Below are 111,957 nucleotides of genomic sequence, written 5' to 3' on the forward strand. Positions count from 1 at the left end.
CTCGACGCTCAATCCGAACCTGTCGATCCACGGCATCGTGCTGACCATGTTCGACTCGCGCAACAATCTCTCGAACCAGGTTGTCGCCGATGTCCGGCAGTTCATGGGCGAGAAGGTCTACAAGACCATGATCCCGCGCAACGTGCGCATCTCCGAGGCGCCGTCCTACGGCAAGCCGGTGCTGGTCTACGATCTCAAATGCGTCGGCAGCGATGCATATTTGCGGCTCGCCACTGAGGTGATCCAGCGCGAGCGCGAGCTGCGCACGACGCATTGAATCCAACGACGTCATTCCGGACAATTCGCGGTACGCGAATTGATCCGGAATCTCGAGATTCGAAGTGAAACAATGTCGAGATTCCGGGTTCGCGCTTCGCGCGCCCCGGAATGACGAAGATAGGTAACAGGAGCGTTCGAGTGAATCCAAGGGAGCTGGCGATGGCCGACGAAGCGCGTTCGCGACTGGGCCGGGGTCTTGCGAGTCTGATCGGCGATGTCGGCGGCGAGGCCGCGCATGTCGAACGGCCGCGCGCGCAGCGCAAGGTGCCGATCGAGTTCATCAAGCCCAATCCGCGCAATCCGCGCCGGACCTTTTCGGAAGTCGAGCTCAAGGAGCTCTCTGATTCCATCAAGCAGCACGGCGTGATCCAGCCGATCGTGGTGCGTCCGGTGAAGGGCGCGCAGGACCGCTTCGAGATCATCGCCGGTGAGCGACGCTGGCGCGCCTCACAGATCGCGGGCCTGCACGAAGTGCCGATCGTGCCCGTCGACATCAGCGACAGCGATGCGTTGGAATTCGCGATCATCGAGAACGTGCAACGCGAAGACCTCAACCCGATGGAAGAGGCGCAGGGCTATCACGCGCTCGCCAACGAGTTCAAACGCAGCCAGGAAGACATCGCTAAGGTCGTCGGCAAGAGCCGCAGCCACGTCGCCAACATGATGCGGCTGACGAAACTGCCGGCCGAGGTGCAGGCGTTCATTGCGACCGGTCAGCTGACGGCGGGCCACGCCCGCGCGCTGATCGGCGTGCCCGATCCGCTGGCCGCGGCCAAGCGCATCGTCGAGGAAGGCCTCAACGTGCGCCAGGCTGAAGCGCTCGCGCATGAAGAGGGCGTGCCGGAGCGCAAGCCGCAGAAGGCACGCGCGGGCGGTAAGGAGAAGGACCCTGATACGCTCGACCTTGAGAAGCGCGTCAGCGACGCGCTCGGGCTCAAGGTCGTCGTCAACCACCGCGATCCCGGCGGCAGTGTCCAGATCAGCTATCGCAACCTCGATCAGCTCGACGAGGTGATGCGGCGGCTGGCGAAGGGCGTGCTCTAAAGCATGATCCGGCAAAGTGCACAGCGGTTTTCCGAAAAGACCATGCTCAAACAAAGAGCGATGACGATTCAATCTAAAGCCATGGCGCTTTAGACGCACCGACTCTCGATCACCGTCACCCTGAGGCGGCCGCTTCTTCAGCGGCCTCGAAGGGCGACGGCCCGGCTGCATCGGGGCCGTTCATCCTTCGAGGCTCTCCGCGCGCCGCGGTGCGGCGCGCAGCTCGCACCTCAGGATGACGGATGTGGCTATCCGGATTGCTTCGTCGCTTACGCACCTCGCAATGACGTGGGGAGAGGGTGGGGGCCTAGCCCCGCCGCTTCGCATTCGCGGCGATGGCCATCAGCGTGCGCTGGGCGATCGCGGCGGCGAGCGCCGGCTGTTTGCGCGTATCGAGGGCCGCAGTTGCAAGCTGCTCGATGATGCCGGAGAGGCGTGGCGCGCTGAAATTGCGCAGCGCCGTTTCGACCACGCCCTTGCGTGAAAAATGCAGCCGCGGAAAGCCGCCGTCGAGCACCGCCGTAACAGGCGTGCCCTCGGCAACCGCGAGCGCCGATTTGTGCAGCCACGCCGCCTGGCGCTGGGCCGCCGAGATGATCACGCCGGGATAGGTGCCGGCGATCATCGCTTTCGCGAATTCGCTCTCGACGATGTCGGGTCTGCCTGCAAAGGCGCCGTCGACGATCGGATCGAGCTTCAATTCGGAGGCATCGGCAACGACGGCCATGACGTCGTCGAGCGTGATCTCGCCTCTACCATGGGCGTAGAGCGTCAGCTTGCGCAGCTCGTTGCGCGAGGCCTGGCGGTCGCCGCCAAGGAACGACATCAGCGCCGCGCGCGCATCCTGGGCGATGCGCAAATTCGCGATCCTGAGCTCGTCGTCCATCAGCTTTGCGAGATCGCGTTCGGTGTCGGGATAGCAGCCGATGGCGACCGCCGTCTTGGCGCGCTCGCAGGCCTTGCGCAGCGGCGATTCCGGGCGCAGCTCACCGGCCTCGATCACGATGCGGCAATCCCTGACACTCATCTCGGCCAGCGTATCGACGCCGCTGGCAAAGCTGCGCGCGCCGGCGCGAATGCGGATCGCGCGGCGGCCGCCGAACAGCGGCACCGTCATGGCCTCATCGACCAGGCGCGACGGCTCGGCCGAGAGCTCATCGCCATCGAGCTTCACGAGCGAGAAGGGGTCATTGGGATCGTCGACGGCGGACGCGATCAGCGCGTCGGCGCGCTCGCGCACCAGGCCTGCATCGGGGCCGTAGAGCAGGATGATCGGGCGGCCGGCATCGGGCCGGGCGAGGAAGGAATCGATCTCTTTTCCGCGAAGCGCGACCATCTGGCCCAACTGTCATTCCGGGGCACGCGAAGCGTGAACCCGGAATCTCGATCCACAATCTCTGGATTCCGGGTTCGCGCGTTGCGCCCCGGAATGACGGGGGTGTTCTTAAGTGCCGGCGGTGAAGAACGAGGCCAGCCGGGTCGTGATGTTCTCGGCGATCTCGTTCGCGGCGCGATCCTCGGCGTCGCGATAGGCGCGCGTGCGGGCGAAGCGCTGGTAGGAGCCCGGCATGTCGTAGGACACGCGGGAGAAGGTCGTGCCCGTCATCACCGACTTGTTGGTCGCGATCTCGATCAGATTGTACTGGGCGTCGATGCCGTAGTTCTCGCTGCTCGGCAGGCCGGTATTGGGATCGACGATCAGCGATTGGCGGTTGGTCGAGAAGCGCAGCACCAGGCGGTGGGTCGGCGGCATGCCGGTCGCCGTGCCATAGAGCTTGAACGCTAGGGCGTTGCGGACCTCGACCCCGACGCGGGCCTCGCGCGAGGCGTTCGGCTTGTCGACCGGGGGAATGTCGACCCCCATCAGCTTTTCGCGCAGGCCGGGGGTGCCGTCGGTCCGTTCGGCATACATCGGCTGGAAGCAGCCAGCCGTCAGGGCCGCCAGGGCGGCGACCGCCACAAGACGGGCTGCGATGCGGATCCTAGCCGACAACATTCACGATCCTCTTGGGGACGATGATCACCTTGCGGACGGGCTTGCCGTCCAGGGCCAGTTTTACCGCATCGAGGGCCAAAACGGCAGCCTCGATTTCCGGATTCTGGGCCGCTGTTGCAACCGTGACCTCACCCCGCTTCTTGCCGTTGACCTGGACCACCAGGGTCACGGTGTCTTCAACCAGCAAATCGCGTTCGATTTGGGGCCATGCAGCCTCCGAAATGAGCCCCTGCTGGCCCAGCACCACCCAGCACTCCTCGGCCAGATGGGGCATCATGGGCGCAAACAGTTGGACAAGGATGATTGCGGCTTCCTTGACGGCCCAGGCGACGTCCGGCGCCGGCGTGCCACCCTTGCCGAGCACCTCGGCCAGTGCATTGGTGAATTCGCGGATATGGGCCAGGCAGACGTTGAAGTGCAGCCGCTCGATCCCGGACGAGACCTTGTCCAGCGCTCCATGGGCCGCCTTGCGCAGGGCCAATGCATCCGCGCCGAACGCGGCCGGCCGCGCTGCCGGCGCGCCCTTTGCCAGCTCGGCCGATTCGTTCACCAGGCGCCACAACCGTTGCACGAAGCGCGAGGCGCCCTGGACGCGCTCGTCGCTCCAGATCACGTCCCGATCGGGCGGTGAGTCCGACAGCATGAACCAGCGGGCAACGTCGGCACCGTAGGTCTCGATGATGTCATCGGGGTCGACCGTGTTCTTCTTCGACTTCGACATCTTCTCGATCGGGCCGATCGTGACGTCCTCGCCGGTCGCCATCAGCACAGCGCGCCGGCCATTCCCGCCGACTTCGATCTTGACCTCGGCCGGCTGCACCCAGCTGCCGTCGGCCTTCTGATAGGTCTCGTGCACCACCATGCCCTGGGTGAACATGCCGGCGAACGGCTCGCTCATGTCGACATGGCCGGTCGCCTTCATCGCGCGGGTGAAGAAGCGGCTGTAGAGCAGATGCAGAATCGCGTGCTCGACGCCGCCGATATACTGGTCGATCGGCAGCATCCGATTGGCGACTGCGGGTGTCGTCGGCGCCTTCTCGTTCCAGGGATCGGTGAAGCGCGCAAAATACCAGGACGAATCCACGAAGGTGTCCATGGTGTCGGTTTCGCGTTGCGCCTTGCCGCCGCATTTGGGGCAATTAACGTGCTTCCAGGTGGGATGATGGTCGAGCGCGTTGCCCGGCTTGTCGAAGCTCGCATCCTCCGGCAGCGTCACCGGCAGCTGATCGGCCGGCACCGGAACGACATCGCATTTCGGGCAGTGAATGATCGGGATCGGGCAGCCCCAATAGCGCTGGCGCGAAATGCCCCAGTCGCGCAGGCGGAAATTGACCTGCCGCTCGCCGACCGGCGCGTTGCCGCGCAGCTCGCTTTCCAGGCGTTTTGCGGTTTCTTCCTTCGCCTGCTCGATGGTCATGCCGTCGAGGAAGCGCGAATTGATCATGCGGCCGTCACCGTCATAGGCGGTGTCGGTGATGACGAACGATTTGGGATCCTGACCCTCGGGGCAGACGACGGGCGTATTGCCGAGATTGTATTTGTTGACAAAGTCGAGGTCGCGCTGGTCGTGCGCGGGGCAGCCGAAGATCGCACCGGTGCCGTATTCCATCAGCACGAAGTTGGCGACATAGACCGGCAGCTTCCAGCTCGGGTCGAACGGATGGATCGCCTTGATGCCGGTATCAAAGCCCTGCTTTTCGGCGGTGTCGATGATCTCCTGCGCGGTGCCGATCTTCTTGATCTCGGCGATGAACTCCGCAAGCTTCGGGTTCTTCGCGGCAGCCGCCTGCGCCAGCGGATGATCGGCCGAGATCGCCATGAACTTCGCGCCGAACAGCGTGTCCGGACGCGTCGTGAAAATCTTCAGCTCGCTCTCGCCAGCCGGGGTCGTTGCCGCGTCCAGGGCGAAGCGGATCAACAGGCCTTCCGAACGGCCGATCCAGTTGCGCTGCATCAGCCGCACCTTGTCGGGCCAGCGATCCAGACCGTCGAGCGCGTCCAGCAGCTCCTGCGAGTATTTCGTGATCTTGAAGACCCACTGGCTCATTTCCCGTTGTTCAACAACGGCGCCTGAACGCCAGCCGCGGCCGTCGATCACCTGCTCGTTGGCGAGCACGGTCATGTCGACCGGATCCCAGTTGAGCTTGCGCTTCTCGCGCTCGGCGAGGCCGGCGCGCAGCATGTCCAGAAACATCTTCTGCTGATGCTTGTAGTAGCTGGGGTCGCAGGTCGCGAATTCGCGTGACCAGTCGAGCGACAGTCCGATCGACTGCAGCTGCTTCTTCATCGCGGCAATGTTGTCGTAGGTCCACGCCTTCGGCGCCACCTTGCGCTCGATCGCAGCGTTCTCTGCCGGCAGGCCGAACGCATCCCAGCCCATCGGGTGCAGCACGTTGAACCCCTTGGCGCGCATGAAGCGGGCCAGCACGTCGCCGAGCGTGTAGTTCCGGACATGGCCGATATGGATGCGCCCGGACGGGTAGGGGAACATCTCGAGCACGTAGTATTTCGGCCGCGGATCGTCGTTCTTGGAGGCGAAGATCGCCTTCTGGTCCCACTGGCGTTGCCAGCGCGGTTCGGAATCGCGGGCGTTATAGCGTTCGGAGGTCATGGAATCGTTGGGGTTTTGTGTGCTTCGGCGGTCCTAAAGACGGCGGACTAGGCCATAAAAGCAGCTATGGGGTCAACGCCCGGGACCCCGAAAAAGACCGCAGGAGAGGCGGGGCAGGGGGGCGGTATCAGCCCGCCATTTCAGCCAGCATGGCCATTTCGGCATCGCCCTCGGTCAACGGCACGATGCCGTGCTCGGCGACGGTGTTCCGGCCGCGGTGCTTGGCGGCGTAAAGGGCGGCGTCGGCGGCCTCGATCAGGTCGCCGGGGCGTGAGGATTCGTTCGGCCGGGTGGCGGCGACGCCGATCGAGACGGTCACCAGCATGTGGCTCGAGGTGATGTGGGGCAGGGAGAGCTGCAGCACCGCCGCGCGCACCTTCTCGCCGATCTCGACGGCGCGCGTCAGGTCCGCATTCGGCAGCAACAGGCAGAACTCCTCGCCGCCATAGCGGGCCGCAAAGCCCATGGTGTCGGCGGCAATGCCGGACAGCGTCTCGCCGAGCCGGGTCAGGCAGGCATCACCCTCGAGATGTCCGTAGCTGTCGTTGTAGAGCTTGAAATGGTCGACGTCGATCATCAGCAGCGAAAGGTCGCTGCCGTACTGCTGTGCCCGCATCCATTCGAAGTCGAGGCGGCTCTGGAAGCCGCGCCGGTTGGCAAGACCCGACAGCATGTCGATCGACGCCATCACGGTGAGGCGATCGTTGCTGGCGACCAGCTCGCGCTCGCGCTGGCCGAGCTGTGCGGCCATGGCGTTGAAGGCGCGGGCCAGCGGTACGAACTCGGCCGGCAGGCGACTGCGCGCCGCGCGCGCCGAGAGGTCGCCCTCGCCAAAACGCTTGGCCATGTCGGCGAGCATTTCGATCGGCCTGATGACGAGCTTTTCGGCTGCGATCAGTGCACCCAGCAGAACGAACACGACGACGAAGCCGAGCTGGAGATAGGCGGTGCGGATGTCGCGGTTGACAGCCGCGGACACCTTGTCCTCATCGATGCTGGTGATGAGACGCGCATTGGTGCCGGCGATGCGGATGAAGCTGACGGCGCGCCTGGAGCCGTCGACCGCCATGAAGGAGAGCGAGCCTTCGTCCTGGTCGGACCGCAGCGCCATGTCTGCTATCGCCGACATCAGCGGCATGTTGTCGAGCGGCCGTCCGATCTCGCTGCGCTGATCGGCGGGTGCGGCAAGCACGGTGCCGGCACTGTCGACCAGAATCGCAGAAATGCCGGGGCGGCCGCCCAGATTGCCCATGACCTTCGACATCCAGTCGAGATTCACGGTCGCGAGCACGACGGCGCCGGATTCGCTGCCCATCGCGGAGACCGGATAGGCGGCCATGACAGTCGGGGTCTGCGCGGGGCGCGACAGCAGGAAATCGGACAGCACGAAGCGGCCGGTCTCCTGTGCCTGTTGGAAATAAGGCCGGTCGCCCAGGTCGAGGCCGACATACATGTTGTTGGTCGAGCACTGGATGCGTCCGTCCTGGCCGGCGATCAGCAGCGTGCGGATCCAGGGCAGGCTCGTCGGCAAGCTGGCGCGCAGCACGTCGCAACTGCGGCTGATGCCGCCGGCAGAGGCGCGGATGAAGGCTTCGGCTTTCAAGATGGTTTCGACCGACGAGATCACCTCGCGCTGCGCATCGGCGCTGTGGCGTGCAACGATCGTGAATTCGGCGGTGGCCTGCGCGATCTGCTTGACGCGCGCCTCTTCGAGCGAACGGACGCGCTCGAACATCAGCGGCGCGACCAGAATCACCGCCAGCAATGCCAGGCGTGCCCGGATCCCGAGAACCTGCTTGAGTTTCGCGCGTTTACGTTTGAGACTGACGTTTGCCATCTTCGCTACCCACCCCGCGCGCAAGGTAGCTCGAAGGGTTCAAAAAGCCTTTCTTGAACTCGGTAAAATTGGACCTACTTCCGTAAGATCACGGTCAATCGACGTCATGACACACGCAAACGCCTCGCCGCTAACCGCGGATTCACCAAACGCGCTCGCCGCTGTGGAGGCCGAGATTGCGCGCGCCTGCAAGGATGCGCGGCGCGATCGGGCCTCGGTGACGCTGATCGCCGTGTCCAAGACGTTTGCCGCCGACGCGATCACGCCCGTTATTGAAGCCGGGCAGCGCGTATTCGGCGAAAATCGCGTGCAGGAAGCCAGGAGCAAGTGGCCAGCGTTAACATCCGTTTACCCCGGCATCGCGCTGCACCTGATCGGGCCGCTGCAGTCCAACAAGGCCAAGGAGGCCGTGGCGCTGTTCGACGCCATCCATTCGGTCGACCGCCCCAGCATTTGCCAGGCGTTAGCCAAAGAAATCGAATCCCAGAAGAAGCACCCGCAGCTCTTCGTGCAGATCAACACCGGCGAAGAGCCGCAGAAGGCCGGCATTGCGCCCGGTGATGCGGATGCGTTCCTGGCGAGCTGCCGAGACACCTATGGGCTTCAGATTTCCGGGCTGATGTGCATCCCGCCGGTTGACGAGCCTCCGGCCGCGCATTTCGCGCTGACCGCGAAGATCGCCGCGCGCAACGGGCTGCAGAATTTGTCGATGGGCATGAGCGCGGATTTTGCGACAGCGATCGCGCTCGGCGCCACGCATGTGCGCGTGGGGTCCGCGATCTTCGGGCATCGCTAGTTGTGGTCGTCCTGGCTTTCGCCAGGACGACGGCGGAGAGCCTACGCGAATCTCACCGACACGTGTCCCAGCACGCCAAAATCCGCCGCAAAATGATCACCCGCCTGAATCGGCAATGGCGGATGGCATGTGCCTGTCGTTACCACCTCCCCGGCCCGCAACGTAATGCCAAGGCTGCGCAGCTCGTTGGCGAGCCACGCGAGTGCTGCGCGGGGATCGCCGAGCACGTTCTTGCCGTGACCGACGTAAGTCTGGCCGCGCAGGGTGATGTTCGGACGCTCTTCGACGAGATCCATCGCGCGCCAGTTCGCGGGCGTCGCTGCGCCAAGCACGAACAGATGCGCACAGGCATTGTCGGCGATCAACTGGGCCTCGCCGGCGCGGGCGAAATCGGCGAAACGCGAATCCGGAATCTCGATCGCGGGATGTAGTGTGCCGACGGCGGCGAGCACCTCGTCGACGCTGTACGGCGCGGGCCGCGGCGACAGGTCGTGCGCCATGCGGAAGGCGAATTCCGGCTCGCCGACCGCCATCGCGTTGCCGTTCATCGAAGCCATGCCGCCGTCGGCGATCACGGTATCGCCTAGAATGCGCCCGGCCATCGGGCCCGCGACGTTGATGTGCTTTTGCCCGGCCTCGCTGGTGGCTGCGATCTTCCAGCCGAACAGTTTTCCCGACGCATGCGATTCAAGCGCGGCCTGCACTGCATATCCTTCCGCGCGGCTGCGCGGACGCAGCGTGGCCTCGAGCTCGCCGAGCTTGGTGCCAGCGCGCCAGTGATCGAACAGGATTTTCGACGCCGCAGCGATGTCCTTGTCGCGCATGGTCCCTCACCCGATGATGATTTTTGTTCGCGGTCCCATCCGTCGCAAAAGTTGCAGCATCGCTCGTTTCGTCATCGAGACGCAGCCGGCCGTCGGGCCAAAATTGTCGCGCGCGAGATGCAGGAACACGGCGCTGCCGCGACCGGGAATGCGCGGCCGCGTGTTGTGGTCGATCTCGACGATGAAGTCATAGAGATGGTCGGCGCGCGTCAGCCGGTCGCCGCCCTGCTCCCGTTCCAGCCGGATCGGCTGGTTGTAGCGCCGGTCGGTGGGGTCCTCGCACCAGGCGTCCGCAGGGGTGATCGTGCGCACCGGCAGGAAGGTTTTGGGCCGGCTGTGACGGTCGCCGCGCCACCATAGCTGTCGCGGGCGAAAACTGCCCTTCGGGGTGCCCCCGTCACCCTCGCGCTTGTTGGCGCGGATGCCGCCGCGCCCCAGCGCGACCGGAATGACCAGCGGTCCGGCGGTCAGCCAGCCCCGCCGCGGGTTACCGGCGGCCGCCTTCACAGTGATCGCCGAGCGCGGTCCGGCGGTCGATTTTTTTGTGTAACCCACTGGCGCAGAATGTTTTTTCATATGAATATGGGATGTCGGGTTCATTACAGGACATTCATCAAAATGCCCTGCTAATCTGAGTTAGAGTGGTTCTGGCTTGTGAATCGGTAACAGCCCACTACTTCAACACGAACAACAATAAAATCAGCCGACCCTCAACTTACCATCGCGACTGGGCGCGGCATGCATGTGCGGCGCGCCCGACCCCAAAAGGATGACCCCATGGCCAATGCCCGCAAGATCCTGATCGTGGATGACGATTCCGATCTGCGCGATACGTTGGTGGAGCAATTGTCGCTGCACGAAGAGTTCGAAGCCTCCGCCGTCGACACCGGCGCCAAGGGCGCGAGCGCAGCCAAGGCCAATTCCCCCGATCTCGTCCTGATGGATGTCGGCCTGCCCGACACCGACGGCCGCGAGGTCGTGCGCTCCCTGCGCAAGGGTGGCTTCAAGGCCCCGATCATCATGCTGACCGGGCACGACACCGACTCCGACACCATTTTGGGCCTGGAATCCGGGGCCAACGACTATGTGGCCAAGCCCTTCCGCTTCGCCGTGCTGCTGGCCCGTATCCGCGCCCAGCTCCGCCAGCACGAGGCCAGCGAGGACGCGGTGTTCTCGGTCGGCCCCTACAGCTTCCGGCCCGGCTCAAAAATGCTGACGGCGGCCAATGCCCGCAAGGTGCGGCTGACGGAGAAGGAAACCGCCATCCTGCGGTTCCTCTACCGGGCCGGCCAGATGCCGGTCTCGCGCGAGACCCTGCTCCAGGAGGTCTGGGGCTACAATTCCGGCGTCACCACCCACACGCTGGAAACCCATATCTACCGCCTTCGCCAGAAGATCGAGAAGGACGCGGCCAACCCCGAGATCCTGGTAACCGAAGCCGGTGGCTACAAGCTGGTGCCGTGATACGCTTGAAGGACCTGCGATTCGTCCGTTTTCGCGGGCCTTTTGAGCCTCGGTCCTGAATGTCGATCGAAGACGATGTAGCGCTGCTCGAGCGTGTCCCGACACTGCGCTTGTTGGGAGACGCCTCGTTGCGCATGCTCGCGATCGGCTCCGAGCAGCGCGGCTTTGCGCGCGGCGACACTCTCTTCAACATGGGCGATGAGGCCGACGCCGGTTTCGTGGTTCAGCGCGGCGCCTTCCGCGTCGAGGACGGCGCCGGCGCCGAGATGATCGCGGGCCCCGCCACGCTGATCGGCGAGCTCGCGCTGGTGGTGCCGATGAAGCGGCCGTCGACGGCGATCGCGATCGAGCATTCCGCGGTGATCCGGATCGCGCGCAGCCTGTTTCAGCGCGTGCTGGAGAGCGACCCTGCCGCGGCGCGCCGCCTGCGTGACGAGTTCGCGGTCCGCGCCAGCCAGATCGCCAGCGACATCTTGATGGCCGGCGCGAAGCTGAGCATCTGATCAGACGTCCAGCGTCACCGTCACAGGCACATGGTCCGACGGCCGCTCCCAGCCGCGGGCATCGCGCAAGATCCTGAAATCGCTGACCGCGTCCTTCAGCGCGCGTGACACCCAGATGTGGTCGAGCCTGCGGCCGCGATCGCCGACGGTCCAGTCGGCGGCGCGGTAGCTCCACCAGGTATAGACTTTCTCCGACATCGGGATGCGCTCGCGTGCGACGTCGATCCATTCGCCGGCCGACAGCGCGGCCAAAAGTTTTTCGGTTTCGACGGGCGTGTGCGAGACCACCTTCAAAAGCTGCTTGTGCGACCAGACGTCGTTCTCATGCGGCGCGACGTTGAGATCGCCGACCAGGATGTGGCGATCCTCGCCCCGCGGATGCAGCGGCTCGCACGCCTTCATCTCGTCGAGGAAGCGGAGCTTGTGGTCGAACTTTTCGTTCAGCGCGGGATCGGGAATGTCGCCGCCGGCGGGCACGTAGAAATTATGCAGCACCACCGGCTTTGCGATGTTGGCCTTCTCGCCAAACGACACCGAGATGTGGCGGGAATCCACCTTGTCGCAGAAGGTTCGGATGTCCTTGTTCTCGAACGGCAGCTTCGAGACGATGGCGACGCCGTGATAGCCCTTCTGCCCGTTCAGCGCGACATGCTCATAGCCGAGCCGCTTGAAGCGCTTGAGCGGAAAGGCATCGTCGATGCACTTGGTCTCCTGCAGGCACAGCACGTCCGGCCGTGCGCTCTTCAGGAACTTGGCGACGAGATCGATGCGCAGCCGCACCGAGTTGATGTTCCAGGTTGTCAGGGAAAGACGCATGGGAGTTGCGTCTTAGCAAGCCGTTGTCGGGTGGGCAAAGGCGCAAAGTGCCGTGCCCACCGTTTCCCAAAGCGTTTTCGAGCGAAGTGGATACCGGTTTGCGTGAAGAAAACGCGTCAAACAAGAGTCTAGAGTCCCGTTCCGATTCCATCGGAACGGAAAAGGCTCTAGCCCGGCGGCACGCTGTAATTGGTGAAGTCGATCTTGAACATGCCGGGATCGAGCTTCTTGGTTGAATCCAGATTGTAGACCGCAAAAGTCGTGTCGTAGCCCTGCGGATCGGTCACGGTCCATTGCTTCAGCTGGCCGTCCTTGGCGCCGAACATCAGCAACAGCCGGCTGGTGCCGACCAGCGCCTGCTTCTCCTCGATGGTGACGCTGACGAACATGTCGTCCGCGGTGACGCCGATGACGTTGGTGTCCTTCATCAGGTCGATGCGGTCGGACAGCAGGAAGCGCAGTGGGGTCTGCGACAGCGGATAGACGTCCTGGGTCGCAAGCTTGCGGTCGCGTACCACCAGTGACGAGCCGTCGGCGATGATATCGATCGGGTTCGGCGGATCGTATTCGACGCGCATCTTGCCGGGCTTCTGGATGTAGAAATCGCCCTGGGTCTTGTTGCCGTCGGGACCGACCTGCACGAAATTTCCGACCAGCGTCTGCATCGACGACAGATAGGCGCTCGCCTTGGCGGCCTGCGCCTTCTGGGTCGCATCGAAGGTCTGGAAGATGCTGCTGGGCACGTTGCGGCGCGGATCGGGGATGATCGGATTGGGCGGCGCTTGCGTAGCACCGGTAGTTGCCGGACCCCTCAGCGTATCGGCAGACCCGCCGTCGCGGCCCTTCGGCGCCGGCTTCGGAACGGGTACGGACTGCGCATATGACGTCGCCGTGAGCAGGGACGCGGTGATGAGAAGCGCGCCTCCAACGCGCGCGCCTCGCGCAGCAAAGGAAGCGGCAAACGGAATTTTCGGAGTTCTGATCAACGCGTCGTCCTGTGTGGCTAGGCGCCCTTTTAGCGTGATTTCGGTCAAAAGCGGATATCGTTTTTGCGTGAAAATCTCATTCCGAGGCAGGCCCAAGACTTAAGATTTAAGGGCCCCCCTGCCTCACATATGGCTGTCTTCTTCCTCGACCAGAATCTCGCGTTTGCCGGCGTGGTTGGCGGGGCCGACGATGCCTTCCAGTTCCATGCGCTCCATCAGCGAGGCGGCACGGTTGTAGCCGATCTGGAGCCGGCGCTGGATGTAGCTGGTGGAGGCCTTGCGATCGCGTTTGACGATCGCAACCGCCTGCGCGAACAGGTCGCCGCCGCCGTCCGCGCCCATGCCGGTCGCATCGAACACCGCGCCGTCTTCGCCCTCCGCAGGCTCTTCCGCGGTGACCGCTTCGAGATATTCCGGCTGCCCCTGCGTCTTCAGATGGCGCACCACCTTCTCGACTTCCTCGTCCGACGCAAACGGGCCGTGCACGCGGCTGATGCGGCCGCCGCCGGCCATGTAGAGCATGTCGCCCTGGCCGAGCAGTTGCTCGGCGCCCATCTCGCCCAGGATCGTGCGGCTGTCGATCTTCGAGGTGACCTGGAAGGCGATGCGGGTCGGGAAGTTCGCCTTGATCGTGCCGGTGATGACGTCGACCGACGGACGCTGCGTCGCGAGGATCACGTGCAGGCCGGCGGCGCGCGCCATCTGCGCGAGGCGTTGCACCGCGCCCTCGATGTCCTTGCCCGCGACCATCATGAGGTCGGCCATTTCGTCGACGATGATGACGATGTAGGGCAGCGGATCGAGTGAGAGCTTCTCTTCCTCGTAGATCGCCTTGCCGGTCTCCTTGTCGAAGCCGGTGTGCACCGTGCGCGTCGGTTCTTCGCCCTTGGCCTTCAATTCGACCAGGCGCGTATTGTAGCCGTCGATGTTGCGCACACCGAGCTTGGCCATGTTCTTGTAGCGCTCTTCCATCTCGCGCACGGCCCATTTCAGCGCGACCACCGCCTTCTTCGGATCGGTCACGACGGGCGTGAGGAGATGCGGAATGCCGTCATAGACGGAGAGTTCGAGCATCTTCGGGTCGACCATGATCAGGCGGCACTGATCGGGACGCAGCCGGTAGACCAGGCTGAGGATCATGGTGTTGATGGCGACCGATTTGCCGGAGCCGGTGGTGCCCGCGATCAGCATGTGCGGCGTGCGCGCAAGGTCGATGATGACGGGGTCGCCGCCAATGGTCTTGCCGAGGCACAGCGGCAGTTTCGCCACCGTGTCGGTGGCTTCCTTGGCGACCAGCAGCTCGCGCAGATAGACTTTTTCGCGATGTGCGTTCGGCAATTCGATGCCAATGGCGTTGCGGCCGGGCACGACAGCGACGCGTGCCGACAGCGCGCTCATCGAGCGGGCGATGTCGTCGGCAAGGCCGATCACGCGCGAGGATTTGATGCCGGGCGCAGGCTCCAGCTCGTACAGCGTGACGACCGGGCCCGGATTGGCCTTCACGACCTCGCCACGTACGCCGAAATCCCCGAGCACGCCTTCGAGCGAGCGCGAGTTGGCTTCCAGCTCGGCCTTGCTGAGCGGCTGGCGATCGCCGGCCTTGGGCGCGGCCAGCACGGAGACGGACGGAAGCTCGAACTTGTCGGAGTTTTTCTTGGAAGCCGCCTTCGGTGCAGCCTTCTTGCGCGGCGCGCGTGCGGCGGGTGCCTCCTCTTCCTCCTCCTCGTCGACTTCCTCCTCTTCCTCCTCGTAGTCCTCGCCTTCACCGTGCGGCGAAATCGGAGGAGCTTTTCGGCCGCCCAGAGAGGGCTCCTGGCGGTCGAAGGAAACTGCGCGAGGTTTTGCTCCGCTCGACACCAGCGAGCGATAGGCGGCACCACACAGCCAGACCAGCCGCGCCTTGGTGCTCATCAGGGCGTGGAACAGCCAGCCGAGCGACACTGAACCGCGATCCTCGCCCTCTTCCTCGAACGGCGTATCGTCGTCCTCGATCGGCGTCAGCTCCTCGTCATGCTCGCGTGCGCCGAAGCCGCAGGCGATCAGGAAGGTCGCAGCCATCGCAACGAAGAGCAACGCGCCGAGGATCAGGCGATAGATCGTGCCGGCGGGCCCGAAGATCACGGCCGGCGCGCGCACCAGCGCATCGCCGACGACGCCACCGAGCCCGGTCGGCAGCGGCCATGCGCCGCCATGCGGCCAGCAACTGGCAAAGCCGGCGGCGATTACCGTGCAGAGAATCCAGGAGCCGAGCCGCAGCGCCTCGCGATCGAACGGACGGTGGGTCAGCATGCGCCAGCCCCACACCGCGACGGTGAGGATCAACATGATCGCGCCGAGGCCAAGGATCTGCATCGACAAATCGGCGCCGATCGCGCCGGGATAGCCGAGGATGTTGCGGATCGGGCGCGAGGTCGCGTGGCTGAGACTGGGATCCTGCACCGACCAGGTCATCAACGCGGCAGACGCAATGCCCGTCAGTCCGATCAGGCCGAGACCGGCGAGCTCGCGCACGCGCCGCGTCAGCGCCTCGCGGATGGAGGGCGGCAGGTGGCCGACCAGGGGGATGACGCGTTCGATTGCCGACATGCTCATGGGCCCGCCTAACCCAGAGTTTCGACCAGCCGGTGCAGCGCCTGCGCCGTGGTCTCACTATCCTGCACCAGCGCCAGGCGAATATAGCCGGCACCGGGATTGAAACCGTCGGGCTGAACCCGCGCCAGATAGGAGCCGGGCACCACGCGTACGCCGGCCTCCCTAAAGAGCTTGAGGGTCACGGACACGTCGTCGCCGATCTCGGACGTGTTGAGCCAGACGCAGAAGCCGGCGTCGGGCCGGCGATAGCCGTAACGATTGCCGATGATCTGGTCGGCGAGATCGAATTTGATCCGGTAGAGCCTGCGGTTCTCCTCGACATGCGCCTCGTCGCCGTAGGCAACGGTTGCGACATGCTGGAGCGGTACCGGCACCTGGGGCGCTGCGATATTGCGCAGCTCGAGGAACATGCCGATGAACCTCTTGTCGCCGGCGGCGAAGCCGACGCGCAGGCCCGGCAGGTTGGAACGCTTCGACAGCGATTGGAACGCAGCCACGCGGGTGAAGTCGGGACCGGCGCATTCAAGCGCACTGCCCGGCGCTTCGCGCGTGTAGATCTCGGAATAGCACTCGTCGCTGAGGGTCATGAAATTGTAGCGATCGGCGAGTTGCTTCAACCGCTTGAAATAGTCAGGCTTGGCGACCGAGCCCTGCGGATTGGCGGGAGAGGCCAGGTAGAACGCGACCGTGCGCGCCAGCGTCGCTTCGTCGATGGCGTCGAGATCGGGCAGGAAGCCGTTTTCGACTGTTGTCGGCAGATAGATCGGCTCGCAGGCCGCAGCGCCGGCACCGGCGCCATACACCGGGTAGAACGGGTTCGGCATCAGGATGGCGGGCTTGCCGGGACGCGGGCCGACATAGCGGGCTGCCGCGATCGCGGCGAGGAACAGTCCCTCGCGACTGCCATTGAGGACGAGAATCTCGCTCTTGGGGTCGAGTGGCCGCGGCAGCTTGAAGCGCGACGATAACCAGGCGCTCGCTGCGTTGCGGAACGGCTCGGTGCCCTGGTTCATCGGGTAACGGCCGAAATCGGCGATGTGCTTGGCGAGCTCCGGGCCGACGAAATCCGGTACCGGATGCTGAGGTTCGCCGACTGCGAGCGAAATCAATGGCTTACCGGGCTGATGCGGCGCCAGCAGCTCGTTCAGCCGAACGAAGGGCGAGCGTGCGTTGTCGGAGCTTCCACCAGCCAGCGGCGCACGGGATGAAGCGGTCATAGCCATTCTGGGCGCCAGCACTCTTGGAACAGCCGGTCGCGCGGGAGCGCCGGCGGGAAATGGTTCAGTTCACCATAGATAGGGCGAGGTTAAGACGCGATTAACCATCGGCCGGCCCGTCCGTCCAGCACCGAATAATTCGGCCGATAACAACGGGATGCGCGGGGCGCCCGGTTCAGTCCAGGGCATTTTAGGCAAGCCCCTCGCGTATCGTTAACTGCCCCGGCCAAGTTCATTTTCGCCTCAGCGATTCGCGCATCCCGCCGGTGCTATGGCTGCGCGCCAGTAACGGGGCGGGTTCGTGACCATTCATATTTCCACGCATGGCGATGTTTTGCGCCACGCCGGCAAGCGCGCGGCGATTGCCGCGGGCATGACCATCCTGATGACGGCGACGACGTTGCTGCTGCATCTCGGCACCGATTTCAGTGCGACCGTGACGGTCGGCTACATCATCGGCTTCGGCCTCTGCATTGCGACCCTGATCTCCGCCATGGTGTCCGGCGCGCTCAGCTATCGCTCGGCGCTGTTGATGCAGGAGCTCACCCTCACCCGCAGCGAGCTGTCGCGCATTTCCCAGACCGACCAGTTGACCGGCCTGTTCAATCGGCGCGGCTTTGACGATGCGGCCGTGCTCGCGCTGACCTCGGCGCGCAAGCGCAGCGTGCCCGTCACCGTGTTCCTGTGCGACATCGACCATTTCAAATCGATCAACGACCGGTTCGGTCACGAGTCCGGCGACAAGGTTTTGGTCGAAGTGGCCGACGTGCTGCGGCAGCTCGCAAGGCGTGAGGGCGTCCTTGTCGCCCGTTATGGCGGGGAGGAATTCGCTGGTCTCCTGGTCGGAGTTACGCGTGACCAGGCCGAGCAATATGCCGAGCAGGTGCGCACGACCTGCGCCGCGCGCGAAATTCCGATCGGTGAGAATCTCGAGCGCGTCACCATCAGCCTGGGCTTCACGGTGTCCTGCGCCGATGCGGAGCTGTCCGAACTGATGCGGATCGCCGACCGCGCGCTCTACGCCGCCAAGCACCGCGGCCGCGATCGCGTGGTCCAGGCGGACGACCACTCGCTCGCGGCGTGATTTTTCTTAGGGCCTTAGCTATTTCCCCAGCGTCATGCCCGGGCATAGCCGTCCGAAGGACGGCGTCGCTTCCGCTCGCCTATGTCCCGGGCATCCACGTTCTTGGTACGGCTGTGAAGGTCGTGGATGGCCGGGACAAGCCCGGCCATGACGAGCTGCGTGCTCCGCCCGCGTTACCGCCCCGGTAGCTTCTCGAAAGTCGCTATCTCCGCGGGGATCTGGTGAAACGCCTGCTTGTCGCAGGTGTAGATCGCCATCTGCGGCTGGAACTGCGACGGCTCATCCAGCGTGCCGACCTTCACCACCACCGCGGGCAGGCCCGGAACTTTTGTCACCAGATGCGTGCCGCATTGGGCGCAGAACTCGCGCGTCACGGCGCGCTCAAGGTCCTTGCGCGTAAATTGCTTGGGTTGCCCGGTGATGTAGGTGAAGCCGCCTGCCGGCATCGCGATGAACGTGTTGGGCGCGCCGCCCGTGATGTACTGGCATTCGCGGCAATGGCATTGCGCCTGCATCATCGGATCGCCCTCGGCGATATAGCGCACCTCGCCGCAGTAGCATCCACCTTCCAAACGCATGACGACCTCCCGTTGTTGTCTTCTTGGCGCAGCTTTTTCTTCTGAGCATGATCCCTTCGGAAAACCGCTGCACACTTTTCCGGATCATGCTCCATTTCTGCGCCGGCGGCCGCGCTTGGCAAGCCGTTTCTTTGCCCTTTGTTTTACAGGGCGCGTCAAAAAAGGATCAAAAAGAAAGGGGCTCCAACTTGCGCTGGAGCCCCTCAACGGTCGGGGCATTGCCGGGTATGTGCCCAAACCGTAGGTCTGGATGCGATCTCCCTGAAGAGATCGCATCCGGGAGGAGAGAGTTACATGTTGTAGGCGCGCTCGGTGTGCTCGGTGATGTCGAGACCTTCACGCTCGGTCTCAGCGTTGGCACGCAGGCCAACGATCACGTCGACGACCTTGTAGAGGATCGCCGAACCGACGCCCGACCACACCAGCGTGGTGCCGACGCCCCAGATCTGGGAGGTCATCTGCGCCACGAGGTCGTAATCGGCGACCTTCGGCGGGATCGCGGTGTAGTCGATGATGCCAGCTCCACCCAGCGCCGGGTTGACGAGGATGCCGGTGCCGAGAGCACCGACGATGCCGCCGACGCAGTGCACGCCGAACACGTCGAGCGAGTCATCGTAGCCGAGCGCGTTCTTCACCACGGTGCAGAAGAACAGGCAGACGATGCCGACGACGAGGCCGAGAACGATCGCACCCATCGGACCGGCGTAGCCGGCCGCAGGCGTCACCGCCACGAGGCCCGCGACCGCGCCCGAGAGCGCGCCGAGCACCGAGGGATGACCCTTCACGATCCACTCCGCGAACATCCACGACAGCGCGGCGGCCGCGGTGGCGACGAAGGAGTTGGTCATGGCGAGCGCTGCGCCGCCATTGGCTTCGAGGTTGGAGCCGGCGTTGAAGCCGAACCAACCGACCCAGAGCAGCGAGGCGCCGATCATGGTCATGGTCAGCGAGTGCGGGGCCATCAGCTCCTTGCCGTAGCCGATGCGCTTGCCGATCAGCAGGGCGCCGACCAGGCCGGCGATACCGGCGTTGATGTGCACCACGGTGCCGCCTGCGAAGTCGATCGCGCCCTTCTTGAAGATCCAGCCGGCGTCGGCGTTGATCTCGTCGAGCTTGGCCTGGGCCGCGGTCTTCGCCGCCGCGTCACCCGCAGCAGCCAGCGCCTTGGCAGCGTCCTGGATCGCGTCCGGACCCGGCCAGTACCAGACCATGTGCGCGATCGGGAAGTAGATCAGCGTGACCCAGAGCGGGATGAACAGCGCAACCGCCGAGAACTTCATGCGCTCGGCAAAAGCGCCGACGATCAGCGCGGGCGTGATCGCCGCGAAGGTCATCTGGAAGCAGACATAGACCAGCTCCGAGATGTTGGCGTCGACCGAGAAGGTCGCGACCTTCGAGTCCGTCGTGATTCCCATCATGAAGGCCTTGGAGAAGCCGCCGATGAAGTCGGAACCGCCGGTGAAGGCGAGGCTGTAGCCGTAGAGAGCCCAGAGCACGGTGACGACGCAGACCGTGTAGAACACCTGGGCGAGAACCGAGAGCATGTTCTTGGAGCGGACGAGGCCGCCGTAGAACAGCGCGAGGCCGGGGATGGTCATCAACAGCACGAGCACTGTCGATGTCAGCATCCAGGCGTTGTCTCCCTTGTTGACCGTTGGCTCGGCGTAGGCTGCGGTCGCAGCGAACATGCCGACTGCGAGGGCTGCCAGTCCCGCGCCGTAGGGACGCTTAAACGTCATTGCATTTCTCCTGATTGAATTGGGTTGAGCGCGAAATCAAAGCGCCGCGGCATCGGCCTCGCCGGTGCGGATGCGAACCGCATGGTCGAGGTTGATGACGAAGATCTTGCCGTCGCCGATCTGGCCGGTCTTGGCTGCGGACGTGATCGCGTCGATGGTCTTGTCGACCTGGTCGGAGGCGACCGCGACTTCGATCTTGATCTTGGGCAGGAAGCTCACGGCGTATTCGGCACCGCGATAAATTTCCGTATGGCCCTTCTGCCGGCCATATCCCTTGACTTCCGTCACCGTGAGTCCGTGAACGCCAATGGCGGTCAGGGCGTCACGGACTTCTTCCAGCTTGAATGGCTTGATAATCGCCATAACAATTTTCATGGGTCCTATCCCCGCTTGGGCCCGGTCCGGACGTGGCCGGGCGTTTCTCGACTGGTTCGCCACGAGGGAGAAAGTTTCACTACGCGGGCACAGCCGGGCCCATAGAATCAAATGCCGTGCCAGATCGAAGGGCTTGCCTAACGGATTATGAAAACGGGACTTTTTGGGCTTAGCGGGTACCGCAATGGCGTGCGCTATTACGTCGCGCTCAAAACCTAGCCATGCCTGCCCAAAACGCAGGCATGACAATGTCCCGACACATTGTTGCTCACGCGTCGGGCAAAGAAGCGGTGTCTAATTACTGATCGCTGCCTACTGCAGCGCCTCGCCGTGCTGGGAGATGTCGAGCCCCTCGAGCTCGTGCTCCTTCGAGACGCGCAACGGCACGAACAGGCCGACCAGCTTGAGCAGGACGAAGGTCGCCCCGCCCGACCAGACGAAGGTCACCGCGATCCCGTAAAGCTGGATCAGGACCTGCTGCGGATGGTTTTCGAACAGCCCGGCCGTCCCGCCGATGGCTGATGTCGCGAAGATGCCGGCGAACAGGGTCCCGGTCAGTCCGCCGATACCGTGGACGCCGAACACGTCGAGCGAATCGTCATAGTTGAAGCGCTGCTTCAGCCAGGTGCAGGCCCAGTAGCAGACCACGCCTGCGACGATGCCGATGACGATGCCGTGCCAGGGCGCGACGAAGCCCGAGGCCGGGGTGATCGTGCCGAGACCCGCGACCGCGCCGGAGATCATGCCGAGCACCGAGGGTTTGCGCCGCGTCGACCATTCGATCGCGCCCCAGGTCAGGGCGCCGGCACAGGCCGCGAGATGGGTGGCGATGATTGCCATCACCGCGCGCGAATTCGCAGCGTACGCCGAACCACCGTTGAAGCCGAACCAGCCGACCCACAGCAGGCCGGTGCCCATCACGGCGAGAGACAGATCGAACGGCGAGAGATTCTCGCTGCCATAGCCGTGACGGCGTCCCATCACTTTTGCGGCGACGAGACCGCCAGTGCCGGCGGAGAGATGCACGACGAGACCGCCGGCGAAATCGAGCACGCCCATGCTGCCGAGGAAGCCACCGCCCCACACCCAATGCGCCAAGGGGATGTAGACGAAGATGAACCAGCCGATCGAGAACAGGAGATACGCGGAGAAGCGCATGCGGTCGGCGACCGAGCCCGCCACCAGCGCCACCGTGATGATCGCAAACGTCATCTGGTAGAGCATGAACAGCGCTTCCGGAATCGTCTTGGCGCCGGGATGGACGCTGTCCATCGTCATGCCTGCGAGAAACCAGCGATCGAGCGTACCAAGCCACGGACCGTCGCCGACGAAGGCGAGCGAATAGCCGAACGCGACCCAGAGAATGGAAATCATCGTCACCGCGGCGAGGCTCTGCGCCATCGTCGCGAGCACGTTCTTCTTGCGCACCATGCCCGAATAGAACAGCGCGAGTCCCGGAATCGTCATCATCAGCACCAGGGCGGTGGCGACGATCATCCAGGCGGTGTCGGCGGTGTTGATGTCGGTGGCTGCAGCGTGCGCCTGCGTCTCGAATGAGGTCGCAAATAATGCGATCGGCGCAGCCATAATGGCTGCGCGGCGCAATAATCCCGGCATGTCGTTTCCCCCAGCTTGTTATTGGGGCCGCACAGGTTGCTCGGTGCGGCCCAAGAAAAAGTCGAAGCAAAAAGTCAGAGCGCGTCGCTGTCGGTTTCGCCGGTGCGGATGCGCAGCGCGTGGTCGATCGGCGTGACGAAGATTTTCCCGTCGCCGATCTGCCCCGTGCGCGCGGTCGAGGTGATCACGCTGACGGCTTTCTCGGCGACGTCGGAGGCGACCGCGATCTCGATCCGCAGCTTGGGCAGGAAGTTCACGACATATTCGGCGCCGCGATAGATCTCGGTATGGCCCTTCTGGCGGCCGTACCCCTTCACCTCGGTCACGGTCATGCCGTGGACGCCGATCGACGTCAGCGCCTGGCGGACCTCATCGAGCTTGAAGGGTTTGATGATCGCGACGACGAGTTTCATGGTCTGGCCTATTCCCCGGGCTTCGCCACGCAGCGGATCGGTGGCGCTGCGTCAATTTGGCATCTTTCTAGGCAAATGGCATAAAAAAGTTGCAGAATGAAGGGGGAAAACTCGGGGGCGACACACCCGCGCCTCTGTACAGTGCATGGGGTTGTTTTCCAAAATTTTCGATTGTGGTCAGAGCGGGTGAACCTCCCTGTCCCAATCGGTACAAAAGTAAGTCAGGAAGGGGGGCGTCTATGGCGAGTTGGTTCTACGCATCCGAGGGCAAGCAGCAGGGGCCCTATCAGGAAGCGCAATTCCGCGAATTGATCGCACAGGGCGTGGTGCGGGCCGATACGCTGGTCTGGTCCGAGGGCATGGCCGGCTGGCAAAAGGCGGCCGAAATCCCCGGCCTGATGGCAAGCGCCGGTGGGCCGCCGGTGGTTCCGCAGATGGGCGGCGTTACCACCCGCGGCAGTGGCGGCGGTGGCGGAAGCGGCCCGCTTTCAACTGACGTCAGCGTGTTCGGCCTGCTTGGCCGCAGCATCGTGTTCGTCATCGGCATGCTGCTCGTCATTCCCGCGCCGTGGGTCGCCTGCTGGTTCTACCAATGGATGTCGTCGCACATCCAGGTGCCGGGCCGGCCGAACTTGGGCTTCGCGGGCCAGCCCATGGACATCTGGTACGTGCTGATGGGAACGGCGCTGTTGAGCTACGCCGGCGCCAGCGGCAGCTCGCTCGTGCAACTGGTCGCGACCGTCCTCCAGGCCTTCTTGAACTGGATGGTCATCCGGTGGATCGCCGCCAACCTCACGTCGAACGGCGAGCGTCTGCCGATCTCGTTCAAGGGCAGCGCGATCGGCTATATCGGCTGGTATGTCCTGATGCTGATCTCCGCCATCACCATCATCGGCTGGGCCTGGGTGATCGCGTTCTGGATGCGCTGGATGTGCAGCAACATCGACGGCACGCGGCGTGAAGTCACGTTCAACGGCTCGGGCCTGCAGATCCTGTGGCGCACGCTGGTGTTCGTGATTGCCTGCAGCTTCATCATCCCGATCCCGTGGGTGCTGCGCTGGTACACGAACTGGTACGTGTCGCAATTCGCGGTCGTCGAACGCGGTGCGATGGCTCAGGCCTAGTTTTACTTGCGCTGGCGCACGGAACCTTCCTGCGCCACCGACGCCACCAGCGTGCCGTCGGGCTTGAAGATCAGGCCGCGGGTCAACCCGCGGCCGCCTTGCGCGCTCGGCGAATCCTGCGCGTAGAGCAGCCATTCGTCGGCGCGGAACGACCGGTGAAACCACATCGCATGGTCGAGGCTCGCTGGCATCATGCGCTTGTCGAACAGCGTGCGTCCGTAGCGCGCCATCACCGCATCGAGCAGCGAAAAATCCGACGCATAGGCGAGCGCGCACATGTGCAGCGCCGGATCGTCCGGCAGGGTCGCTGCGGTCTTGATCCAGACATTGATGCGGCCGTCCTCGATCTTCTGGCCAAAATAGCGGCCGAGTTCGACCGGGCGCAGCTCGATCGGACGATCGGATTCGTAATAGCGGCGGATGAATTCCGGCATTTCGCGGAACATCGGCTGCTTGGCCACCTCTTCGGCCGTAAGCTTATCCGGTGGCGGCACATCGGGCATCTTGTCCTGATGATCGAACGCGGTCTCCTCCTCGGCATGGAACGACACCATGATCGAGAAGATCGCGTTGCCGTGCTGGATCGCGGTGACGCGGCGCGTCGAATAGCTCTTGCCGTCGCGCAGCCGCTCGACCTGGTAGATGATCGGAACCTGCGGATCGCCCGGCAGGATGAAATAGCAATGCAACGAATGCGGCAGCCGTCCCTCGACGGTGCGGCAGGCCGCGACCATTGCCTGTCCGATCACCTGGCCGCCAAAAACCCGCTGCCAGCTCGTCTTCGGGCTGTTGCCGCGGAAAAGATTTACCTCGAGCTGCTCGATGTCGAGGATGGCGATGAGGTCGATCAGGCTTTTGGACATTCGCTGGCGCTTTCGCGTTGTCGTCATTCCGGGGCGCGCGTCAGCGCGAACCCGGAATCCAGAAGTTGTTGCGCGAGATTCCGGGTTCGCCTCTTCGAGGCGCCCCGGAATGACGGTTGCGGGCCGATCGGCCCTTGTTTCACCTCACTGTTTCGCCCAGCTATAACCTGCTAGCAAGACCAAGAATTGACCGGGATTTCGGGTATGTCAGTACAGGGTAGCATTGTCATTGGCGGCGGCGCGTTTGCCGGGCTGGCGCTGGCGCTGGCGCTGCGCCAGGGCTTGGGGCCTGAAATTCCCGTTGTTGTCGCCGATCCGGCGCTCGCCATGCGGCCGAGCCGCGATCCGCGTGCCACCGCCATCGTCGCCGCCTGCCGCCGCCTGTTCGAGGCGATCGGCGCCTGGGACGACGTCAAGGGCGAGGCGCAGCCGATCCTCGACATGGTCGTCACGGATTCCAAGCTGGAAGACGCGACGCGCCCCACCTTCCTGACCTTCGCCGGCGATGTCGCGCCGGGCGAGCCTTTTGCGCATATGGTCGAGAACCGGCGGCTGATCGACGCGCTTGTTGCGCGCACGGAAGCCGCCGGCGTCGATCTCAGGGCGACGGCCGTGACGTCTTATGACGCGCGCCCCGACGGCATCGACGTGACGCTCGGCGACGGCAGCACCATTGCTGCGAGCCTCCTGATTGCAGCCGATGGCGCGAAATCAAAGCTGCGCGAGCGCGCCGGCATCGCTACCCATGGCTGGGACTACGATCAGTCCGGCATCGTCGTCACCGTCGGCCATGAGCGCGATCATGAGGGCCGCGCCGAAGAGCATTTTCTTCCCGCCGGTCCGTTCGCGATCCTGCCGCTCACGGGAAAGCGCTCGTCGCTGGTGTGGACCGAACGATGCGCGGAAGCCGAGCGCATCATCGCACTGAGCGAGGAGGAATTTCACAGCGAGCTCGAGCAGCGTTTTGGCCTGCATCTCGGCGAGGTGAAGGCGCTGGACAAGCCGCGCGCGTTTCCGCTGTCCTATTTCGTCGCGCGCTCCTTCATCGCGGAGCGTCTCGCGCTGGTCGGCGACGCCGCGCATGTCATTCATCCGATCGCGGGTCAGGGCCTCAACATGGGGCTGAAGGACGTCGCTGCGCTGGCCGAGGTCGTGGTCGATGCCGCGCGGCTCGGCATCGACATCGGTCAGGCCGACGTGCTCGAGCGCTATCAGCGCTGGCGCCGTTTCGACACCATGTCGATGGGGCTTGCAACCAACACGCTGAACTTCCTGTTCTCCAACAAGTCGACCCTTCTGCGCACCGTGCGCGACATCGGCCTCGGCCTCGTCGATCGCGCCCCGCCGCTGAAGAACCTCTTCATCCGCGAGGCCGCAGGTCTCACCGGCGACGTGCCAAAACTGTTGAAGGGCGAGGCGCTGTAAGGCTCGCGGCACTCGCACCTCGTCGTCACGGCCTGCGCCGGGACGACAGCGAGCAATTGGCGCCGCTAGACCCTCAATCGATCTTCCGCGCCTCTTCCGGCAGCATGATGGGGATGCCGTCGCGGATCGGATAGGCGAGCTTGGCCGAACGCGAGATCAGCTCTTGCCTCGCGGAATCGAACTCCAGCGGTCCCTTGGTCAGCGGGCACACCAGGATCTCCAGAAGCTTGGGATCGACGGTGTTTTCGGGGCGTTCGGTGGGCGTGTTCATCACATCAAATCTCGGGTTCGCGGCTTGCTCTAGCACATCCGTTCGCGCGGCGTAACATGGCTAGCGCGCGACGATCCGCAAGAGTTCGTCGAGCACGTCTTGCTGCCGCTCCGGCGAAAGTTGCTGGTCCGACAGCGCGAAGCCGAAGAAGGCCCAGAACAGGATTTGCGCGCGGGCGCGGGCGATCTCCTCGGCAAGGCCGGCCTGCTTCAGGAGCTCCTCGATATAGTCGAGCCGGCGCCGGTCCATCGCCACGACCGCGGCACGTGCCCGCGGATCGTTCGCGGCCCAGCTTCGCACCGCCTTCTCCAGCAACAGCTTGCGGCCGAAGGTCAGCCGCAGCAACACAGCAAGCGGGTCTTCGCCGCTGTCCTGGTTTTTGGCAGTCTCGACCCCGGCGATGATCTGCTCGGTGGCGACCTCGCGCCAGCGGTCGAGGATCGCGGCGTGAAAGGCGCCGATATCGGCAAAGTGCCAGTAGAAACTGCCGCGCGACACGCCCATCGCCTTGGCCAAAGGCTCGGCCTTCAACGCCGTGAAGCCGCTTCTCGCCAGTATCTTCAGGCCGAGATCGACCCAGTCCTTCGCCGAGAGCTGATCGGCCATGGTTCCCCGCCTCGTGAAATCCAACCATACACTAGTGTATTGACAGGCGCCAGTGCACGAGCCTATAACCATACAGTGCTGTATGGTCAGCGCCGTATGGTTTTCGGAGGTTCGAATGCGCGATCTTCTGTTGCAGGCTGCGGGTGTCATCGCCATTCTCATCAGCCTTGCCCACGCCGTGCTCGGCGAGACCAAAGTATTTGCCCGCGCCACGATCGAGCCTCCGCGGCTGCGCACCCTCATCCGTCTGGTCTGGCAGGCCGGCACCGTGGCGTGGATTGCCGGCGGCGTGCTGTTGATCGCGGTGCCCTGGATGGGATCGGATGCGGCGCGGCATTGGATCGTCGGAACGCTGGCGGTGGTGTTCGGCTTCGCCGCCCTTGCGAATGCGCTGGCGACGCGCACGGTGCATCTCGGCTGGATCGGGATGAGTGCCGTCGTGGCGCTTTCGGTCGCCGCCTATTAGCGGTGCCGCTGCGATGGAGGTGCACGCCCCTTCCGAGGCCGGCTTCGACCGGCGCTATCTCGCAGCCATCAATGCCTGGGCCAATTTCAACGTCTGGGCCGGGTTCGAGGTGACGATGGCTGCGGACGGCGACGCCGAAATCCGCATGAACTGGAACGACAGTTTTGCCCAATATTCCGGATATCTCCATGCCGGCATGATCGCGGCCCTGCTCGATACCGCCTGCGGATTCGCCGCGGCCACCATGGTCGGTTCGGTGACCGCCTCGCACTTTTCGATGAACTGCCTGCGGCCGGCGGTTGGCGATCGCTTCGTTGCCCGGGGAACCACGGTGCGCGCCGGGCGTAAGCAGATATTCGCCAGGGCCGAGCTCTTCGCCGCAAACCGGCAGGGCGAATTGTCGCTCGTCGCAACCGGCGAAACCGTGCTCGTTCCCGTAAGCGCGGACGAGCAAAATCGTTGAGGGCCAAAACATGCCGCTGATACTCGTCACGGGGGGCACAGGCCATCTTGGTCAAGACATCGTCAAACGGCTCGTGCGCGAAGGACATCGCGTGCGCGTCTTTGCCCGCGCGCCGCGAGCCGATACCGAGGTCGAATGGGCGATCGGCGATCTCGCCACCGGCGCAGGTCTCCGCGAAGCGCTGCACGGCGTCGACACCATCATCAACGCCGCCACCTATTCGCCGATCGCGCGCCGTGGCGGTGTCCGGCCCTCGGACTTTTTCGCCTCGCCCTCCGCGGTCGATGTGGAAGGAACCGGGCGGCTGTTGTCCCTGTGCCGCGAGGCTTCGGTGCAGCACTTCCTCCATGTGTCGATCGTCGGGCTCGACGAGGCCACGCTGCCATATGCGCGGGTCAAGCTCGCGGGCGAGCAACTGGTCCGCAGCTCGGCGCTGCCCTGGTCCGTCGTCCGCGCGATGCCGTTCTACTATCTGCTCGACAAACTGCTCGCAGGACTGAGCTGGCTTCCGGTGTGGCCGGTGCCGACGACGCTGTTCAATCCGGTCGACACGTCAGATGTCGCCGACCACGTCGTGCAATGCGCCTTCGACGGCGGCCGCGGCGACCGCGCCGAGATCGGCGGGCCGGATGATCTCGGCTGCACCGAGTTCGCGCGCCAGTATCTCGAGGCTCGCGGCATGCACCGGAAGATCCTGCCGATGTCCCTGTCAGAGCAAAGGGCGCGCGGCATGGGTTTTGTCGTCAGCCGCGGTGTGCGCGGACAATTGTCATGGGCGGATTGGCTGCGCGGTCAGTATCCGGCCTCGCGCGCTGCGGCTTAGCCAGAACGTTTTCCAGCGAAGTGGACACTGGTTCGGGTCCAGAAAACGCGTCAGAACAAGGAGACGACCGCTATTGCAGCGGCGGATCGCCGCTGGTGCGCTTCTTGGCGAGATCCATCTCCGTGACGGCGATCAGGATTTCCGCGCGCGTCTTGAGGTCGGGCGCTTCCAGCATGGCCTGCTTTTCCGCCGGGCCATAGGGCGACATCATCGCGAGCGCATTGACGAGGGCTTCATTGGGTGCGCTCTCGACGCCTTCCCAATCGACCTTGAGGTTGTTGGCCTTCAGGAACTCCGCGAGCGCGACGAGAAGCGCGTCGCGGTTGACCTCGTCCTCGCCCTTGCGCGCGGTAAAATCGTCGGTGAAGGCGAAGAAATCCACCTTGCACTGCCGGTAGGCCGTGAGCACTTCGAGCTCCTGAATCACCTTGAAGCGCGCGACGCCGGTCAGTTCGAGGATGTAGCGACCGTCGCCGGATTCGGCGAGCTGGGTGATGCGCCCGACGCAGCCGACCTGGAACAGCGACGGCTTGTCCGTGTTTTTCGGCGAATGCGCGATGTCCGGCTGAATCATGCCGATCAGCCGATGGCCGTCGCGGAAGGAATCGTCGACCATGGCGAGGTAGCGCGGCTCAAAGATGTTGAGCGGCATTTGGCCGCGCGGCAGCAGCAGCGCACCCGGCAACGGAAACACCGGAATGATCTCCGGAAGATCGGCGGGCCCGCGATATTCGATGTTGATCGGCATCTGGAGCCCCGTCCCGGTGATCTTGTTCAGCATACCGCCTGTCTAGAGCATGATCCGGAAAAGTGCGCAGCTCCCGAAGAGGTCATGCTCAAACAAAAACCTTAGGCGCGAAGACCGCGCCTAGGAAAACAGGATGGTCGACAGCTTCTTGCGTCCTTCGACGGTTGCATCATCCGTGCCGCCCCAGGCTTCGAAGAACTGGATGAGCTGCTTGCGCGCGCCGTCATCGTTCCATTTGCGGTCGCGCTTGACGATCGCCAGCAACTGCTCGGTTGCCGCCGCCCGGTTACCCTGCGCGTTGAGCGCGGTCGCGAGGTCGAACCGTGCCTGATGATCGAGCGGATTTGCGGCGACTTTCTGTTCCAGCTCGGCGACCGGCCCGAGCGACTGCGCCTGCTCGGCGAGATCGATCGAGGCCTGCACGGCCTTCACGGCGGCGTCGTTGCGCTTGGATTCCGGCACCATGGCCAGCGTCTGCTTGGCCTGCTCCATCGCGCCCGAGACGACGTAGCATTTTGCCAGTCCCGCAAGCGCGGCGATGTTGGTCGAATCGACCTGGAGCGCCTCGGCATAGATCTGCGCTGCCGCCGCGGCATCGCCTTCGGCGAGCACGGCCTCGGCCTCCTGGATGATCTCGGCGACATTGACCTCGCCGGGCGCGGTGACGCCCTTGGTCAGCCGCTCGATGAAGGCATTCACCTGGCTCTCCGGCACCGCGCCCATGAAACCGTCGGCGGGCTGGCCGTTGACGAAGGCGATCACGGCGGGAATCGACTGAATGCCCATCTGGCCGGGGATCGCCGGATGCTGGTCGATGTTCATCTTGACCAGCTTGACCTTGCCCTTGGCGGCCTTGACCGCCTTTTCCAGCACGGGGGTGAGTTGCTTGCAGGGACCGCACCACTCCGCCCAGAAGTCGATCAGCACCGGCTGGCGCTTCGATTCCTCGATGACGTCCTTCACGAAGGTCTGGGTGGTCGTGTCCTTGATCAGATCGGCCGCAGCCTGGCCCGCGGCCCCGTTACCCTGGTCAATGATCGTCACGGGTCCCTCGTCTTATCCAAATGAACTGGGCGGTCTTTAGCACGCCGCCAAGGCGGATGCTGCCGTACCGGCACCTAAATTGGGCCGGGATGGCCGATTTTCAATGTGCCGGAACCGATTCGGGTGCTTCCAGGCCAATTTGGCCCCGTTTTCTTTGGTTTGAGGCCATATGGGGTCATCGAATGCGATTCTATGCCGCCGGTAGCTGTTGCATTCACCGGCGGCTTTTGGCATACGACAGCCGTTGCCGGCGCGTCATGCGACCGACACAGGACGCGGGTGTAGCTCAGTGGTAGAGCACGACCTTGCCAAGGTCGGGGTCGAGGGTTCGAGCCCCTTCGCCCGCTCCAATTTTCCCCCAAGCGCCTGGCCTGACTGAGACGGATCTTCCGTCGGTCTTGCCGTCGCCTGAGGAACGTATGCTGGAAGTGCAATGACAATCCTGGTCACCGGCAGCGCGGGCCATCTCGGGGAAGCGATCCTCCGGACGCTGCGGGCCCGCGGCACGCCCGCGCGCGGGATTGATCTGAAGCCTTCGCCGTTCACCAATGCGGTCGGTTCGATCGTCGATGCGGATTTCCTCCGTACGCTGATGAAGGACGTTTCCGCCGTCCTGCACACCGCGACGCTGCACAAGCCGCATGTCGCAACGCATTCCATGCAGGACTTCATCGACACCAACGTCACCGGCACGCTCAACCTGCTCGAGGCGGCCGCGGCCGCCGGTGTGAAAAGCTTTGTGTTCACGAGCACGACGAGTGCGTTCGGCTCGCAGCTGAGGCCGGATGCGGCCGAGGCAGCGGTCTGGGTCACCGAGGATTTGCCGTCGGTGCCGAAGAACATCTACGGCACCTCAAAGCTGATGGCGGAGAGTCTGTGCGAGCTGTTCTTTCGCGAGCGGCGTCTGCCCGTCGTCGTGCTCCGGACGTCGCGCTTCTTCCCGGAGGACGATGACGATCCGGTCGCGCGCGCGACCTATGCGCTGGAGAATGCACAGGCGAACGAGCTCCTGTATCGCCGCCTGGACATCGCGGACGCCGTGAGCGCGCATCTGGTGGCAACTGATAGGGCGCCAGAGATCGGCTTCGCACGCTACGTCGTGTCGGCGACGAGCCCCTTCACGCAACGACATGTCGCTGCCCTGCGCCGCGATGCGGCCGGCGTGGTGCGGGAGCTCTATCCGGACTGCGAACAACTCTACGCGACGCGCGGCTGGTGTCTCTTGCCGGAGATCGACCGCGTCTACGTCAATGATCGCGCGCGTCGCGAGCTGGGCTGGCAACCCCGGTTCGACTTTGCCCATGTTCTGGACAGCCTTCGCACGGAGCGGGATTTCCGCAGCGCGCTGGCGCGCGAAGTCGGCGCGAAGGGATATCACGATACGATCTTTGAGGATGGGCCTTACCCTGTCGGCCCGTAAGCGACGGCGCAATTTCGCGGCTGCTGCGCCATGCGGGGAAAATCTGGCAATCTCAGTCCTTTCGGGAGGAACGAGAAGCGCCACCTGAAGTTTTCGCTAGTGGCGGGGACGAAAGGGATCCTTACCGCATGGCGCTCCCTGGGAAGCGCATCTGCATCGGGCTTGTGATTGCCCTGATCGGGAGTTCGGCGTCAGGCGCCGAGATGAAGCCGGACGCCATCAACTCCGCTCAACCATCTTCAAAAGCTCTGTCGAACGAGAAAGCGAGCCCATTGGGCATTCGTCTTCAGGTGCTCCTGGATCGCGCAAACTTCTCGCCGGGCGAGATCGACGGCAAATTCGGTGAGAACGCCAAGAAGGCGCTGCGGGCCTATGCTGAGGCGCAACAATTGCCGAGCGGCGATACCGTGACCGATGAGGTCTGGAAGAGGCTGGTCGCGGACGATCGGTCCGTACTCGCCGACTATGCGATCACCGACAAAGATGTTTCGGGACCCTTCCTGAAAAAGCTGCCCTCCAGGATGGAGGACATGAAGGACATTCCCAAGCTGGGCTTCACCAGCGCGCGGGAAGCGCTCGCTGAAAAATTCCACATGAGCGAACAACTTCTCTCAGTCCTCAACCCTGCCCAGCATTTTGATCGCGCAGGAGACAAGATCATCGTGGTCGATACGAATGGCGGACAAGCTGCTTCTTCCGCCAAGGCCGAAAGGATCGAGGTCGACAAGGGCCGGCAAACCGTGAGGCTCTTCGACAAGACGGATGCCCTGCTCGGCTTTTATCCCGCGACGGTCGGAAGTGAGGAAAAGCCTTCGCCCTCCGGCACGCTGAAGGTGACCGAAGTCAATCGTAACCCGACCTATCGCTACAATCCCGACTATCATTTCAAGGGTGTCCACGCGCGCAGGCCCTTCAAGATCAGGCCCGGCCCGAACAACCCGGTCGGCACAATATGGATCAACCTCTCGGCCGACGGGTACGGCATCCATGGCACGCCGTCTCCGGGTAAGGTGTCGAAGGGGGAGTCGCACGGTTGTGTCCGATTGACGAACTGGGATGCCGAACGAGTCGCAGAACGCGTGGCCAAGGGTACGCAGGTCGCTTTCGTCGAAAGGAGCGATCGTCCTGCCAACAAGTCATTCACCGAGCGGCAGCCAAGCGTCCGCGGGGCCGATACTGCCCAAGATACGAGCAAGGATGCGAGACGGAGTCGCGCGCGTTAGCACCGGCCGAATATTGCGCCGCAACCCAGGCCGACGACACAGCTCGGCCCGGAAAGCTACTTCACCATTTTGATTTCAGTCTCAATTTTCTTTGAGCGCGGGCGCGCGCCGTGCGCACTGCGCTTCTCACCGCCTGCAGTTGTGCTAACCTTTTTATGTCTGCCGTTCTGACAGACTCCGAACTTCGTCTCTCGAACAGTCAAAACAAATAACGGCGCAGCCCATGTGGCTGGCCTAGGGGAGTGACGCGATGAAATCGGTATTCTTTCAATCCGTGTTTCGATCTGTCTTGGCGCTAGCCGCGGTTGCCCTTCTTGCGGGGACAAGCGCCGGCAATGCGCAACAGGACAAGAACCGGACGCTCAAGAAATACGAATCCGGCACCAAGGAATTCTGGACCCATCCGCCGGATGACTGGTTCCTCGGCGACGAGACCGAGGCCCAGAAGGGCCTCGCGCCGCCGTCGGGCCCGCCGACCGGCGCGTCCGAGGCGGAACTCGCCGCCATGATTAAGAAGATCAAGCTGCCGCCCGGCTTCAAGATCGAGGTCTGGGCGCCCGGCGTGCTGGCCGCGCGGCAGATGGCCTGGGGTGACAAGGGCACGCTGTTCGTCGGCTCGTTCGGCCTCGGCAACGTCTATGCGATCAAGGACAATGGCGGCAAGCGTGAGGTCAAGACGGTCCTCAAGGGCCTGAACATGCCGACCGGTCTCGCCTTCAAGGACGGCGCGCTCTACGTCATCGCGGTCGACAAGCTGATCCGCTATGACGACGCCGAAGCCAAGCTCGACAATCTCGGCCAGGGCAAGGTCGTCTATGACGACATGCCGTCCTATGCCGCGCACGGCTGGAAGTACATCGCGGTGGACAAGGACGGCTGGTTCTACCTGCCGTTCGGACCGCCATTCAATATCGGTATTCCCCCGACCAGCGTCTCGCAAATCCGGCGCGTCGATCCCAAGACCGGCAACGCCGAAATCTATGCGCTTGGCGTCCGCAACTCGGTCGGCGGCGACGTCGATCCGCGCACCGGCAAGCTCTGGTTCACGGAAAATGCCCGCGACTGGATCAGCGACGATCTGCCGAGCGACAAGCTCAACATGATCAGCAAGATCGGCGAGCACTTTGGTTATCCGTATTGCCACCAGGGCAATCTGCCTGACGACAAGTTCGCCATGGGCCACAAGTGCTCGGAGTTCACGCCGCCCGTGCTGAATCTCGGGGCCCATGTCGCTCCGCTCGGCATGAAGTTCTATACCGGCGACCAATTCCCAGCCGAGTACAAGAACAACATCCTGATCGCCGAGCACGGCTCCTGGAACCGGCACAAGTACCAGGGCGCGCGCATCATGCGCGTGATCGCCGGGCCCGACGGCAAGAACGCCAAGCAGGAAGTGTTCGCTTCCGGCTGGCTCGAGGGCGACCAGGCTTATCTCGGCCGTCCCAACGACATCATCCTCGCCAAGGATGGCTCCATCCTCGTCGCCGACGACTGGGCCGGCGCGATCTATCGCATCAGCTACAGCAAGAAGTAGCGCGTGACGAAAGGGGGGCTGCGGTGGCCCGAAAGGCGGCCGCAGCCTCTTTTGCGTGATGCGACAGGCGGTAACGGGAACGCATGCGTCGTGCCCGGACTTGATCCGGGCATCCATCCCAATGAACAACCTCTACAAAACGCGATGGATTGCCGGGCTATCCCCGGCAATGACAGTCGGAGAGAACAGCAATGCGCGTTGCCTGGGTCGCAATTTTGTCGGCAGGTCTTCTGTTCCCGCCGCTTGCGCACGCGGCCGATGCTGCTGCGGCGAAGGAAAAGGCCGTGGTCTGCTCCGGTTGTCATGGTGACAACGGGATCTCGCAGACCGAGAACATTCCGTCGCTTGCGGGACAGCCGGATCAGTTCATCCAGTGGCAGCTCGTGTTCTTTCGCGCCGGCTCGCGCAAGAACGAGCAGATGCAGCCTATCGCGGAAGAGATCACCAACGAGGACATCCGCAATCTCGGCGCCTACTTTTCGCAGATGACGCCGCCTAAGGGAGCGGAAGACGGGGATCCCGACCTCTCGAAAAAGGGCGCACAGGTCGCCGTCGGCCGCCGCTGCGCCTCATGCCATACGGATAGCTATGCCGGCACCAAGGCAGTCGCGCGGCTTGCGGGCCAGCGCGAGGAATATCTGGTGAAGGCGCTGCACGATTACAAAGCCGGCCAGCGCGTCGGCGGCGGCGTCGCTGCGATGGCTGATGTCGCCTATCACATGAGCGATGAGGAGATCACCGCCGTGGCGCATTATCTTGCGCATTTGAAGTAGCGGTAAATCTAGCAATAATCCCTTCGCCGGGACGACAGCGAGTGTGTGGCTTCCTAACCCGCTCGCTGCTTCTCATACGCCTTGAGATGCGTATAGGCGATGCGCAGTTTTGGCACGGGTACCTTGGCGGCATCCGCACGCGCGATGAGGTCGCCGATGACGTGATCGGCCTCCACCGGCAGGCCGGCCTTGATGTCGCGGAACATCGAGGCCGTCATCGGCGAGCCTTCGGCCGTGATCATGCCCTTGACGCGCTCGAAGAACGGCCCGCCCGGCGCATAGCCCGACGCGGTGGCCGTCGCGCTGGTCTCATCGAGCATGCCGAGCAAGAAGTCCTTGCCGCCGGGCACGGCGAGGATGTTGCCGACGGAGGTGCGCATCAGGCTGGTGGACGCCGCGAGCGACGACAAAAACACCCACTTCTCCCACATGTCCTGCAGGATGTTCTGGCTGGCGCCGGCGCCCGCGATGCCGCTCTTGAAGGTCTCGTCGATCGCCTTCACGCGGTCCGACAGTTTGCCGTCGCGCTCGCCGTAATTGATCGACTGCATCGGCTGGAGCTGCACCACCTCGCGCCGCTCGTTCAGCGTCGCGGCGATGGCGCAAAGCCCGCCCAGCACGCGGTCGGCGCCGAATGTCTGGTCGAGCACGTCGAGATGCCGCATGCCGTTGAGCAGCGGGATGATCGCGGTCGAGGGGCCGACGGCCGGCGCGAACGACTTGATGGCGTCGTCGAGATCGAACGCCTTGCAGCTCAGCAGCACGACGTCGAATTTTTCGTTGAGCTTGTCGGCCTGCACCGCCGGCGGGTTCTTCAGGGTCGCGTCGCCGTTCGGACTCTTGATGACGAGGCCCGCGCTCGCAAGCTCCTGGGCTCGCCGCGGCCGCACCAGGAAGGTGACGTCCCGGCCGGCCTGTAACAGCCTGCCGCCAAAATAGCCGCCAATGGCGCCGGCACCGACCACGAGGATACGCATGGGATGGTCCCTTTTGTTGCTCTTGTTTGTTCTTCGTCGTCCTGGCGAAGTCCAGGACCCATTACCCCAATTGCTGGTTGTCGGACAAGTTTGATCCCAGCTTATCGCACCAATGACCTCTGTGATTATGGGGCCTGGCTTTCGCCAGCACGACTTCGGAAGGGTGCTCTTCTTGTCGGTGACGAGGGAATCAATTTCCCATCACCATCTCCTCGACCTCGCGCAACTGCTCCTTGCCAAAAAACATCTCACTTCCGACGAAGAAGGTCGGCGAGCCAAACGCGCCACGGGCGACGGCGTCTTCGGTGTTCCTGATCAAGGTAGCCTTGACCTCGGGCTCCTGCGCGCGGGCAAACAGCTTTTGGGCATCGAGGCCCGAGGAGGCGAGCGCCGTCATCGCGACTTCCGGGTCGTCCATCTTCTTCGGCTCGCGCCACATATGGTGGAAGGCAGCCTCGACATATTTTTCGAACACGCCTTCGCGCTGCGCGGCGATCGCCGCGCGCATCAGGTTCAGCGTGTTGACGGGAAAGAAGGGATTCCACACATAGGGCTGGACGTGGAAGCGTTTGAGAAAGCGCTCGGTCTCGACGGCGTGGAATTCGCGCTTGTTCTTGATGCCCGCGAGTGTCTCGGCCGGCGACTTGTTGTTGGTCGCCTTGAAGATGCCGCCGAGCAGGATCGGCACGTAGTCGAACTTCATGCCGGTCCGCGTCTCGATGGCCGGGATCGCCTCGTGGCTGAGATAGGCATTGGGGCTGCCGAAATCGAACAGGAATTGTGGGGCCGCGCACGTCAATGTCACCTCCCTGAAATCATCTTCATCACATTGTCGCGCAGGGCCGAGCGGAGGTCCACCGTTTAATGATGGTCGTAATACCTAGTATGGCGACGCCTGATCAGATCAGGCGCCGGATCGCGCGTTTCCGCCACACCAGCAGGTAATAGCCCATCTGCAGAAGGAGCATGGCGGAGAACGTGATCGGATAGGCCGCCCAGATGCCTGCGATGCCGATGCTGCGGCTGAGCAGGATCGCCGAGGGCACTTCGATCGCCGAGATCGCGAAGGCCGAGATCAGCAGCGGGAGCCAGACCGTGCCGCCGGCGCGCATCGCACCGGAAAACACCGTCGCCATGCCGAACAGGACCATGCTCCACAACACGATGTGCAGCAGGTCCTGTGCGAGGACGAGGACGGCCGGATCGGTGATGAAGGCGCCGATCACGGAACGGGAGAACAAATATCCGAGCACGACCAGCCCGCCGGTCAGGAGCACATTCATCTCCAGACCGGTGCGCACGATCGCGCCGATCTGTGTCGCCTCATTGCGGCCGATCGCCTGTGCGCCAAGGATAGACACCGAAATCGCGATCGACAAAGCCGGAAACTGCACGCAGGAGATCACCTGGTTGACGGCGCCATAGGCGGCGGTCGCCTCGGAGCCGAAGCCGTTGACGAGGCCGAGCAGTACCAGCTCGGCCACCGACATCACGACCATGCCGATCGCGGTCGGCACGCCCAGTCGCAGGATCGTCGGCAGCAGCGCCAGATCGGGCCGCATCGCGCTCAGCAGGGAGACGGTCGGCGCCAGGATGTGGTTGCGGCGGCGAAGATGCAGCGCGAGCCACACCAGCGTGAGGAAGCTTGAGACGACGGATCCCCAGGCGGCGCTGACCAGCCCGAGCCGCGGCAGTCCGAGCCAGCCCAGAATTAGGGCCGGTGTCGTCACGAGGCCGATGGCGGCGGAGATCGCCAGCGCCACGAGCGGTGTCACCGGGTCGCCGGCGCCGCGCAGCATCGCGGTCATCAGCATGAAGGTGAAGATGAGCGGCATCGCCATCATCATGATACGGGAATAGGAAGTGGCCGCCGCGACGATCCCGGCGGGCGTTCCCAGCGCGATCACGAGCTCTCGCGCAAAGACGCCGCCGACGATCGCGATCACCGTGGCGAGCAGCAGCCCGATGGACAGCGTCGTTCCCGCGACGGCGCGCACCTGGTCGATCCGTCCGGCGCCAAAAGCCTGGCCGATCAGCACGGTCGCGCCCATGCTCAATCCCATGATGAAGGCGAGGAAGAAGAACATCACGGGGAAGAACACCGAGACGGCGGCGAGCGCGTCGACCCCGATCATCTGGCCGAGATAGACGTTGTTGATGGTGCCGAACAACGTTTGCAGAATGTTGCTCAGCATCATCGGTGCAAGGAAGGTAGCAAAAGTCTTTCGAAGCGATGGGGTCGGCATGGCTGGTCCTTGTCGTTGGGGCATGCGAGGCCGTTGCCGCGCGGAACGCGCGCGGCTTGAGCCGTCGATCGTTGAGAGGGTCGTTCTCGCCTAGGCGCGGTCGCTGGTGGCGAGCTTGACGACGTGGTCGCGGATGTCGGTTGGCCAGTCCGCGATCAGTCCGACGAAGCGTCGCCGGTCATCCGCGAACAGAGCGCGCGAGGCTTCCTCGAAATTTGCGAGATTGCCCGCCATGGTCGACATGAAGTGGTAGGCCGCATCGCGCGCCTGCCGCTCGCGGTCCTTGTCGCCGCTTAAACGTCGCGCGTCGTCGACGAGCTTGCGCAGCGCCACCGACGCGCCGCCGGGCTGGGCGTTGAGCCACTCCCAGTGCCGCGGCAGCAGCGTCACCTCGCGCGCGACAACGCCGAGCTTTGGCCGGCCGCGTCCGCGCGGTTCGGTTGGCGGCTTGGTTGCTTCGGCGGAGGGTGGCGGCGCCAGCTTCGCCAGCCGCGCCGTCACCTCGCGCTCGTCGCCGCGCAGGTCGAAATCAATCGGGCGACCCGTCGCATCCGTGAAGATGATGATCGGATCGCCGCCACGGGCCTGCGTCCGCTTTACGGCGAGTGCGACCTCGGTCATCGGTCCGGACGCCAGGCGCCGCTGGCCGGCGAAGGCGGTGAAAGTGTCGGTCATTGGAATCATTGCCAATTTGATCAGCGTGGCGATTTTATACCCGGATGAAATACATCCGTCAATATGCCCGGGTAAAATTCAAGCGACCGGCGGCTCGACATTCCGCCGCCGGGCTGGCACGAACGCGAGCCAATCGACCACGCGATCGGGGATCAAAGCGATGCTGACCGTTCACCACCTCAACAACTCGCGCTCGCAGCGCGTGCTGTGGCTGCTCGAAGAGCTGGGTGTGCCCTACGAGATCGTGCGCTATCAGCGCCAGCCGGACATGCGCGCGCCAAAAGAGCTGCGCGCCATCCATCCGCTCGGCAAGTCGCCCGTCATCACCGACAACGGCAACACCGTCGCCGAATCTGGCGCGATCATCGACTACATCGTCAGCACCTACGGCCAGGGTCGCCTCGTCCCGCCGGCGAACACGCCGGAGCGGCTGCGCTACACCTATTGGCTGCACTATGCGGAAGGCTCCGCGATGCAGCCGCTGCTCTTGAAGCTGCTGTTCACGCTGATGCCGAAGCGCGCACCGGCGCTGTTGCGTCCGCTCGTGCGCAAGGTCTCGAACACGGCGCTGACCACGCTGGTCAATCCGCAGCTCAAGCAGCACATGGATTATTGGGAAGGCGAGCTCGGCAAGAGCGAATGGTTCGCCGGCAACGAATTCACCGCGGCCGACATCCAGATGAGCTTTCCGCTGGAAGCCGCCCAGTCCCGTGGCGGGCTGGAGCAGGGCCATCCCAAGGCAATGGCGTTCCTCGAGCGCATCCACGCGCGTCCCGCCTATCAACGCGCGCTACAGAAGGGCGGGCCGTACGAGCTGGCGCGCTAATCGCTTTCTGTCGTCATTCCGGGGCGATGCGTAGCATCGGACCCGGAATCTCGAGATCCCGGGTCTGGTCCTTCGGACCATCCCGGAATGACGATCTTAGTTGGTCGCCGCGATCACCTCCCGGATAAGCCGGGCCACGCCGCGGATGTCTCCGGTCGGATCGACGGAATCGCCGAGGCGCACGACGACCATGCGCTGCGAGGGGATGATGAAGATGCGCTGGCCGAGATCGCCGGAGGCGAAGAAGGCATCGCGCGGAATGCCCGCCTGCACGCGGCCTTTTGCGTGCGGGTGCTCGCTGCGATTGGTCCAGAAGCCGGCCGCATAATCCGTGTCGAGCGTCGCCGCCGCGCAAAAATCCACCCAGTCCTCGTGCAAAATGCGCTTTCCGCCGACCACGCCGTCATTGAGATAGAGCAGGCCGAAGCGCGCCCAGTCGCGCGCGCTCGCGAGCATATAGGTCGTGCCTTGAATGGTGCCGGCGCCGTCGAGCTCCAGCGTGACATGACGCATTCCGAGCGGGTTGAACAATTCGCGCCAGGCGAAAGCGAGGCTTCGCTCGGGCCCACCGGTGCCGTCGCGGACGATGCGCGCCAAAATCTGCGTGCTGCCGCTCGAATAATGCCAGCGTTTGCCGACCGGCGCGATCAGGCTGGCCTGCACCGCGAAGCCTGCCATGTCGTCGGGCAGGTACATCATCCGGCTCGACGGATCGAAGCCGCTATTGGTCTCGTCGAGGTCAAGTCCCGCCGTCATCCGCATGAGATGCCCGACCTCGATCTCGCGACGCGGATCGGATGGGTTGCGCCATTCGGGCACGGGCGCAGGCACTGAAGGGCTCAGAATATCCTGCTGCGTCATGATTCCGAGCAGCGCGTTGATGACGGATTTGGTCATGGAGAAGCCGAGCAGCGGCGTGTCGACGCCGATGCCTGGTGCATAGCGTTCGGCGATCACACGGCCGTCGCGCACCACGACGATCGCCTTGGTGCGCCGGAACGGCGGGCTGGCCGGTTCCTCGAAAGCATGATCGAGCGCCGCCTTCAGTGCGGGCTCGGCGGGCGCGACGACGGCATCGCCTGCGATCTCGGGCAGCAGCGGCGGCGCCTTCGGCGTCTTCGCCGCCACGAGGTCGATCTTCGGCAGATAGGGCGTTCTCGTGCCATGGTGCAGCACGCAACCAAAGCCGTCGCGAAAGATCGCGTGGCTGCGGAAGCGGCCGAGCACGGTGACGTCGGCGGTCTTCGCCGCGCGATCGAGATCGAGCCGCATCAGCGGGCTCAGCCGGCTTATGCCTTCGCGCTCGGTCGTCTCCCCGAACACGATCTGCGGGTCGAGGCCGGAAACGAACGTCTTGCTGCAAACGTTGTGCGCGACGAAGCCGGTTGCCACGCGAAGTGCGTCGTCCGGGCGATAGACGACGCCGAGCGCGCCGCCGGCAAGCAGCGCCAGCACGATGAGCGCGGCCGAGATTCGCAGGAAAAGTCTCATGGAGGCTCGTTTTGACGCCGGAGCCTGCGTCGATATCACGACGAAGCTGCGCTCAAAAGTCCGGTACTGGCAGGCTCCTATTGCCCCGCCGCTTCCGCGCCACGGGTGCGGGGATCGGGCGCGCCGAGCGGACCGTTCGGCGTTACCGCGATCGAATTGGCCGATGTCTGGCCCATCGGCTCGACGACGAGATGGCCCATTGCCTTCAGCTCGGACAGCACGTCGTCGGGAAACCCCTTCTCGACGCGCACTTCGTCGGGCAGCCATTGGTGATGCAGGCGTGGTGCGGCGACCGCTGCCGCCACGTCCATCTTGTAATCGAGCACGTTGACGATCACCTGGAGCACGCTCGAGATGATGCGGCTGCCGCCGGGCGAGCCCGTGACCAGCACCGGCTTGCCATCCCTGAGCACGATGGTCGGCGACATCGAGGACAGCGGCCGTTTGCCGGGGCCGGGCAAATTGGCCTCGTAGCCGACGAGGCCGTAGGCGTTGGACGTGCCGACCGCGGCGGTGAAATCATCGAGCTCGTTGTTGAGCAGCACACCGGTGCCCTCGGCAACGAGGCCAACGCCGTAGCTGAAGTTGAGCGTGTAGGTGTTGCTCACCGCATTGCCGCGGCCGTCGACGATGGAGTAATGCGTGGTGTTGCTGCCTTCGCGGAGCGGCGCCGCGGCCGCGACGATCTCGCGCGCCGGCGTGGCGCTATCGACCTTGATGCCGTCGCGCAGCCTGCCCGCATAGTCCTTCGCGATCAGGGTCTGGATCGGCGCCTTGACGTAAGCGGGATCGCCGAGATAGCGGGCGCGGTCCGCATAGGCACGTTTCATCGCCTCGATCAACAGGTGCAGCGACGGCGCCGAGCCCTGCTTCAGGTCGGAGAGTGGAAAGCCTTCCAGAATGTTGAGCGTCTCCACCAGCACCACGCCGCCGGACGACGGCTGCGGCATCGAGACGATGTCGTAGCCGCGATAGGTTCCGCGCACGGGTTCGCGGACCACGGCACGGTACGATCTGAGATCGTCCGGCGTCATGATGCCGCCGGCGTCGCTCACGGCCTTGGCGAGCTTTTCCGCGACCGGACCCTCGTAGAATCCGCGTGGCCCTTGCGCGGCAATGGTCATCAGTGTTTCCGCAAGGTCGCTTTGCACCAGACGATCATCCTCGCGGAGCGGCGTGCCGTCCGGCCGCGAGAAGATTTTTGCAGAGGAAGGAAAGCGGGCCAGCCGCCTATGCCAGCTCGGCAAGGTGTCGGCGATGTCATCGCCGATGACAAAGCCGTCGCGCGCCAGCGCGATCGCCGGTTGCAGCAAGTCAGCCAGCGTGAACTGGCCCGAGCCGTATTTCTCCAGCGCCAGCGCCAGTCCGGCAACCGTACCAGGCACACCGATGCCGAGTGCCGAATCGCGCGATTTGGCGATGTCGGGCTTGCCGTCGTCGCCAAGGAAGATGTTTGCCGTGGTCGCGGCCGGTGCGGTCTCGCGATAGTCGATCGCGACGGCTTCCTTGCGCTCCGTCGAGTGGATCACCATGAAGCCGCCGCCGCCGATATTGCCGGCGCGCGGATAGGTGACGGCCATGGCAAAGCCGGTGGCGACGGCAGCATCCACGGCGTTGCCGCCCCGCCGCAGGATATCGGCGCCTACCTGGGCCGATATCTTCTCCTGCGCCACCACCATGCCATGTTCGGCACTGACGGCGTGGACCGAGTCGAGCGAAGGGGGTACATAGACGCGCCGCTCTTGCGCGGTGGTGGGCAGGACTCCCGCAAGCAGAATCGCGATCGTCGCGAGGAATATCCGCCGTGTTGTATAAGACGATATCATCACACTTCCGCCGTGCCTTCAGGCCAATCCCACAGTATCTCCTTGATGCTATACGGTTTGCGCCAAGTCGGGCAAAACGCCTGTTCGTGATAAGGAATTGACGATGACGACGATCGCCACAGAGGTGGGCATGGTGCGGCGGACTTATCCGTCGCGTGCCGCCGTCGTCAGCTGGATCTTCTTCGATTGGGCCGCGCAGCCCTACTTCACGCTGATCACGACCTTCGTTTTCGCGCCCTATTTCGCCACCAATATCGCTCCGGATCCCGCGACCGGGCAGTCGCTGTGGGGATTTGCGATGGCGGCCGCCGGCATGGCCATCGCGCTCCTGTCGCCGGTGCTCGGGGCGATTGCGGACGCCGCCGGTCGCCGCAAGCCGTGGATTGCCGCATTCGGCGCCATGCTGGTGATCGGTTCCTGCACGATGTGGATCGGCAAGCCGGGCGATGTCGGCATCATCCCGCCGCTGCTCACGGCGCTCGCGCTCGCGAGCGTCGGCGCGGAGTTCGCCACCGTCTTCAACAACGCGATGATGCCGACCCTGGTGCCGCCGGAGCGGATCGGCCGGCTCTCGGGCAACGGCTGGGCCACTGGCTATGTCGGCGGCATCGTCAGTCTGATCATCGTGCTCGGCTTCCTCGCCGCCAATCCCGAGACCGGCCGCACGCTGCTCGGCTTCACGCCGCTGTTCGGGCTCGATCCTGCCTCGCATCAGGGCGATCGCATCACCGGACCTCTGACCGCGCTCTGGTTCGTCGTCTTCGTGACGCCGATGTTCCTGTTCACGCCTGACTATCCGGCCAAGCGCCCGGTACGCGAGGCTTTGCGGCAGGGCCTGTCGGAGCTGAAGCAATCGCTGGCCGAGCTGCCTAAGCGGAAATCGCTCGCGGCATTCCTGCTCGCCAACATGATCTACACCGACGGGCTGGTATCGCTGTTCGCCTTCGGCGGTATCTACGCGGCCGGCACCTTTGGCTGGCACACGATCCAGATCGGCACGTTTGGCATCATGCTCGCGATCGCCGGCACGTTCGGCGCCTGGCTCGGCGGCAAGCTGGATGATTCCTTGGGGCCCAAGCGCGTGATCGCCGGCAGCATGCTGATCCTGCTGCTGTCGCTGGCGGCGATCCTGCTCGTCGACAAGGACAGCGTCCTGTTCGTCACGGTTGCGCCGCCCGTGCCCGGTGGCCCTCTGTTCTCGGGCGCGGCCGAACGCGCCTATCTCGTGCTCGGTTGCCTGATCGGAGCCGCCGGAGGCCCCTTGCAGGCGGCCTCGCGCACCATGCTGATCCGCCTCGCACCGAAGGATCGCATCGCCCAGTATTTTGGCCTGTTCGCGCTGACCGGCAAGGTGACGTCCTTTGTCGGCCCGCTCCTGATCGGCGCGATCACGGCCGCAACCGCCAGCCAGAAGGCCGGCATGGCGGTGCTGGTGGTGTTTTTCGTCGCGGGGCTCGCGCTGTTGATGCGGGTGCGGGACTGATCATGTCAGGCGCCCGGCTGCGGATTTGCCTGCTGATCGCCAACCTTGGCGCGGTAGCAGGCATTGCTTCGACCTTCATCTCGGCACTTCGCGGCGTTCACCGCTTCCCGATCGAAGCGGCGATCTATGTTGCCGTTTTGCTTGTCCTGTTGCTTTCGAACGCCGCCTATATCTGGCGGCAGCGTCGTTCGCCGCAGGATTAATGCCGGAAATGCCGCGTGCCCGTGAAGACCATGGCGATGCCGTGCTCGTCGGCGGCCTTGATCACCTCGTCGTCGCGCATGGAGCCGCCGGGCTGCACCACGGCGGTGGCGCCGGCCTCGATGCAGGCGAGCATGCCGTCGGCGAACGGGAAGAACGCATCTGACGCCACGACCGAGCCCTTGGTCAGCGGCTCCGCGAGCTTCAGTTCGTTGGCCGCATCCAGGGCTTTGCGTGCCGCGATCCGCGCCGAATCCACCCGGCTCATCTGGCCCGCGCCGATACCGACGGTGGCGAGGTCCTTGGCGTAGATGATGGTGTTGGACTTGACGTGCTTTGCGACCCGGAACGCGAATTTCAGGTCGCGCATTTCGGCGTCGGTCGGCGCGCGCTTGGTCACCACCTTGAAGGTCATGTCGTCGACCACGGCGTTGTCGCGGCTCTGCACCAGCAGGCCGCCGGCCACCGTCTTCGCGGTGAAGCCGGCCGCGCGCGGATCGGGTAGGGCGCCGGCCAACAGGAGACGAAGATTCTTGCGCGCGCCGATGATGGCGATCGCCTCCTCGCTGGCATCGGGCGCGATGATCACCTCGGTGAAGATCTTCGTGATCTCGCGCGCGGTGTCCGCGTCGAGCGCGCGGTTCATCGCGATGATGCCGCCGAAGGCGGAGGTCGAGTCGCAGGCGAGCGCCCGGCGATAAGCGCTGACGAGGTCGGGACCCTCAGCGACGCCGCAAGGGTTGGCATGCTTGACGATGACACAGGCCGCGGTGCGCTTGGCGTCGAACTCGCCGATGCACTCATAGGCCGCGTCGGTGTCGTTGATGTTGTTGTAGGACAGCTCCTTGCCCTGCAACTGGCGCGCGGTGGAGACGCCCGGGCGCTTGTCCGGCAGCGCATAGAACGCCGCGGTCTGATGCGGGTTCTCGCCGTAGCGCAGCGCCTGGATCAGGCGGCCGCCGAAGGCGCGGAAATCGGGCGCATCGATCTCGAGCTGACGCGCAAACCAGTTCGAGATCGCGGCATCGTAGGCGCCGGTGCGTGCATAGGCCTTCGCGGCGAGGCGACGGCGCAGCTTCAGCGTGGTCGCGCCATCGTTGGCGGCGAGCTCGTCGAGCACCGCCTGATAGTCCTGCGCCTCGACCACGACGGCGACATCATCATGGTTCTTCGCGGCGGCGCGGATCATCGCGGGGCCGCCGATGTCGATGTTCTCGATGCACTCCTCGAAGCCGGCGCCTTTGTCCACGGTCGCCTCGAACGGATAGAGGTTGACCACGAGCAGGTCGATCGGCGCGATGCCATGCGTCTTCATAGCGGAGGCGTGCTCGGCATTGTCGCGGATCGCGAGCAGGCCGCCATGCACCTTCGGATGCAGCGTCTTGACGCGGCCGTCCATCATCTCGGGGAAGCCGGTCAGCTCCGAGACGTCCTTCACCTTGAGGCCGGCGGCGGCGATCGCCTTGGCGGTGCCGCCGGTCGAAACCAGCTCGACGCCATGCGCAGCAAGCGCTTTGGCAAACTCGATCAGGCCGGTCTTGTCGGAAACGGAGAGAAGGGCGCGGGTGACGCGGCGGGGATGGTCAGTCATGAGCAAGATCCTCTGTTCAGGGAGTCCCTATGCCCAGGCGCGCGGCAGATGTGTCCCGCGCTTCCCGATGGTGCTCCATCCAAGGTCGCCAGTCGCGCGAGCGAGGGCTCGTTAGCAGTTTTCGGCGCGCTTCACAACGACCAGCTATGCCTGAACCACATGCATCTACAGCGGAAGTTCCGGCTCGCGGCGCGCGTTGCGGCGGGCATTGGTGACCGTGGGCGAGGCGGTGGAGCGGACAAAGCTCCAGCGGATCGAGGGAGCCTGGCGGGCGTCCTGCCGGATCACGATCTGGGCGGTGCGGCGGGGGCCGTCATTGCCGGCCAGGAACACGCTGTCCTCGAGGTCGACCTTGTCGTCGAGCGCCTCGAAGGTCCAGACGTCGCGGTTCGGCAGCACAAGCATGACGCCGCGGGCATCCGACAGGCGGCTCGCCTTCACCGCCGGGTGCAAATGGAAGCGCAGCGCGAAATCGGCGTTGGCGCCTTTGAGACGTCCGCCCTGCGGCGGCGACAGCGTGTCCTCGCCGTCGAGCCGCGTGCCATCATCGGCGACCATCACGACACGGCGATGGATCACGCCGAATTTTGCGAGATAGCCGTCATGCGAGGCCGTGAGCAGCGTGCCGTTCTGCACGACCTCGCGATAGCTCTCCACTTCGGACGGCCCGCTGACGACGGGCGCGCCGTGCAGCAGCTTCTTCATCGCCGACAATTCCACGAACTGGCACGACGAGGTGTCGTGATAGGTCAGCGTCGAATGCGCCGCAGTGCCGCGCGCAAAGGGTCGCCAATTGTCGCGGCCCGTCGTCGGCATGCCGCAATTGGTCACGATGCGGCTGATGCCCGATGACAGTTCGAAGGACAGGCAGCCGGCATGCGCGTCGTGGCTGACATTGGCCGGTGGCGGCGCACCGGTGTCCATGATCAGCGTCAACTGTCCGGCGTCGAGCCGCTGGAAGCCGGCATGCGGCATGTTCGCCATCGGCGCGCCGTGGGTGTCGTCATAGGCGAGCAGGGTGGCAAGCAGATCCGACGGCGTCGCACTCATGCCGTTGAACAGCGCGAAATTGCCGTCGCCGTGCCGGAAGAAGCGCAGCATCGGCATCATGCGGTCGATCGCGTTGAGCAACGCGGGCGGTGGGGCGATGTTGCGCGCGGCAAAGGTCTGCCGCAGCGGCAGCAGGTCGATCAACAGTTCGATCAGCGCGCCCGGATTGCGGGAGACGTGCCCGCCGTCCGGCAGGATCTGACGCTGCAGCTCGTCCGAGAGTTTTCGCGAGGCGCTGCGGATGTGACGCGCCTGGTTGGCCAGGCACAGCGCGGCGTAGCACAGCGCCATCAGCACCTGGAGCCGCGGCACCCCGTCCGGGATGTCGACCATGGTGTAGCGGAGATAACGAATCTCGCGCGCAAGGCCGCGCAGGTAACGGCGATAGAATTTGTTGTCGGTATCGCCGAGCACCAGCGGCGCTTGCGAGAGAAGCGAGATCACGCGACGCGCCAGCACGTCGGCACGGCGGGCGACCGGACGGCGCTTGTTGGCCGGGTTGGAGATCCAGTCCTCGACCAGAGCGCGCGCGTTGGCCCGTGTCAGTGCGGTGTCGGCGGCACGCAGATGGCGCAGCCAGCCGAAGCCGAGCAGCGCGACCTCCCAATCCTCCGACGGCGGCTCGAGATCGAAGATCGAGCGGCCATGGCAATTGACGATCTTTCCGGCGAAGACGAAGCGGCCGGCGTAAATCTCCGCGGCTCGGGTGGCGTCCGCGGTGCGCAGATCATGCGGCGCGATGATCAACCGATCGGTGCGTCCGGGCCAGAGTCGCGACACCGCGACCGATCCGCCGCTCGCGCGCGCAAGCACGTTCCGCGCGAAGCGGTTCATGACCAGCGTCGAGATGCGTCTGCGTTGAGCGACCGACACGCCTTGCCTTGAAGGGGGAGAGGATTCCGACGAATCCTTTTAATCCCAAAATCGGGCGCCTGACACCACCTTGAAACCGTACGAATCAGCGCCCCAGAAGCAAAAACCGGTGCAAAATCAGGATTTAACCAGCCGGGCGGCAAAAAATCCGTCGAGCCCGCCGAGCCTCGGGTCGGTATGCGGCAGATGGCAGGGCAGGGTGCGCAGGTCACCGTCGGCAGTGATGATCTCGGACAGGCCCGCGACCTCGGACGCCGCGATCGGGACGCGGCGGAGCGTGGGCTCCGCGGCGAGCAGCGCTGATATCGCCTGCTCGCCCTCCTCGGGTTCCAGGGAGCAGGTGCAATAGACCAACATGCCGCCTGACTTGAGCAGCGTGATGGATTTCCGCAGCAGCCGCTGCTGGAGCGCGGCCAGCGACGCGATGTCGGATTCCTGCCGCAGCCAGGCGACGTCGGGGTGGCGGCGAATCGTACCGGTCGAGGTGCATGGGGCGTCGATCAAAATGCCGTCGAACCCTTCGGCCGGCCCCTGCCATTCTACGGCATCGGCGACCACGGTTTCCGCCTGGAGCATCAGCCGTGCGAGGTTTTCGCGTAGCCGCGCGACGCGGGCCGGCGAGCGGTCGATGGCCGTCACCCTGGCGCCGGCCTGTGCCAGTTGCGCGGTCTTGCCGCCGGGTGCCGCGCAGAGGTCGGCGATCGATTTTCCGGCGATGTCGCCGAAGAGATGCGCGGGCAATGCGGCGGCGGCGTCCTGCACCCACCATTGGCCGTCGCCGAATCCGGGCAGCATGGTCACCGAGCCGTGCAGCAGCGTGCGCACCGTTCCGGTCGGCAGCACCTCGCCATGCAGCCGGCTCGCCCATTGCGCGGCGTCCGATTTCACCGTGAGATCGAGCGAGGGTTCGTGGCCGAGCGCCTGTGCCATCTCGCGCGCAGTGGCCTCGCCATAATGCGCGCTCCAGCGCGCCAGCAGCCAGGGCGGCAGGTCCAGCGATTGTGCGGCAACTTCATCGACCAGCGCCTTGCCCTCGCGCGCGCAGCGCCGCAGCACGGCGTTGACGAGGCCGGCATAGCGCGCCGCGCGGCGATCGGATTGCACGAGGCGGACCGAGAGATCGACCGCGGCGTGATCGGGAACGTCCATCCAGAGGATCTGCGCGGCACCGATCAGCAGCGCGCTCTGCGCCCGCGGCGCATCGGAGGGAATCCCCTTGTCGAGCAACCGCGACAGCACGTGGCCGAGCGTTCCGAGCTTGCGCAAAATGGTCGCTACCAGGCGGCGCATCAGCGCGCGGTCGCGATCGGCGAGCGTCTTCAGTCCGGGATGGGCGCCGGCGCCGTCAAGCTGGTCATCCAGCGTGCGGTGCTTGTGCAGGACGCCGTCGACGATGTCGGCGGCGATACGTCGTGCCGCGAGACCGGGCACTTCAGTCGGTGGAGCGAAACGTTGAGGAGGCATGCGGACGTAAGGTTCTGAGCGAGCGGCAGTTCCGCCGCGGTCGGCGTATGCCTGATGATCCGCATCTGTGGCATGCGAATATGCCAAATGTAAGAATCGCCTCTGGTTTTTTCATCCGATCGTGACGACCTCTTGGACGGTCTCCTGGACCATCTGTTCGACGATCTCTTGGGGGATCGCGCGGAGCGCGGTCCTGGGGTAAAGAGCCTCTTGATGAGCGACAATTCTTCTTCACCGGAACGAAAACCCTTGCCGCCGGCCGCCCAGCGGGCGCTGGCCGAGGCCGAAGCGCGCCGGAACGCCGCCGCGGCCGAAGCCGAAGCTCGAGACAAGGCGCGGCCGAAGGAAATGCAGGGACCGAAAGGGCCGGAGCCCACGCGCTACGGCGACTGGGAACGCAAAGGCATCGCCTCGGACTTCTGAGTCCGGGCTGTTGCTTGGCCCTCTCTTGCCGGTTCACCCGACTCAGTCCAGCGTCGGCAAATGTCTCCTTACGATCGACCCAATTCCTATCGGCCGTCGTTTCGCGGTTCGCCTTTCGGCCGTCGTTTCGCAGGCCTTCTGCCGTGGATGTTCGTGGTCGGCATTGCGTTCGCCGTGGTGCTGACCTTTCGGCATGGGCTGAACTGGCCGTTGTCGCGGTCGGACAACGTCCGGGCGCAGGATGCCGCGATCGTCCTGCAACACGCCGGCAATCCTGACACGCGCCAGGCCGTGGATGTCATCCGCATCATCGACGGCGATACCTTTCTTGCTCGCCTGCATCAGCGCGACGGGCGCGATCTCGTCACGCGGGTTCGCCTGCGCGGCATCGATGCGCCTGAATTGAAGGCCTCCTGCCAGGACGAGCTGACCAAAGCCGAGGCCGCGACCGACGCGTTGCGCGAGCTGCTCGGCCAAGGCGGTGTTGCTATCTACAACATCGGTCCGGACAAATATGAAGGGCGCGTCGTCGCCGACGTCGCAACCAGACGAACCGCCAATGTTCGCTGCTCGCGAGCGGCCATGTCCGCAGCTACAATGGCGGCCATCGCGACGGCTGGTGCGCGCGAGGCTGGCGATTCTGGCAATGAAAAAGTCGCGTCGAAACGCGGCTTTCCTCTCTCAGCGGATCGGAGCGGTCAGCGCGTCACGACCACGGTCGTGCCGACCGACACGCGCGAATAGAGATCGGTGATGTCGTCGTTGAGCATGCGGATGCAGCCATAAGAGACGAAGCCGCCGACCGAGCCCGGAACGTTGGTGCCGTGGATCGCGTATTCGCCGCCCGCGAGCGTCATCGCCGCGACGCCCATCGGGTTGCGCGGCGAGCCGCCGGGAATGACGTCGGGAATGCTCGGCTTGTCGCGCTTCACCTCGGCGGGCGGTGACCAGGCCGGGTTGAGGTATTTGCCGTCGATACGGGTCGTGCCAGCCCATTGCTTGCCGGATTTGCCGACGCCGACCGGATAGCGCACGGCATGATCGGTATCGAGAATGAGATAGAGCCGGCGTTCGTTGGTCCGGACCACGATGGTGCCTGGCGAATACTCGGCAGAGCGCATCCCCACCATTTCCGGCCGCGCCTCGGCCGCCGTCGACATCAAGACCCCCGCCCCGATGGTGGCGGCCAACGCCACCGCAATCCTCATCGACATTATCTGCTCCACTTCCCAGCCGCCCCTTCCGGGGTCCTCAATTTCGTCGCGCAGACCGCTTGAACCTGAGCCTGCCGGCCTCACCCACGCATTCTTAACCGCGTGTCTTAACCGGATGGTTTCCACGTCCGGCGCGGGGGCCTGTCTTATGGCGGGAACAAAGGAAATGTTCGAATTAAAGTAAATGACCTGAAAACAACACTCGGCCGGAAAGAAGCAGGTGGCGCCGGAGGCGCCCCTGACAAGTGCGTGAGACCAACCAAAACTGTCATTCCGGGCGCGCGAAAGCGCGACCTCAGATGCGCAATTGCGCATCGGGGAATCTCGAGATTCCGGGGTCGATGCTTGCGCATCGCCCCGGAATGACGTCTGCAAATCAAGCCGACGCGCTCTTCTTGTTCTGCCGGTTCTTGACGAGGTCGTCGACCACGGCGGGATCGGCCAGCGTCGAGGTGTCGCCTAGGCTGCCCGGCTCGTCCTCGGCGATCTTGCGCAGGATGCGGCGCATGATCTTGCCGGAGCGGGTCTTTGGTAGGCCCGGCGCGAACTGGATCTGGTCGGGCGAGGCGATCGGGCCGATCTCCTTGCGCACCCAGGTCACGAGCTCCTTGCGCAAATCCTCGCTCGGCTCGACGCCGGCCATCAGGGTCACATAGGCATAGATGCCCTGGCCCTTGATGTCGTGCGGGAAGCCGACGACGGCGGCTTCCGACACCTTCTCATGCGCCACCAGCGCACTCTCGACCTCGGCCGTGCCCATGCGGTGGCCGGAGACGTTGATGACGTCGTCGACGCGGCCGGTGATCCAGTAATAGCCGTCGGCATCGCGCCGGCAGCCGTCGCCGGTGAAGTACTTGCCCTTGTAGGTCGAGAAATAGGTCTGCTCGAAGCGGGCGTGATCGCCATAGACCGTGCGCATCATACCCGGCCATGCGCGGGTGAGGCAAAGATTGCCTGACGTCTCGCCGTCCAGCACCTTGCCGTCGGCGTCGACGATCTCAGGCACCACACCGAAGAACGGCAGTGTCGCCGAACCCGGCTTGAGCTTTGTCGCGCCCGGCAGCGGCGTGATCAGGATGCCGCCGGTCTCGGTCTGCCACCAGGTATCGACGATCGGGCAACGGTCCTCGCCGACCACGCGGTGATACCATTCCCAGGCTTCCGGATTGATGGGCTCGCCGACCGAGCCGAGCAGGCGGAGCGACGCGCGCGAGGTCTTCTTCACGGGCTCGTCGCCGCCCTGCATCAGCGCGCGGATCGCGGTCGGTGCGGTGTAGAAGATGTTGACCTTGTGCTTGTCGACGACCTGCCAGAACCGGGAATTGTCCGGATAGTTCGGCACGCCCTCGAACATCAACGTGGTCGCGCCGTTGGCGAGCGGTCCATACAGGATATAGCTGTGGCCGGTGACCCAGCCGACGTCGGCGGTGCACCAGTAGATGTCGCCGTCGTGATAGTCGAAGACGTATTGATGCGTCATCGAGGCATAGACGAGATAGCCGGCGCTCGTGTGCAGCACGCCCTTCGGCGTGCCGGTCGAGCCCGACGTGTAGAGAATGAACAGCGGGTCCTCGGCGTGCATGTGCTCGGCGGGGCACTCCGTCGTCACCATCGCCGCCGCCTCGTGATACCAGAGGTCGCGCGACGGGTTCATGTCGATCTTGCCGCCGGTGCGCTTCACAACGACGACCCAGTCGACGCCGTCGGCCTTGGCGAGCGCGGCATCGACATTGGCCTTCAGCGGCACCTTCCTGCCGCCGCGCAGGCCTTCATCGGCGGTGATGATCACCTTGGACTGGCAGTCGTTGATGCGCTGGGCGAGGCTGTCCGGCGAGAAGCCGGCGAACACCACGGAGTGGATGGCGCCGATCCGCGCGCAGGCCAGCATCGCGTAAGCGGCCTCCGGGATCATCGGCAGGTAGATCGTGACCCGGTCACCCTTCTTGACGTTCCGCGTGCGCAGGATATTGGCCATCCGGCACACTTCATCGTGCAGTTCCTTGTAGGTGATGTGCTTGGACTGCGAGGGGTCGTCGCCTTCCCAGATGATCGCGGTCTGGTTGGCACGCTTGGCGAGGTGCCGGTCGATGCAGTTCCAGGCAACGTTGAGCACGCCGTCCTCGAACCATTTGATGGAGACGTTGCCGGGCGCAAAGGAGACGTTCTCGATCCTGGTCGGCGCCTTCATCCAGTCGATGCGCTTGGCCTGTTCGGCCCAGAAGCCGTTCGGGTCCGAGATTGAACGGGCGTACATATCCTTGTATTTGGCCTGGTCGACCCAGGCGCGCTTCGTCCATTCAGCCGGCACATCGTAGATCTTCTCGGACATATTTTCCCTCCACCTGCGGCACACCGGGCACACGCGGCCAGTCGAGCCAGCTTGATCATTAACTTGATTATGCGTCGGGCTAACCGGGCCCGACAAGGAGGACAAGCTGGACCTTCGGGGGGCCCACGGCCATGCGGAAAATCAAGCCTGTCGCAGATATGAAACAGGTCGGACGGCTGCTTGAGCTCTTTACCGAGATATCGGGAAGCGCCCCTGCAAACCCCCTATGCGGCCCATCGCGGTATTTAGGAACCGTCCGTCACCGATTCGGGACTCGCAATACGGTTCGGAACCTCCTAAATGCCGAAACCGGGCTCCAAGAGGCCCGACAGGAACAAAAGCCAAAATAACGGCATTGACGGGTAACAGGCGGAGCTAAGGCGTAAGACTATGATGGATCAGCAGAATCTCGGGGCGCTTCAGCCCGCTTCGGCCGATCCCGCCGCTGTTGCGCTCGCAAAAGCGCTCGGACAATGGCCCAAACCGGCCTCTTTTCGGCGTCCGAGCCCGAAAAAGACCTATGACGCGGCCCACACGACCTCGGTGGAAGCACTCGCCCGGGAGCTGGGGCTGCGCCTCGGCGACCAGAACGAGCTGACCATTCGCCGCATCCGGCGCGGCAAGGGCTACTCCTTCGTCCGCCCCAACGGCGCGCATATCCGCGACGCCCGGACCATTCGCCGGCTGCACGCCATGGCGGTGCCGCCGGCCTATCGCGAAGTCCGCTATTCGGCCGATCCCAGCTCGCATCTGCAGGCCGTGGGTCGCGATGCCGCGGGCCGACTGCAATACCGCTATCACGCCGATTGGGAAAAGGTCCGCGAGCAGCGCAAGGCGCATCGCCTGGAAAAGCTCGTCGGCGCGCTGCCAAAGATCCGGCGCAAGGTCTCCATGTTCCTGTCCGGCGAGGAGCCGACGCGCGAGTTTGCGCTTTCGGCGGTGATCGAGCTGATCGCCCGCACCGCGATCCGTCCCGGCAATGAGTCCTACGCGCGCCTCAACGGCACCCGCGGCGCCACCACCATGCTCAAATCGAACGTCACGCTCGAAGACGACAGCTTCGTGCTGACGTTCAAAGCCAAGGGCGGCAAGGCGGTGCGCAAGGAATGCGACGCGGCCAAGCTCGTGCGCGCCATCGGCATTCTGCGTGGCGTGCCGGGAAAACGCATGTTCCAGTATCGCGATGCCTACGGCATCGTGCGCGCGGTGAACACCACGCAGGTGAATGCGTTCTTGCGCGAGATCGCCGGCATCAAGATCTCGCTGAAGGATTTTCGTACGCTGATGGCCTCCGCCGTCGTCGTGGAATCGCTGTCGCGGATCACACCGGCGACCAGCCAGCGCGGCCGCAAGAAGCAGGTGCTGGATGCGATCCGCGCCGCGGCCGACAAGCTCTCGAACACGCCGGCGATCTGCCGCAAGAGCTACGTGCACGACACCATCGTCACGGCCTTCGAGGACGGCATCCTCGAGCGCTTTGCCGCGACCATGAAGGGCCAGCGCTCGCAGGCGCGACGCGAGCAGCTTCTGGCGCAGGTCGTGGCAACGGCCGCGGTTTAAGTCTTTAGTTTGAGCATGATCTTTTCGGAAAACCGCCTCACACTTTTCCGGATCATGCTCTAGCTTACATCTTCTCGTTTGCCAGGCCCTTGTCGGGGCCCGGATTCCGGCCGGCGGCTGCGCTCGTCAGCCGATCCAGATAGTGCGCCCAGCCTCTGTCATGGCTGATGCACTGCGCTTCGTTGGGCAGGCCGCTATGGGTCATGCGCAGCAAGGTGCCGCCGTCGCGCTCGATGAGATCGATCTCGATCAGGCTGGAGCCGGGCGGCACTTCCTGGCCGCCGTCCCAGCCGAAGGTGTAGGCCAGGCGATGCACCGGCACGACCTCGCGAAATGCGCCGCGGGCCACGCCGCTGCGGGGACCGATGCCCTTCAGCAGATAGAGCCCGTCGGGATGCGGCTCCATCGTCGCCTCGGTACCCATCCAGCTCAAGATCTTGTCGGGATCCGTCAGGAAAGCAAAGACGGTGGCACGCGGGGCCGCGATCTGGGTCTCGCGTCGGACTATGAACGGCTCGGTCATTGCGGCTGCGTTCTCCGTTGCGCTGGGTGAGATGGCGGTGCCGGCGTTCCAGTTCAAGGATAGGCCGTGACAAAGATGGCGCCCGGACGCCATGATCGGGGCATGAAACTTTCCTCCACGCTCGCCTGGCTGGTCGATTCCGCCGCGGAGACCGCGGGCGCGGACCGGTTGCTCGCGGAACTCGGCGCGCATCTGGTCGCGGACGGGTTGCCGCTTGCGGCCGGTGCGCTGACCCTCGACGTGCCGCATCCCCTGATTGCGCGACGAACCTGGCTGTGGCGCGCCAACAGCGGCGAGGTCGTGGAAGCCCTCGGCTTTGCCTCGGGTGCGGCAGTGTTTGCGCCGCAAGCGCCTGGTGACGCCGGCCGCCGCTGGCTCGGCGACATCGCAAGCGGCGTGGTGCACGAAGACGTGATCGGGCCGCGACAAGACGGCCCGTCGCTGGGCTGGATCGGGCCGCGGCCCTTCACGCCGGAGGAGGTCGATGAACTCAGGCAGGCCGCGCGTTTCGCCGCCGCACCCTTGGCCGTGCTCGCCGCGCGCGCGACGCTGTTCGCGACGCTCGAAGCCTATCTCGGACGGCGCAGTGCCGCGCGCGTGCTGGCAGCTCCGTTGCGACGCGACCTGGGTGAAACGATTCAGGCAGCGCTGCTCTACGCCGATCTGCGCAGTTTCACGGCACTCTCCGAAGACAATCCGCCTGAAGCTGTCATCGCGGCGCTCGATGCCTGGTTCGACCGCATCGCCGGCGCCGTTCACGCCTTCGGCGGCGAGGTCCTGAAATTCATCGGCGACGGCGTGCTCGCGATCTTTCCGGTGGTCGACGGGCGACCGCGTCGTGCGTGCCAGGCGGCTCTGCGCGCGGCCGCGGCCGCGCAGGCTGGCATGGCGCATCTGAACGAGGAGCGGCAGAAACAGGGACTGCCTTCCCTGTCGTTCGGCGCGGCGCTGCATCTCGGCGAAATGCTCTGGGGCAATATCGGCGCCGCCAACCGTCTGGACTTCACCGCGATTGGAGCCGCCGTGAATCTCGCGAGCCGGCTCGAAGGCCTGTGTCGGCCGCTCGGCAAGACCGTGCTCGTCTCAGGCGCGCTCGCCGCCGAGACCGACGCGCAGTTGATCGCGCTTGGAACGCATGCGCTGCGCGGCATTGCGTCGCCGTGTGAGGTGTTTGCCCTGCCGGAGGGGTAGGTCTAGCCATCCGTCATTGTCGCCGCGGAAACAGTCTGGATTGCTTCGCTGCGCTCGCAATGACGAGCCATTGTGCCTACAGCCCGCCCATCTTGCAGACGAGCTTCCACTCCTCGGCCGTCACCGGCTGCACCGACAGCCGCGAATACTTCACCAGCGCCATGTCCGCGAGCTTCTTGTCTGCCTTGATCGCGGCCATCGTCACCGGCGTCTTCAGGGGCTTGTCGGCCTTGATGTCGACGCAGACGAACTTTTCGGTCTTGTCGGTCGGATCGGGATAGGCCTCCTTGATGACCTCCGCGATGCCGACGATCTCCTTGCCCTCGTTGGAGTGATAGAAGAACGCCTTGTCGCCCTTCTTCATGGCCACGAGATTCTGGCGCGCGGTAAAATTGCGCACGCCGGTCCAGGCCTCGCCTTTCGCGCCCTTGGCGACCTGCTGGTCCCAGGACCACACGGACGGTTCGGATTTCACCAGCCAGTACGCCATGCTCATTCCTCAGCCTTGAAGGGGCGCGTCAAAAGTCCGGAGATCGCGGCGTCGATCGTGGTCTTGCCGCTCAGGATCGCCGCCACCGCCTGTGATACCGGCATCTCGATATTTTGCGAAGCCGCCAGTTCGATCAGCACGGGCGCGGTGAATTCGCCCTCGGCGAGCTTGCCGGCCGGCGGCTTCTCGCCGCGGCCGAGTGCGAGCCCGAGCGCAAAGTTGCGCGATTGCGGGCTTGCGCAGCTCAGGATCAGATCGCCAAGGCCGGAGAGCCCGGCCAGCGTCTCGCCGCGCGCACCGAGCACCCGGCCGAACCGGGCGAGCTCGGCAAAGCCGCGCGTGGTGAGCGCGGCCTGCGCGGACGCGCCGAGCTTGCGTCCGACCGCGATGCCCACCGCAATCGCCAGCACGTTCTTCGCCGCGCCGCCGATCTCGACACCGCGGACGTCCGTGGAGTGATAGGGCCGGAAGGTCGGCGAGCCTAGCGCCTGCACCAATGCGCTTGCGATCTGCTCATCCTTTGCGGCGAGCGTGACTGCTGTCGGCAGGCCGCGCGCGACGTCGTCGGCAAAACTCGGACCCGAGAGGATCGCAGGGCACGTGGCGGGCGCGGCTTCCGCGATCACGTCGGTCATGAATTTGTGCGTGCCGTGCTCGATGCCCTTGGCGCAGGCGATGACAGGCACGGGTCCCGTCAGATGCGATGCCAGCGCGTTGACGGCGCCGCGCAGATGCTGCGCGGGCGTTGCGATCAGGATCATGTCGGCTCGTGCCGCCAAGGCCAGCTCGCTCGTCACCACGATGTCCGGCGGGATCGCCATGCCCGGCAGCCGCGGATTATCGCGCGTCGAGGCAATCCGCGCGGCGTGCTCCGCATTGCGCGCCCAGAGGGTGACGCTGCGGCCCGCCCGCGCCGCGACCGTTGCCAGCGCCGTTCCCCAGGCGCCCGCGCCGATCACCGCGACCGATTGGAATGCCGGCATGGCTAGAACCCCGCGCGGGTGTTGCCGTAGCCGGCGGGCGCCGTGGCATTTGCGTCGAGCAGCCAGCGTGCCCGGGGCTGCGCTTCCATCGTATCGGTCAGGCCGAGCGCGAGGCGTTCGGCGCCGGCCCAGGCGATCATGGCGCCGTTGTCGGTGCAGAGCGCCGGCGGCGGCATGATGAGCTGGGTCTGCGCCTTGTCGGCGACGTCCTGCAACGCGCCGCGGATCGCCTGATTGGCGGCGACGCCGCCGGCGGCGACGAGCGCATGCGGCGCACCGAACTGTTCGCGGAAGAGTTTGAGGCCCACGCTCAGCCGATCCGCGGTCGATTCCAGCACCGCGGCCTGAAAGCTGGCGCAGAGGTCGCTGATGTCCTGCGGCTCCAGCGGCACGATGCGGCTCGCTTCGTTGCGCACGGCCGTCTTCAGGCCCGACAGCGAAAAGTTTGCATCAGCCCGTCCCAGCATCGGTCGCGGAAGTGCAAATCGCGCGGCATCGCCGTTGCTGGCCTCGCGTTCAACCTGCGGTCCGCCGGGGTAGGGCAGTCCCAGCATCTTCGCCACCTTGTCAAAAGCTTCGCCGATAGCATCGTCAACGGTGGTGCCGAGCCGTACATATTGGCCGACGCCGACAACGGCGACGATTTGCGTGTGACCGCCGGAGGCGAGGAACAGGCAGTAGGGAAAATCGAGCCGATCGGTGAGGCGTGGCGTCAGCGCATGCGCCTCGAGATGGTTCACCGCGACAAGCGGCGTGTCGTGCACCATCGCAATCGCCTTCGCCGTGGTGAGCCCCACGATGACGCCGCCGATCAGCCCGGGACCTGCGGCGGCGGCGACGCCGGACAGTTCCGCAAAACCGACTCCGGCCTCCTTCATGGCGCGTTCGATAATACCGTCGAGCAGGTCGACATGGGCGCGCGCGGCGATCTCCGGCACCACGCCGCCGAAGCGGGCATGCTCGTCCACCTGCGAGCGCACGATGTTGGAGCGGATCGTTCCGCTGCCGTCAGGCGCGCGCTCGATCACCGCCGCGGCGGTCTCGTCGCAGGTGGTTTCAATGCCCAGCACCAGCATTGGCGATTCGTTATCCAATTTGCGGCCTTGCGCTCATCCGTAAAGCAGAGTTCTGGTACGTCCGGTAGCATTCCGGGGTCGCCAAGCGCAATTGTCACGCTTTGTCTTTATCCCTTGAAGCTTCACCACGACGTGCCGGGGACTATAGACCATGGCCATTCTTGTGACACGGCCGCATCCTGACAATGAGACCACCGCGGTCGCCTTGCGCGCGCGCGGCTTCGACGTGCACCTTGCGCCGCTCCTGAAGTTCGAGCCCGTTGCGTTCCACGACGCGGGCGAAATCAGATATGGCGCCGTCATCGTCACCTCGGCCAACGCGATCCGCGCCATCGTGCCGCAACTGGCGGAACTGAAGCTGTCGAAGCTTCCGCTGTTCGCAGTCGGCGAACACACTGCCTCCGCCGCCCGCGAGGCCGGCTTTGTCGAGGTCATCGTCGCCGGCGGCGATGCGGCCGCCTTGCGCGACACCGTGCTGAAGGGCGCGCGCGACAAGCTCTTGAAGAAGAAAAGCACGCTGCTCTATCTGGCGGGGGCCGACCTGTCGCGCGATCTCGCCAGCGAACTGGGTGCCGAAGGCTTTGACGTGGTCACGCAAACGACCTACCGCATGGCGCCGGTCAGGCATCTGCCCCGCGAGGTCTGCGACGGCTTCGCCGCCCACGGCATCGAGGCCGTCCTGCATTATTCCAGGCGCAGCGCGCGGGCTTTCCTGGACGCGGCGCGCAGCGAGGGCGTCGAAATCTCGGCGCTGGCGATTCCCCAATGCTGCCTGTCCGAAAATGTCGCCAGTGTCCTGCGCGAGGCGGGCGCGACACAGGTTACGGTAGCGGCTTCGCCCGACGAAAATGCCCTGTTCGAAACCTTGGAGCGTGCGTTGCGCACCCGTTTGGCGTAAGAGAACGGGCCGAATCCGGTAAAATGGGTCCGGATCAGTACGCTTTGCAAGTTGAGGAAACGTCACGATGGCCGATGACAAGCCTGAAGACGCAGGATTGGCCCCCGAATCCGGCCGTGCCAAGCGCACACCGCCCACCATCGATCTCGAAGCCACGGAAGTTTCCACCCAGCCGCAGCAGGCAGGTGAGGCGGAGCCGCAACCCGAGCACGCCAAGGCAAGTGTTGAGGCAGGTACGGAGACAGAGGCGGCGGCTGCAAGCGAGCAGGTCGAGGCACAGCCCGAGCCGGAGCGGCGCGAGGCCACGACGGCCGTTCCGCCGGCGCCGGTATCTGCCTGGGTGATCGCGCCGCTGTCGGGCGCGGTGGCGGCCGCACTCGTCATCGCGGTCGGCTGGATGCTGGGCTGGCCCGCGGTGCAGGCCCCGCCCGCTGCGCCGCAGGTCACGTCAGCAGCCGTCGATGCGTTGACTGGCCGCGTCGCCAGTGTCGAAGCCAAGGTGAGCAAGCCCGCCGTCGATCCCGCCGCGGCCGCCCGCGTCGATGCGCTTGAGAAATCATTGGCCGGCCTGCGCAGCGATATCGCCGCGGTCCGCGCGCAGTCGGACAAGCTTGCCAGCACCGTGGACGCGGTGAAGGCAGCGCCGCACGATGCGGCGGCCGCGCCCGATTTCTCCGCCGTCAACGAGCGCATCGCCCAGCTCGAAAAGAACATCAAGGCCGAGCGTGCCGAGCTCGCACAGCAGGGCGAGAAGATCGCTGACGCCAAGCCCGCCGACGACAAGCCGCTACGCCGCGTCGTGGCGGCCTCGCTGCTCGATGTCGCCGTTCGTCACGGCGACGGCTACGCCGCGCAGCTCGCGGCGGCGCGCTCGTTCTCCGCCGATCCCAACATGCTGAAGCCGCTCGACGCCTTCGCGGCGTCAGGCGTTCCGAGCCCGGTCGTGCTGACTCGCGAGCTGCTCAACATCGTGCCAAAGCTGTCGCCGCCCGCGGAGGCGCAGACAAGCGGCACCGGCATCGTCGATCGCCTTCAAGCGGGCGCGGCCAAGCTCGTCCGCATCGAGCGCACCGATGCCGTCGGTAACGATCGCGCCGCCATCGTCGCGCGGGTGACCGCCGCGGCGCTGCGCAACGATTTCAACGAAGCGCGTCGCGAATTGAAGACCTTGCCCGAGGTCGACCGCGAGCCGGCAAAAGCCTGGCTAGAAAAGACCGATGCGCGCGACGCGGCGCTCGCCGCCTCCCGCAAATTCGCCGACGATGCCATGGCGGACCTCGCCAAAGCTGCGCAATAGGATTTTCATGCTTCGCGTCGTTCTGTTTCTCATCCTGATCGCGCTGGCCGGGGCCGGCGCAGCCTGGATCGCCGACCAGCCCGGCGATGTCGTGATGACCTGGGGCGTTTTTCGGGCCTCACCAAGCATTCCGGTGTTCGCGCTCGGCCTCGGTCTATTCGCCGTAGCAATCGTCTTCCTCTGGAGCATCCTGACCGTGATCTGGCGCATGCCGGGTCGGTTGCGCCGCCGGCGCCACGAGAAACGCCACGCGCGCGGCCGTCATGCCATCACCCATGGTCTGCTGGCGGTCGGTCATGGCGATACCACGGCCGCGCGCCGTCACGCCGATGCCGCACGCCGTCACACCCCGCACGATCCGCTTGCACTGCTGCTGCACGCGCAATCGGCGCAGCTCGAAGGCAATCGCGATGAGGCGCAGCGCGCCTTCCGTGCCATGGCCGAGCGCGAGGATACGCGCCTATTGGGCCTGCGCGGTCTCTTCATCGAGGCGCAGCGTGCCGACGATGCGGTCGCCGCCGTGATGATCGCGGAGGAGGCGATCAAGCTGTCGCCCTCGTCGACCTGGGCTTCGCACGCCGTGCTCGGCTTCCGTTGCGCGCGCAGCGACTGGAGCGGCGCGCTTGCGATCCTCGACTCCAACCTGTCCGCGGGTCTCATCGACAAGCGGGCCTATCGCCGCCAGCGCGGCGTGCTGCTCACGGCGCGCGCGCTCGAACTGGAAACGATGGACCGCGACGTCGCGCGCGAGAGCGTGATGGAAGCCGTCAAGCTCGCGCCGACATTGGTGCCGGCCGCCGTGCTCGCCGCAAAATTCGAGAGCGAGGCGCATCAGGTGCGCCGTGCGATCAAGATGGTGGAGGCGGCCTGGCTAGCACATCCGCATCCCGATCTCGCGGATGCCTATGCGCATGTGAAGCTCGGGGATTCCGCGCGCCAGCGTTTGCAGCGCGTCGAGACGCTCGCCGCGAAGACGCCGGGCCATATCGAAGGCGCGCTGGCGATCGCGCGCGCTGGGATCGATGCCTCCGAGTTCGCCCGCGCCCGCGAGGTCTTGGCGCCGTTCGTGGCCGATCCGACCCAGCGCGTCGCGCTGTTGATGGCCGAGGTCGAGCGCACCGAGCATGGCGATAGCGGCCGTGCCCGCGCCTGGACCCTGCGCGCGGTGCGCGCCCGCCATGATCCCGCCTGGACCGCGGACGGTTATGTCAGCGATCGCTGGCGCCCGGTCTCCCCGGTCACCGGCCGCCTCGACGCCTTCCAGTGGCAGACGCCGGTGGCGAGCCTGCCGTCGGACAGGGGCACCACGATCGAATCGTCCCCGTTCGAGGAGGCGATGCTGGCCGCCCCGCCGCCGAAACGGGTCACGGCTGGCACCACCGCGCCGATGGAACCGGTCCGCGAGGTCTCCCCAGCAGAGCCGAACCCCGCGCCGGCGCCCCAGGACAACTCTCCGCCCGCAGCCAAGGCGCCTGAGGCCAAGGCTCCTGAGGCCAAGTCTTCCGAGACCAAGCCTTCCGAGCCAAAGGTTTCTGAAACTGGCGCTTCCGAGGCCAAGATTATCGAGCCTGCGCCCGCCGAGCCGGCCAAACCGGCCCCGGAGCCGGTCGAATCAGCGCCGGTGGCGGCTACGCCCGTGTTCCGGGCCCGACCAGACCTCGGCAAGCCTGCGCCAGTGCCGATTCCCGCCGTCATCCCGATTGTCCGTGCGCCAGACGATCCCGGGATCGATGACGAGGGTCCGGTCGACGAATTCACGGAACAAATCGGCACGCCGAAGGCCCAGGACGGCGGCTGGCGCGGATTCTGGTCCCGCTGGGGCGCCTGATCGGGATCCCGGGGCCCGCTTCTCCTTGCCAATTCGGGCCATGCCCGATATCAGGGGCGCGCGTAGGGGGCCAGCACCGCTTCGGCCCCAAAATGGTCCGCCGCAATAGCTCAGTCGGTAGAGCACGTCATTCGTAATGACGGGGTCGGGGGTTCGAATCCCTCTTGCGGCACCAGCGCCTTCAACCCATCCCACGCGACAATTTGAGCGCGCGCCAAGTTTTCGTGGCTGCTAGTCTGCAGGCCTCGCCACAGCAGATCCCCAACGTGACCGCCCCCGCCAAGCCACGCCTTCTCATCTTCATTGTCGCCTACCATGCCGAGACCACAATCCGGCAGGTGCTGCGGCGGATTCCGGCGCGACTCGGTGACGAGTATGACGTCGAAGTCCTGATCATCGACGACGGCTCGTCCGACCAGACCTTTCGGGAAAGCGCGAAGGCCGATGCCGAGGGCTTGCCGTTCAAGGTGACCATCCTGTTCAATCCGGTGAACCAGGGTTACGGCGGCAACCAGAAGATCGGCTACCACTACGCGATCTCGTTCGGCTTTGATTTCGTGGCGCTGCTGCATGGCGACGGCCAGTACGCCCCGGAGATGCTGCCCGAGCTCGTCCGTCCGCTAAGGGAGGGGCAGGCGGATGCAGTGTTCGGCTCGCGCATGATGAAGGCCGGCGAGGCGCGGCGCGGCGGCATGCCGCTCTACAAATATGCCGGCAATGTCATCCTCTCGATGCTGCAGAACCGCATACTCGGCATGACGCTGAGCGAGTTTCACAGTGGCTATCGCGTCTACGCGGTCAAGGCGCTTTCGGTGCTGCCCTTCGAGCGCAACACCAACGATTTCCATTTCGACACCGAGATCATCATCCAGCTCAACCTCGCCGGAAAGCGCATCGCCGAGATTCCGATCCCGACCTATTATGGCGACGAGATCTGCCGCGTGAACGGCCTGCGCTACGCCAGGGACGTGATCAAGGCGTCCGTGCAGGCGAGGCTGCAAAGCGCGCAGGTGTTCTACGACCGGCGTTTCGATTGCCGTGTCGATGTCGAGGGCGAGCGTTATCCCTCGAAGCTTGAATTTGACAGCACCCATTCGCGCGTGGTCGGTCTCGTGCCGGCCGCCACCCGCGTGCTTGATCTCGGCTCAGGCCTCGGCGTCGTCGGCGCCGCCCTGAAGGAGAAGGGCTGCCATGTCGTCGGCTGCGACATGGAGCGGGGGCCGTTCACCGCGAGCTACGACAAGTTCGTCACGGCGGATCTGGATCAGGGCATTCCGGCCTTCGATGAACATGAGCGCTACGACTATATCCTCTGTCTCGACGTGATCGAGCATCTCGGCCGTCCCGAAGATTTTCTCGATCAGTTGCGTGAGCTTACGGCGAGGACCGGCGCGCAAGTCATCCTCACCACAGCCAATATCGGTTTTGCGCCGATGCGGCTGTCACTCCTGCTCGGCCGGTTCGAATATGGCAAGCGCGGCATTCTCGATCTCACCCACACGCGCCTGTTCACCTTCGCGACCATGCGCCGCGCCATGCGCTCGGCCGGGTTTGAACTCCTCGCCTCGGAAGGCGTGGTGGTGCCGCTTCCCTTCATCTTCGGCGACAATGCGTTATCGCGCGCGCTGCTGCGCCTAAACGGTTTGCTGGTGCGGATCTGGCCGTCGATGTTCGGTTTCCAGATTCTGTTGCGGGCCAAGGCGAGGCCGAATCTCGAAACGCTGCTGTCGCAGGCGCAACAGGCGGCAGTTGCAAAGGGGGCCGGGGATCGTGCGGCTTAGCTGGAGTCGTGGTGCGTTGAGGGTGGATCGGTGATGGGCGGCTTGCAGATTCTGTCGCCCGCGCTTGCACGCGCCCGAACGGCGTTCGAGACGAAGGCGGCGCTCAGCTACGCGATCGTGTTCCTACTCGTGGCCAAGACCGTGTGGGCCATGTGGCTCTACCGCGACCTCACTTTCGGCGACACGTCGTCCTATTTCGCGACCGCGATCCGCTGGGCTGAAAACTTCAAGGACAACATCCTGTGGTCGCCGCTCTACACCTCGTTCTATGGCGAAATGCTGCGCATCACCCAGAGCGCCTATGGCGCGACCAATTTGCATCGCATCGTCATCGTGTTTGCCGCGGCCCTCGGCGTGCTCGCGCTGATGCGGCGCTTGATGTCGCCGGGCATGGCGCTGCTGGTTGCGCTGTGGTGGACGGTGATGCCGATCAACTTCAACACGCTCTACGAGGTGCATCTGTTTGCGCTGTTGCCGATGCTGCTGGTCCTCGTCCTGGCGTGCTCGGCGACAGGGCCGCTTCACCGCGGCATCATCCTGGCCCTGCTGCTGGTCATAACAGCGCTGGTGCGGAACGAAACCAGCATCGTGCTGGCGGTCTTCGCCGCCTTCTGTGCTTACGAAGAGTTTCTCCAGCCGTTCGATGCCAAGCCGAGGACCAGGACGTGGTGGCAGAAGCGACTGGTTGGCTACGCGGCGCCGCTTGCGGTCGCTGTCGCGCTGATTGCGGCGTTCTATGCGCAATCCGTGATCAAATATCCGCAGGCGTCGGCCGCGGCAGAGGCGAAGCACACGCTCAACATGTGCCAGGTCTATGCGTTCGGCTATTCGCAGCGCCATCCCGAGCACACCGCAAGCCCGTGGACCGAGTGCCAGCCGCTGATGAAGTCGACGTTCGGCGCCGAGCAGCCGAGCCTGCTCGAGATGCTGAAGGCCAATCCCGCGGCGACGCTGAAGCATTTCGCATGGAATGCGAGCCTCGTCGTCAACGGCTTTCAGGTGGCGCTGTTCAATGCCATGTCGGGTTCGGTCAATCCGGACTATGCGCCGGTGCAGGCGCGGCAGATCCATGCCGCGGTGCTGAGCGTGATCTGCGTGTTGTTGCTTCTCGCCGGGGCACGGCGATTCTGCTCCGACCGGTCGACGATGCGGGCGGCTCTGATCCGGCATCGTCACCTGCTTGTGGTGTTGGTGGGGCTCGCTTGCACGATTTCCGTTGTGGTCGTGACGCAGCGGCCGCGACCGTCCTATCTGTTTGCCTTCACGGTCTGCATCATGGCGCTGGTCGGCTTGAGTGCGGATCTGTTGACGCAGCGCGTCAGGGCGCAGGTCAATGCGGCGGCATTGCTGGTCGCCGCTGCGCTGATCCTGTTCCTGCCGTTCTACCAAGTGACGCACGCCTCGCCGCGCGCGTTGTATGCGAATTTGGCGCGCCTGCAGCCCTATCAGTCGCTGCTGGCTGCGCCCAACAACAAGCTCCTGATCGGCGACTACGCCGGGGAGCTCAGCTCCTATCTGCAGTACCGGACGAACAGGCGCAGCGCGGTCTTACTGTCGTTCCGGACCGTCGACTATTCGGTCCTGACCGAATGGGATCACCGGCAGCCGCTCGAGCTGTTTTTGGAAGAGCGAGGGTTCACTGCGATCTTCGTTCAGCCGCGTATCATGGAGGAGTTGCAGGCATTGCCTGCCTCGAAGGCGTTGGTAGCGGGGGACACCGCGTTCCGACGGCTGAATCCCTTGGTCGATCACGATTGGGGTCTCTACGTGCGGCCGCCGTCGAGGCCGGGCGGCTAACTTGCGTGATCCACATCACATAACCGCGCGCCCACTTCTCCTAGCTTCCGGCCACGCCGAAAACGGGAGCCACACGATGCGCAAAATCCTTCTGATTGCCGCCCTGGTTCTCGCCTCGGCGTCCGCCGAGGCCGCCGGCCCCCGCAGCCTGTCGCTGGCTTCGGCCAACGAGCCGGCCGCCGCGCAGCCGGCCACGACCAACATGGCGGTGGCGCAGTCGACCGATGCGGCCAAGCCCGCCGCAACGCCGGCCTATGTCGAGCGGCCGTCCGCGGTCTCGACCCCGGCGCTTGTCGCCGCCACGACCACGAATTCAGCGCCTGCGGCCACGCAGACCCAGGTCGCCACCACCACTACGACCCAGCCGGCTACCCAGACCACGGTCAAGACGACTGCAAAGGCGAGCAAACCGAAGCACAAGACCATCTGGACGGAGCGGAGGATCATCAGCGAGCTGCATCGTCACGGCATCTACTGGTAAGGCCTGCGCGCACTCTCCCTGAAACGACAATGGCCGGGCGGGAGCCCGGCCATGACGCATCTATGCGCTGATTTGACGCGCTACTGCGAGACCGTCTGCACCACGCTCGAGATCGGGCGGGCGTTCGTTGCAGCAGTCGGCACTTTGAGGTCCTTGAGCAGGGCCTCGTCATATTCGGGCAGCGTCTGAAAGATCGTCTTGGCCTTCATCTGCACGACCTTGTAGCCGCCGGCCTTGAGGCGCGCGAGCAGTGTCGGCAGCGCTTCGCCGGTGTGTTTCTGGAAGTCGTGCATCAGGATGATGCCCTTGCCGAGCTTGTCGAGCCTCGTCATCACGGTCTCGACGATCTTCTCCGGCGTGGCACCCTTCCTGAAGTCGAAGGAGTCGATGTCGGTCGAGAACATCGCGACGTTGCGGGTGCCGAAATAGTTCACGATCGCCGGATTGTGCTGAAGCTGCGGGAAGCGGAAGAACGGCGCCGGGTTGGTGCCGAGCGCGTACTTCACCGCGCTAAAACCCTTCTCGACTTCGTCCTTGGCCTGCTGCTCCGTCATCTTCTTGCCGTTCAGGTTGACGTGCGACCAGGTGTGAGTGCCGACGGTGTGGCCCTGTGCGAGCACCTGGCGCAGGATTTCCGGATGATAGGTCGCATGCTTGCCGACCGAGAAGAACAGGCCTTTCGTGCATTCGTCAGCGAGCGCCTTCAGCACGGCGGGCGTGTTGTTCGGCCACGGACCGTCGTCGAAGGTCAGCACAACTTCCTTCTCGGTGAGGAAATCGAACTGCTTGAAATGATCGAAGCCGAAGCCGGGGCCGCCGGTGGTGTCGATCTCGACCACGCGGGAAACGCCGAGCGCATTCGGATTGGCGCAGGCCGGCTTTTGCGCGACGGGGGCCGGCGGAGGCGCGGGCGGCGGAGGCGGTGCGGCCGCTGCGACCTGCTTGCCGGACAGTGCCGCCGTGACTTCGACGTCGTCCTTGGCGGAGAGTTTTGCCGGCGCCGGATCGGGCTTGCGCGCGGCTGTGGTTTGGGGAGCGCCCGTTTCGGCGCGCGAGGAATAGAAGAACCAACCTCCGGCGATCACGACCGCCGCAATCACACTGGCCAGCATCAGGCCCAACGCATTACGCATCGCTATTCTTTCCAATTACGCAACCAAACAAGCGCTTTTCCCTCGCGCCCAGCCATTAATGCGAAGGAACAGTTAACGTGACACCAACACGACGGCGATTGCGGAGGAATTTCAGGCGGGTTCGCTTATGTGACTGACGTCACAATCCGGGGGTCGCCCGTGACAGTCATCACAGTGGAAACGGTTTTCATGGAGCATCGTAGTTCCCATTAACAACGGGCCCGCGAGACGCGGCGCCAATGGGAGCTTCAAATGAATACGTCTCTGATTGCCAAGATCCGCGACTCCAGCCTGGCCCTGGGCTTTGCCGCCCTGGTTTCGATCATCTCCTCGACCTCCAGCTTCGCCTACACCGCCGAAGCGCAGCAGATGTGCACCGGCGACGCTTTCCGCCTGTGCTCGTCGGAAATCCCCAACATCCCGAAGATCACCGCCTGCATGATGAAGCACCGCGCTGACCTCAGCCCCGGCTGCCGCGCCGTGATGGACAAGGATCTTGCCAAGGGTGCGACCCGCAAGGTTGCCGACGCCAACGAGAGCGCCAAGTAAGACGTCTGTTCTCCGAGCTTCCTCCCTTGGTGCAAGTGCCCCGGCGCAAGCCGGGGCCACTCGCCCAAGATCAACGCTTTCACAAAAGTCGTTGCGGTGATGGAACCGTCGCTCTAGCTTCGCCCGCCTATTATCCGGGTAAGAGGCGTCACGCGATGACCAGATTTCTTTTTGTCGTTCCCTTTATTCTTGTTGCATCGAGCGCATCAGCGCAGCAGGGGCATGATGCCTGCGCGCGCGACGTCTCGCGCTTCTGCCGTGCCGTGATGAACAATGGCGACATGGCCGTGTTGTCGTGCCTCAAGCAGAATCGCCCGCGCCTGAGCAAGGCGTGCGACAAGGTGCTGACCGAGCACGGGCAGTAGGCTTCCCCACCGCGTCAAGGGATTGTAGCCCAGATGAGCGCAGCGATATCCGGGACGCTAGCCCCGCATGTCGCTAACGCTCATGCGGGCTACACGCGCAACAGCTACGTGCTGCTTCCCGCGGCGGTCGCGACCACCGGCAGCACCTCGCCTGCGGCGGGGTCCGGCGTTCCCTCGTTCCAGCGCACCGAGCCGAACGGACGCTCCAGCATGCGACGGATCCGCACCGGCTCGGGTCCGATGTGAAAAGCGATCGCCTGCTGATGCAGCGCGCGCTCGGACTGCGTCGAGCGATTGCGTTGACGCAGGTAATCCAGCCATGTCGGGCAATGATAGCGCTCGGTCCACAATTCGGGGTCGGCGATGTCGCGCGCGATCGACCAGCCATAGGCGCCGTTGCGCTGCCTGGAGAGCTGCACGTCCTGCATCACATTGTGGAAGGCGCGCGCGTTCTCTTGGCTGACACGATACTCGATCTCGACCACCAGCGGCCCGCTGCGCCCGGTCAGCGACAGCTTGACTTCGGGATCGGCCAGCACCTCGGCATCCTCATTGCGCGCGCCGACGCGGGGCATGGCGAGCCAGAGTCCGACCAGCGGCGAGAGCAGCATCGTTCCGGCCGCAACGAGCAGCGCGTATTCGACGCCGACATAGTCGGTGAGGTGACCCCAGCCCCAGGCGCCGATCGCAATACCGCCGGCGATTGCGGCCTGAAACGCCGCGAGCGAGCGTCCCGCCACCCAACGCGGCGCGGAGAGCTGCACGCCGATGTTGAACAGCGCCACCGCGGCCATCCAGACCGCGCCGGCCAGCACGAGGGCTGCCGCCGTCAACACCGGCTCCTTGCTGATCGCGAGTGCAGCCATCGCAAAGGCCATCGAGATCGTGCAGGCGCGGATCGCCGATTCGCCGCTCATGCGCTTGCGCACCTCGTGGATGTTGAGCGCGCCGACCACTGCGCCCATGCCGAACGCGCCCAGCAGGATGCCGTAGGTCTGCGCGCCGCCATGCAGGAGATCGCGTGCGATCAGCGGCATCAGCGCCATGACGGCGCCGCCGATCAGGCCCATCACCAGCGTGCGCGTCAGCACGATCTTGATCGGTGGAGAGTTGGTGATGTAGCGAAAGCCGGAGACCATCGCCCGGTTGAGCTTCTCCCGCGGAAGGCGCGAGGGTTCGGTGGTGCGCCGCCACAGGATCAGCACAGCGAATAGCGGCAGATAGAGAATCGCGTTGGCGGCGAAGGCCGCCACGGCACCCAGGGACGCGACGATGACGCCGCCGATCGCGGGGCCAAAGCTGCGCGCGATGTTGTAGCTGATGCCGTTCAGCGCCACCGCCGAGGGCAGCGCATCCGGCGGCACCTGCTCGCTGACCGAGGATTGCCAGGCCGGGCCGAACAGCGCATTGCCGCTTCCGACGATGAAGCAGAAGGCGAGCAGGGTTTCCGGGGTGATCAGCTTGAGCCAGGCGAGCACGGTGAGTGCGGTCGCGCCGATCAGCGCGATCGAGAGCGAGACCAGCGTCACGATGCGCCGGTCATACATGTCGGCGATGGCGCCGGCCGGCATCGAGATCAGCATGATCGGCAGCATCAGCGCGGTCTGCACCAGCGCCACCTTGTCCGCCGAGGCCGCCATCTGCGTCATCGCCCAGGCCGCGCCCACGCCCTGGATCAGGAGCCCGAGATTGGAGAGCAGGCTGGCGAGCCAGATGCGCCGGAACACGGTGTACCGCAGCGGGGCGGTGATCCCGTCGGATCTCGGGCGTTTCGGCTGCTCGGTCATATCCCCTTCCACGCAGGCTGCTAACAGCGGTTCGACGATTCCAGGTCCAAAATTCCAGGTTCAAGTGATGCCTGCGAAAGTCCTTCGCTGTCCAGTGTTTAGGCGGCTATAAGCGACGCAGCGGACAGGTTTTGAACGCTTGAGAAGCCAGGGAGGAACACGATGAAACTGTCGCGACGGACGATCTTGCTGGGCGCGAGCGCCCTGCCTTTCGCGACTGCGAAGTTCGGCACGGTGGCGTGGGCGCAGACTGCACCCCCGCCCGGTGAGGTGCCGCCGATCCTGTTCGTCCATGGCAATGGCGACTACGACGCGCTCTGGATGACGACCCTGTGGCGGATGGAATCGAACGGCATCGCGCGCGAGCGCATGATGGCGCTCAATTTCACCAATCCGAATGCGCGCAGCGACGACAAGGTCGAGCAGCCGGATCGATCCTCATCCGAGGACCAGCGCCGCGAGCTCGCGGCGGCGATCGCCGAACTGAAGCGTCGCACCGGCGCGGCACGCGTAGCGCTGGTCGGCAGCTCGCGCGGTGGCAACTCGATCCGCAACGTCATCAAGAATGGCGGCGCGGCCGATGTCAGCCACGCCATTCTCTGTGGCACGCCCAATCACGGCGTCTTTGCCACCGACGACGCGCCGGGCAACGAGTTCAACGGCCGTGGGGCGTTCCTGCGCGCGCTCAACGAAGGCGAGAGCGAAGTGACGCCGGGGCCTGCGTTCCTCACGCTGCGCAGTGACGGCATGGACAAATACGCGCAAGCGGACGGCCGGTTCATCGGTCGGCCCGGCGTGCCGACCAACGTCACGGTCGAGGGTCCGGAGCTGAAGGGCGCCACGAACCTCGTTCTTGGCACGCTCGATCACCGCGAGGTCGCGTTTCATCCACGCGCATTCCGCGAGATCTACAAGTTCATCGCGGGACGCGAGCCGGCGCGCATTGCCATCAAGCCGGAGGCGAGTGTCAAGCTGAGCGGCCTGGTGACCGGGATGCCCGGCGGTACGCCGACCAATCGTCCGGTCGCTGGTGCCACGGTCGAAGTCTTCCGCGTCGATCCCGAAACTGGTGAACGCAGGGGCGACCCGCTGTACAACAGCAAGACGGCGGCCGACGGCCGCTGGGGGCCGGTGCAGGTCGATCCCACCGCATTCCTCGAATTCGTACTGACCTCACAGGACGCGCCGACGACGCATATCTATCGCTCGCCGTTCCCGCGCTCGTCCGACGTCGTGCATCTTCGAGCTGCGCGCCCGCTCGGGCCGACCGATGCCGGCGCCGGCGCGGTCGTGATCATGTCGCGGCCGCGGGGCTATTTTGGCCTGCCGCGGGACGTCGTGCTGTTCGACGGCAAGGAGCCGGCCGACGTCAAGCCGGGCGTGCCCACGGATTCGGCAGCCACTCTGCGGCTTCCGGCCTCGGACGTCGGGCGTAACATTGTGGCAGAGTTCAACGAAGAACGGATTGTGGCACGGGCCTGGCCCGCCCAGGAGAACAGGATTGCGGTTGTCGAACTGACTTACTAGCTATTTTGTTGCAGCGCGCCTGCCGCGGAGGGAGCCATGAGCATCGCCGAAGCCTATGACGCACCGGTGGCACGTCGGCCCCTGGTCCCGCCGAGCCCGCCCCGTGCGCCCGAAGGCATGGGGACGATCGGCCGGATCATGGCGATGCGCGACAGTGTGATCTCCACCTGGGGACCGCGCGCCTATCAGGAAGATCTGATCCAGGCGCGCTTCTTCCTGCGCAGCAATTTCATCGTCAACCGGCCCGACGCGATCAAGCACGTGCTGGTGGACAATTACGAGAACTACACCAGGACCGCGCCGGGCATCCGCGTGCTGCGTCCGATCCTCGGCAAGGGTGTGCTGATCGCCGAAGGGCGACCCTGGAAACATCAGCGGCGCACGCTGGCGCCGGCCTTCGCGCCGCGCGCCGTCACCACGCTGGTGCCGCACATGATCGCCGGCGTCGACGAGGCGATCGAAAAACTCAAGGCCAATGGCGGCCAACCGGTCGACATGCGCGACGCCATGCAGCGCATGACCTTGGAGATCGCCGGCCGCACCATGTTCTCCTTCGAAATGGGACGCCACGGCACGACGCTGCGCGAGCTCATCATGGAGTATGGCGAGAAGCTCGCGCGGCCTCATCCGCTCGACCTGCTGTTGCCGTTGAGCTGGCCGAGCCCGCAGGATTTCGCCCGCGCGCGCTTCAGCAAGCGGTGGATGGAGTTCATGACGACGGTCATGACCGAGCGCCGCGCCATCGGCAAGCAGGAGGGTGCGCCGCCGCGCGATCTGTTTGATCTGCTCGACGCTGCGCGCGATCCCGAGACCGGCGCGGCATTCTCCGAGGAGCAATTGCGCGACGAGGCCGCGACCATGATCCTCGCCGGTCACGAGACGACTGCCACCGCGCTGTTCTGGGCGCTCTATTTGCTGTCGCTCGATCCGGCGACGCAGGATGAGGTGGCCGCTGAGGTGAAGACCGCAATGGCCGCCGGCGCACTTGAGCTCGACCGGCTAAAATTCACCCGCGCGGTCATCGACGAGACCATGCGGCTCTATCCGTCGGTGTTTCTGATCGCGCGCGCCGCGGCGGCGCCGGACATCATCGGCGACAAGCAGGTGCGCAAGGGCGACGTCATCCTGATCTCGCCCTGGCTGCTGCATCGGCACGAAAAGCTCTGGACCGATCCGGATGCGTTCATCCCGGCGCGCTTCATGCCGGGCGCGCCGCAGCCGGACCGTTTTGCCTATCTGCCGTTCGGCGTTGGGCCGCGCGTCTGCATCGGCGCGCAATTCGCCCTCGTCGAGGCGACCCTTGCGCTCGCAAAGCTGGTCGGTGCATTCCGCTTTGACCTGATCGACAAGAAGCCGGTGATGGCGGTCGGTGTCGTGACGACGCAGCCGGACTATTCGCCGATGTTTTCCATCACGCCTCGCTGACGGAAGGCCCGATCGGGAATTATCCCGATCCTCACCCGAGAGGGACTGTCATGAGTGATATCAAGGCTCAGTTTGCGCTACTGAGACAGACCGCGGATGCGACGGTGGCCGATGCTATCGAGCATCTTGTGGAGAAGGGGGCCGATCCCGAACTCAACCGCATCAACGCGATCGACTTCGCCAAGCGGGGCGGGCTCGACGAAGAGAAGGTCATTTCCGGTTTCCTTCACTCGTCGAGGCTCGGGCTGTTCGACCTGACCTGGAACGTGCTGTGTCCGGGCTGCGGAGGCGTTCTCGGCGCGCATTCGACGCTGAAATCCCTCAAGCCCGACGACTACCATTGCGGCCTGTGCGCCTGCGGCTATGAGGCGTCGGTCGACGAGCAGGTCGAGGTCGCCTTCACCGTCAGCCCGCGCGTGCGACGCATCGCGGCGCATGATCCCAACACGCTGCCGGTTTGGGACTATTACAAGCAGATCTTCTGGAGCTCGGGCGTCGACTTCAACGTAGAGGGCTTTTCGACGCTCGCCGACGAGGTGACGCTCGATACGCTTGAGCTGCCGGCGGGCGAGAAGGCGGTGCTGTCGCTGCAACTGCCGAAAGAATTCATCATCATCTTCGAGCCGGTGACGCATTCCGCGCAGTTCATCGACGTGCAGGGTGAGCCGACCAAGGAACGTCAGCAGCTCTCGCTGGTCTACACCAAGACACCGACGCCGACCGGCGGCACGCGGACCATGCGCCCCGGTCCATTGCGGCTGTCGCTCGACAACCAGGCGGACCAGCGCGTGCTACCCTCGGTCTTCATCGCCGGCGAGGCGATGCATCATCTGATCGGCAAGCGTAAACCGTTCCTTACCGCGAAGCGGATGCTGTCCAACCAGACCTTTCGCGACGTGTTCAAGGCCGACAATCTCAGCGTCGACCAGCGGCTGAAGATCACTTCCCTGACCTTCCTGTTCACGGATTTGAAGGGCTCGACTGCGCTCTACGAACGCGTCGGCGATCTCGCCGCCTTCGACCTCGTGCGGGCGCATTTCCACGCGCTCTTGGAAATCATCGCCTCCGAGAAAGGTGCGGTCGTGAAGACCATCGGCGATGCCGTGATGGCGACGTTCATCCGTCCCGAGCACGCGATCGTCGCCGGCTTGAGGATGCGGGCCGCGATGGATGAGCTGAACAAGCGGCGCGGCACCGACGATCTCATCGTCAAGATCGGCATTCATGAAGGCCCGTGCCTTGCCGTCATGCTCAACGAGCGGCAGGACTACTTTGGCCAGACCGTCAACATCGCCGCGCGCGTGCAGAGCCTGTCGACGGCGCAGGAGATCCACATCACCGGCCCCGTGCTCGACGCGCCGGCCGTGGCCGAGATTCTCGAGCAGCGTTCGATCAGGCCGATCCAGAAGCAGGCCGCGCTGCGCGGCATCGCCGACAAGATGGTGGTGTACGAAATACCGTAGTGCGACATCGTCCAGATTGCCGAAACGTAATGCAGCGCGCGGACCTGACGCACATTGCGCCGGTTGGGTTTCACGCTCATATAAGAGCTAGTCGAAGCCGCCCTCGCGGCACCCCCCATCATCGGACTCGGCAGGACGTAATGCTCGACGGATTGCGCCAATTCATCTCCGACATCGTTTCCCCTCAGGCGCAGGAACGTGCCTTCGGCGATAGCGATTATCGTCTGGCCGCCACCGCGTTGCTCATCCACGTGATCTCGCTCGACGGCGAGCCGACACCGACCGAGAAGCGCAAGCTGCACGGCCTGATCGAAAGCCATTTCGGTCTGGACCGCGGCACGGCCGACCGTCTGATTGCATCTGCGACGGAAGTCGAAGGCGACGCCGTCGACCTCTATCGCTTCACCAGCATCATCATGCGCGCGGTCGACGAAGAGGGCCGCAAGCGCATCGTCGAGATGATGTGGGAGCTGGTCTACGCCGACGGCCATGTCACCGAGTTCGAGGACAATGTCGTCTGGCGTGCCTCCGATCTCCTCGCCGTGTCGCAGCGGGACCGGATCGATCTGAAGCACATCGTTGCCAACCGTCGCACGGGCCAGGTCAAGGACAGCGTTACCGGCGGCTGACCGCTCGCGCCCTGCGACCGGGGCGTGCATCGCCGACATGACAAAACTTTAATGTTTCTGACGATTGCCGGGCAATGGAAGAGCCCTGCAAAACAGGGCATTTTCCTGCACGTCCTATCCGCTGCTCACGGCGCCATGCGGTGGGACGGCTTGCGTCGTTCGCAACGCCTATGCTCTCGTCGGTTTTGTTTCCTTCCAATTTGCTTGCATTCAAGAGACTTCCATCGTGACTGAGCGTGTGACGCTGATTACCGGCGCCTCGGCGGGCATCGGCGCGGAGCTGGCGCGTGTGTTTGCCGCGAACGGCCATCGTCTGGTTCTGACCGCGCGCCGTGCCGACCGGCTGGAAGCGCTGGCGAACGAGATTGCCGCCAAGGGCGGCACCAGGCCGATCGTGATAGCCTGCGATCTTGGGGACAGCAGTGCCGGCGACAAGATCGCGGCTGCGCTCGCGGCTGAAGGTGTCGAGCTCGATAATCTCGTCAACAATGCCGGCTTCGGCGTATTCGGTGAGGCAACCAAGCGCGACCGCGCGGAGCAGCTCGGCATCATCGACGTCAATATCCGCGCGCTCACCGATCTGTCGCTCCGCTTTGCCGATCAGCTCGTCAAGAATCGCGGTGGAATCCTCAATGTCGGTTCGGTCGCGGGCTTCCTGCCCGGCCCCGGAATGGCCGTCTATTACGCGTCCAAGGCCTATGTGATCTCCTTCACGGAGGCGCTGCGCGGTGAGCTCGGGCCGCGTGGCGTCCGCGTTACCGTGCTTTGCCCGGGGCCCGTGCCGTCGGAGTTTCAGGCGCGCGCGGGTTTTGCGCCGGGATTTGATTCGGCAGTCCTCAACGTTTCGGCTGCGGATGTCGCACGGGACGCCTATCGCGGCCTGATGGCCAATAAACGGGCAGTGCTGCCCGGTCTTGGCATCAAGATCGTGCCGTTCCTGCTCCGCTTCTTCCCGCGCGGCTTCATCCTTAATGCGGTCGGCCGGTTCCAGATGCGCAAGCGCTAGATTTCGCGTTTTCTTGAACGCGAACCGGTGTCCACTTCACCGGGAAACGCTTTAGGCGCAAAAATCCCCGCATTGGCCCGGGGTTTGCTTTGCAAACCATGTGTGCGCGAACTCACACGAAATTAACGATCGCTTAGTTATGCTGGCGGTCAGGAATCAGCTTTCGGAAAGGCAATGTCGTTCCGGTCTCTCAGCGTTGGTGGCGCAAATCTGGTGCCCTTCCCTCGAAGGACGCCGGGCGCGACCGCCGCTCACCGCGAGCCTTTGCCGGTCCTCATCGTCCTGCATCAGGAATCCTCCACGCCCGGCCGCGTCGGCAATGCGCTGCATGCACTCGGCCACCGGCTCGACATCCGCCGCCCGCGCTTCGGCGATCCCTTGCCCGACACGCTCGAGCGCCACGCCGGCGCCGTGATTTTTGGCGGGCCGATGAGCGCCAACGATTCCGACGATTACGTTCGTCGCGAGATCGACTGGATCGAAATTCCGCTCCGTGAACAACGGCCGTTCCTCGGCATCTGCCTCGGCGCGCAGATGCTCGCCAAGCAACTCGGTGCGCGCGTCGCGCCGCATCCCGAGGCGCTCGCCCAGATCGGCTATTATCCGATCCGCCCCACACGGGCGGGCCACACGCTGTGTCCGAATTGGCCGGATCAGGTCTATCACTGGCACCGTGAAGGTTTTGAGCTGCCGGCCGGAGCCGAGCTGCTCGCTGAGGGCGATGACTTTCCGGTGCAGGCGTTTCGCGCCGGCAATGCCTTCGGCTTCCAGTTTCATCCCGACGTGACCTACGCGATGATGCATTGCTGGACCACACGCGGCTATGACGGCTTTGGCGCACCCGGCGCACGGGCGCGTCATCATCACTTTGCGGACCGTGCCGTCTACGACGTCGTGGAACGTGCCTGGCTGAAGCAATTCGTCGACGGTTGGCTGGCCTGCCGGCCCGTGCTGGCACAGGCCGCAGAATAGTCGCGGCACCTCGCCGCTCGCCATAGTCCTTGCCAAATCCGCAGATGTGTTAGGGTCATCGCCACAAGCAGCCCGGAAGAGGCATGCGTGAGGGAGACCCCATGACAGGCGAGGATTTCGCAAAACTGCTCGACGCGTTCACGCACTCGGCGGAGTCCGGCGACGGCGCCCGATTTGCGCAGCATTTTACCGAAGACGGCGTCTACTACGACTACATCTACGGCCCGCATCGCGGCCGCGCCGATATCGCGCACATGATGCAGGGCCTGTTTCACCGCGATGCCACCGACTATCGCTGGGAGATGTTCGATCCCGTCTTCGACGGCCATCAAGGCTATGCCTGGTCGCTGTCGAGCTTCACCTCGACCATCCCGCAATTCCAGGGCAAGCGCGTCGTCATCGACGGCATGAGCCGCTTCATCATTCGCGACGGCCTGATCGCGGAGTACCGCGAATCCGTCAATGGCGGCGTCGCGATGGCGCAGCTCGGTGTCGAGCCCGCACGCATGGCAAAAGTGTTTTCACGCTGGAGCGGCTGGCTGAACGAGCGGCCGGAAACGCAGGCCTATCTCGCGCGTCCCAGGGGCTCGCGCGCAAAGAGCTAAGCTGACAACAAGAACACAAGGGAGAGAGCGCCGTGAGCTACGAACACATCCTCTATGATGTAGCCGAGAAGATCGCGACCATCACGCTGAACCGTCCCGACCGCATGAATGCGTGGACGCCGATCATGGAGAGGGACGTCCGCCACGCGATGGAGGCGGCAGCGGCCGACGACAATGTCCGCGTCATCATCATCACCGGCGCAGGCCGCGCCTTCTGCGCCGGCGCCGACATGGATGCGCTGAAGGGGCTCGACCCCAACGACATCAGGCGTGCCGCGAGCCTGCCGTCCTTCGACATGAACCGCCGGTCGGACTGGCAGACGCGCTACGGCTATTATCCCTCGATCGGCAAGCCCGTCATCGCCATGCTCAACGGTGCGACCGCCGGCATCGGGCTGGTGCACGCGCTCTATTGCGACCTGCGCTTCGCGGCTGACAACACCGTCTTCACCACCGCCTTCGCGCGGCGCGGACTGATCGCCGAGCACGGCATCAGCTGGATGCTGCCGCGCATCGTCGGCCATGCCAATGCGCTCGATCTCTTGATGTCGGCGCGGCGCGTCTCCAGCGAGGAAGCGCTGCGGATCGGCCTCGTCAACCGGCTCTGTCCGCCCGAGAAGCTGCGCGAGGAGACCTATGCCTATGCCCGCGACCTCGCCGATTTCGTCTCGCCTAGCGCCATGGCCGTGATCAAGCGCCAGCTCTACGAGGTGCCGTTCCAGACGCTCGGGGAGGCCACGATCGAGGCCAACCGGGAAATGATGGTCGCGCTGAACGGTAGCGATTTCCGGGAAGGCGTGGCGAGCTTTATGGAGAAGCGGCCGCCAAGGTTTACGGGGAAGTAGGGGAGCTCGGCGGGGAGGCCTTAGTCCGTCTTCGCCCTGCGGGCTACGCCGGACACCACGCTTCGCCCTTCTGGCTCCTCGTGGCTGCGCCACGCGTAGCCCGAAGGGCGAAGCGTGGTGGAGCCAGGCGGGATCGAACCGCCGACCTCGTCATTGCGAACGACGCGCTCTCCCAGCTGAGCTATGGCCCCGTCGTGGCCGCTCTGGTGGAACGCGGCCAACAATCGGCCGCCATTTAAGTCGCCGCCAAGGTCAAGTCAAGGACGGCGGTAACGCGGTTTTAGCCCTACGGGCGCCGGAACTTCCCTTGTTTGGGCCGGGGGGAACCGATATCTAGCAAAAGTCCACTACCCCGCCCCCGAAGCCAGACAGAGTTTGACCGCCATGCGTGCCGTTCTCGACATCGTCATTATTGTGCTCGACCTCTACGTCTGGCTGTTGATCGCCTCGGCGATCCTGTCCTGGCTGATCGCGTTCAACGTTGTGAACACCCGTAATCAGTTCGTCTCGGCGGTCGCGGAATTCCTTTACCGCATTACCGAGCCGGTTCTGGCGCCGATTCGCAACTTCCTGCCCAGTCTCGGCGGCATCGACATCTCGCCGATCATCCTGATCCTGATCATCATGTTCATCGAACGGGTGATCATGTACTACATCTACCCGAACGTGATTTAGGCCGGTCATCGGAGCCTTCTGTCGACGGAGCCGTGACGTTGAAAGAGCCTTGGCGCTATTCGGCGACAGGCGTCAGCATCGCGCTGCGGGTGACGCCGCGCGGCGGCCGTGACGACATCGACGGGATCGAGCAACTGGCCGACGGTCGCAGCGTGCTCAAGGTGCGGGTGCGGGCTATTGCCGATGGCGGCGAGGCCAATCGCGCCGTTTTGGGACTTTTGGCGAAGTCGCTCGGTGTCCCCAAGGCCAGCGTGCGGCTTCTGTCCGGGGCCACGTCGCGGTTGAAGCAGATCGCGGTCGACGGCGATCCCGTGCGCCTGGGCGATGCCCTGCGCCGGCTCGCGTCGTCCGAACCAAGGGAATCGAAATGACGGCCAAGATCATCGATGGGAAAGTCATTGCCGCGGAGCTGCGCGCGCGCGTCGCCGACGAGGCCGCCCGCGTCAAGCGCGAGCACAATTTGGTGCCCGGGCTTGCGGTCGTCCTGGTCGGCAATGATCCGGCCAGCGAGGTCTATGTCCGCTCCAAGCATACCCAGACCCAGGCCGCCGGCATGGCCTCGTTCGAGCACAAGCTGCCGGCCGATGTCTCGCAGGCAGATTTGCTGGCGCTGGTCACAAAGCTCAACCGCGATCCTGCCGTGCACGGCATCCTCGTGCAGTTGCCGCTGCCGAAGGGCCTCAACACCGAAGCCGTCATCAATGCGATCGATCCCGCCAAGGACGTCGACGGCCTGCATCCGAACAATGCCGGCCGGCTCGCCGGGGGCTTTCAGGCGCTGTCGCCGTGCACGCCGCTCGGCTGCATCATCCTGACCAAGAGCGTGCATGCCTCGCTCGAAGGCATGAATGCCATCGTCATCGGCCGCTCCAATCTGGTCGGCCGTCCGCTGGTGCAGTTGCTGCTCAACGAGAACGCGACGGTGACGATCGCGCATTCGCGCTCGCGCAATCTGCCGGGCCTGGTGAAACAAGCCGATCTCGTCTACGCCGCCGTCGGCAAGCCGGAGATGGTCCGCGGCGACTGGCTGAAGCCGGGCGCGACCGTGATCGATGTCGGCATCAACCGCATCCCCAGGGACGACGGCAAGACAAAGCTCGTCGGCGACGTCGCCTATCAGGAAGCGCTAGGTGTCGCCGGCGCGATCACGCCGGTCCCCGGCGGCGTCGGTCAGATGACGGTCGCCTGCCTCTTGGTGAACACGCTGCGCGCCGCCTGCGCGATCGCGGGCCTGCCGAAGCCGGGGGTGTAGCCAAGCGCGCCGGACTTTCCTCGCCTCGCCCCGCTTGCGGGGGAGGCGGACTCTCCGCGAATCCAACTCTCACCGCCCTTGCGGAGGCTCCCCCTTACCATAGCCGATGCTTCGCATCGGCGTTCTTTTCTGAGAACGGCGGCCGAAGGCCGCCTACGCCTCTCCCCGCAAGCGGGGCGAGGGAGAAGAGCTCACCCCGCCGTATTCTCGATCAGCCGCCGGTAGAACCGGATCATGTCGGCATAGCCTTCGATGCTCAGCCGCTCATTGGTGCCGTGAAAGCGCTTGAGGTCTTCCGAGTTGGCGCGCACCGGCGAGAAGCGGAAGATGTTGTCGGTGATATCGGCATAGTGACGCGAATCGGTTGCCGCCACCATCAGGCCGGGTGCGACGACGACGTCGGGAAAGACCTCGCGAATGGTTTTGTTCAGCGCCTGATAGGACTTGCCCGCCGTGCCCGTGACTGGTGGCGGGTTGGTATTGCCGGGGAACGGTGCGATCGAGATCTTTTCGTTCTGGATCGTGGTGCGGACGTGATCGGTAACGCTGTCCTGGGTGTCGCCGGGCAGCAGACGGAAATTAACGGTGGCCTCCGCAATGCCGGGCAGCACGTTGTCCTTGTCGCCGGCATTGAAGATCGTCAGCGCCGTGGTGGTGCGGACCATCGCTTCGCTGGGGCCGCTCTTCGCGAATTCGCGTAGCAAGAGCGGCTTGAACAGCCAGAGGTTCGACAGCACCACGCGGTTGAACCCGCTCATCTCCGGCGCCAGCGTGTCGAACATCTCGGCGACCGTGCCGCGAACATGCATCGGCAGGCGGTTGTCCTCGAGCCGTGCCAGCGCCGCGCTCATCATGCCGATCGCGGTCTCGCGCGGCGGCATCGAGGAATGGCCGGGCGTCGAATGCGCGGTCAGCACCAGCGTGGCATAGCCCTTTTCCGACAGGCCGATCAGCGCCGCCGGCTTGTCGAGGCCTTTCATGACGCCATCGGCGATCAACAGGCCTTCGTCGAGCACGAAGTCGAAGCGCACCCCGCGCGCGGCGAGCGCTGCCGCGATCGGCTTGGCGCCGCGGGTGCCCGCCACTTCCTCGTCATGGCCGAAGGCGAAGTAGATGGTGCGCTTCGGGCGAAAGCCCTCCTTCGCCATCTGCTCGGCCGCTTCGAGTATCGAATAGAGGTTGCCCTTGTCGTCCCAGGAGCCGCGGCCCCAGATGTAGCCGTCGGCGATGGCGCCATCGAACGGCCTTTGCTGCCAGTCCTTCTCGGTGCCGGGCGCGATCGGCACGACGTCCTGGTGCGCGAGCAGCGCAATCGGCTGCGCCTTCGGATCAGATCCTTCCCAGATGTAGAGCAGGCTGTGACCGCCGATCACCTCGCGCTTGGCAGCAGCGTGGAAGGCCGGCAAGCTCGCAATGATATGCGCCTCCAGGGCGCGCAGCGCCTCGGCGTTCTGCTCCGGATTGAGGAAATTTGAGATGGTCTGGAAGCGGATCGCCTCCGACAGCCGTTTCGCCGCGCCCTGCGTGTCGACGGGCGCGCGCGGAATGGCGGCGACCTGGATCTGCCGCGAGCCGCGGGTCACGACGTTGTAGGCGAGCACACCGGCGAGAATTACGATTCCAGCGACGATCAGCAGAGCGACGTTGCGGATGATTTTGAGAAGCCGGCGCATGAAAGTGTTCGCGTGCCCAAACTGCCCTGTCATTCCGGGGCGCCCGTAGGGCGAACCCGGAATCTCGAGATTCTCAGGTGCGCAATTGCGCACCATAGTTCGGCTCTTCGAGCCGCCCCCATTGCGCAACTGCGCAATGACGACTACGTCGTCACTTCTTCTTTTTCGCGCGCTCGATGCCTTCGGTGATCAGCTTGTGCGCGTCTTCCGGACCGCCCCAGCGCAGGATTTTCACCCACTTGCCCGGCTCGAGGTCCTTGTAGTGCTCGAAGAAGTGCTGGATCTGCTGCAGCGTGATGTCGGGCAGGTCGGAGTACGACTTCACCTTGTCGTAGCGCTGCGTCAGCTTCGAGGACGGCACCGCAAGAATCTTCTCGTCGCCGCCGGCCTCGTCTTCCATGAACAGCACGCCGACCGGGCGCACGCTCATGACGGCGCCGGGGATGATGGCGCGGGTGTTGACGATGAGGACGTCGCAGGGGTCGCCGTCGTCGGACAGCGTGTGCGGAATGAAGCCGTAATTGCCGGGGTAGCGCATCGGCGTATAGAGGAAGCGGTCAACCACCAGCGTGCCGGCCTCCTTGTCCATTTCATATTTGATCGGCTCGCCGCCCACCGGCACTTCGATGATGACGTTGACTTCATGTGGCGGTTTGGTCCCGATCGAGACCGCGTCAATACGCATGGAAAGCTCCGTTAATGCCGAGGTCGTTCAATCGCCCGGCAGCGATTTGGCCCTGTCATACGCGGGCTTGGAGCAGCTATCCACCCAACTTTCGCGAAATAATGAACTCAGCTTCCGGCCTACGCGAAAAAGCGCAACGGTATCAACGGAAGGATAGAGCTTCCCGAACTCAGTTGGTCCAGGCGAAGGCAACCTTGTCGAGCGACTTCGGCCCGAATCGCTCCGAGGAGCGCGCCACCATGCGGCCGCCCAGTGCCCGGTAGAACTCGGTGGCCGGATCGTTGTCGGACAGCGCCCAGACCACCATGCTCTTGAGGTTGCTCTGCATCAGGTCGCGGCGGGCCGCGGCGAACAGGCGGCGGCCAAAACCCAGGCCCTGGAATTCCGGGCGCAGATAGAGCTCGTAGATCTCACCGTCAAAATGCAGGCTGCGGGCACGGTTGCGGCCGTAATTGGCGTAACCGGCGATCTTGTCTCCGAACACCAGCACGCTGACACGGCTACCCTTGCGGATCGCGCTATCCCACCACTGCGGACCGCGGCGGTTGATCAGCTTTTCCAGTTCGGCGCCGGGGATGATGCCCTGATATGCGGAGCGCCAGGCCTCGTCATGGGTCGACGCCACCGCAGTTGCATCTGCAGGCTTGGCCGGCCGGACCTCGATCAGGGTTGTGCTCATGGACAGGATCAAACCAAGTCGCCGCGCCGGCGGCAAGGGCTATCGTTAATTATCGGTTAACGTGTGGATTTTCTGCATCAGTATTTCAACTAAGTTGTACCGAAAGAGGACAGGACGCCGCATTTGATGGCACGGGACTGTGACGTGCCAGTGCAAAACTGCCGCGGCGGCGATGGTTTCAAGCGCTGGTGAGCCCATGCAGAAAACAGCGGCCAAGTTGATTCGCGCCCGCTACTCTGCCCGCGATCTCTGCATCCCGCCCCGGCATTTCATGCGCTGCTTCAAGGTCGTCGTCGCCATCCTCGTGCTTGCCGCGTTCGCAAGCGCGCCAACGCGGGCGCAAAACGGGCTCGGGCCGCTCGGCGGCGAGGACGAGCCCTATCGAAAGCAACAATGGCGCCTGCCGTCTTCAGACGCGGACCATCCTGCGCGGGGTCTGCTGTTTCGGCCGCCCGGCGACGGGCCGTTCCGCCTGGCTTTGATCGCCCATGCCACGACGCAGAACGTCCTGCGTCGCGTGCAAATGCCGCAGCCCGAATACCAGGCGCTCGCCGCGTTCCTGGTCGCGCGCGGCTTTGCCGTGCTGGTGCCGGAGCGGCTCGGCCATGGCGCGACCGGCGGCCGCTACGCCGAGGATCAGGGCGGCTGCGACGAGGCCGACTATGCCAGCTCCGGCCGCGCCACCGCCGAGCAGGTCTCGCTCGCGCTGGAATTCTTGCGCGGCCAGAGCTTTGTCCGCGAGGACGGCGCGGTCGTGCTCGGCCATTCCGCCGGAGGGTGGGGCGCGCTTGCGCTCGCCAAGCAGGACCCGAAGGCGCTGTCGGCCATCGTGGTCTTTGCAGCGGGGCGCGGCGGACACGCCAACGACTTTCCGAACCGCATCTGCGCGCCGCATACGCTCACGGCGGCCGCGGCCGAATTCGGCAAGGCGGCGCGCATTCCGGTGACCTGGCTCGTGGCCGCCAATGACACCTATTTCGCGCCGGCATTCTCGCGGCAACTGGCGGACGCGTTTCGTAGCGGCGGCGACAAGGTCGATTTCCGCGCGCTGCCGGCTGTTGGCGGCGAGGGGCACTGGATGATCGAGACCGAGGCCGGCGTCAAAGCGGTCAGCGCCGAGCTTGACCGGGCTCTGAAAACTTCGCCGCCGGTGGCGGCCAGAAAACCATGATGCTGTATTTCCTGGTCAAATATCTGCATGTGCTCGGTGCCATCGTCATTCTCGGCACCGGAAGTGGCATCGCCTTCTTCATGCTGATGGCGCATCGCAGCCGCAACGTCGAGTTCATCGCCCGCACCGCATCGGTCGTGGTTATAGCGGATGCGCTGTTCACGCTGTCGGCCGTGATCCTCCAGCCCGTCACAGGTGGCGTCTTGATGATGCTGTCGGCGACATCGATCGCGGAGCGCTGGCTGACGGCCTCGCTCGCACTCTATATCGTGGCAGGCCTGTTCTGGGTGCCCGTGGTCTTCATGCAGATCGAGATGCGCGACCTCGCGCGCAAGGCGGCGGAGATGCGCGAGCCGCTTCCGCCGCGCTATTTCGTGTTGTTCCGCCGCTGGTTCATATTCGGCTTCCCCGGCTTTGGGGCGACGATGCTGATCCTGTGGCTGATGATCGCAAAGCCGTTCTGAGGGAGTGATGGGCGAGGTTTCGCAAAATATTCTCCTGCTCGGCGCGTCCGGCCTGATCGGCCGCTTCGTCACCGATGATCTGCGAGCGCGGGGATTTCGCGTGATCGGCGTCGCCCGGTCCCTGTCGCCGGCGCAGAAGATGAGCGCGCTCGATCTCGAATTGTCGATCCTGTCGCTGGATGCGGCGGCGCTGACGCGCCTATTGCGCGAGCACGCGGTCGAAATGGTCGTGAACTGCCTCGGTGTGCTCCAGGATGGTCCCGGCAGCGACACGAATGCCGTGCATCGGGATTTCGTCGCGCGCCTGGTGCAGGCGATCGGCGACAGCGGCCGCGCGATCCGGTTGGTGCGCATCTCGATTCCCGGTGCGGCCAACGATGACCGTACCGCTTTCGCGACGACCAAGCGCGAGGCCGAGCGCCTGATCGCAGCATCCGGCATTCCCCATGCCATCCTGCGGCCCGGCTTCGTGGTGGCGCCATCAGCCTATGGCGGCAGCGCCATGCTGCGTGCGCTCGCCGCCTTTCCGCTCGATCTACCGGAGAAGGAAATGGCGACGCCGTTCCAGCCCGTCGCGGTTGAAGACATCGCCGCCACGATCGCGTGGCTCGCCGCACGCGACGTCGACGACGCATCCGTGACGGCCGTGACGTGGGATCTGATGCAGCCACAGCCGATCACCATGGCCGGCGTCATCAAGCAGTTCCGCTTCGCCTTCGGCACCGCCGGCTGGCCGCATGTCGCAATGCCTGCCTTCCTGCTCGATTGCGGTGCAAGGCTCGGCGATTTCGCCAATCGCCTCGGCTGGATGCCGCCGATGCGCTCCACCGCGATTACCGAGCTGCGCCGCGGCGTGACCGGCGATCCCGCGGCCTGGGTCGCCGCGACCGGCATCACACCGAAGACGCTGGCGGAGACGATCGGCCGGCATCCCGCGACCGTTCAGGACAAATGGTTCGCCCGGCTGTTCCTGGTGAAGGCGCTGATCATCGCGAGTCTGGTGGCGTTCTGGCTCGTCTCCGGCTTCATCGCGCTGTTCGTTTCCTACCGCGCCGCCGCCGGCATTTTGACCGCACACGGCTTTCCACCTGGTCTGGTCGACCCGATTACGATCGGCACCAGCCTGATGGACATGAGTATCGGTGTCTTGATTGCATTTCGCCGCACCTGCGCGATCGGGCTCGTTGCCGGGATCGTCGCCTCGCTCGGCTACATGGCCGGCGCAGCGATCCTGACACCGGACCTCTGGATCGAGCCGCTCGGTGCGCTCGTGAAGACCGGGCCTGCGATCGTGCTGATGTTGGTGGCGCTTCTCATGTTGGACAACCGCTGATGAGTCAGTGGCCCGACGATGACGTGATCCTCTTCGACGGCGTCTGCATCTTCTGCTCCCGCTGGGTTCGCTTCGTCGCCAAGCGCGACACTGCGCGGCGGTTTCGCTTCACGCCGATCCAGTCGGGCTACGGCACACGGCTCGCGCGGACTTTTGGGATCGACCCTGATGATCCCGACACCAATGCGGTGATCCACGGCAGCAAGGTATTTCTGAAGTCAGACGCGGCATTGACGGTGCTGTCGCAACTACCCGGCTGGAGCTGGGTGCGCGTGCTGTTCGCCGTGCCAAAACCGCTGCGCAACGCCGTCTACAATCTCGTCGCCCGCAACCGCTACCGCATTTTCGGGAAGTACGATGCGTGCTTCGTGCCGGATGCGGATTTGCGGGCGCGAGTGATTGAGTAGCTGTCAGCGCGAGACTGGCGACACCAACTACCTGTCGTCCCGGCGAAAGCCGGGACCCATATGTGGACGGCCCCCGTGGCACAAGAGCTGTTTAATGAGATCGGGTCGCTTGCATCCATATGTCCGGCCTGTTGAGCGCGATCGGGTAGACCGCTGGCCAAGATGGTTTGCGCGATGCGAGTTCCAAACAACCCGGCGACCTGTTGACGGCCAATGGGTCCCACGGATTGTCTCGCATCGTTGCTCGATCGATCGCTCCATCTGCTCTTGCAGCTCCGGGACGTCCGGCGAGTGGGCCCGCCGGCCGGCCAATCTGTTAGGCGGCGACTGCCGCAGCGGCATTCAATCGTGCGGCGTCATAACTCTCGCCCGTCGCCATCAGCTTCCATGCGATGCGGGCCACCTTGTTGGCGAGAGCCACGGCCGCAAGCTTCGGCGGCTTGCGCGCGATCAGGGCCAGCAGCCAGCGCGAGTGTTGACCACGGCCCCGCCTGGCCTGCTGGATCACCGCCGTGGCCCCGACGACCAGCAGACGGCGTAGGTCCTCATCGCCCGCCCGGGTAATCTTGCCGAGCCTGGTCTTGCCTGCGGTGGAATGGTCCTTAGGCGTGAGGCCGAGCCAGGCCGCAAAGTGACGGCCGGAGCGGAACGCCCGCGGATCAGGCGTCTTCATCACCAGCATCGTCGCAATGATCGGACCGACCGAAGGGATCTGCGCCAAGCGCCGGCCCATGGCATCGCCGCGGTGCCAGGCCATCAGCTTGGCCTCAACCGTCTCCAACTCGCCCTCGAGCCTGACGAGCTCCCGGCCCAGCACGACAAACAGCTCACGCGCCAGAGTGGGAAGCGTCTTGTCCTGCGCGATCTGCGCCAGCAGCGGTTCGATCGCCTCCCGTCCCTTCGGCGCGATCAGGCCATATTCCGCCGCATGGCCGCGGATCGTATTGGTCAACTGGGTGCGCCGGGCGATCAATCCATCGCGCCCGCCCGTCAGCATCAACGCAGCCTGCTGTTCGGCGCTCTTCACCGGCACAAAGCGCATGCTCGGCCGGCTCATCGCCTCACACAGCCCTTCCGCATCCCGGTAGTCATTCTTGTTCCGCATCACGTAGGGCTTCACCAATTGCGGTGCCATCAGCTTCACCTCGTGACCGAGCTTGCGAAGCTCTCGCGCCCAATGTTGCGAAGCTCCGCAGGCCTCCATCCCGATCACGGTCGGCGGCAATTTGGCGAAGAACTCCAGCACCTGCTTGCGCGACAGCTTCTTGCGCAAGACCGGTTGCTCCGCCGCATCAACCCCATGCAGCACAAAAATATACTTCGACGTATCCATCCCAATGCGGATAATCTGGTTCACGGACGGCTCCCATGTATGAGATCTAGACAACCTCATTCTGGCACACTGATGCCGTAGGGGGCCGTCCACACCATCAACCCCAGGGAGCAGTTTGGCGAAGACTGGGAGTTAAAGCTTCAATGCGCGGTACGAACACTGAAGTTAACGGATAGATCACGCGGTGGGTCCCGGCCTTCGCCGGGACGACATTGGGGATGGTCTAGCGCCTTGCCAACGCCGCCAGCACTTCCCTCGCCGCGCGCTCGCCTGAATCCCTTGCCCCATGCGCCGTCGAGAAAAAGTTCGGCGAGGTCGCTTCTCCTGCGAAAAACAGCCGTCCATCCACCGGCTGCGCCAGCACAGCGCGGTCGCCGGAATGGCCGGGCAGGGCGTGCGAGTAGGAGCCGCGCGCGAAGGGGTCGAGCGTCCAACGCGATTCGCGCAACGGTTTTAGCTTGCGGCGAATGTCGTTGCCGAGGAAGCCGGCGATCTCGTCGATGCTGTGCGCGGCAATGGCGCCGTCGCCGGCATTTTCCAGCTCGCGCGCAAACGTGCCGCCGAAAAAGCCCTCGATGCAGGGTTGGCCGAACGGGCGGATATGATAGGTGCCCATTTTGGTGCGCATGGTGGCGCCGCGCAAATTGGCTTCCTTGGGAAAGACGTCTGCATCTGCAAGCGCCAGCGTCACCTTGTCGTCGGCGCCGAGCGGCAGGCCGCGCGCCGCATCGACCTTGGCGGGCAGCGCCGGCGAGAAGCGGATCGCTTCGTCGGCGATCAGGTTGGTCGGCACGGTGACGATGATCTTGTCCGCGGTCAGCGCGCCCAGCGAGCTCTCGATGCGCACGCGCTTGCCGGAATGATCGATCAGCGTGACGTTGCAGTTGAACGCCACGGGGCAGGGCGCGCCATAGGCTGCGATCAGCGTGCCATAGCCGCGGCGCACGCGCCAATTGGTGTTGGTGTCCTCATAGGCTTCCCAGTCGAGGATCGAGACCTCGTCGAGCTCGCAGCCGTTCACATAGGTCGAGATCGCATCGATCATCGGGTTCCAGCGATTGCCGGGTGCGAGGCAGGTGGCGGCCGGCCGATCCTTGCCGCTCGCGGCGGCGTCGCTGAGGCGATCGTAAAACTCATCGAGCGCGCGCATAAAATCGTCGCGCTCGCTTTGCGGAAAGGCGTTGCCATAGGCGCGCTCGCGCCAGGGCGGCAGGCGCTTGTTGAGCTCGAAGCCGAGCTCTCCTGCGATCGCTGCAAAGGAATTTTGCTCGGCCGAGTGCAGCCAGCCGCAGCCGACGTCGAACGTCACCTCAGGCGAGGCTTGCACCGTCCAGGCGCGCCCGCCGAGCCGGTCGCGCGCCTCTAGCACGACCACGGAAAGGCCGGAGCCATTCAGCGCATGCGCCGCGCCGAGGCCGGCCGCGCCCGCGCCAATGATCGCGACGTCGACGGAGGAGGGGAGGGACATTGCGCCGTCTATTTCATCGTCATGCCCGGGCATAGCCGTCTGAAGGACGGCGTCGCTTCCGCTCGCCTACGTCCCGGGCATCCACGTAGTTCCCACCCAGTATCGAAGACGTGGATGGCCGGGACAAGCCCGGCCATGACGATTTGGTTTGGCCAGTAGGCTTACGCCACCGCTTCCCGGGCCTTCTCGGCGCGCTTGCGCTCGTTCGGGTCGAGGTGCTTCTTGCGCAGCCGGATCGATTTCGGCGTCACCTCGACGAGCTCGTCGTCCTCGATATAGGCGAGCGCCTTTTCCAGCGTCATGCGGATCGGCGGCGTCAGGCGCACCGCTTCGTCCTTCGAGGTGGTGCGGATGTTGGTGAGCTGCTTGCCCTTCAGCACGTTGATCTCGAGATCGTTGTCGCGGGTGTGCTCGCCGACGATCATGCCGCGATACACCTTCCAGCCCGGCTCGATCATCATCGGGCCGCGATCTTCCAGCTTGAACATGGCGTAGGCGACGGCTTCGCCCTGCTCGTTGGAGATCAGCACGCCGTTGCGACGGCCCTGGATCTCGCCCTTGTACGGCGCATAGCCGTGGAACAGGCGGTTCATGATCGCGGTGCCGCGGGTGTCGGTGAGAAGCTCGCCCTGGTAGCCGATCAGGCCGCGGGTCGGCGCGTAGAACACCAGACGCAGGCGGTTGCCGCCCGAGGGCTTCATCTCGATCAGCTCGGCCTTGCGTTCGCTCATCTTCTGCACGACGACGCCGGAGTGCTCCTCGTCGACGTCGATGACGACCTCCTCGATCGGCTCCATCGTCGCGCCGGTGGCCTCGTCCTTCTGGAGCACGACGCGGGGACGCGACACCGAGAGCTCGAAGCCCTCGCGGCGCATGGTCTCGATCAGGATCGCGAGCTGCAATTCGCCGCGGCCCGAAACCTCCATCGAATCCTTGTCGTCAGCCTCCACGACGCGCAGCGCGACATTGCCCTCGGCCTCGCGCAGCAGGCGGTCGCGGATCATGCGGCTGGTCACCTTGTCGCCCTCGGTGCCCGCGAGCGGCGAGTTGTTGACGATGAACGACATCGACACGGTCGGCGGATCGATCGGCTGCGCCGGCAGCGGCGTCTCGACGGAAGGGTCGCAGAAGGTGTCGGCAACGGTGCCCTTGGTGAGGCCGGCAATGGCGACGATGTCGCCGGCTTCGGCTTCATCCAGCGGCGTGCGCTCGATGCCGCGGAACGCCAGGATCTTTGTGATGCGTCCCGTCTCGATCTGCTTGCCGTCGGCGGAGAGCACCTTCACCTGCTGGTTCGGCTTGAGCACGCCGGAGGAGATGCGGCCGGTGATGATGCGGCCGAGATAGGGATTGGCTTCGAGGATGGTGCCGATCATGCGGAACGGACCCTCTTCGACCTTCGGTGGCGCGACGTGGCGCAGGATCAGGTCGAACAGCGGCTCCATGCCCTTGTCCTTCGGACCCTCGGGGCTGTCGGCCATCCAACCCTGCTTGGCCGACCCGTAAAGAATGGGGAAGTCGAGCTGCTCCTCGCTGGCGTCGAGTGCCGCGAACAGGTCGAACACCTCGTTGATGACTTCGGTCGGGCGGGCGTCGGGGCGGTCCACCTTGTTGATGACGACGATCGGCTTCAGGCCGACCTTCAACGCCTTGGAGACCACGAATTTGGTCTGCGGCAGCGGGCCTTCGGCGGCGTCGACCAGCACCAGGGCGCCGTCCACCATGTTGAGGATGCGCTCGACCTCGCCGCCGAAATCGGCGTGGCCGGGGGTGTCGACGATGTTGATGCGGGTGTCCTTCCACTGCACCGAGGCCGCCTTGGCCAGGATGGTGATGCCGCGCTCGCGCTCCAGATCGTTGGAGTCCATGGCGCGCTCGGCGACCTTCTGGTTCTCGCGGAACGTGCCGGACTGCTGGAGGAGGCGGTCGACCAGGGTCGTCTTGCCGTGGTCGACGTGGGCGATGATGGCGACGTTGCGGAGGTTCATGGGTAGAGCTTCTTTGCGTTCGAACAATGGGTTAAGCGCGATCTCGCCGGTCAGACCGGGACCTCTTCTCGGACAACGCTGAAAACGTGAAAAACGGGGCCTGCTTCGCCCAAAAAGGAAGCCCGGCCAGATCGACCGGGCACACCCTGCGCGTTTGCGGCGCAATATATGCAAAAACCGTCAAAAAACAATGTGTTCTTTGGCTGTTGGTTGACTGAATTTTGCCCGGGGATTCCCGGGGCTTAGGGGCCGGCCGGGGGTCGTTTGGCGTTCCGGCCGCCAATCGCCTTCGCGATCAGCCAGATTCCCCCGGCGCTCACCAGCAAACAGACCAGGACGATCACGGTGATCACCGGATCGCGGCCGCTTCCGGCCCCGAAAGCCAGCGCGCAGAGGCCCGGGAACAACAGGATGACGCCGACCACGATCATGAGCGCGGTCCGCCAGCCGCTGCGCCCGGGCGGCGGACCCGCGGGTGGGGGTGCGCTGTCGGTGTTGCTCATCGTTGCCTAGCTCCGCCGTCCCTTGATGGCCACCCAGATCAGCGCGACCCCGACGGCGCCCACGACCAGACCCAGGAAGACCAGCGGCGCGATGTCGGCATCGATCCGGCCGCCCTCGGACACGGAGATACCGCCGAAAACGATCGCGCAGAGGCCCGGGAGCAGCAAGATGACCCCGCAGATCACCATGAGCGCCGTCAGGCAGCCGCCGCGCGCCGGCGGGACCGGCGGAGCGGCCGGAGGATTTGGCTCGCTCATCGCTGGATCTCCTCACTCTGTCGCGCCTCGCGATAGGTCTGGCCGGCAAGCTCGGCGCGGATGCGGTGAATCGCGCCGTTGCGGTAGAACAGATTGTAGGTGTCGAACGGGATGATCGCGCCGTTCTCGGTCACGAAATGGATGCAGGATCGCTTGACGTTGCCGACGCAGAAATTGAAGCGGTCGAGAAACTGCACGATGGTGACGCGGAAGACATTCTCGTAACCGAGGCCTTCGGGCACCTGGAAGGTCGGCAGACAGCACAACAGCTCGCAGACGCGCTCGGAGGTGTTGAGCGGGCCCGATGAGAGCGAAAACAGGTCGACGAATTTTTCCCGCAGCACCGGATATTTCTCCGGACTGATGGTGTTGGGCATCACGGCGAGAAGCTGCTCCTGCGGGATCAGCGAGGTCAGCGGCAACACCTTGTCGCCATTGCGCAGGCCGTAGCCGATCGAAATGCTCTCGGGGTTGCAGGGCAGCGGGATCATGTCCTTGTCGCCGAACACTCCGGTGTCGATCACGCGCTTGCGGATCTCCGACAGCATGATGCGGTCGGTCTCCTTGTTGAAGTCTTCGTTGCGGCCTGCGTCCTGCACCGGCTGGAGCGTGACACCGCGCACGCATTTCCATGTCAATGCGTGGCGGACGATGTCGCCGATCTCATGATCGTTGACGCCGCGTTTGATGGTGGCGACGAGGGTCGTCGACACGCCGTAATGCTCGAGATTTTCCAGCGCCTGCTGGCGTATCTTGCGCAGATCCGCACCGCGCAAATTGATCAGCGCGTCCCGCTCCAGCGAATCGAACTGGAGGTAGACCTCGAGTCCCCGCCTGTTCTCGGCGAGTCGCGCGACGAAATCCTTTTCGCGGGCGATGCGCAGGCCGTTGGTGTTGATCATGACGTGGCGGATCGGTCGCGCGCGCACTGCGTCCAGGATTTCGAAAAAGTCCGGATGCAGCGTCGGCTCGCCGCCGGAGATCTGCACCAAATCCGGCTCGCCCTCGCTTGCCACCAGCGCGTCCAGCATTTTCTCGATCTTCGGCAGCGGCGTGAATTGTGTCCGCGCCGGCGAGGATTCCGCAAAGCAGACCGGGCAGGTGAGATTGCAGTGCTCGGTGATTTCGATCAGCGCCAGGCAGGAATGCTGCTCATGGTCGGCGCACAGGCCGCAATCATAGGGGCAGCCGAACTCGGTGCGTTGCTGGAACTGCAGCGGCCGGTCGCCCGGCTTGATGAAATCCTTGCACAAGCGCCAATAGGCGGCGTCGGTCGAGATCAACGTCGACTGCACGCCGTGCTCCTTGCAGCGCTTCTCGTACCAGACCTCGTTGCCGAGAATCTGGATCTTGGCCGGCACCAGCTTCAGGCAGGTCTCGCAGAGCGACTGGGTCTGGCCCCAGAAAACATAGGGACGGGCCCTACGCAGCGGCGCGTTCATGCAGGGGTCTCACTTTTGACGCCGTCGCCAGCATGACGGCGGCATAGAGCAGGATGAAGAGCGACAGCAGGTGAAACAGCGTGAAGGGGCCGATCAGCGCCCCGTAGGGCTTGAGGAATTCCCACAAGAACCGCTGCGATCCGTAATAGACGAGGGCCAGGTAGAACCCATTAGTGATGACAAAATCGTTTCGGTTCAAGACGGCCAGGACGTAAGCGACCGCGAAGGCCGCCATCGCGCCGCTCTCATAGAGCTGCACGGGATGACGGCTTAGTCCGTCGCCGAAATCATGGCCCCAGGGCAGCGCCGTCGGCGTGCCGTAGGTGAAATCATCGAGTCCCGCGAAGTAGCAGCCGAGCCGTCCGATCGCGATGCCCAGCGCCAGCGGCAGCGCGAACCGCGCACCGGTGCGCAAGGCAATGCCGGCGGACCATTTGTAGAGCTCGATCGCGACAATGCCGCCCGCCAGCGCCCCCTCGACCGAGCGCGCGATGCCGGCCTGGCCCGACAGCCACAGGTTCGACGAACCGAACAGGTAGGCGCCGAGGCCCGCGCCGAACACCAGCGCGGCGATGTAGGGCAGCTCGAACGATTGCGAGGGAAATTTCAGCCCGCGGCGCGACAGCCAGTACACCGCCGCGCCCGCCACGAGCCATGCCGCGATATCGAAGACAATGTGAAGCCCAGCCCCGCTCATGCGGGGATATTAGCGTGAGTTCAATCGGGAGCGATACGCCTTCCAAGCACTCTTCCCGCGTTTCGTGCGGCGAGGTGCAGGACGATCCCGTCACGCCGAGCTCTGGCTCGTCTCCTCGGTCGGATAGACGCCGCGCAGCACCTCCTCGAAATGGGCTTTCACCGCGTCGTTGCACAGGCAGCTGCGCAGACGCAGGCCGTTGCGGTTGCGGACCAGGATCGAGCCGCGCCGCGTCTCGATCACACCCTCGGCCTTGAACGACTGGATCACCCGGCTGGCATAGCTGCGCCCGACCCCAAGCAGGGTCGCGAGCTGCTCGTGCGTCAGCGGCACGCTGTCGTTACCTTCGGTCCGCTCCATCGCGGCCAAAATCCATTTTGCGGTGCGCTGCTCGATCGAGTGGATGGCGTTGCAGGCGGTCGACTGAAAGATCTGCGCCAGCATGCAGTCGGCGTAACGCGCAAAGATGTTGCTCAGCGTTTTCGATTTCGCCTTCGCTGCTTCCAGTCTGCCGACGCGAATGCGTGCAAAGGGTCCGCCGAATTTTACGATGATACGGGTGTAGGCCGGCAGAAAACCCTCGCTGACGATGCCGCCGACCGCACCCTCGCGGCCGACCAGAATGGTCTCGACGTCGCGCCCGTCCTCGTTGGCGACGAGAAAGGTTGCGAGCGCAGGCCCGCACGGAAAATGCACGACCTGGACATCGTCGCCGGGATTATAGAGCAGATCGTTGGCGTCAGTGGTTTCGATCGTGACGTGCGGCGCGATCAGCGCGTAGTCCGCGTCGTTCAATCTCCGCAACAGATTGTTGTAAGGCCGGCTGGTCGTCTCCGCCGCCTTGCCAGTCAACACGTCCATCGCCGATCCCCTTCTCCCTTCGTCACGTTAGCGAGGTTCGTCCAGAACTCGTGTGCACAAGTGGACAGACGGACCAACGGCGATGTGGTGAGTTTCGTTCCTGGAACTCTCCGACATGTTGGGCGCAGGTGTCGCGTTGAGGCTTCCAAGAAGGGAAGAAACATGCAGCCCTACGTCAACGAGATCATGGCATCCACTTTGCCTGACGGCCCCGACCATCCCTCCGACGTCTTGATCGCCGAGGACGACCCGATCATCGCCATCGATTTCGAAGACCGCCTGCTGGGGTTCGGCGTGAAGCACGTGCGCACGGTTGCCTCCGTCGCGCGTGCGCTTCAGGAGATCGAGAGGCGGGCGCCCGATTTCGCACTGCTCGATGTCGAGCTGGTTCGCGAGAAGAGCTTTGCGATTGCCGCGCGGCTGACGGCGGAGCAGATTCCATTCGTGTTCGTCACCGGCTATGGCGCGGAGGTGAGTATCCCGCCACAATTCGCCGGGATACCGCGGCTGCAAAAGCCGTGTCCGAGCGATGCGCTGGAAGCGGCGCTGCGCACGCGCGCTCCGTGACGGTTACTTGCCGGAGCGAATGCAGAGTTCGGCGAGGTCGCTTTCAACGCCCTCGAAGAAATTGAGTGGAGTCATTTGCGGGGACTGAACTGCCTTGATGACCGCCGCTTCCGCAGTCGCCGCCTGCTCGGACAATTTCAGGAAGCGCTTCAGCGCCTTCGACCGACTGCCATCGACGAATCTGTCCAGCGCCTCTTCCGTGGCATCGATCGGATTGAGACGTAGCAGGTCTTGATTGCCGGTGCCCAGAGGATAAACCGCGCGAAGCCTGACCCGGCGGACCAGATTGTAGCGATCGAAATTCTCAAAGACGACGTCAAGGATTTTCGCCTGACGCATTGGTTCTTCCATGGCCAGATAACGCTTAACGTCCGCATTGCCTTTCAGGCGTTCGAGTTCGGCCGTGCCCGCAAATGGCCTGGCGGAGATCTGCTGGTCGATGGGCGCCAACAAGCCTTCCAACAGCCGCGTGCCCCATTTGATGACGATGTCGCGGCCGCGCGGCCCGAGCTGGTCGGCCGCGAGCCCCTTTTCGGTCAGGCACGTCGGATCGGCGCTGACGCGCAGCGATTTGCCGAGCTCGGCGGTCAAGGCGATTCCGTAAGGCGATGCGAAGGCCTCGCGCACCCGCGCGGCCTTGTCCTTCTCCGGGGCTTGCGCCCAGGCGAGCGGTGCCTGGATCAGCAGCAACGCAATGACAATCGATCGGCGGTTAAACTGCACGGCTTCAACTCGAAATGGGCTCAAACGAAATCAGGCCCGTCCCGAAAGCGGGACGGGCCTGCAATGGTCGTTCGGGCCGGCCGGATGGTTCACCGCCAGCGGACGCAGAGTTCGCCTTAGACCGGTTTCGGATCGAGCGTGGTCGACCATAGCGCGACGTCGGCACGGTCGCGCAGCGTCACCGTCATCTGCCCGTTCGCGCCATCAATCTTGACGTGGCCGAAGAACTGCATGCCGGCTGACGGCGGCAGGTTCGGCTTGTCCTTGCCCGGCGCCTTGATGAAGCGGACCTCGGGACCAAAGGTGTTGTCGAGATCGTTGGGGCCAAACGTGCCGGCATGCAGCGGGCCGGAAACGAATTCCCAGAACGGATCGAACTCCTGGAATTGCGCCTTGTTCGGATCGTAGTAATGCGCGGCGGCATAGTGCACGTCGGCCGTGAGCCAGACCGTGTTCCTGATCGGCGCCATCTTGATGAAGCGCAGGAGATCGGCGATCTCCAGCTCGCGGCCGCGCGGCGGGCCGTCGCCTTGCGCAAAAGCTTCCGAGCCGCCCTTCGCGGTGTCGGCGACGATAAGGCTGAGCGGCATGTCGGAGGCGATCACCTTCCAGGTCGCGCGCGAGTTGAGCAGGCCGCGCTTCAGCCAGGCGATCTGGTCCGGGCCGAGGAAGTAGCTGGCGGGCCCGTAAGTCGTTTCCTGGTTCGGACCGTTGGCGCCGCGATAGCTGCGCTCGTCCAGCATGAAGACGTCGAGATGCGGGCCGTAGGCAATCTGGCGATAGACCCGGCCCGGCTCCACGATGCTCTCGCGCATCGGATACATCTCGTGAAAGGCGCGCGCAGCTCGCGCCGCGAGCAGCGTGATGTTGCGCTCCTTGTAGGCGACCGGCAGCTCCTTCGACAGCGACCAGTTGTTGGTCACCTCGTGGTCGTCCCACTGCACAAAGATCGGGACTTCGGCATTGAAGGCGCGGACGTTGTCGTCGGAGAAATTGTACTTGTGCGCGGCGCGGAATTCGTCGAGCGTTTCGGCGACCTTGGCCTTCTCGGCAATGGTGACGTTCTTCCAGAGCTTGCCGTCGGCGAGCTTCACCTCTGAGAGAATCGGGCCGTCGGCATAGATCGTGTCGCCGGAATGCAGGAAGAAGTCCGGGCGGTGCTTGCGCATGGTCGCGAAGGTGAACATGCCGCCGTCATCGGGATTGATGCCCCAGCCCTGGCCGGCGACGTCGCCGCCCCAGACGAAGCTGACGTCGCGACGATCGGCGGGCGCAGTGCGGAAGCGCCCGACCACAGGCTCGCTCTCGGCGGCAGTAAAGGAGAGATCGCGGAAGCGGACGCGGTAGAAGATGTCCTGCCCACCGGGAAGATTCTCAAGCACCATCTTGGCGGTGAAATCGCTCTCGGGCAGCGCTGGGATCGGCGGCAGCGCGCGCGCATTGCCAAAAGACTCCGATGTCGCGACCTCGACCAGCATTTGCGAGGGCCGGTCGGCACGCGCCCAGACCACGCCGCCGTCGACGGTAACGTCGCCGGACTGCACGCCGTGGCTGATCAGCGGCCGGTCGGCGGCGCGCGACAGATGCGGCATCGCGATCGCGCCGAGCGCGCCGGCGCTGGTGGAGAGGAACCGACGGCGGGAGAGTTTGATTTTCATTGGGGGATTCGCTGGCTGAGACACGGTCATTCCGGGTTCGATGCGTACCGCATCGCCCCGGAGTGACAGGGACAAGCTATATTGAGACAATGTGACGCAGCAATAACGCCGGCAAGGTGCTCAGGCGTTGCCTGCCGCGCGGAATTGCGCGCCGGCGCGCTGGAGGTTTTGCGGCAGGCTCAAGAGCACGGCCTTGCGGTCGGCAACCGCCGCATGGAATTGATCGAGCGCGATGTTGAATGCGGCGAGCCCGCCTTCCTCGATCGCGCCATGATCGAAGCAGCGCAGCGTATCGCGTAGGATTTCGTCGGCCTCGGTCTGCATCTGGTCGAGCTCTTCGGTCGTCTCGCTCTTCCTTGCCGCGACGATCATATCCATGAGCCGTTCGCGCAGATGGCTGTTGTTGTCGCGTTCGTCCTTCTTCAGGTAACCCGCGAACCACGCGCCGATCGAGCCCATGGCGGAGAGCGCCATCAGGCCCCACCAGATGTAATCGCTGTACTTGTCGAGGAAGGTCTTTTCTTCGCCGTCGACGAAGGCGGCCGCACCCGGATGCACGGGAATCACGGCGTCCTTGTCGGTGTCCGGCGTCTCGATCTTCGCGGCCAGCGGGAATTCCGTCACCAATTGCTGACGTATGGCGAAGAGCTGCCGGGTGAACATCGCAACCGTGGTTTCCGACAGGCCTTTGCGCGCCACGATGTGGTGCGCGAAGCTGATCGTCTTGACCTCTTCTTCCGGCCGGTCGGGAGAACCTCCGTAAGTGCCGGCAGGGATCTCCGCGGCTTCATACACCGGATGGTTCTGTGCGATCGCATCGGCCGAGTCGATCGCAAGGAAGGTCGGAACGCCGCCGTCCTTGGCCGAGGCCGCAATGGCGTCGGCGGTGATCTTGCTGTTGACGGGACCGGCGGCGAGGAAGGCATCGGCCTTCTGGCCGCGGATCATCTCGGCGGCTTCGTTCGCCGGGAATTGCACGATGTCCACCTTGGCGGGATCGACGCCATATTGCTGCAGGATCACCTTCAGCAGGTTGACGTTGGCCTGCGTGCGGCCGACCACGCCGACGCGATGGCCGGCAAGCTGCGCGATCTTGGTGATCTTCGGGCCCTTCTTCTTGCCCTTGCCGGGCGGCGGCACCCAGAGCACCACGACGTTCTTGCGCAGCGTCGCGACGGCCTGTGCGTTCTTGGGAACGTCGAGGTCGCCGCGCACGATGGCGAGATCGACCTTGCCTTGCGCGAGCGCTTCGGCGCTGGCGGTCGCGCCGTCTGTCTGAACCGGGCGCAGCCGCACATAACCTTTGCTCTGCGCGAAGGCCTGGGTCAGCGTCTGCACGACCTTGACGTCATCGCTGTTGGCAGGCCCCACCGCGATCTTCAGCGTCACCGGCCGCATCGCGAAGTAATAGCCGCCGACCAGCGTGCCGATGACGGCGAGCACGAGTGCGAGCGACACAAGCATGGTCTTCCGCGCCGCCGATCGCGGCGACGTCGGCGTGGGTATGTCGGCCAGGTCGGTACCCCCGGTCATCGATCTCCCAAACATGCGTTTCAGGCCTGGTTTCATCCTGGCCTGATAGCTACGCCCACAATTGTAGCAAATTTCTTGCCCGCCGGGGTTACATCTCCGTCATGGTTAGCGGATGGACGAAATCCGTATGAACCGGGGCGTAAGCCGGGTGTTAGGGTAAAGTTCCCCTGAAGAACGGAGGCGGTCATGGCGGAGCGGTTGTCGTCGGAAGCGCGCAAGCAGGCCCTGGGCGGGCTGGCGGGCTGGAATGAGACCCCGGGACGCGAAGCGATCGGCAAGACCTTCACGTTCAAGGATTTCAACGAAGCCTTCGGCTTCATGACTCGCGCGGCCCTGGTCGCCGAGAAGATGGATCACCACCCCGAATGGCGCAACGTCTACAAGACGGTGGAGGTGGTGCTGGCCACCCATGACGCCGGAGGCGTCACGGCCCTCGACATCGAGCTCGCCAGGGCGATGAACGCCATCGCCAAAGCCTGACCGCGACAGTTCGGTATCTTGCGGGGCGTCGGCCAATCCCCATCTTGTGAACGACGACGGATGCGGCCATCGGCCGCGCCGGGCTGAACGGGGAGTTTCGACCATGGCTGCCGAACACAGTGTCGGCTTCGAGCCGGCCGATCGGCTCGCGGAAGATCGCGACAGCGTGCGCCGGCGCTTCTGGCGGAAAGCGAAGCGTGTCGCGGCGCACCTGCCATTCGCCGAAGATCTGCTTGCCGCCTATTACTGCGCCTTCGACAAGCAGACGCCGCGCCATGTCCAGGCGTCGCTGTTGGGAGCGATCGCCTATTTCATACTGCCGTTCGACTTCGTTCCCGACGTGCTGCCGGTGCTCGGCTTCACCGACGACGCCGCGATTCTGGCGACCGCGATCAAACTCGTCGCCAGCAACATCACGTCGGAGCACCGCGAAGCCGCCCGCGCCGCGCTGAAGCGCGGCGTGGAGGAGGCGGCGGGGTAGGCGCAATCGCGCTCGGTTGCCAACCCCAATGTCGTCCTGGCTTTTCGCCAGGACGACCATCCGGAAAAAGACGCCCGCTACTTCCGCGCCTGCGCCCGTGCGTTCTCGGCTTCCCAGGCCTGGAATTGCTTGAACAGCGCTTCCTTGTCGGTCTCCGACTGCACCACCTTGGCCGCCGCGGGATTCTGCTTCAGGAAGGCCTCAAAACGCTGCCGTGCCACCGGCTCGACGCCGTGGCTGTCGAGCCATTGCTGGGCGACCGGCAACCGGTTCCAGCCCGACAGGGGCGCGGCGAGCGAGACTTCCTTCCATTTCGGATGGAACGGCGGATTCTGCAGCGTCGGGAATTTCGTGAAGAACGCGTCCACGAATTGCGCGATCTTGCGATAGCGATCGGTGTTCGCCGCCCAGCTATAGGCCGCGAGCACGGCCGGTACCGCGATCGTATCGACGGTCTCGCCGTCCTTGATCAGGTTCGGGTAGTCCTTTGCGGTCAGCGTCGCCGGCAGGTAGTCGCTCTGCAACGGCTTCGCATAGTCGACCGTCGCGAGATGGAAGCGGCCGTCATTGTTGAAGGTCGAGACCGACTTGTACGGTTTGCCGCCGACCACGATCACGGCGTCGATCTCGCCGGCCTTCAATTTCTCCATCGCGATGCGCTGCTCGACATAGACGAAGTTCGCCTTGATTCCGAGCCGCTCGAACACCGTCAGCGCGGTGACGAAGGTGCCGCCATTGGGCAGGTCGACGCTGACCTTCTTGCCTTCGAGATCCTTCAGAGTCGCAACCGATCTCGGCGCGATCACCTGCATCTCCTCATTGTAGAGCTTTGTCACATAGGTGAACTGCTTCTTGATGTCCTTGGCAAAGCCCTTGCGCTCGAGATAGTCGAGCGTGTCGGCCCGGACGATGCCGAGGTCGACGCCTTGCAAGAACAAAATGTCGGCGACGCTCTGCACCGAACCGCGGCCGACGATCGGCAATACGCGCAACTTGTTGCCGTCGTCGAGCACGGAGGCGAGGTCTGCCCCGAACTGTACATAGGTGCCGCCGATTGTGCCGGTGATCAGCGTCACCGTATTGGCGTTGAGTGCCTGCTTGGTCGAGGTCGAGCCGAACTGGAAGATCGCCTTCAGACTGTCGGAGACCTTGGTCGGGTCATATTCGGCCTGCTCGGCGGCCTGCGCGGCAGAGCCGCAGATCATCATCATGGCGGCAAGCGCCATTCTCGCAACGTTGCGCATCGTGTTCCCTGCTAAGTCGGTTCTAGTTTTGAAGCTGAGTGAGGCGCTGCCGGGCTTCCGCCGAGCCGAGCTTTGCCGCTTTCTGGTACCAGTCGCGCGCGGCGGCCGGGTCTGCGGTGATGCTGCGTGTGTCCTTGGTGCCGAGCACCGCCGGATCGAAAGTTTGTCCCAGCATGAAGGCGGCGGCTGCATCCTGCGCATTTGCGGCGCGTTCGAGCAGCAGCCGTGCGGCCGAGATATCGCCGATGGCGATCAGGCTTTTGGCGCGGGTCATCAGCCCCGCCAGCGTATCGGCGTCGAGCGTCTTCGCGACCGGAGGCGTCGGCGGGGGTGCCGGCGCAGCGGCGGGCGCTGGCGCAGGTAATGGCGTCTGCGCCTGCAGCGCGGTCTGGTAGGCGTTTGCGATCGCCTCGCGGCTCGGCGCCGCCGGTGCCGGTGCCGGTGCCGGTGTCACGACATCCTTCGTGTCGGCGCTCGCAAGCTGCATCGGGTTCGATACGCGCGCCGGATCCTTCAGCGGGATCTGGCGGACCGGCGGAACGTTGGCGGGTGGCGTGGCCGGCTGGTTCGCCATCACGCTGCTCACCCAGGCGCCGGTATTGAGTTGCAAGAGGCGGCTGACATCGGCCTGAAACAGGACGATCAGCACCGCAATGGCGCTCGCAGCGAGAACGCTCGCCACGATCTGCGTGGCGAGGCCGGCGCGCGGCCGCACGCTGCGTGGCGAAAATTCCTGCGGGTCGGGCGCGCTTTCCGGATCGGACAGAAACAGCGGAATCGGATCGTGTGGTGAAAGGTCGGTCCGGTCAGCGCGTGCCAGATGATACGGCATGGCTAGCGGATCGTTCGTGTCCTGCGCGACGTCGAAAGCCCTCGACGCCGCGGAGGGACGGTAGGCCGTCGTCTCCATGGTCAAACTCCCCAAATACTGAACGCAACGCTGGGGCAGTCCCTGACGCCAGTTTTCTTATTGTTGTTGTCCAGAAGCGCCCCGCAAACTGGAACCGGTAAATCGCTGTTTGAATCAGCCCAAAAAACGACGGCGGTTTGCGCGAATCAGGAAACTTTTGGGTTTGATTGGGGCGATGCCGCGGAGCGCACCACAATTTTGCGCGCGGTGGTTGAAGGTAAATTTACCATGCCAGAGACGCTGTGCGTGCAACGAAGTCTCAGCAAAACCACGAATTGAGGGCACGGTTTCGCCCACCCACCGCTGTCATGCCCGGGCTCGCCGCCTTCGCTAAGGCTTCGGCGGGCGAGCACTCTTGTGGCCCGGGGTGAGTCGGGACCGGGGCATCCAGTACGCCGCGGCCGCTCGGTTAAGTCGCAGCCGTCTCTGGAATACTGGATCGCCCGATCAAGCCGGACGTTGACAGTTGAATATGTGGCGACGCTGCTGCGACGGACACAATCTGCAACACATCACGGATGCAAGATCACCTTGCCCATCGCCTGACGTCCGGCGAGCACTTTCAGCGCGTCGGCGGTCTGCGCGAGCGGGAAGGTGCGGTCGACATGCGAGGAGATTTTTCCTTCTGCCGTCCACTTCACGAGCTTCTCGAGATTGGCGCGGTTCTTCGCCGAGTTGAGCCGCGTCCAGGCGCCCCAGAACACGCCGCGGATATCGCAGCCTTTGAGCAGCGCGAGATTGAGCGGCATTTTTGGAATGTCGCCGGCGGCAAAACCGATCACCAGGAAACGGCCTTCCCAGGCGATCGAGCGCAGCGCAGCTTCCGCGTAAGCACCGCCCACGGGATCGAAGATGATGTCGACGCCCTTGCCGTCGGTGAGTTTGCGCAGGCCCTCCTTCAGATCTTCCTTGGCGTAGTTGAGCGTCAGCTCGGCGCCATGCGCCTTCGCGAACGCAAGCTTCTCGTCCGACGAGGCGCAGGCGATCACCTTGAGGCCCAGCAGCTTGCCGAGCTCGCAGGCCGCAAGGCCGGTGCCGCCGGCCGCGCCCAGCACCGCGAGCGTCTCGCCGGGTTTCGGGCTCGCGCGATCTTCCAGCGCATGCAACGCGGTGCCGTAGATGATGATGATGCCCGCGGCGCGGTCATAGTCGAGATTGTCCGGGATCTTCACGATCGAGGCGGCCGGCAGCGCGATCTTTTCGCGCGCGCCGTTGTGGCCGCACGACGCCACCACGCGATCGCCAACCTTGAGGTCGGTCACGCCGGGGCCGATGCTCTCGATCACGCCTGCGACTTCCGCCGCCGGCGAGAACGGGAAGGGCGGCTTGATCTGGTACTTGCCCTGGATCATCAGTATGTCGAAGAAGTTGAGCGCCGCCGCCTTAATTGCGATCACGGCCTCGCCGGGACCTGCCACCGGATCCGGTACGTCAGCCAGAACGAGATCGTCGGGTTGGCAATATTGCGAGCAGAGGATGGCTTTCATGGCGGCACCTTGAGTGTTTCAGAACTGGCGTTTCCGAGCTGGAATTATAGTTTGCCCGTTTCTGCCGGATTTAGGCACGGGCGACAATACAGCGCGAAGGATTCAAACGATGTTTGAAACAGGGCTGCTCAGCGGCAAGCGCATCCTGGTGACGGGCGGTGGCTCGGGCCTTGGCGCTGCGATGGGGCGGCGCTTCCTCGAACTCGGCGCCGAGCTCGTGATTTGCGGCCGCAAGGTCGATCGGCTCGAGGCCGCGGCCTCTGTGATGCAACAGCAGACCGGCGGCAAGGTCACGACGATCGGCTGCGACATCCGCGACGGCGCCGCAGTTGATGCCATGATGGATCAGATCTGGCGCGAGGCGCCGCTCGATATCCTCGTCAACAACGCTGCCGCAACCTTCATCGCGCAGAGCGAGCATCTGTCATTCCGTGCGGCGGACGCCATCCTTGCGCCGACGCTGCATGGCGCGATGTATTGCACGCTCGCGGCGGGAAAGCGCTGGATCGAGGGCAAGCACAGGGGCGTCGTGCTCTCGATCCTGTCAACCTCGACCATCACCGGCCGCGCCTTCACCGTACCGTCGGCGATGGCGAAGTCGGCGATGCTGGCGATGACCAAGAGCCTTGCGGTGGAATGGGGGCCGAGGGGCGTCCGCACCGTCGCGATCGCGCCGGGGCCGTTCCCGACCGCAGGCGCCACCGGGCAGTTGCGGCCAGAGGGCCGCGACGAGGGTTGGACCTCGCGTAATCCGATGGGCCGCACCGGCGAGCATCGCGAGCTTGCCGATCTCGCAAGTTTTTTGGTCTCGGATCGCGCGGGCTACATCAATGGCGAGATGGTGGTGATCGACGGCGGCGCGCATTTGCGCAGTTCCGGCGCCGAGGATCTGTTGCGCTGGACCGACGCGCAATGGGCCGAGCAGCGCGCCGCGCGAACCAAAGGCTAACTCTACGCCGCTCCTAACTACCTTCCCAAGCAGGGTTTTCCCGGGTATCTCTGCCCGGGGACAAAGCGCTCTCGGGCCATCTTCCAGTCACAATATTGAGGGAACCACTCCGGCATGTGGCGGGTGCTATTGGCTTCGATGACTGTTGTGGTGGTGTGCGGGATTGCCGATCTCGCGCAAGCGCAGACTGCGCAACCGGCGCCGAAAGCGGCGCCCAAGGCGTCAACGACGGCACCGAGTCCCGCGCCGAAGACAGCGGCCAAGCCCGAGAGCAAGCCCATGGCGCCCCCCGCAGCGGTTACCGGTGGAGCCGAGCCGACCCTGATCGGCCAGTTCGGAACCTGGGGTGCCTATTCCGCCGTGCCCAATGGCAAGAAGGTCTGCTTCGCGCTGGCCAAACCGTCGTCGTCCAAGACCAATCCGCCGAATCGCCCGCGCGACCCCGCCTATGCCTTCGTCTCGACCCGGCCGTCGGAGAAGGTCTCCAACGAAGTCTCGATCATGATCGGCTACGCGCTGAAGCCGGGCTCTGAATCGACGCTCGAAGTCGGCGGCGGCTCCTACGCGATGTATACTCAGGGCGACGGCCTTTGGATCAAGAATGCGGCCGAGGAGGAGCGGATGGTGGAAGCCATGCGCAAATCGGCCGATCTGGTGGTCAAGGGCATGTCGGCCAAGGGGACGGAGACGACCGACACCTTCTCGCTGAAGGGCCTCGCCCAGGCGCTGGACCGCATCGCGCAGGACTGCAAGCGTTAAGACCGAAAGCGTTAAGACCGAAAGCGGTCAGCGCGGTCGCAATCGGCGGTTCCGGTTGCTATATAGGGGCGGTTCCAAGCTTTCTTCCGTCATTCCGGAGCGATGCGCAGCATCGAGCCCGGAATCTCGAGATTCCGGGTTCGGCTCTTCGAGCCGCCCCGGAACGACGAAAAAAACACCCAGGTCCAATCAATGCAACCGACGACCGAGCCGCATAACGCAACCCTGGTGGAGAAGACTCCGCTCGAGACCTACGTGCCGCCGGCCAAGCCGTCGCTGATCGGGTTGTCACGGGCCGAGCTCGCCGATCGTCTCGGCGAGATCGGCGTTCAGCCTTCACAGCGCAAGATGCGCGTCCAGCAATTGTGGCACTGGATCTATTTCCGCGGCGCCAAGAGCTTTGACGAGATGACCTCGGTCTCGAAGAGCATCCGCGCCGAGCTTGCGGAGCGCTTCACCGTCGACCGGCCCGAAGTGGTGGCCGAGCAGATCTCCAACGACGGCACCCGCAAATGGCTGTTGCGCCTGCCGAGCGGCGACAATGTCCAAAAGGCGCATGAAGTCGAGTGCGTCTACATCCCCGAGACCGATCGCGGCACGCTGTGCGTCTCATCGCAGGTCGGCTGCACGCTGAACTGCGCCTTCTGCCACACCGGCACGCAGCGCCTGGTGCGCAATCTCACTGCCGGCGAGATCGTCGGCCAGGTGATGGTCGCGCGGGATCGTCTCAATGATTGGGCCGATCGCGAGGACGGCACGCGCCGCGTCACCAACATCGTGATGATGGGAATGGGCGAGCCGCTCTACAATTTCGACGCGGTGCGTGATGCGCTCTTGATCGTCGGCGACAATGAAGGCATCGGCATTTCCCGTCGTCGCATCACGCTGTCGACCTCGGGCGTGGTGCCGAACATCGTACGCGCGGGCGAGGAGATCGGCGTGATGCTGGCGATTTCGCTGCATGCAGTGCGCGACGAGCTGCGCAACGAGCTCGTGCCGCTCAATCGCAAATACCCGATCGCCGAGCTGTTGCAGGCCTGCCGCGACTATCCCGGCGCATCGAACGCGCGCCGCATCACCTTCGAATATGTGATGCTCAAGGGCGTCAATGATTCGCTGGATGACGCCAAGCTGCTGGTGAAGCTGCTCAAGGGCATTCACGCGAAGATCAATCTGATCCCGTTCAATCCCTGGCCCGGCACGGCCTATGAATGTTCGGACTGGGATCAGATCGAAAAATTCTCCGAATACATCTTCAACGCCGGCTATTCCTCGCCGGTGCGCACGCCGCGCGGCCGCGACATCCTCGCCGCCTGTGGCCAGCTCAAGTCGGAAACCGAAAAGCTGTCCGTCCGCGAGCGCGATGCATTGCGTGCCATGGCGATGACGGATTGACATGAAGCGGCCATCAACATCCGTCATGGCCGCTGACGGGTCCGGGCGTGACGGTGGGGATGTTGTGCTGCTTCTTGTGAACGACGATGGACGTGTCCGATGGGATTGATCGGGCGCCTCTTTGTCATTTTGATCGGATTTTTCGCGTCATGCCTGGTGGGCGGCATGATCGTGGTCGGCGCGCTGTTGTTTCCCGAGTTCGCGGATCTCGGTGCCGGTCCCGTCGATGAGAGCACCATCGACATCTTGCTTGGCTTCGGCTTCATCTTCGTCTCGGGCTTTGCGCTGCTGCCCGCGATGCTGATCGTCGCGATCACCGAGGCGCTCTATATCCGCAGCGTGCTCGCCTATGCGATCGGCGGCGGGCTCGTGGGACTGGCCTGTTATCTTGGCCTCGTGCCGTTCGATCCCGACACGCTGCAATTCTCCGGCATCGTCCGCCGCCACCTCGAGATCATGACCGGTGCGGGCATCGTCGCCGGCTTCGTCTACTGGATCATCGCCGGCCGCAATGCCGGCGCCTGGCGCCATCCGCCGCCCCCGCTCAAGCCACCCCCGCCGCTCCCCGCGGCGTCGCGCCCGCCGGACGCGCCGTAAACAACGGTGTCATTCCGGGGCGGCTCGAAGAGCCGAACCCGGAATCTCGAGATTCCCCGATGCGCAAGGGCGCATCTGAAGTCTGGTCCTTCGGACCATCACGGAATGACAACAGGCGGGGTTTTCATGTGGTGCCGCCTCGGCTAAACCGCGCGCCATGAACCGGACCGGACTTTTCGTTGCGCTGGCGCTGTGGCTCGTGATCGGCCTCGTTTTCGGCATCTATCCCGAGCTCGACCTCAAGCTTGCCAGCCTGTTCTTCGACCCTGAGAGCAAGACCTTTCCGCTCAAGCTGAACGGATATGCCGGCATCGCGCGCGACGCGGCGATGTGGATCGCCTGGGCGTTCGCGTTGCCGTCGATCGTGGCGCTGGTGGTCAAGCTTGTCAGGCCCGACCGGCCGCTGATGGTGTCGGGACGCGCGATCATCTTCCTGCTGCTGACGCTGACGCTGTCGGCCGGCGTCCTCACCAATCTCACCTTCAAGACCTATTGGGGCCGGCCGCGTCCGGTGGTGGTGACAGAGTTCGCCGGCGACCAGCAATTCGTGCCGTGGTGGGATCCGCGCGGTGGCTGCGGCCGCAACTGCTCCTTCTTCTCCGGCGAGGGCGCGACCGCGTTCTGGACGCTGGCGCCGGCCGCGCTGGCGCCTCCGCAATGGCGACCGCTTGCCTATGCCGGCGCCGTGGTTTTCGGTGCCGTGACCAGCGGGTTGCGCATGGCGTTTGGCGGGCACTTCTTCACCGACGTGGCGATCGCGGGCCTCGTCACCTTCGTCGTGATCTGGTTCGCCTTTGCGCTGATTTACCGCTGGCCGCGGACTCGGCTGTCCGATGCGGCCATCGACGCCGCGCTGACCCGTTTGGCCTGGCCCGGCTATCGGCTCCGCCAGCGGCTGTTCGGCCGCAAAACGGGGCCCGCGCCGTCCCTTTGAGCCATTAAAGGCGTGCTTACGTCGGCGAAATTTGTTATTCGCGCACTCAAACCCAGCCCTACGACATCCGATTGGAAGCACCATGACCACGATCCTGAAAAGCCTGCCCAAGGGTGAGAAAGTCGGCATCGCTTTTTCGGGCGGCCTCGACACCAGCGCGGCGCTGCTCTGGATGAAGCAGAAGGGCGCGCGCTGCTACGCCTACACCGCGAATCTCGGCCAGCCCGACGAAGCCGACTACGACGAGATCCCGCGCAAGGCGATGGACTTTGGCGCCGAGAAGGCGCGGCTGGTGGATTGCCGCACCCAACTGGTCCACGAAGGCATCGCCGCAATTCAATCCGGCGCCTTCCACGTCTCGACCGGCGGCCTCACCTACTTCAACACCACGCCGCTCGGTCGCGCCGTGACCGGCACGATGCTGGTCGCGGCCATGAAGGAGGACGGCGTCAACATCTGGGGCGACGGCTCGACCTTCAAGGGCAACGACATCGAGCGCTTCTATCGCTACGGCCTTTTGACCAATCCGAGCTTGCGGATCTACAAGCCCTGGCTTGACCAGCAGTTCATCGACGAGCTCGGCGGCCGCGCGGAAATGTCAGCGTTCATGACCGCCAATGGCTTCGCCTACAAGATGAGCGCCGAGAAGGCGTATTCGACCGACAGCAATCTGCTCGGCGCAACGCACGAAGCCAAGGATCTCGAAAACCTCGACAGCGGCATCAGGATCGTCAACCCGATCATGGGCGTGCCGTTCTGGCGCGACGATTGTGCCGTCAAGGCCGAGACGGTCGTAGTGCGTTTCGACGAAGGCCAGCCGGTCGCGCTGAACGGCAAGACGTTCGCCGATCCCGTCGCGCTGTTCCTCGAGGCCAATGCGATCGGCGGCCGCCACGGCCTCGGCATGAGCGACCAGA

The 111,957-nt window shown here is 64.5% G+C and carries 106 protein-coding genes, 3 tRNA genes, 2 pseudogenes and 1 riboswitch (2 of these 112 cut by a window edge); of the genes and pseudogenes, 56 read left to right on the forward strand and 55 right to left on the reverse strand.

All coding sequences use genetic code 11. The features are described 5' to 3' along the window. Both JQ632_RS15155 and JQ632_RS15160 read left to right on the forward strand, forming a co-directional pair. Window positions 1–277 carry the end of a ParA family protein gene (locus JQ632_RS15155; RefSeq protein ID WP_212403282.1) on the forward strand. Its footprint begins 578 nt before the window's first position, so the window shows 277 of its 855 coding nt (coding positions 579–855); its start codon lies off the left edge, out of view; its stop codon occupies window positions 275–277. A 161-nt stretch (window positions 278–438) separates the two neighbouring features. Then, entirely contained in the window at window positions 439–1,323 is an 885-nt protein-coding gene (locus tag JQ632_RS15160) for a ParB/RepB/Spo0J family partition protein (RefSeq protein WP_212403284.1), read from the forward strand. 307 nt (window positions 1,324–1,630) lie between these two features. On the opposite strand, the gene holA is transcribed toward JQ632_RS15160, so the two are convergent. From holA to JQ632_RS15180, 4 genes are all read right to left on the reverse strand, one after another. After that, on the reverse strand, window positions 1,631–2,659 hold the full coding sequence (gene holA, locus JQ632_RS15165; RefSeq protein WP_212403286.1) for a DNA polymerase III subunit delta: 1,029 nt from the start codon (window positions 2,657–2,659) through the stop codon (window positions 1,631–1,633). Window positions 2,660–2,767: 108 nt separating this feature from the next. Next, the gene (gene lptE, locus JQ632_RS15170) at window positions 2,768–3,319 is read right to left on the reverse strand and encodes an LPS assembly lipoprotein LptE (RefSeq protein WP_212403288.1); all 552 of its coding nucleotides are present in this window, start codon (window positions 3,317–3,319) and stop codon (window positions 2,768–2,770) included. Continuing rightward, window positions 3,306–5,930: a leucine--tRNA ligase gene (leuS, locus tag JQ632_RS15175; protein WP_212403290.1), complete on the reverse strand. Its 2,625-nt coding sequence runs from the start codon at window positions 5,928–5,930 to the stop codon at window positions 3,306–3,308. The genes lptE and leuS overlap by 14 nt, the downstream gene beginning before the upstream one ends. A gap of 127 nt (window positions 5,931–6,057) precedes the next feature. Then, window positions 6,058–7,767 (reverse strand): diguanylate cyclase domain-containing protein, encoded by a 1,710-nt coding sequence (locus tag JQ632_RS15180; RefSeq protein WP_212403292.1) that lies wholly within the window; start codon window positions 7,765–7,767, stop codon window positions 6,058–6,060. 106 nt (window positions 7,768–7,873) lie between these two features. On the opposite strand from JQ632_RS15180, the gene JQ632_RS15185 reads away from it, so the two are divergent. After that, window positions 7,874–8,563, forward strand: a complete 690-nt coding sequence (locus JQ632_RS15185; protein ID WP_212403474.1) for a YggS family pyridoxal phosphate-dependent enzyme — start codon at window positions 7,874–7,876, stop codon at window positions 8,561–8,563. 41 nt (window positions 8,564–8,604) lie between these two features. On the opposite strand, the gene JQ632_RS15190 is transcribed toward JQ632_RS15185, so the two are convergent. Together JQ632_RS15190 and JQ632_RS15195 are read right to left on the reverse strand one after the other, a co-directional pair. Further along, on the reverse strand, window positions 8,605–9,387 hold the full coding sequence (locus tag JQ632_RS15190; protein WP_212403294.1) for a 2-keto-4-pentenoate hydratase: 783 nt from the start codon (window positions 9,385–9,387) through the stop codon (window positions 8,605–8,607). A gap of 6 nt (window positions 9,388–9,393) precedes the next feature. Next, a complete protein-coding gene (locus JQ632_RS15195; protein WP_249152010.1) occupies window positions 9,394–9,963 on the reverse strand; it encodes a L,D-transpeptidase in 570 nt (189 codons plus the stop codon). A 201-nt stretch (window positions 9,964–10,164) separates the two neighbouring features. On the opposite strand from JQ632_RS15195, the gene JQ632_RS15200 reads away from it, so the two are divergent. Continuing rightward, entirely contained in the window at window positions 10,165–10,851 is a 687-nt protein-coding gene (locus JQ632_RS15200; RefSeq protein ID WP_027525091.1) for a response regulator transcription factor, read from the forward strand. Between the two features lie 59 nt (window positions 10,852–10,910). Continuing rightward, window positions 10,911–11,354, forward strand: a complete 444-nt coding sequence (locus JQ632_RS15205; RefSeq protein WP_212403298.1) for a cyclic nucleotide-binding domain-containing protein — start codon at window positions 10,911–10,913, stop codon at window positions 11,352–11,354. On the opposite strand, the gene xth is transcribed toward JQ632_RS15205, so the two are convergent. The 4 genes from xth to JQ632_RS15225 form a co-directional block, all read right to left on the reverse strand. Further along, window positions 11,355–12,170, reverse strand: a complete 816-nt coding sequence (gene xth / locus JQ632_RS15210; protein WP_212403299.1) for an exodeoxyribonuclease III — start codon at window positions 12,168–12,170, stop codon at window positions 11,355–11,357. 167 nt (window positions 12,171–12,337) lie between these two features. Further along, window positions 12,338–13,156, reverse strand: a complete 819-nt coding sequence (locus JQ632_RS15215) for an outer membrane lipoprotein carrier protein LolA (protein ID WP_212403301.1) — start codon at window positions 13,154–13,156, stop codon at window positions 12,338–12,340. A gap of 123 nt (window positions 13,157–13,279) precedes the next feature. Then, window positions 13,280–15,748 (reverse strand): DNA translocase FtsK, encoded by a 2,469-nt coding sequence (locus JQ632_RS15220; protein ID WP_212403303.1) that lies wholly within the window; start codon window positions 15,746–15,748, stop codon window positions 13,280–13,282. 8 nt (window positions 15,749–15,756) lie between these two features. Continuing rightward, entirely contained in the window at window positions 15,757–16,971 is a 1,215-nt protein-coding gene (locus JQ632_RS15225) for an aminotransferase class I/II-fold pyridoxal phosphate-dependent enzyme (RefSeq protein ID WP_212403305.1), read from the reverse strand. Window positions 16,972–17,266: 295 nt separating this feature from the next. Between JQ632_RS15225 and JQ632_RS15230 the strand changes: the two genes are divergently transcribed. Beyond that, window positions 17,267–18,049: a GGDEF domain-containing protein gene (locus JQ632_RS15230; RefSeq protein WP_312015611.1), complete on the forward strand. Its 783-nt coding sequence runs from the start codon at window positions 17,267–17,269 to the stop codon at window positions 18,047–18,049. 173 nt (window positions 18,050–18,222) lie between these two features. On the opposite strand, the gene JQ632_RS15235 is transcribed toward JQ632_RS15230, so the two are convergent. From JQ632_RS15235 to JQ632_RS15255, 5 genes are all read right to left on the reverse strand, one after another. Continuing rightward, entirely contained in the window at window positions 18,223–18,627 is a 405-nt protein-coding gene (locus tag JQ632_RS15235) for a GFA family protein (RefSeq protein ID WP_212403307.1), read from the reverse strand. 290 nt (window positions 18,628–18,917) lie between these two features. Next, window positions 18,918–20,366, reverse strand: coding sequence for an ammonium transporter (locus JQ632_RS15240; RefSeq protein ID WP_212403309.1), 1,449 nt, complete (start codon window positions 20,364–20,366; stop codon window positions 18,918–18,920). 36 nt (window positions 20,367–20,402) lie between these two features. Next, on the reverse strand, window positions 20,403–20,741 hold the full coding sequence (locus JQ632_RS15245) for a P-II family nitrogen regulator (RefSeq protein ID WP_008142813.1): 339 nt from the start codon (window positions 20,739–20,741) through the stop codon (window positions 20,403–20,405). Between the two features lie 312 nt (window positions 20,742–21,053). Next, complete coding sequence (locus tag JQ632_RS15250) at window positions 21,054–22,358, reverse strand: ammonium transporter (protein WP_212403311.1); 1,305 nt, start codon at window positions 22,356–22,358, stop codon at window positions 21,054–21,056. 74 nt (window positions 22,359–22,432) lie between these two features. Then, window positions 22,433–22,771: a P-II family nitrogen regulator gene (locus JQ632_RS15255; RefSeq protein ID WP_212403312.1), complete on the reverse strand. Its 339-nt coding sequence runs from the start codon at window positions 22,769–22,771 to the stop codon at window positions 22,433–22,435. A gap of 239 nt (window positions 22,772–23,010) precedes the next feature. Here JQ632_RS15255 and JQ632_RS15260 point away from each other — a divergent pair, with 239 nt between their 5' ends. Beyond that, window positions 23,011–23,895: a DUF4339 domain-containing protein gene (locus JQ632_RS15260; protein WP_212403314.1), complete on the forward strand. Its 885-nt coding sequence runs from the start codon at window positions 23,011–23,013 to the stop codon at window positions 23,893–23,895. A 2-nt stretch (window positions 23,896–23,897) separates the two neighbouring features. On the opposite strand, the gene tesB is transcribed toward JQ632_RS15260, so the two are convergent. Then, on the reverse strand, window positions 23,898–24,758 hold the full coding sequence (gene tesB / locus JQ632_RS15265) for an acyl-CoA thioesterase II (RefSeq protein ID WP_212403315.1): 861 nt from the start codon (window positions 24,756–24,758) through the stop codon (window positions 23,898–23,900). Window positions 24,759–24,962: 204 nt separating this feature from the next. Here tesB and JQ632_RS15270 point away from each other — a divergent pair, with 204 nt between their 5' ends. Beyond that, the gene (locus JQ632_RS15270; protein WP_212403317.1) at window positions 24,963–26,183 is read left to right on the forward strand and encodes a ubiquinone biosynthesis hydroxylase; all 1,221 of its coding nucleotides are present in this window, start codon (window positions 24,963–24,965) and stop codon (window positions 26,181–26,183) included. A 73-nt stretch (window positions 26,184–26,256) separates the two neighbouring features. Here the strand turns inward: JQ632_RS15270 and JQ632_RS15275 are convergent, their stop codons facing one another. Then, window positions 26,257–26,454 carry a Trm112 family protein gene (locus JQ632_RS15275; RefSeq protein WP_212403319.1) on the reverse strand — a complete coding sequence of 66 codons (198 nt, stop codon included), beginning with the start codon at window positions 26,452–26,454 and terminating at the stop codon, window positions 26,257–26,259. Window positions 26,455–26,514: 60 nt separating this feature from the next. Beyond that, entirely contained in the window at window positions 26,515–27,060 is a 546-nt protein-coding gene (locus JQ632_RS15280; RefSeq protein ID WP_212403321.1) for a TetR/AcrR family transcriptional regulator, read from the reverse strand. Window positions 27,061–27,175: 115 nt separating this feature from the next. Between JQ632_RS15280 and JQ632_RS15285 the strand changes: the two genes are divergently transcribed. Genes JQ632_RS15285 through JQ632_RS15295 form a run of 3 tightly spaced genes read left to right on the forward strand, consistent with a single transcriptional unit; the run spans window position 27,176 to window position 28,812 of the window. Further along, on the forward strand, window positions 27,176–27,526 hold the full coding sequence (locus tag JQ632_RS15285; RefSeq protein WP_212403323.1) for a hypothetical protein: 351 nt from the start codon (window positions 27,176–27,178) through the stop codon (window positions 27,524–27,526). 13 nt (window positions 27,527–27,539) lie between these two features. Then, window positions 27,540–27,989 (forward strand): PaaI family thioesterase, encoded by a 450-nt coding sequence (locus JQ632_RS15290; protein WP_212403325.1) that lies wholly within the window; start codon window positions 27,540–27,542, stop codon window positions 27,987–27,989. Between the two features lie 10 nt (window positions 27,990–27,999). Then, a complete protein-coding gene (locus JQ632_RS15295; protein ID WP_212403327.1) occupies window positions 28,000–28,812 on the forward strand; it encodes an SDR family oxidoreductase in 813 nt (270 codons plus the stop codon). A 70-nt stretch (window positions 28,813–28,882) separates the two neighbouring features. Here the strand turns inward: JQ632_RS15295 and JQ632_RS15300 are convergent, their stop codons facing one another. Beyond that, window positions 28,883–29,560, reverse strand: a complete 678-nt coding sequence (locus tag JQ632_RS15300; protein ID WP_212403478.1) for an LON peptidase substrate-binding domain-containing protein — start codon at window positions 29,558–29,560, stop codon at window positions 28,883–28,885. A 120-nt stretch (window positions 29,561–29,680) separates the two neighbouring features. Then, complete coding sequence (trxA, locus tag JQ632_RS15305) at window positions 29,681–30,604, reverse strand: thioredoxin (protein WP_212403330.1); 924 nt, start codon at window positions 30,602–30,604, stop codon at window positions 29,681–29,683. A gap of 275 nt (window positions 30,605–30,879) precedes the next feature. Here trxA and JQ632_RS15310 point away from each other — a divergent pair. The 5 genes from JQ632_RS15310 (at window position 30,880) to JQ632_RS15330 (ending at window position 35,554) form a co-directional block, all read left to right on the forward strand. Beyond that, window positions 30,880–30,954 (forward strand) — tRNA-Gly (locus JQ632_RS15310). 83 nt (window positions 30,955–31,037) lie between these two features. Further along, complete coding sequence (locus JQ632_RS15315; protein WP_212403332.1) at window positions 31,038–32,024, forward strand: NAD(P)-dependent oxidoreductase; 987 nt, start codon at window positions 31,038–31,040, stop codon at window positions 32,022–32,024. Window positions 32,025–32,227: 203 nt separating this feature from the next. Continuing rightward, window positions 32,228–33,247: a L,D-transpeptidase family protein gene (locus tag JQ632_RS15320; protein WP_409363486.1), complete on the forward strand. Its 1,020-nt coding sequence runs from the start codon at window positions 32,228–32,230 to the stop codon at window positions 33,245–33,247. 250 nt (window positions 33,248–33,497) lie between these two features. After that, window positions 33,498–34,781, forward strand: coding sequence for a sorbosone dehydrogenase family protein (locus JQ632_RS15325; RefSeq protein WP_212403335.1), 1,284 nt, complete (start codon window positions 33,498–33,500; stop codon window positions 34,779–34,781). Between the two features lie 191 nt (window positions 34,782–34,972). Next, entirely contained in the window at window positions 34,973–35,554 is a 582-nt protein-coding gene (locus JQ632_RS15330) for a c-type cytochrome (RefSeq protein WP_212403337.1), read from the forward strand. A 53-nt stretch (window positions 35,555–35,607) separates the two neighbouring features. On the opposite strand, the gene panE is transcribed toward JQ632_RS15330, so the two are convergent. From panE to JQ632_RS15350, 4 genes are all read right to left on the reverse strand, one after another. Then, window positions 35,608–36,531 carry a 2-dehydropantoate 2-reductase gene (panE, locus tag JQ632_RS15335; protein WP_212403339.1) on the reverse strand — a complete coding sequence of 308 codons (924 nt, stop codon included), beginning with the start codon at window positions 36,529–36,531 and terminating at the stop codon, window positions 35,608–35,610. A 190-nt stretch (window positions 36,532–36,721) separates the two neighbouring features. After that, the gene (locus JQ632_RS15340; RefSeq protein ID WP_212403342.1) at window positions 36,722–37,330 is read right to left on the reverse strand and encodes a 2-hydroxychromene-2-carboxylate isomerase; all 609 of its coding nucleotides are present in this window, start codon (window positions 37,328–37,330) and stop codon (window positions 36,722–36,724) included. Window positions 37,331–37,430: 100 nt separating this feature from the next. Then, entirely contained in the window at window positions 37,431–38,777 is a 1,347-nt protein-coding gene (locus tag JQ632_RS15345; protein ID WP_212403344.1) for an MATE family efflux transporter, read from the reverse strand. Window positions 38,778–38,867: 90 nt separating this feature from the next. After that, window positions 38,868–39,452 carry a DUF2239 family protein gene (locus tag JQ632_RS15350; protein WP_212403346.1) on the reverse strand — a complete coding sequence of 195 codons (585 nt, stop codon included), beginning with the start codon at window positions 39,450–39,452 and terminating at the stop codon, window positions 38,868–38,870. Between the two features lie 160 nt (window positions 39,453–39,612). On the opposite strand from JQ632_RS15350, the gene JQ632_RS15355 reads away from it, so the two are divergent. Beyond that, window positions 39,613–40,278 (forward strand): glutathione S-transferase family protein, encoded by a 666-nt coding sequence (locus JQ632_RS15355; RefSeq protein WP_212403348.1) that lies wholly within the window; start codon window positions 39,613–39,615, stop codon window positions 40,276–40,278. Between the two features lie 96 nt (window positions 40,279–40,374). Here the strand turns inward: JQ632_RS15355 and JQ632_RS15360 are convergent, their stop codons facing one another. Then, on the reverse strand, window positions 40,375–41,769 hold the full coding sequence (locus JQ632_RS15360; protein ID WP_212403350.1) for a serine hydrolase: 1,395 nt from the start codon (window positions 41,767–41,769) through the stop codon (window positions 40,375–40,377). A gap of 77 nt (window positions 41,770–41,846) precedes the next feature. Beyond that, entirely contained in the window at window positions 41,847–43,595 is a 1,749-nt protein-coding gene (gene ggt / locus JQ632_RS15365; RefSeq protein WP_212403352.1) for a gamma-glutamyltransferase, read from the reverse strand. A 103-nt stretch (window positions 43,596–43,698) separates the two neighbouring features. Between ggt and JQ632_RS15370 the strand changes: the two genes are divergently transcribed. Next, window positions 43,699–45,078: an MFS transporter gene (locus tag JQ632_RS15370; protein ID WP_212403354.1), complete on the forward strand. Its 1,380-nt coding sequence runs from the start codon at window positions 43,699–43,701 to the stop codon at window positions 45,076–45,078. Window positions 45,079–45,080: 2 nt separating this feature from the next. Next, window positions 45,081–45,281, forward strand: coding sequence for a hypothetical protein (locus tag JQ632_RS15375; RefSeq protein WP_212403356.1), 201 nt, complete (start codon window positions 45,081–45,083; stop codon window positions 45,279–45,281). Here the strand turns inward: JQ632_RS15375 and purH are convergent. From purH to JQ632_RS15390, 3 genes are all read right to left on the reverse strand, one after another. Continuing rightward, entirely contained in the window at window positions 45,278–46,870 is a 1,593-nt protein-coding gene (gene purH / locus JQ632_RS15380; protein ID WP_212403359.1) for a bifunctional phosphoribosylaminoimidazolecarboxamide formyltransferase/IMP cyclohydrolase, read from the reverse strand. The two genes, JQ632_RS15375 and purH, sit on opposite strands and share 4 nt — an antisense overlap. 24 nt (window positions 46,871–46,894) lie before the next feature. Next, window positions 46,895–46,976, reverse strand: a riboswitch (ZMP/ZTP riboswitch). A 59-nt stretch (window positions 46,977–47,035) separates the two neighbouring features. After that, on the reverse strand, window positions 47,036–48,754 hold the full coding sequence (locus tag JQ632_RS15385; protein ID WP_212403483.1) for a heparinase II/III family protein: 1,719 nt from the start codon (window positions 48,752–48,754) through the stop codon (window positions 47,036–47,038). A gap of 156 nt (window positions 48,755–48,910) precedes the next feature. Beyond that, window positions 48,911–50,257: an RsmB/NOP family class I SAM-dependent RNA methyltransferase gene (locus tag JQ632_RS15390; RefSeq protein ID WP_212403361.1), complete on the reverse strand. Its 1,347-nt coding sequence runs from the start codon at window positions 50,255–50,257 to the stop codon at window positions 48,911–48,913. A gap of 213 nt (window positions 50,258–50,470) precedes the next feature. On the opposite strand from JQ632_RS15390, the gene JQ632_RS15395 reads away from it, so the two are divergent. Together JQ632_RS15395 and JQ632_RS15400 are read left to right on the forward strand one after the other, a co-directional pair. Then, window positions 50,471–50,680, forward strand: coding sequence for a DUF1674 domain-containing protein (locus JQ632_RS15395; protein ID WP_212403485.1), 210 nt, complete (start codon window positions 50,471–50,473; stop codon window positions 50,678–50,680). A 60-nt stretch (window positions 50,681–50,740) separates the two neighbouring features. Beyond that, window positions 50,741–51,330, forward strand: a pseudogene (locus JQ632_RS15400) (thermonuclease family protein). Between the two features lie 48 nt (window positions 51,331–51,378). On the opposite strand, the gene JQ632_RS15405 reads toward JQ632_RS15400, so the two are convergent. Then, a complete protein-coding gene (locus JQ632_RS15405) occupies window positions 51,379–51,894 on the reverse strand; it encodes a L,D-transpeptidase (protein WP_212403363.1) in 516 nt (171 codons plus the stop codon). Between the two features lie 376 nt (window positions 51,895–52,270). After that, a complete protein-coding gene (gene acs / locus JQ632_RS15410) occupies window positions 52,271–54,223 on the reverse strand; it encodes an acetate--CoA ligase (RefSeq protein WP_212403365.1) in 1,953 nt (650 codons plus the stop codon). 390 nt (window positions 54,224–54,613) lie between these two features. Here acs and JQ632_RS15415 point away from each other — a divergent pair, with 390 nt between their 5' ends. Then, window positions 54,614–55,783 (forward strand): DNA topoisomerase IB, encoded by a 1,170-nt coding sequence (locus JQ632_RS15415; protein WP_212403366.1) that lies wholly within the window; start codon window positions 54,614–54,616, stop codon window positions 55,781–55,783. A 64-nt stretch (window positions 55,784–55,847) separates the two neighbouring features. On the opposite strand, the gene JQ632_RS15420 is transcribed toward JQ632_RS15415, so the two are convergent. Further along, a complete protein-coding gene (locus JQ632_RS15420) occupies window positions 55,848–56,306 on the reverse strand; it encodes an SRPBCC domain-containing protein (protein ID WP_212403368.1) in 459 nt (152 codons plus the stop codon). Between the two features lie 102 nt (window positions 56,307–56,408). Here JQ632_RS15420 and JQ632_RS15425 point away from each other — a divergent pair, with 102 nt between their 5' ends. After that, complete coding sequence (locus JQ632_RS15425) at window positions 56,409–57,497, forward strand: adenylate/guanylate cyclase domain-containing protein (protein WP_212403370.1); 1,089 nt, start codon at window positions 56,409–56,411, stop codon at window positions 57,495–57,497. A 76-nt stretch (window positions 57,498–57,573) separates the two neighbouring features. Here the strand turns inward: JQ632_RS15425 and JQ632_RS15430 are convergent, their stop codons facing one another. The 3 genes from JQ632_RS15430 to tsaD are packed head-to-tail and all read right to left on the reverse strand — an operon-like array spanning window position 57,574 to window position 60,046. Continuing rightward, window positions 57,574–57,987, reverse strand: coding sequence for an EVE domain-containing protein (locus tag JQ632_RS15430; protein ID WP_212403372.1), 414 nt, complete (start codon window positions 57,985–57,987; stop codon window positions 57,574–57,576). Between the two features lie 2 nt (window positions 57,988–57,989). Beyond that, on the reverse strand, window positions 57,990–58,970 hold the full coding sequence (locus JQ632_RS15435; protein ID WP_212403374.1) for an NAD(P)H-dependent glycerol-3-phosphate dehydrogenase: 981 nt from the start codon (window positions 58,968–58,970) through the stop codon (window positions 57,990–57,992). A gap of 2 nt (window positions 58,971–58,972) precedes the next feature. Continuing rightward, entirely contained in the window at window positions 58,973–60,046 is a 1,074-nt protein-coding gene (gene tsaD, locus JQ632_RS15440) for a tRNA (adenosine(37)-N6)-threonylcarbamoyltransferase complex transferase subunit TsaD (protein ID WP_212403376.1), read from the reverse strand. Window positions 60,047–60,197: 151 nt separating this feature from the next. Between tsaD and JQ632_RS15445 the strand changes: the two genes are divergently transcribed. The 7 genes from JQ632_RS15445 (at window position 60,198) to JQ632_RS15475 (ending at window position 68,128) form a co-directional block, all read left to right on the forward strand. After that, window positions 60,198–60,944, forward strand: a complete 747-nt coding sequence (locus JQ632_RS15445) for a uroporphyrinogen-III synthase (RefSeq protein WP_212403378.1) — start codon at window positions 60,198–60,200, stop codon at window positions 60,942–60,944. A 67-nt stretch (window positions 60,945–61,011) separates the two neighbouring features. Next, a complete protein-coding gene (locus JQ632_RS15450) occupies window positions 61,012–62,241 on the forward strand; it encodes a COG4223 family protein (protein WP_212403380.1) in 1,230 nt (409 codons plus the stop codon). Window positions 62,242–62,248: 7 nt separating this feature from the next. Continuing rightward, window positions 62,249–64,069 (forward strand): heme biosynthesis protein HemY, encoded by a 1,821-nt coding sequence (locus JQ632_RS15455; RefSeq protein WP_212403382.1) that lies wholly within the window; start codon window positions 62,249–62,251, stop codon window positions 64,067–64,069. Window positions 64,070–64,168: 99 nt separating this feature from the next. Further along, window positions 64,169–64,244, forward strand: a tRNA-Thr gene (locus tag JQ632_RS15460). 49 nt (window positions 64,245–64,293) lie between these two features. Further along, on the forward strand, window positions 64,294–65,850 hold the full coding sequence (locus JQ632_RS15465) for a bifunctional glycosyltransferase/class I SAM-dependent methyltransferase (RefSeq protein WP_212403384.1): 1,557 nt from the start codon (window positions 64,294–64,296) through the stop codon (window positions 65,848–65,850). Between the two features lie 33 nt (window positions 65,851–65,883). Continuing rightward, a complete protein-coding gene (locus JQ632_RS15470) occupies window positions 65,884–67,647 on the forward strand; it encodes a hypothetical protein (protein ID WP_212403386.1) in 1,764 nt (587 codons plus the stop codon). Between the two features lie 76 nt (window positions 67,648–67,723). After that, entirely contained in the window at window positions 67,724–68,128 is a 405-nt protein-coding gene (locus JQ632_RS15475; RefSeq protein WP_212403388.1) for a hypothetical protein, read from the forward strand. Between the two features lie 80 nt (window positions 68,129–68,208). Here JQ632_RS15475 and JQ632_RS15480 read toward each other — a convergent pair whose 3' ends face one another. Then, on the reverse strand, window positions 68,209–69,261 hold the full coding sequence (locus JQ632_RS15480; RefSeq protein WP_212403390.1) for a polysaccharide deacetylase family protein: 1,053 nt from the start codon (window positions 69,259–69,261) through the stop codon (window positions 68,209–68,211). Window positions 69,262–69,513: 252 nt separating this feature from the next. On the opposite strand from JQ632_RS15480, the gene JQ632_RS15485 reads away from it, so the two are divergent. Continuing rightward, the gene (locus tag JQ632_RS15485) at window positions 69,514–69,810 is read left to right on the forward strand and encodes a hypothetical protein (protein WP_212403391.1); all 297 of its coding nucleotides are present in this window, start codon (window positions 69,514–69,516) and stop codon (window positions 69,808–69,810) included. A gap of 155 nt (window positions 69,811–69,965) precedes the next feature. Then, a complete protein-coding gene (locus JQ632_RS15490; RefSeq protein ID WP_212403393.1) occupies window positions 69,966–70,175 on the forward strand; it encodes a hypothetical protein in 210 nt (69 codons plus the stop codon). Between the two features lie 104 nt (window positions 70,176–70,279). On the opposite strand, the gene JQ632_RS15495 is transcribed toward JQ632_RS15490, so the two are convergent. Further along, complete coding sequence (locus JQ632_RS15495) at window positions 70,280–71,962, reverse strand: MFS transporter (protein WP_212403395.1); 1,683 nt, start codon at window positions 71,960–71,962, stop codon at window positions 70,280–70,282. A 162-nt stretch (window positions 71,963–72,124) separates the two neighbouring features. Here JQ632_RS15495 and JQ632_RS15500 point away from each other — a divergent pair, with 162 nt between their 5' ends. The 8 genes from JQ632_RS15500 to JQ632_RS15535 all read left to right on the forward strand — a co-directional run bounded on the left by JQ632_RS15500 (window position 72,125) and on the right by JQ632_RS15535 (window position 80,434). Further along, on the forward strand, window positions 72,125–73,489 hold the full coding sequence (locus JQ632_RS15500) for a hydrolase (RefSeq protein WP_212403397.1): 1,365 nt from the start codon (window positions 72,125–72,127) through the stop codon (window positions 73,487–73,489). Between the two features lie 36 nt (window positions 73,490–73,525). Then, on the forward strand, window positions 73,526–74,914 hold the full coding sequence (locus JQ632_RS15505; RefSeq protein ID WP_212403399.1) for a cytochrome P450: 1,389 nt from the start codon (window positions 73,526–73,528) through the stop codon (window positions 74,912–74,914). 50 nt (window positions 74,915–74,964) lie between these two features. Beyond that, window positions 74,965–76,377, forward strand: coding sequence for an adenylate/guanylate cyclase domain-containing protein (locus JQ632_RS15510; protein ID WP_212403401.1), 1,413 nt, complete (start codon window positions 74,965–74,967; stop codon window positions 76,375–76,377). Window positions 76,378–76,517: 140 nt separating this feature from the next. Then, window positions 76,518–77,006: a TerB family tellurite resistance protein gene (locus tag JQ632_RS15515; RefSeq protein ID WP_212403403.1), complete on the forward strand. Its 489-nt coding sequence runs from the start codon at window positions 76,518–76,520 to the stop codon at window positions 77,004–77,006. 226 nt (window positions 77,007–77,232) lie between these two features. After that, window positions 77,233–78,012 (forward strand): SDR family oxidoreductase, encoded by a 780-nt coding sequence (locus JQ632_RS15520; protein WP_212403405.1) that lies wholly within the window; start codon window positions 77,233–77,235, stop codon window positions 78,010–78,012. A 174-nt stretch (window positions 78,013–78,186) separates the two neighbouring features. Continuing rightward, entirely contained in the window at window positions 78,187–78,984 is a 798-nt protein-coding gene (locus tag JQ632_RS15525; RefSeq protein ID WP_212403407.1) for a glutamine amidotransferase, read from the forward strand. A 101-nt stretch (window positions 78,985–79,085) separates the two neighbouring features. Then, window positions 79,086–79,589 (forward strand): nuclear transport factor 2 family protein, encoded by a 504-nt coding sequence (locus tag JQ632_RS15530; protein ID WP_212403409.1) that lies wholly within the window; start codon window positions 79,086–79,088, stop codon window positions 79,587–79,589. A gap of 32 nt (window positions 79,590–79,621) precedes the next feature. After that, window positions 79,622–80,434 carry an enoyl-CoA hydratase gene (locus tag JQ632_RS15535; protein WP_212403411.1) on the forward strand — a complete coding sequence of 271 codons (813 nt, stop codon included), beginning with the start codon at window positions 79,622–79,624 and terminating at the stop codon, window positions 80,432–80,434. A 115-nt stretch (window positions 80,435–80,549) separates the two neighbouring features. Here the strand turns inward: JQ632_RS15535 and JQ632_RS15540 are convergent. Then, window positions 80,550–80,625 (reverse strand) — tRNA-Ala (locus JQ632_RS15540). Window positions 80,626–80,818: 193 nt separating this feature from the next. Between JQ632_RS15540 and JQ632_RS15545 the strand changes: the two genes are divergently transcribed. Genes JQ632_RS15545 through folD form a run of 3 tightly spaced genes read left to right on the forward strand, consistent with a single transcriptional unit; the run spans window position 80,819 to window position 82,361 of the window. Then, the gene (locus JQ632_RS15545) at window positions 80,819–81,109 is read left to right on the forward strand and encodes a YggT family protein (RefSeq protein WP_212403413.1); all 291 of its coding nucleotides are present in this window, start codon (window positions 80,819–80,821) and stop codon (window positions 81,107–81,109) included. A gap of 38 nt (window positions 81,110–81,147) precedes the next feature. Then, window positions 81,148–81,480 carry a DUF167 domain-containing protein gene (locus JQ632_RS15550; RefSeq protein WP_212403487.1) on the forward strand — a complete coding sequence of 111 codons (333 nt, stop codon included), beginning with the start codon at window positions 81,148–81,150 and terminating at the stop codon, window positions 81,478–81,480. After that, window positions 81,477–82,361, forward strand: coding sequence for a bifunctional methylenetetrahydrofolate dehydrogenase/methenyltetrahydrofolate cyclohydrolase FolD (folD, locus tag JQ632_RS15555; protein WP_212403415.1), 885 nt, complete (start codon window positions 81,477–81,479; stop codon window positions 82,359–82,361). Before JQ632_RS15550 ends, folD begins: the two co-directional genes overlap by 4 nt. A gap of 191 nt (window positions 82,362–82,552) precedes the next feature. Here folD and JQ632_RS15560 read toward each other — a convergent pair whose 3' ends face one another. The 3 genes from JQ632_RS15560 to JQ632_RS15570 all read right to left on the reverse strand — a co-directional run bounded on the left by JQ632_RS15560 (window position 82,553) and on the right by JQ632_RS15570 (window position 85,398). Continuing rightward, a complete protein-coding gene (locus tag JQ632_RS15560; RefSeq protein WP_212403417.1) occupies window positions 82,553–84,034 on the reverse strand; it encodes a M20 family peptidase in 1,482 nt (493 codons plus the stop codon). 151 nt (window positions 84,035–84,185) lie between these two features. Beyond that, window positions 84,186–84,719 (reverse strand): inorganic diphosphatase, encoded by a 534-nt coding sequence (gene ppa / locus JQ632_RS15565; RefSeq protein ID WP_212403419.1) that lies wholly within the window; start codon window positions 84,717–84,719, stop codon window positions 84,186–84,188. Window positions 84,720–84,888: 169 nt separating this feature from the next. Continuing rightward, window positions 84,889–85,398: a GNAT family N-acetyltransferase gene (locus JQ632_RS15570; protein ID WP_212403421.1), complete on the reverse strand. Its 510-nt coding sequence runs from the start codon at window positions 85,396–85,398 to the stop codon at window positions 84,889–84,891. Window positions 85,399–85,669: 271 nt separating this feature from the next. On the opposite strand from JQ632_RS15570, the gene JQ632_RS15575 reads away from it, so the two are divergent. From JQ632_RS15575 to JQ632_RS15590, 4 genes are read left to right on the forward strand one after another with little or no spacing between them, the layout of a single operon-like run. Next, window positions 85,670–86,569 (forward strand): S9 family peptidase, encoded by a 900-nt coding sequence (locus JQ632_RS15575; protein WP_212403489.1) that lies wholly within the window; start codon window positions 85,670–85,672, stop codon window positions 86,567–86,569. Beyond that, a complete protein-coding gene (locus JQ632_RS15580; protein ID WP_212403423.1) occupies window positions 86,566–87,033 on the forward strand; it encodes a DUF2269 domain-containing protein in 468 nt (155 codons plus the stop codon). Before JQ632_RS15575 ends, JQ632_RS15580 begins: the two co-directional genes overlap by 4 nt. Window positions 87,034–87,040: 7 nt before the next feature. Further along, window positions 87,041–88,366 (forward strand): SDR family oxidoreductase, encoded by a 1,326-nt coding sequence (locus JQ632_RS15585; RefSeq protein WP_212403425.1) that lies wholly within the window; start codon window positions 87,041–87,043, stop codon window positions 88,364–88,366. After that, entirely contained in the window at window positions 88,366–88,773 is a 408-nt protein-coding gene (locus JQ632_RS15590; RefSeq protein WP_212403427.1) for a thiol-disulfide oxidoreductase DCC family protein, read from the forward strand. Before JQ632_RS15585 ends, JQ632_RS15590 begins: the two co-directional genes overlap by 1 nt. Before the next feature lie 316 nt (window positions 88,774–89,089). Here the strand turns inward: JQ632_RS15590 and JQ632_RS15595 are convergent, their stop codons facing one another. From JQ632_RS15595 to JQ632_RS15630, 8 genes and pseudogenes are all read right to left on the reverse strand, one after another. Continuing rightward, window positions 89,090–90,130: an IS110 family transposase gene (locus JQ632_RS15595; RefSeq protein WP_212403429.1), complete on the reverse strand. Its 1,041-nt coding sequence runs from the start codon at window positions 90,128–90,130 to the stop codon at window positions 89,090–89,092. 199 nt (window positions 90,131–90,329) lie between these two features. After that, entirely contained in the window at window positions 90,330–91,574 is a 1,245-nt protein-coding gene (locus JQ632_RS15600; protein ID WP_212403431.1) for an NAD(P)/FAD-dependent oxidoreductase, read from the reverse strand. Window positions 91,575–91,735: 161 nt separating this feature from the next. Then, entirely contained in the window at window positions 91,736–93,562 is a 1,827-nt protein-coding gene (gene typA / locus JQ632_RS15605) for a translational GTPase TypA (protein ID WP_212403433.1), read from the reverse strand. A 242-nt stretch (window positions 93,563–93,804) separates the two neighbouring features. Then, window positions 93,805–94,065: a hypothetical protein gene (locus JQ632_RS15610; RefSeq protein WP_212403435.1), complete on the reverse strand. Its 261-nt coding sequence runs from the start codon at window positions 94,063–94,065 to the stop codon at window positions 93,805–93,807. 6 nt (window positions 94,066–94,071) lie between these two features. Further along, the gene (locus tag JQ632_RS15615; RefSeq protein ID WP_212403437.1) at window positions 94,072–94,323 is read right to left on the reverse strand and encodes a hypothetical protein; all 252 of its coding nucleotides are present in this window, start codon (window positions 94,321–94,323) and stop codon (window positions 94,072–94,074) included. A gap of 653 nt (window positions 94,324–94,976) precedes the next feature. After that, window positions 94,977–95,765: pseudogene (locus tag JQ632_RS40445) on the reverse strand (radical SAM protein); the annotation flags it as partial. Beyond that, complete coding sequence (locus JQ632_RS15625) at window positions 95,746–96,462, reverse strand: prolipoprotein diacylglyceryl transferase family protein (RefSeq protein ID WP_212403441.1); 717 nt, start codon at window positions 96,460–96,462, stop codon at window positions 95,746–95,748. The gene JQ632_RS15625 and the pseudogene JQ632_RS40445, both read right to left, overlap by 20 nt. 90 nt (window positions 96,463–96,552) lie before the next feature. Then, on the reverse strand, window positions 96,553–97,323 hold the full coding sequence (locus tag JQ632_RS15630; RefSeq protein ID WP_212403443.1) for a Crp/Fnr family transcriptional regulator: 771 nt from the start codon (window positions 97,321–97,323) through the stop codon (window positions 96,553–96,555). Window positions 97,324–97,485: 162 nt separating this feature from the next. On the opposite strand from JQ632_RS15630, the gene JQ632_RS15635 reads away from it, so the two are divergent. After that, on the forward strand, window positions 97,486–97,890 hold the full coding sequence (locus JQ632_RS15635; RefSeq protein WP_249152020.1) for a response regulator: 405 nt from the start codon (window positions 97,486–97,488) through the stop codon (window positions 97,888–97,890). Window positions 97,891–97,893: 3 nt separating this feature from the next. Here the strand turns inward: JQ632_RS15635 and JQ632_RS15640 are convergent, their stop codons facing one another. The 3 genes from JQ632_RS15640 to JQ632_RS15650 form a co-directional block, all read right to left on the reverse strand. After that, the gene (locus JQ632_RS15640; protein ID WP_212403445.1) at window positions 97,894–98,481 is read right to left on the reverse strand and encodes a hypothetical protein; all 588 of its coding nucleotides are present in this window, start codon (window positions 98,479–98,481) and stop codon (window positions 97,894–97,896) included. 248 nt (window positions 98,482–98,729) lie between these two features. Continuing rightward, window positions 98,730–100,271 carry an alkaline phosphatase gene (locus tag JQ632_RS15645; protein WP_212403447.1) on the reverse strand — a complete coding sequence of 514 codons (1,542 nt, stop codon included), beginning with the start codon at window positions 100,269–100,271 and terminating at the stop codon, window positions 98,730–98,732. A gap of 120 nt (window positions 100,272–100,391) precedes the next feature. Then, complete coding sequence (locus JQ632_RS15650; protein ID WP_212403449.1) at window positions 100,392–101,840, reverse strand: TAXI family TRAP transporter solute-binding subunit; 1,449 nt, start codon at window positions 101,838–101,840, stop codon at window positions 100,392–100,394. Window positions 101,841–101,990: 150 nt separating this feature from the next. Between JQ632_RS15650 and JQ632_RS15655 the strand changes: the two genes are divergently transcribed. Together JQ632_RS15655 and JQ632_RS15660 are read left to right on the forward strand one after the other, a co-directional pair. Further along, complete coding sequence (locus JQ632_RS15655) at window positions 101,991–102,284, forward strand: 4a-hydroxytetrahydrobiopterin dehydratase (protein ID WP_212403451.1); 294 nt, start codon at window positions 101,991–101,993, stop codon at window positions 102,282–102,284. A gap of 103 nt (window positions 102,285–102,387) precedes the next feature. Beyond that, window positions 102,388–102,765, forward strand: a complete 378-nt coding sequence (locus tag JQ632_RS15660) for a YkvA family protein (protein WP_212403452.1) — start codon at window positions 102,388–102,390, stop codon at window positions 102,763–102,765. A gap of 77 nt (window positions 102,766–102,842) precedes the next feature. Here the strand turns inward: JQ632_RS15660 and JQ632_RS15665 are convergent, their stop codons facing one another. The 3 genes from JQ632_RS15665 to JQ632_RS15675 all read right to left on the reverse strand — a co-directional run bounded on the left by JQ632_RS15665 (window position 102,843) and on the right by JQ632_RS15675 (window position 106,406). Continuing rightward, window positions 102,843–104,009 carry a TAXI family TRAP transporter solute-binding subunit gene (locus tag JQ632_RS15665; RefSeq protein ID WP_212403453.1) on the reverse strand — a complete coding sequence of 389 codons (1,167 nt, stop codon included), beginning with the start codon at window positions 104,007–104,009 and terminating at the stop codon, window positions 102,843–102,845. Between the two features lie 22 nt (window positions 104,010–104,031). Then, window positions 104,032–104,919 carry a hypothetical protein gene (locus JQ632_RS15670; protein WP_212403454.1) on the reverse strand — a complete coding sequence of 296 codons (888 nt, stop codon included), beginning with the start codon at window positions 104,917–104,919 and terminating at the stop codon, window positions 104,032–104,034. Between the two features lie 512 nt (window positions 104,920–105,431). Beyond that, window positions 105,432–106,406: an NADPH:quinone oxidoreductase family protein gene (locus tag JQ632_RS15675; protein ID WP_212403455.1), complete on the reverse strand. Its 975-nt coding sequence runs from the start codon at window positions 106,404–106,406 to the stop codon at window positions 105,432–105,434. Between the two features lie 109 nt (window positions 106,407–106,515). Here JQ632_RS15675 and JQ632_RS15680 point away from each other — a divergent pair, with 109 nt between their 5' ends. The 6 genes from JQ632_RS15680 to argG all read left to right on the forward strand — a co-directional run. Beyond that, a complete protein-coding gene (locus JQ632_RS15680; RefSeq protein ID WP_212403456.1) occupies window positions 106,516–107,355 on the forward strand; it encodes an SDR family oxidoreductase in 840 nt (279 codons plus the stop codon). Between the two features lie 114 nt (window positions 107,356–107,469). Beyond that, the gene (locus tag JQ632_RS15685; RefSeq protein WP_212403457.1) at window positions 107,470–108,114 is read left to right on the forward strand and encodes an invasion associated locus B family protein; all 645 of its coding nucleotides are present in this window, start codon (window positions 107,470–107,472) and stop codon (window positions 108,112–108,114) included. Between the two features lie 192 nt (window positions 108,115–108,306). Beyond that, window positions 108,307–109,509, forward strand: coding sequence for a 23S rRNA (adenine(2503)-C(2))-methyltransferase RlmN (gene rlmN / locus JQ632_RS15690; protein WP_212403458.1), 1,203 nt, complete (start codon window positions 108,307–108,309; stop codon window positions 109,507–109,509). Between the two features lie 99 nt (window positions 109,510–109,608). After that, window positions 109,609–110,106, forward strand: coding sequence for a hypothetical protein (locus tag JQ632_RS15695; protein ID WP_212403459.1), 498 nt, complete (start codon window positions 109,609–109,611; stop codon window positions 110,104–110,106). Window positions 110,107–110,263: 157 nt separating this feature from the next. Next, the gene (locus JQ632_RS15700; RefSeq protein WP_212403460.1) at window positions 110,264–111,040 is read left to right on the forward strand and encodes a phosphatase PAP2 family protein; all 777 of its coding nucleotides are present in this window, start codon (window positions 110,264–110,266) and stop codon (window positions 111,038–111,040) included. Window positions 111,041–111,122: 82 nt separating this feature from the next. After that, window positions 111,123–111,957, forward strand: the 5' portion of a protein-coding gene (argG, locus tag JQ632_RS15705) for an argininosuccinate synthase (protein WP_212403461.1). The gene runs 503 nt beyond the window's last position; the window shows 835 of its 1,338 coding nt (coding positions 1–835); the start codon lies at window positions 111,123–111,125; its stop codon lies beyond the right edge, outside the window.

Origin of the sequence: Bradyrhizobium liaoningense, from assembly GCF_018130955.1 — a bacterium.
In the GTDB taxonomy this organism is placed as follows: Bacteria; Pseudomonadota; Alphaproteobacteria; order Rhizobiales; family Xanthobacteraceae; genus Bradyrhizobium; species Bradyrhizobium liaoningense_C.

Coding starts and splice junctions, on each gene's coding strand:
- JQ632_RS15275 (WP_212403319.1), bottom strand. CDS start 26,454: ATGAACACGCCCACCGAACGCCCCGAAAACACCGTCGATCCCAAGCTT.
- JQ632_RS15600 (WP_212403431.1), bottom strand. CDS start 91,574: ATGTCCCTCCCCTCCTCCGTCGACGTCGCGATCATTGGCGCGGGCGCG.
- JQ632_RS15250 (WP_212403311.1), bottom strand. CDS start 22,358: ATGCCGGGATTATTGCGCCGCGCAGCCATTATGGCTGCGCCGATCGCA.
- purH (WP_212403359.1), bottom strand. CDS start 46,870: ATGACTGACCATCCCCGCCGCGTCACCCGCGCCCTTCTCTCCGTTTCC.
- tesB (WP_212403315.1), bottom strand. CDS start 24,758: ATGTCCAAAAGCCTGATCGACCTCATCGCCATCCTCGACATCGAGCAG.
- JQ632_RS15470 (WP_212403386.1), top strand. CDS start 65,884: ATGGGCGGCTTGCAGATTCTGTCGCCCGCGCTTGCACGCGCCCGAACG.
- JQ632_RS15435 (WP_212403374.1), bottom strand. CDS start 58,970: ATGCCGGCATTCCAATCGGTCGCGGTGATCGGCGCGGGCGCCTGGGGA.
- JQ632_RS15360 (WP_212403350.1), bottom strand. CDS start 41,769: ATGAGACTTTTCCTGCGAATCTCGGCCGCGCTCATCGTGCTGGCGCTG.
- ppa (WP_212403419.1), bottom strand. CDS start 84,719: ATGCGTATTGACGCGGTCTCGATCGGGACCAAACCGCCACATGAAGTC.
- JQ632_RS15525 (WP_212403407.1), top strand. CDS start 78,187: ATGTCGTTCCGGTCTCTCAGCGTTGGTGGCGCAAATCTGGTGCCCTTC.
- ggt (WP_212403352.1), bottom strand. CDS start 43,595: ATGATATCGTCTTATACAACACGGCGGATATTCCTCGCGACGATCGCG.
- JQ632_RS15585 (WP_212403425.1), top strand. CDS start 87,041: ATGGGCGAGGTTTCGCAAAATATTCTCCTGCTCGGCGCGTCCGGCCTG.
- JQ632_RS15285 (WP_212403323.1), top strand. CDS start 27,176: ATGCGCGATCTTCTGTTGCAGGCTGCGGGTGTCATCGCCATTCTCATC.
- JQ632_RS15185 (WP_212403474.1), top strand. CDS start 7,874: ATGACACACGCAAACGCCTCGCCGCTAACCGCGGATTCACCAAACGCG.
- JQ632_RS15270 (WP_212403317.1), top strand. CDS start 24,963: ATGTCAGTACAGGGTAGCATTGTCATTGGCGGCGGCGCGTTTGCCGGG.
- JQ632_RS15685 (WP_212403457.1), top strand. CDS start 107,470: ATGTGGCGGGTGCTATTGGCTTCGATGACTGTTGTGGTGGTGTGCGGG.
- JQ632_RS15425 (WP_212403370.1), top strand. CDS start 56,409: ATGAAACTTTCCTCCACGCTCGCCTGGCTGGTCGATTCCGCCGCGGAG.
- JQ632_RS15415 (WP_212403366.1), top strand. CDS start 54,614: ATGATGGATCAGCAGAATCTCGGGGCGCTTCAGCCCGCTTCGGCCGAT.
- JQ632_RS15345 (WP_212403344.1), bottom strand. CDS start 38,777: ATGCCGACCCCATCGCTTCGAAAGACTTTTGCTACCTTCCTTGCACCG.
- JQ632_RS15655 (WP_212403451.1), top strand. CDS start 101,991: ATGGCGGAGCGGTTGTCGTCGGAAGCGCGCAAGCAGGCCCTGGGCGGG.
- JQ632_RS15675 (WP_212403455.1), bottom strand. CDS start 106,406: ATGAAAGCCATCCTCTGCTCGCAATATTGCCAACCCGACGATCTCGTT.
- JQ632_RS15330 (WP_212403337.1), top strand. CDS start 34,973: ATGCGCGTTGCCTGGGTCGCAATTTTGTCGGCAGGTCTTCTGTTCCCG.
- JQ632_RS15670 (WP_212403454.1), bottom strand. CDS start 104,919: ATGGAGACGACGGCCTACCGTCCCTCCGCGGCGTCGAGGGCTTTCGAC.
- JQ632_RS15485 (WP_212403391.1), top strand. CDS start 69,514: ATGAATACGTCTCTGATTGCCAAGATCCGCGACTCCAGCCTGGCCCTG.
- JQ632_RS15445 (WP_212403378.1), top strand. CDS start 60,198: ATGGCCATTCTTGTGACACGGCCGCATCCTGACAATGAGACCACCGCG.
- JQ632_RS15560 (WP_212403417.1), bottom strand. CDS start 84,034: ATGCGCCGGCTTCTCAAAATCATCCGCAACGTCGCTCTGCTGATCGTC.
- JQ632_RS15450 (WP_212403380.1), top strand. CDS start 61,012: ATGGCCGATGACAAGCCTGAAGACGCAGGATTGGCCCCCGAATCCGGC.
- JQ632_RS15530 (WP_212403409.1), top strand. CDS start 79,086: ATGACAGGCGAGGATTTCGCAAAACTGCTCGACGCGTTCACGCACTCG.
- JQ632_RS15700 (WP_212403460.1), top strand. CDS start 110,264: ATGAACCGGACCGGACTTTTCGTTGCGCTGGCGCTGTGGCTCGTGATC.
- JQ632_RS15220 (WP_212403303.1), bottom strand. CDS start 15,748: ATGAGCATGTCGGCAATCGAACGCGTCATCCCCCTGGTCGGCCACCTG.
- JQ632_RS15260 (WP_212403314.1), top strand. CDS start 23,011: ATGGCGAGTTGGTTCTACGCATCCGAGGGCAAGCAGCAGGGGCCCTAT.
- JQ632_RS15455 (WP_212403382.1), top strand. CDS start 62,249: ATGCTTCGCGTCGTTCTGTTTCTCATCCTGATCGCGCTGGCCGGGGCC.
- JQ632_RS15590 (WP_212403427.1), top strand. CDS start 88,366: ATGAGTCAGTGGCCCGACGATGACGTGATCCTCTTCGACGGCGTCTGC.
- JQ632_RS15355 (WP_212403348.1), top strand. CDS start 39,613: ATGCTGACCGTTCACCACCTCAACAACTCGCGCTCGCAGCGCGTGCTG.
- typA (WP_212403433.1), bottom strand. CDS start 93,562: ATGAACCTCCGCAACGTCGCCATCATCGCCCACGTCGACCACGGCAAG.
- JQ632_RS15295 (WP_212403327.1), top strand. CDS start 28,000: ATGCCGCTGATACTCGTCACGGGGGGCACAGGCCATCTTGGTCAAGAC.
- lptE (WP_212403288.1), bottom strand. CDS start 3,319: ATGTTGTCGGCTAGGATCCGCATCGCAGCCCGTCTTGTGGCGGTCGCC.
- JQ632_RS15325 (WP_212403335.1), top strand. CDS start 33,498: ATGAAATCGGTATTCTTTCAATCCGTGTTTCGATCTGTCTTGGCGCTA.
- JQ632_RS15235 (WP_212403307.1), bottom strand. CDS start 18,627: ATGCGTTTGGAAGGTGGATGCTACTGCGGCGAGGTGCGCTATATCGCC.
- JQ632_RS15385 (WP_212403483.1), bottom strand. CDS start 48,754: ATGAACCGCTTCGCGCGGAACGTGCTTGCGCGCGCGAGCGGCGGATCG.
- JQ632_RS15475 (WP_212403388.1), top strand. CDS start 67,724: ATGCGCAAAATCCTTCTGATTGCCGCCCTGGTTCTCGCCTCGGCGTCC.
- JQ632_RS15205 (WP_212403298.1), top strand. CDS start 10,911: ATGTCGATCGAAGACGATGTAGCGCTGCTCGAGCGTGTCCCGACACTG.
- leuS (WP_212403290.1), bottom strand. CDS start 5,930: ATGACCTCCGAACGCTATAACGCCCGCGATTCCGAACCGCGCTGGCAA.
- JQ632_RS15630 (WP_212403443.1), bottom strand. CDS start 97,323: ATGGACGTGTTGACTGGCAAGGCGGCGGAGACGACCAGCCGGCCTTAC.
- JQ632_RS15625 (WP_212403441.1), bottom strand. CDS start 96,462: ATGAGCGGGGCTGGGCTTCACATTGTCTTCGATATCGCGGCATGGCTC.
- JQ632_RS15370 (WP_212403354.1), top strand. CDS start 43,699: ATGACGACGATCGCCACAGAGGTGGGCATGGTGCGGCGGACTTATCCG.
- JQ632_RS15515 (WP_212403403.1), top strand. CDS start 76,518: ATGCTCGACGGATTGCGCCAATTCATCTCCGACATCGTTTCCCCTCAG.
- JQ632_RS15570 (WP_212403421.1), bottom strand. CDS start 85,398: ATGAGCACAACCCTGATCGAGGTCCGGCCGGCCAAGCCTGCAGATGCA.
- JQ632_RS15665 (WP_212403453.1), bottom strand. CDS start 104,009: ATGCGCAACGTTGCGAGAATGGCGCTTGCCGCCATGATGATGATCTGC.
- JQ632_RS15645 (WP_212403447.1), bottom strand. CDS start 100,271: ATGAAAATCAAACTCTCCCGCCGTCGGTTCCTCTCCACCAGCGCCGGC.
- rlmN (WP_212403458.1), top strand. CDS start 108,307: ATGCAACCGACGACCGAGCCGCATAACGCAACCCTGGTGGAGAAGACT.
- JQ632_RS15610 (WP_212403435.1), bottom strand. CDS start 94,065: ATGAGCAACACCGACAGCGCACCCCCACCCGCGGGTCCGCCGCCCGGG.
- JQ632_RS15680 (WP_212403456.1), top strand. CDS start 106,516: ATGTTTGAAACAGGGCTGCTCAGCGGCAAGCGCATCCTGGTGACGGGC.
- acs (WP_212403365.1), bottom strand. CDS start 54,223: ATGTCCGAGAAGATCTACGATGTGCCGGCTGAATGGACGAAGCGCGCC.
- JQ632_RS15510 (WP_212403401.1), top strand. CDS start 74,965: ATGAGTGATATCAAGGCTCAGTTTGCGCTACTGAGACAGACCGCGGAT.
- JQ632_RS15350 (WP_212403346.1), bottom strand. CDS start 39,452: ATGACCGACACTTTCACCGCCTTCGCCGGCCAGCGGCGCCTGGCGTCC.
- JQ632_RS15255 (WP_212403312.1), bottom strand. CDS start 22,771: ATGAAACTCGTCGTCGCGATCATCAAACCCTTCAAGCTCGATGAGGTC.
- JQ632_RS15290 (WP_212403325.1), top strand. CDS start 27,540: ATGGAGGTGCACGCCCCTTCCGAGGCCGGCTTCGACCGGCGCTATCTC.
- JQ632_RS15580 (WP_212403423.1), top strand. CDS start 86,566: ATGATGCTGTATTTCCTGGTCAAATATCTGCATGTGCTCGGTGCCATC.
- JQ632_RS15495 (WP_212403395.1), bottom strand. CDS start 71,962: ATGACCGAGCAGCCGAAACGCCCGAGATCCGACGGGATCACCGCCCCG.
- JQ632_RS15390 (WP_212403361.1), bottom strand. CDS start 50,257: ATGCCTCCTCAACGTTTCGCTCCACCGACTGAAGTGCCCGGTCTCGCG.
- xth (WP_212403299.1), bottom strand. CDS start 12,170: ATGCGTCTTTCCCTGACAACCTGGAACATCAACTCGGTGCGGCTGCGC.
- JQ632_RS15320 (WP_409363486.1), top strand. CDS start 32,228: ATGAAGCCGGACGCCATCAACTCCGCTCAACCATCTTCAAAAGCTCTG.
- JQ632_RS15300 (WP_212403478.1), bottom strand. CDS start 29,560: ATGCCGATCAACATCGAATATCGCGGGCCCGCCGATCTTCCGGAGATC.
- JQ632_RS15545 (WP_212403413.1), top strand. CDS start 80,819: ATGCGTGCCGTTCTCGACATCGTCATTATTGTGCTCGACCTCTACGTC.
- JQ632_RS15635 (WP_249152020.1), top strand. CDS start 97,486: ATGCAGCCCTACGTCAACGAGATCATGGCATCCACTTTGCCTGACGGC.
- holA (WP_212403286.1), bottom strand. CDS start 2,659: ATGGTCGCGCTTCGCGGAAAAGAGATCGATTCCTTCCTCGCCCGGCCC.
- panE (WP_212403339.1), bottom strand. CDS start 36,531: ATGCGTATCCTCGTGGTCGGTGCCGGCGCCATTGGCGGCTATTTTGGC.
- JQ632_RS15505 (WP_212403399.1), top strand. CDS start 73,526: ATGAGCATCGCCGAAGCCTATGACGCACCGGTGGCACGTCGGCCCCTG.
- JQ632_RS15315 (WP_212403332.1), top strand. CDS start 31,038: ATGACAATCCTGGTCACCGGCAGCGCGGGCCATCTCGGGGAAGCGATC.
- tsaD (WP_212403376.1), bottom strand. CDS start 60,046: ATGCTGGTGCTGGGCATTGAAACCACCTGCGACGAGACCGCCGCGGCG.
- JQ632_RS15195 (WP_249152010.1), bottom strand. CDS start 9,963: ATGAAAAAACATTCTGCGCCAGTGGGTTACACAAAAAAATCGACCGCC.
- JQ632_RS15240 (WP_212403309.1), bottom strand. CDS start 20,366: ATGACGTTTAAGCGTCCCTACGGCGCGGGACTGGCAGCCCTCGCAGTC.
- JQ632_RS15575 (WP_212403489.1), top strand. CDS start 85,670: ATGCGCTGCTTCAAGGTCGTCGTCGCCATCCTCGTGCTTGCCGCGTTC.
- folD (WP_212403415.1), top strand. CDS start 81,477: ATGACGGCCAAGATCATCGATGGGAAAGTCATTGCCGCGGAGCTGCGC.
- JQ632_RS15615 (WP_212403437.1), bottom strand. CDS start 94,323: ATGAGCGAGCCAAATCCTCCGGCCGCTCCGCCGGTCCCGCCGGCGCGC.
- JQ632_RS15660 (WP_212403452.1), top strand. CDS start 102,388: ATGGCTGCCGAACACAGTGTCGGCTTCGAGCCGGCCGATCGGCTCGCG.
- JQ632_RS15395 (WP_212403485.1), top strand. CDS start 50,471: ATGAGCGACAATTCTTCTTCACCGGAACGAAAACCCTTGCCGCCGGCC.
- JQ632_RS15190 (WP_212403294.1), bottom strand. CDS start 9,387: ATGCGCGACAAGGACATCGCTGCGGCGTCGAAAATCCTGTTCGATCAC.
- JQ632_RS15180 (WP_212403292.1), bottom strand. CDS start 7,767: ATGGCAAACGTCAGTCTCAAACGTAAACGCGCGAAACTCAAGCAGGTT.
- JQ632_RS15430 (WP_212403372.1), bottom strand. CDS start 57,987: ATGGCGTACTGGCTGGTGAAATCCGAACCGTCCGTGTGGTCCTGGGAC.
- JQ632_RS15490 (WP_212403393.1), top strand. CDS start 69,966: ATGACCAGATTTCTTTTTGTCGTTCCCTTTATTCTTGTTGCATCGAGC.
- JQ632_RS15225 (WP_212403305.1), bottom strand. CDS start 16,971: ATGGCTATGACCGCTTCATCCCGTGCGCCGCTGGCTGGTGGAAGCTCC.
- JQ632_RS15650 (WP_212403449.1), bottom strand. CDS start 101,840: ATGAAACCAGGCCTGAAACGCATGTTTGGGAGATCGATGACCGGGGGT.
- JQ632_RS15695 (WP_212403459.1), top strand. CDS start 109,609: ATGGGATTGATCGGGCGCCTCTTTGTCATTTTGATCGGATTTTTCGCG.
- JQ632_RS15420 (WP_212403368.1), bottom strand. CDS start 56,306: ATGACCGAGCCGTTCATAGTCCGACGCGAGACCCAGATCGCGGCCCCG.
- JQ632_RS15200 (WP_027525091.1), top strand. CDS start 10,165: ATGGCCAATGCCCGCAAGATCCTGATCGTGGATGACGATTCCGATCTG.
- JQ632_RS15280 (WP_212403321.1), bottom strand. CDS start 27,060: ATGGCCGATCAGCTCTCGGCGAAGGACTGGGTCGATCTCGGCCTGAAG.
- JQ632_RS15160 (WP_212403284.1), top strand. CDS start 439: ATGGCCGACGAAGCGCGTTCGCGACTGGGCCGGGGTCTTGCGAGTCTG.
- JQ632_RS15245 (WP_008142813.1), bottom strand. CDS start 20,741: ATGAAAATTGTTATGGCGATTATCAAGCCATTCAAGCTGGAAGAAGTC.
- JQ632_RS15480 (WP_212403390.1), bottom strand. CDS start 69,261: ATGCGTAATGCGTTGGGCCTGATGCTGGCCAGTGTGATTGCGGCGGTC.
- JQ632_RS15405 (WP_212403363.1), bottom strand. CDS start 51,894: ATGTCGATGAGGATTGCGGTGGCGTTGGCCGCCACCATCGGGGCGGGG.
- JQ632_RS15500 (WP_212403397.1), top strand. CDS start 72,125: ATGAAACTGTCGCGACGGACGATCTTGCTGGGCGCGAGCGCCCTGCCT.
- JQ632_RS15375 (WP_212403356.1), top strand. CDS start 45,081: ATGTCAGGCGCCCGGCTGCGGATTTGCCTGCTGATCGCCAACCTTGGC.